Annotated in this window: 90 protein-coding genes (2 of these 90 only partly in view); 72 read left to right on the forward strand and 18 right to left on the reverse strand. The window is 46.6% G+C overall.

The features are described 5' to 3' along the window. The 20 genes from MKZ13_RS10775 to MKZ13_RS10870 all read left to right on the forward strand — a co-directional run. A protein-coding gene (locus MKZ13_RS10775; protein ID WP_339183914.1) for a sensor histidine kinase crosses the window boundary here: on the forward strand, window positions 1-103 show its 3' end. The gene continues 1,697 nt to the left of window position 1, outside the view; the window shows 103 of its 1,800 coding nt (coding positions 1,698-1,800); its start codon lies off the left edge, out of view; the stop codon is at window positions 101-103. Next, window positions 78-1,691, forward strand: a complete 1,614-nt coding sequence (locus MKZ13_RS10780; protein WP_339183916.1) for a helix-turn-helix domain-containing protein — start codon at window positions 78-80, stop codon at window positions 1,689-1,691. Before MKZ13_RS10775 ends, MKZ13_RS10780 begins: the two co-directional genes overlap by 26 nt. A gap of 180 nt (window positions 1,692-1,871) precedes the next feature. Further along, window positions 1,872-2,858 carry an ABC transporter permease subunit gene (locus MKZ13_RS10785; protein WP_036670214.1) on the forward strand — a complete coding sequence of 329 codons (987 nt, stop codon included), beginning with the start codon at window positions 1,872-1,874 and terminating at the stop codon, window positions 2,856-2,858. A 17-nt stretch (window positions 2,859-2,875) separates the two neighbouring features. Then, window positions 2,876-3,784 (forward strand): carbohydrate ABC transporter permease, encoded by a 909-nt coding sequence (locus MKZ13_RS10790; protein ID WP_017689303.1) that lies wholly within the window; start codon window positions 2,876-2,878, stop codon window positions 3,782-3,784. A gap of 133 nt (window positions 3,785-3,917) precedes the next feature. Beyond that, entirely contained in the window at window positions 3,918-5,447 is a 1,530-nt protein-coding gene (locus MKZ13_RS10795; RefSeq protein ID WP_036609560.1) for an ABC transporter substrate-binding protein, read from the forward strand. A 181-nt stretch (window positions 5,448-5,628) separates the two neighbouring features. Further along, window positions 5,629-6,327, forward strand: coding sequence for a hypothetical protein (locus MKZ13_RS10800; protein WP_339183920.1), 699 nt, complete (start codon window positions 5,629-5,631; stop codon window positions 6,325-6,327). A 297-nt stretch (window positions 6,328-6,624) separates the two neighbouring features. Then, window positions 6,625-8,379, forward strand: coding sequence for a sensor histidine kinase (locus MKZ13_RS10805; protein WP_339183922.1), 1,755 nt, complete (start codon window positions 6,625-6,627; stop codon window positions 8,377-8,379). A 73-nt stretch (window positions 8,380-8,452) separates the two neighbouring features. Continuing rightward, window positions 8,453-10,081 (forward strand): response regulator, encoded by a 1,629-nt coding sequence (locus tag MKZ13_RS10810; protein WP_339183924.1) that lies wholly within the window; start codon window positions 8,453-8,455, stop codon window positions 10,079-10,081. A 123-nt stretch (window positions 10,082-10,204) separates the two neighbouring features. Continuing rightward, window positions 10,205-11,890, forward strand: a complete 1,686-nt coding sequence (locus MKZ13_RS10815; protein ID WP_221823458.1) for an extracellular solute-binding protein — start codon at window positions 10,205-10,207, stop codon at window positions 11,888-11,890. A 190-nt stretch (window positions 11,891-12,080) separates the two neighbouring features. Continuing rightward, entirely contained in the window at window positions 12,081-12,971 is an 891-nt protein-coding gene (locus MKZ13_RS10820) for an ABC transporter permease subunit (RefSeq protein WP_017689297.1), read from the forward strand. Between the two features lie 29 nt (window positions 12,972-13,000). Further along, window positions 13,001-13,879 (forward strand): carbohydrate ABC transporter permease, encoded by an 879-nt coding sequence (locus tag MKZ13_RS10825; RefSeq protein WP_076326910.1) that lies wholly within the window; start codon window positions 13,001-13,003, stop codon window positions 13,877-13,879. A gap of 32 nt (window positions 13,880-13,911) precedes the next feature. Continuing rightward, complete coding sequence (locus MKZ13_RS10830; RefSeq protein ID WP_313771490.1) at window positions 13,912-14,997, forward strand: arabinogalactan endo-1,4-beta-galactosidase; 1,086 nt, start codon at window positions 13,912-13,914, stop codon at window positions 14,995-14,997. Between the two features lie 85 nt (window positions 14,998-15,082). After that, window positions 15,083-17,155: a beta-galactosidase gene (locus tag MKZ13_RS10835; RefSeq protein ID WP_313771491.1), complete on the forward strand. Its 2,073-nt coding sequence runs from the start codon at window positions 15,083-15,085 to the stop codon at window positions 17,153-17,155. 208 nt (window positions 17,156-17,363) lie between these two features. Continuing rightward, window positions 17,364-18,803, forward strand: coding sequence for an NAD-dependent malic enzyme (locus MKZ13_RS10840; protein ID WP_221823463.1), 1,440 nt, complete (start codon window positions 17,364-17,366; stop codon window positions 18,801-18,803). Window position 18,804: 1 nt separating this feature from the next. Next, the gene (locus MKZ13_RS10845) at window positions 18,805-19,527 is read left to right on the forward strand and encodes an HD domain-containing protein (RefSeq protein WP_339183928.1); all 723 of its coding nucleotides are present in this window, start codon (window positions 18,805-18,807) and stop codon (window positions 19,525-19,527) included. A gap of 300 nt (window positions 19,528-19,827) precedes the next feature. Then, window positions 19,828-20,895, forward strand: a complete 1,068-nt coding sequence (locus MKZ13_RS10850; RefSeq protein WP_017689291.1) for an aromatic acid exporter family protein — start codon at window positions 19,828-19,830, stop codon at window positions 20,893-20,895. Between the two features lie 180 nt (window positions 20,896-21,075). After that, window positions 21,076-21,537, forward strand: a complete 462-nt coding sequence (locus tag MKZ13_RS10855; protein ID WP_339183931.1) for a pyridoxamine 5'-phosphate oxidase family protein — start codon at window positions 21,076-21,078, stop codon at window positions 21,535-21,537. 245 nt (window positions 21,538-21,782) lie between these two features. After that, window positions 21,783-24,158, forward strand: a complete 2,376-nt coding sequence (gene helD, locus MKZ13_RS10860; RefSeq protein ID WP_339183933.1) for an RNA polymerase recycling motor HelD — start codon at window positions 21,783-21,785, stop codon at window positions 24,156-24,158. 309 nt (window positions 24,159-24,467) lie between these two features. Continuing rightward, on the forward strand, window positions 24,468-26,327 hold the full coding sequence (gene ade, locus MKZ13_RS10865; protein ID WP_339183935.1) for an adenine deaminase: 1,860 nt from the start codon (window positions 24,468-24,470) through the stop codon (window positions 26,325-26,327). Window positions 26,328-26,713: 386 nt separating this feature from the next. Further along, window positions 26,714-27,634: a hypothetical protein gene (locus MKZ13_RS10870; RefSeq protein WP_221823473.1), complete on the forward strand. Its 921-nt coding sequence runs from the start codon at window positions 26,714-26,716 to the stop codon at window positions 27,632-27,634. A gap of 159 nt (window positions 27,635-27,793) precedes the next feature. Here MKZ13_RS10870 and MKZ13_RS10875 read toward each other — a convergent pair whose 3' ends face one another. Next, window positions 27,794-28,714 carry a helix-turn-helix domain-containing protein gene (locus MKZ13_RS10875; protein WP_221823475.1) on the reverse strand — a complete coding sequence of 307 codons (921 nt, stop codon included), beginning with the start codon at window positions 28,712-28,714 and terminating at the stop codon, window positions 27,794-27,796. Between the two features lie 173 nt (window positions 28,715-28,887). Here MKZ13_RS10875 and yicI point away from each other — a divergent pair, with 173 nt between their 5' ends. From yicI to MKZ13_RS10895, 4 genes are all read left to right on the forward strand, one after another. Further along, window positions 28,888-31,206: an alpha-xylosidase gene (yicI, locus tag MKZ13_RS10880; RefSeq protein WP_221823477.1), complete on the forward strand. Its 2,319-nt coding sequence runs from the start codon at window positions 28,888-28,890 to the stop codon at window positions 31,204-31,206. A 75-nt stretch (window positions 31,207-31,281) separates the two neighbouring features. Beyond that, window positions 31,282-32,292 carry an aminoglycoside phosphotransferase family protein gene (locus tag MKZ13_RS10885; protein ID WP_221823479.1) on the forward strand — a complete coding sequence of 337 codons (1,011 nt, stop codon included), beginning with the start codon at window positions 31,282-31,284 and terminating at the stop codon, window positions 32,290-32,292. Window positions 32,293-32,311: 19 nt separating this feature from the next. Next, window positions 32,312-35,263: a glycoside hydrolase family 3 C-terminal domain-containing protein gene (locus MKZ13_RS10890; protein ID WP_260632898.1), complete on the forward strand. Its 2,952-nt coding sequence runs from the start codon at window positions 32,312-32,314 to the stop codon at window positions 35,261-35,263. Between the two features lie 82 nt (window positions 35,264-35,345). Next, entirely contained in the window at window positions 35,346-36,647 is a 1,302-nt protein-coding gene (locus MKZ13_RS10895; RefSeq protein WP_339183940.1) for an MFS transporter, read from the forward strand. Window positions 36,648-36,805: 158 nt separating this feature from the next. Here the strand turns inward: MKZ13_RS10895 and MKZ13_RS10900 are convergent, their stop codons facing one another. After that, a complete protein-coding gene (locus tag MKZ13_RS10900) occupies window positions 36,806-38,119 on the reverse strand; it encodes an MFS transporter (RefSeq protein ID WP_221824278.1) in 1,314 nt (437 codons plus the stop codon). A 30-nt stretch (window positions 38,120-38,149) separates the two neighbouring features. Further along, a complete protein-coding gene (locus MKZ13_RS10905; RefSeq protein ID WP_076208963.1) occupies window positions 38,150-38,572 on the reverse strand; it encodes a MarR family transcriptional regulator in 423 nt (140 codons plus the stop codon). 255 nt (window positions 38,573-38,827) lie between these two features. On the opposite strand from MKZ13_RS10905, the gene MKZ13_RS10910 reads away from it, so the two are divergent. After that, on the forward strand, window positions 38,828-39,301 hold the full coding sequence (locus MKZ13_RS10910; protein ID WP_339183943.1) for an RbsD/FucU domain-containing protein: 474 nt from the start codon (window positions 38,828-38,830) through the stop codon (window positions 39,299-39,301). 4 nt (window positions 39,302-39,305) lie between these two features. Here the strand turns inward: MKZ13_RS10910 and MKZ13_RS10915 are convergent, their stop codons facing one another. Genes MKZ13_RS10915 through MKZ13_RS10930 form a run of 4 tightly spaced genes read right to left on the reverse strand, consistent with a single transcriptional unit; the run spans window position 39,306 to window position 43,269 of the window. Further along, window positions 39,306-40,424: a GerAB/ArcD/ProY family transporter gene (locus MKZ13_RS10915; protein ID WP_339183945.1), complete on the reverse strand. Its 1,119-nt coding sequence runs from the start codon at window positions 40,422-40,424 to the stop codon at window positions 39,306-39,308. A gap of 2 nt (window positions 40,425-40,426) precedes the next feature. Then, complete coding sequence (locus tag MKZ13_RS10920) at window positions 40,427-40,642, reverse strand: hypothetical protein (protein WP_221824272.1); 216 nt, start codon at window positions 40,640-40,642, stop codon at window positions 40,427-40,429. A 36-nt stretch (window positions 40,643-40,678) separates the two neighbouring features. After that, window positions 40,679-41,797: a Ger(x)C family spore germination protein gene (locus MKZ13_RS10925; RefSeq protein ID WP_221824270.1), complete on the reverse strand. Its 1,119-nt coding sequence runs from the start codon at window positions 41,795-41,797 to the stop codon at window positions 40,679-40,681. 26 nt (window positions 41,798-41,823) lie between these two features. Next, on the reverse strand, window positions 41,824-43,269 hold the full coding sequence (locus MKZ13_RS10930) for a spore germination protein (RefSeq protein ID WP_339183947.1): 1,446 nt from the start codon (window positions 43,267-43,269) through the stop codon (window positions 41,824-41,826). Between the two features lie 243 nt (window positions 43,270-43,512). On the opposite strand from MKZ13_RS10930, the gene MKZ13_RS10935 reads away from it, so the two are divergent. Both MKZ13_RS10935 and MKZ13_RS10940 read left to right on the forward strand, forming a co-directional pair. Beyond that, window positions 43,513-43,971, forward strand: coding sequence for a GNAT family N-acetyltransferase (locus MKZ13_RS10935; RefSeq protein WP_339183950.1), 459 nt, complete (start codon window positions 43,513-43,515; stop codon window positions 43,969-43,971). Between the two features lie 86 nt (window positions 43,972-44,057). Next, window positions 44,058-44,678, forward strand: a complete 621-nt coding sequence (locus MKZ13_RS10940) for a TraX family protein (RefSeq protein WP_237176010.1) — start codon at window positions 44,058-44,060, stop codon at window positions 44,676-44,678. 86 nt (window positions 44,679-44,764) lie between these two features. On the opposite strand, the gene MKZ13_RS10945 is transcribed toward MKZ13_RS10940, so the two are convergent. Further along, window positions 44,765-48,472 (reverse strand): amino acid adenylation domain-containing protein, encoded by a 3,708-nt coding sequence (locus MKZ13_RS10945; protein ID WP_339183952.1) that lies wholly within the window; start codon window positions 48,470-48,472, stop codon window positions 44,765-44,767. 46 nt (window positions 48,473-48,518) lie between these two features. Continuing rightward, window positions 48,519-50,261 carry a methyl-accepting chemotaxis protein gene (locus MKZ13_RS10950; RefSeq protein ID WP_339185380.1) on the reverse strand — a complete coding sequence of 581 codons (1,743 nt, stop codon included), beginning with the start codon at window positions 50,259-50,261 and terminating at the stop codon, window positions 48,519-48,521. A gap of 510 nt (window positions 50,262-50,771) precedes the next feature. Here MKZ13_RS10950 and rpiA point away from each other — a divergent pair. The 13 genes from rpiA (at window position 50,772) to MKZ13_RS11015 (ending at window position 64,795) form a co-directional block, all read left to right on the forward strand. Further along, window positions 50,772-51,443, forward strand: a complete 672-nt coding sequence (gene rpiA, locus MKZ13_RS10955) for a ribose-5-phosphate isomerase RpiA (RefSeq protein WP_047842431.1) — start codon at window positions 50,772-50,774, stop codon at window positions 51,441-51,443. Beyond that, on the forward strand, window positions 51,406-52,068 hold the full coding sequence (locus MKZ13_RS10960) for a GNAT family protein (RefSeq protein WP_339183954.1): 663 nt from the start codon (window positions 51,406-51,408) through the stop codon (window positions 52,066-52,068). Before rpiA ends, MKZ13_RS10960 begins: the two co-directional genes overlap by 38 nt. 15 nt (window positions 52,069-52,083) lie before the next feature. Next, a complete protein-coding gene (locus MKZ13_RS10965) occupies window positions 52,084-52,545 on the forward strand; it encodes a MarR family transcriptional regulator (protein ID WP_017689273.1) in 462 nt (153 codons plus the stop codon). A gap of 285 nt (window positions 52,546-52,830) precedes the next feature. Beyond that, a complete protein-coding gene (locus tag MKZ13_RS10970; RefSeq protein WP_339183957.1) occupies window positions 52,831-53,919 on the forward strand; it encodes a cobalamin-dependent protein in 1,089 nt (362 codons plus the stop codon). A 15-nt stretch (window positions 53,920-53,934) separates the two neighbouring features. Further along, on the forward strand, window positions 53,935-55,644 hold the full coding sequence (locus tag MKZ13_RS10975; protein WP_339185381.1) for an ATP-binding protein: 1,710 nt from the start codon (window positions 53,935-53,937) through the stop codon (window positions 55,642-55,644). A gap of 36 nt (window positions 55,645-55,680) precedes the next feature. Next, on the forward strand, window positions 55,681-56,634 hold the full coding sequence (locus MKZ13_RS10980; protein ID WP_339183959.1) for an alpha/beta hydrolase: 954 nt from the start codon (window positions 55,681-55,683) through the stop codon (window positions 56,632-56,634). Window positions 56,635-56,702: 68 nt separating this feature from the next. Beyond that, complete coding sequence (locus MKZ13_RS10985; protein ID WP_339183961.1) at window positions 56,703-57,416, forward strand: methyltransferase domain-containing protein; 714 nt, start codon at window positions 56,703-56,705, stop codon at window positions 57,414-57,416. Between the two features lie 68 nt (window positions 57,417-57,484). After that, window positions 57,485-58,471 carry a BadF/BadG/BcrA/BcrD ATPase family protein gene (locus MKZ13_RS10990; protein WP_339183963.1) on the forward strand — a complete coding sequence of 329 codons (987 nt, stop codon included), beginning with the start codon at window positions 57,485-57,487 and terminating at the stop codon, window positions 58,469-58,471. A 63-nt stretch (window positions 58,472-58,534) separates the two neighbouring features. Continuing rightward, the gene (locus MKZ13_RS10995; protein ID WP_036609514.1) at window positions 58,535-58,972 is read left to right on the forward strand and encodes a GNAT family N-acetyltransferase; all 438 of its coding nucleotides are present in this window, start codon (window positions 58,535-58,537) and stop codon (window positions 58,970-58,972) included. A 218-nt stretch (window positions 58,973-59,190) separates the two neighbouring features. Beyond that, window positions 59,191-59,649, forward strand: a complete 459-nt coding sequence (locus MKZ13_RS11000; protein WP_307413774.1) for a MarR family transcriptional regulator — start codon at window positions 59,191-59,193, stop codon at window positions 59,647-59,649. Next, a complete protein-coding gene (locus tag MKZ13_RS11005; RefSeq protein ID WP_339183969.1) occupies window positions 59,646-62,813 on the forward strand; it encodes an MMPL family transporter in 3,168 nt (1,055 codons plus the stop codon). The genes MKZ13_RS11000 and MKZ13_RS11005 overlap by 4 nt, the downstream gene beginning before the upstream one ends. Before the next feature lie 198 nt (window positions 62,814-63,011). Next, window positions 63,012-63,638, forward strand: a complete 627-nt coding sequence (locus tag MKZ13_RS11010) for a GDSL-type esterase/lipase family protein (protein ID WP_017689264.1) — start codon at window positions 63,012-63,014, stop codon at window positions 63,636-63,638. A gap of 92 nt (window positions 63,639-63,730) precedes the next feature. Beyond that, window positions 63,731-64,795: a phosphotransferase gene (locus tag MKZ13_RS11015; protein ID WP_339183972.1), complete on the forward strand. Its 1,065-nt coding sequence runs from the start codon at window positions 63,731-63,733 to the stop codon at window positions 64,793-64,795. Between the two features lie 114 nt (window positions 64,796-64,909). Here the strand turns inward: MKZ13_RS11015 and MKZ13_RS11020 are convergent, their stop codons facing one another. The 3 genes from MKZ13_RS11020 to MKZ13_RS11030 all read right to left on the reverse strand — a co-directional run bounded on the left by MKZ13_RS11020 (window position 64,910) and on the right by MKZ13_RS11030 (window position 68,658). Further along, the gene (locus MKZ13_RS11020) at window positions 64,910-65,587 is read right to left on the reverse strand and encodes a tetratricopeptide repeat protein (protein ID WP_339183974.1); all 678 of its coding nucleotides are present in this window, start codon (window positions 65,585-65,587) and stop codon (window positions 64,910-64,912) included. Between the two features lie 14 nt (window positions 65,588-65,601). Beyond that, on the reverse strand, window positions 65,602-67,590 hold the full coding sequence (locus MKZ13_RS11025) for a translation factor GTPase family protein (protein WP_339183976.1): 1,989 nt from the start codon (window positions 67,588-67,590) through the stop codon (window positions 65,602-65,604). A gap of 141 nt (window positions 67,591-67,731) precedes the next feature. After that, window positions 67,732-68,658 carry an AraC family transcriptional regulator gene (locus MKZ13_RS11030; protein ID WP_339183979.1) on the reverse strand — a complete coding sequence of 309 codons (927 nt, stop codon included), beginning with the start codon at window positions 68,656-68,658 and terminating at the stop codon, window positions 67,732-67,734. 141 nt (window positions 68,659-68,799) lie between these two features. On the opposite strand from MKZ13_RS11030, the gene MKZ13_RS11035 reads away from it, so the two are divergent. Continuing rightward, window positions 68,800-70,317, forward strand: coding sequence for a tagaturonate reductase (locus MKZ13_RS11035; protein ID WP_339183983.1), 1,518 nt, complete (start codon window positions 68,800-68,802; stop codon window positions 70,315-70,317). Continuing rightward, complete coding sequence (locus MKZ13_RS11040; RefSeq protein WP_339183985.1) at window positions 70,314-71,828, forward strand: altronate dehydratase family protein; 1,515 nt, start codon at window positions 70,314-70,316, stop codon at window positions 71,826-71,828. The genes MKZ13_RS11035 and MKZ13_RS11040 overlap by 4 nt, the downstream gene beginning before the upstream one ends. 101 nt (window positions 71,829-71,929) lie before the next feature. Here the strand turns inward: MKZ13_RS11040 and MKZ13_RS11045 are convergent, their stop codons facing one another. From MKZ13_RS11045 to MKZ13_RS11055, 3 genes are all read right to left on the reverse strand, one after another. After that, entirely contained in the window at window positions 71,930-72,616 is a 687-nt protein-coding gene (locus MKZ13_RS11045; RefSeq protein ID WP_339183987.1) for a hypothetical protein, read from the reverse strand. Between the two features lie 35 nt (window positions 72,617-72,651). Continuing rightward, window positions 72,652-73,608 carry a YafY family protein gene (locus tag MKZ13_RS11050; protein ID WP_339183989.1) on the reverse strand — a complete coding sequence of 319 codons (957 nt, stop codon included), beginning with the start codon at window positions 73,606-73,608 and terminating at the stop codon, window positions 72,652-72,654. Window positions 73,609-74,047: 439 nt separating this feature from the next. Further along, window positions 74,048-76,075, reverse strand: a complete 2,028-nt coding sequence (locus MKZ13_RS11055; RefSeq protein ID WP_339183992.1) for a beta-galactosidase — start codon at window positions 76,073-76,075, stop codon at window positions 74,048-74,050. A gap of 128 nt (window positions 76,076-76,203) precedes the next feature. On the opposite strand from MKZ13_RS11055, the gene MKZ13_RS11060 reads away from it, so the two are divergent. From MKZ13_RS11060 to coaD, 17 genes are all read left to right on the forward strand, one after another. Beyond that, window positions 76,204-77,037, forward strand: coding sequence for an AraC family transcriptional regulator (locus MKZ13_RS11060; RefSeq protein ID WP_339183994.1), 834 nt, complete (start codon window positions 76,204-76,206; stop codon window positions 77,035-77,037). A gap of 143 nt (window positions 77,038-77,180) precedes the next feature. Further along, window positions 77,181-77,969, forward strand: a complete 789-nt coding sequence (locus MKZ13_RS11065) for an alpha/beta hydrolase (RefSeq protein ID WP_339183996.1) — start codon at window positions 77,181-77,183, stop codon at window positions 77,967-77,969. A gap of 84 nt (window positions 77,970-78,053) precedes the next feature. Then, window positions 78,054-78,719 carry an SGNH/GDSL hydrolase family protein gene (locus tag MKZ13_RS11070; protein WP_047842445.1) on the forward strand — a complete coding sequence of 222 codons (666 nt, stop codon included), beginning with the start codon at window positions 78,054-78,056 and terminating at the stop codon, window positions 78,717-78,719. Window positions 78,720-78,731: 12 nt separating this feature from the next. Next, a complete protein-coding gene (locus MKZ13_RS11075; protein WP_339183999.1) occupies window positions 78,732-79,613 on the forward strand; it encodes an SMP-30/gluconolactonase/LRE family protein in 882 nt (293 codons plus the stop codon). A gap of 270 nt (window positions 79,614-79,883) precedes the next feature. After that, window positions 79,884-80,222, forward strand: coding sequence for a VOC family protein (locus tag MKZ13_RS11080; protein WP_339184001.1), 339 nt, complete (start codon window positions 79,884-79,886; stop codon window positions 80,220-80,222). Between the two features lie 365 nt (window positions 80,223-80,587). Further along, on the forward strand, window positions 80,588-83,638 hold the full coding sequence (locus MKZ13_RS11085; protein ID WP_339185382.1) for a X2-like carbohydrate binding domain-containing protein: 3,051 nt from the start codon (window positions 80,588-80,590) through the stop codon (window positions 83,636-83,638). A 271-nt stretch (window positions 83,639-83,909) separates the two neighbouring features. Then, window positions 83,910-85,457, forward strand: coding sequence for a response regulator transcription factor (locus MKZ13_RS11090; protein WP_339184003.1), 1,548 nt, complete (start codon window positions 83,910-83,912; stop codon window positions 85,455-85,457). An 18-nt stretch (window positions 85,458-85,475) separates the two neighbouring features. Continuing rightward, entirely contained in the window at window positions 85,476-87,245 is a 1,770-nt protein-coding gene (locus MKZ13_RS11095) for a sensor histidine kinase (protein WP_339184005.1), read from the forward strand. 339 nt (window positions 87,246-87,584) lie between these two features. After that, a complete protein-coding gene (locus MKZ13_RS11100) occupies window positions 87,585-88,877 on the forward strand; it encodes an extracellular solute-binding protein (RefSeq protein ID WP_221824211.1) in 1,293 nt (430 codons plus the stop codon). 141 nt (window positions 88,878-89,018) lie between these two features. Beyond that, window positions 89,019-89,909 carry a sugar ABC transporter permease gene (locus MKZ13_RS11105; protein WP_036610887.1) on the forward strand — a complete coding sequence of 297 codons (891 nt, stop codon included), beginning with the start codon at window positions 89,019-89,021 and terminating at the stop codon, window positions 89,907-89,909. Beyond that, window positions 89,902-90,732, forward strand: a complete 831-nt coding sequence (locus MKZ13_RS11110; RefSeq protein WP_036609483.1) for a carbohydrate ABC transporter permease — start codon at window positions 89,902-89,904, stop codon at window positions 90,730-90,732. The genes MKZ13_RS11105 and MKZ13_RS11110 overlap by 8 nt, the downstream gene beginning before the upstream one ends. 158 nt (window positions 90,733-90,890) lie before the next feature. Next, the gene (locus MKZ13_RS11115; RefSeq protein ID WP_221824210.1) at window positions 90,891-93,938 is read left to right on the forward strand and encodes a glycoside hydrolase family 2 TIM barrel-domain containing protein; all 3,048 of its coding nucleotides are present in this window, start codon (window positions 90,891-90,893) and stop codon (window positions 93,936-93,938) included. Between the two features lie 170 nt (window positions 93,939-94,108). Further along, the gene (locus tag MKZ13_RS11120; protein WP_017689244.1) at window positions 94,109-94,414 is read left to right on the forward strand and encodes a hypothetical protein; all 306 of its coding nucleotides are present in this window, start codon (window positions 94,109-94,111) and stop codon (window positions 94,412-94,414) included. 143 nt (window positions 94,415-94,557) lie between these two features. After that, window positions 94,558-94,806 carry a hypothetical protein gene (locus MKZ13_RS11125; RefSeq protein WP_339184009.1) on the forward strand — a complete coding sequence of 83 codons (249 nt, stop codon included), beginning with the start codon at window positions 94,558-94,560 and terminating at the stop codon, window positions 94,804-94,806. A gap of 127 nt (window positions 94,807-94,933) precedes the next feature. Then, window positions 94,934-95,368, forward strand: a complete 435-nt coding sequence (locus tag MKZ13_RS11130) for a hypothetical protein (RefSeq protein WP_221824208.1) — start codon at window positions 94,934-94,936, stop codon at window positions 95,366-95,368. A 302-nt stretch (window positions 95,369-95,670) separates the two neighbouring features. Then, window positions 95,671-96,279 carry a 16S rRNA (guanine(966)-N(2))-methyltransferase RsmD gene (gene rsmD, locus MKZ13_RS11135; protein ID WP_036609474.1) on the forward strand — a complete coding sequence of 203 codons (609 nt, stop codon included), beginning with the start codon at window positions 95,671-95,673 and terminating at the stop codon, window positions 96,277-96,279. A gap of 1 nt (window position 96,280) precedes the next feature. Then, window positions 96,281-96,787 carry a pantetheine-phosphate adenylyltransferase gene (coaD, locus tag MKZ13_RS11140; RefSeq protein ID WP_085981453.1) on the forward strand — a complete coding sequence of 169 codons (507 nt, stop codon included), beginning with the start codon at window positions 96,281-96,283 and terminating at the stop codon, window positions 96,785-96,787. On the opposite strand, the gene MKZ13_RS11145 is transcribed toward coaD, so the two are convergent. Next, window positions 96,765-98,093 (reverse strand): nucleoside recognition domain-containing protein, encoded by a 1,329-nt coding sequence (locus tag MKZ13_RS11145; RefSeq protein WP_221824207.1) that lies wholly within the window; start codon window positions 98,091-98,093, stop codon window positions 96,765-96,767. The two genes, coaD and MKZ13_RS11145, sit on opposite strands and share 23 nt — an antisense overlap. A gap of 232 nt (window positions 98,094-98,325) precedes the next feature. Here MKZ13_RS11145 and MKZ13_RS11150 point away from each other — a divergent pair, with 232 nt between their 5' ends. Beyond that, window positions 98,326-99,366, forward strand: a complete 1,041-nt coding sequence (locus MKZ13_RS11150) for a SepM family pheromone-processing serine protease (RefSeq protein ID WP_221824206.1) — start codon at window positions 98,326-98,328, stop codon at window positions 99,364-99,366. Between the two features lie 282 nt (window positions 99,367-99,648). Here MKZ13_RS11150 and MKZ13_RS11155 read toward each other — a convergent pair whose 3' ends face one another. Both MKZ13_RS11155 and hmpA read right to left on the reverse strand, forming a co-directional pair. Beyond that, window positions 99,649-100,881 carry a nucleotidyltransferase gene (locus tag MKZ13_RS11155; RefSeq protein WP_339184014.1) on the reverse strand — a complete coding sequence of 411 codons (1,233 nt, stop codon included), beginning with the start codon at window positions 100,879-100,881 and terminating at the stop codon, window positions 99,649-99,651. 274 nt (window positions 100,882-101,155) lie between these two features. After that, window positions 101,156-102,391 (reverse strand): NO-inducible flavohemoprotein, encoded by a 1,236-nt coding sequence (hmpA, locus tag MKZ13_RS11160; RefSeq protein ID WP_221824204.1) that lies wholly within the window; start codon window positions 102,389-102,391, stop codon window positions 101,156-101,158. Between the two features lie 462 nt (window positions 102,392-102,853). Between hmpA and MKZ13_RS11165 the strand changes: the two genes are divergently transcribed. The 12 genes from MKZ13_RS11165 to ftsY form a co-directional block, all read left to right on the forward strand. Further along, window positions 102,854-103,360, forward strand: coding sequence for a DUF177 domain-containing protein (locus MKZ13_RS11165; RefSeq protein WP_221824203.1), 507 nt, complete (start codon window positions 102,854-102,856; stop codon window positions 103,358-103,360). A 189-nt stretch (window positions 103,361-103,549) separates the two neighbouring features. Beyond that, entirely contained in the window at window positions 103,550-103,723 is a 174-nt protein-coding gene (gene rpmF, locus MKZ13_RS11170; protein ID WP_017689233.1) for a 50S ribosomal protein L32, read from the forward strand. Window positions 103,724-104,095: 372 nt separating this feature from the next. Further along, window positions 104,096-104,644 carry a transcription factor FapR gene (fapR, locus tag MKZ13_RS11175; protein WP_047842457.1) on the forward strand — a complete coding sequence of 183 codons (549 nt, stop codon included), beginning with the start codon at window positions 104,096-104,098 and terminating at the stop codon, window positions 104,642-104,644. Beyond that, entirely contained in the window at window positions 104,641-105,636 is a 996-nt protein-coding gene (gene plsX / locus MKZ13_RS11180) for a phosphate acyltransferase PlsX (RefSeq protein ID WP_047842458.1), read from the forward strand. The genes fapR and plsX overlap by 4 nt, the downstream gene beginning before the upstream one ends. Window positions 105,637-105,644: 8 nt before the next feature. Next, entirely contained in the window at window positions 105,645-106,634 is a 990-nt protein-coding gene (locus MKZ13_RS11185) for a beta-ketoacyl-ACP synthase III (protein ID WP_091034990.1), read from the forward strand. A gap of 25 nt (window positions 106,635-106,659) precedes the next feature. Then, complete coding sequence (fabD, locus tag MKZ13_RS11190) at window positions 106,660-107,601, forward strand: ACP S-malonyltransferase (RefSeq protein WP_221824202.1); 942 nt, start codon at window positions 106,660-106,662, stop codon at window positions 107,599-107,601. Window positions 107,602-107,747: 146 nt separating this feature from the next. Next, window positions 107,748-108,497 (forward strand): 3-oxoacyl-[acyl-carrier-protein] reductase, encoded by a 750-nt coding sequence (fabG, locus tag MKZ13_RS11195; RefSeq protein ID WP_017689228.1) that lies wholly within the window; start codon window positions 107,748-107,750, stop codon window positions 108,495-108,497. A gap of 152 nt (window positions 108,498-108,649) precedes the next feature. Beyond that, the gene (acpP, locus tag MKZ13_RS11200) at window positions 108,650-108,883 is read left to right on the forward strand and encodes an acyl carrier protein (RefSeq protein ID WP_024630176.1); all 234 of its coding nucleotides are present in this window, start codon (window positions 108,650-108,652) and stop codon (window positions 108,881-108,883) included. Window positions 108,884-109,060: 177 nt separating this feature from the next. Then, complete coding sequence (gene fabF / locus MKZ13_RS11205; protein ID WP_062833763.1) at window positions 109,061-110,299, forward strand: beta-ketoacyl-ACP synthase II; 1,239 nt, start codon at window positions 109,061-109,063, stop codon at window positions 110,297-110,299. Between the two features lie 13 nt (window positions 110,300-110,312). Next, window positions 110,313-111,017, forward strand: a complete 705-nt coding sequence (gene rnc / locus MKZ13_RS11210) for a ribonuclease III (protein WP_036670338.1) — start codon at window positions 110,313-110,315, stop codon at window positions 111,015-111,017. A gap of 409 nt (window positions 111,018-111,426) precedes the next feature. After that, the gene (gene smc / locus MKZ13_RS11215) at window positions 111,427-114,996 is read left to right on the forward strand and encodes a chromosome segregation protein SMC (RefSeq protein ID WP_221824201.1); all 3,570 of its coding nucleotides are present in this window, start codon (window positions 111,427-111,429) and stop codon (window positions 114,994-114,996) included. Between the two features lie 108 nt (window positions 114,997-115,104). Beyond that, window positions 115,105-115,343: the 5' portion of a signal recognition particle-docking protein FtsY gene (gene ftsY, locus MKZ13_RS11220; RefSeq protein WP_091031943.1), read on the forward strand. The gene runs 775 nt beyond the window's last position; 239 of the gene's 1,014 nt are visible here — the first part of the coding sequence; it begins with the start codon at window positions 115,105-115,107; its stop codon lies beyond the right edge, outside the window.

Raw genomic sequence — 115,343 nt, forward strand, 5'->3', positions numbered from 1 at the left:
TGGCAATGAGGTGGATCATGGCGCCAAAGTCATCATTGATTTACCCGCTCAGACCGAAGAGGAAGAAGGGGGAGCCTATGCGGAACCTGTTGATCGTGGATGATGAAGTGTATGCATTACAAGCAATGGTTGAAGGAGTCGATTGGCAAGCAGCAGGCATTGATCAGGTATACAGTGCTGGTGATGCCGAAGAGGCAAGAAAGATTTTAAGGGCAGATGCTATTGATATCATGATCTGTGATATCGAGATGCCTGGTGAAACAGGGCTTGACCTGCAAAGTTGGGTGTTAAAACATGATCCAGGTATACTGACCATTTTCCTGACAGGGCACGCTTTATTCGATTATGCTCAGACAGCCATTAAGCTAAACAGCTTTGATTATGTGTTGAAGCCGGCTCCAGCGGATCAATTGATTAAGGTAGTAACCCAGGCGGTGGAGAAGATCAAGGATGGAGAGCAGCGTACCCGTACCAACGAAGTTTATGAGACCGTATACAAACGCTGGAAAACCCATAAACCGCTGCTGACGGAACGCTTCTGGAAAGATGCCATCTCTCAGCGTATCACGTTAACCGAACAACGGTTGCAAGAGCTCGCAGAATTGTATGGTGCCGAGATTGATCCGCAGGCTCGTGTGTTACCCATTGTGATCTCGGTAGAGGAGTGGGTGCGTGATTTTGATTTGCGGGACGAAGAGGTATTGGAATATGCCCTTCGTAATGCAGCCAAGGAGATGCTGCTTGGCGACAAGCCCGGTGAGGTGTTTCAGGATCAAAGTGGATTAAATATTGTGCTTGCTTACGAGCAAGACGGCATCATCCCGAGTGCGAGCGAAGTGGCACAACGTTGTCAGGGGTATATTCAGGAATGTGGTACGTATTTCTACTGCCGGTTGTCCTGTTATGTTGGAGCCCTGGTTGCTGTAACTGAGCTGCAAGGCATGTTAAATGAACTGATGGATATGGAGCGGCGCAATATTAAGGAGCTTGAAGAAGTTTTTGTCTATGATGAGCGGGGAAGAGATCAGGAAGATCGCTTTTTGCCTATTCCATGGTTTTCGGAATTATCCATTCTTTTTGAGACGGGTAAAGTTGGGGATTTGCGAGAACGTGTGGATGAGATTTTTGAGTTGCTTGCTGCACAGGAGGGTTTGTCTCCTGAAATGCTGCATCTCTACTATCATGCCATGCTGCATGTGGTCTATCCGTTGCTTCATCAGAAAAACGTGTCAATACGCAGTCTGTATCCGGGTGAACGGGAGCCGGAAGAGGGTATGGTGACAAGGTCGTTGCCGCAGTTGAAGCAGTGGACGTCTGATCTGATTGATCGTGTTATCCCAGTGTTGTACCCGGACGATCATAGCCCCATGACCATTGTGGATCAGTTGTGCGTTTATATTGAAACTCATATTGGTGAAGAACTTATGCGAGAGGAGCTTGCAGCTTTTGCCGGATTCAATCCCGCTTATCTATCACGTCTATTTCGGAAAGAGAAGGGGATGTCCCTATCTGAGTTTATTCTGCAGGGCAGAGTAGCCAAAGCGAAGACATTGTTGTCCCAGTCCACCGTCAAGGTGACGGATATCGCTGGCAAGGTGGGGTACTATAATTACTCGCATTTCACCAAAATGTTCAAAAAGTGCACGGGTATAACGCCACAGGAGTTTCGAAAACAGTCACGTACCGTATAGTTCAGGGCGCAGCATGCTGCGTCTTTTGTTTTTTTTGGTACTAAAGTCATAATTTGATAAGTCAACAGGTCACCACAGCAGATAGAGGTCTTACTCGCCCCGCCGTATACTTGAACCACAGGAGCCGCAACGGAGCTTCATCCTGAGGAAGAATTCAAGAGGAGTGAGGGAGAACAAGTTATGAAGACACAACCCCAGGCGGGTAAGGGAGTACGGATATCGGAAATACCGGGAGAAACAGTCCGAAAGCGCAAGTCGGTGTGGCACAATCTTGGCAAATTCAAGGTGCTGTATCTCATGTTCTTGCCAGGTGTCCTGTTTCTGCTGGTGAACAACTATATGCCGATGTTCGGCGTTCTGATCGCATTCAAAAATGTAAACTATGCTGATGGTATTTGGGGTAGCCCATGGAGTGGATGGGACAATTTTAAATATTTGTTCTCAACCAGTGATGCATGGGAAATTACCCGAAATACACTCGCGTATAACACGGTGTTTATTGCACTAAATCTCTTAGTAGGTGTCGGGCTTGCTATTCTGCTCAATGAAGTGAAGAACAAGGCAATGTCCAAGTTATATCAATCACTTATGTTATTACCGTATTTCCTGTCCATGATTGTGGTCAGTTATCTGGTACTGGCTTTCCTGGGCAAGGATTCAGGCTTCATGAACTCAACGGTTCTGCAGATGTTCGGCGGTCAGCCGATCGACTGGTATTCAGAGCCGAAGTATTGGCCGTATATTTTGCCACTGGTGAACACATGGAAGAATATTGGATATTATGCCGTCATTTATCTGGCAGCTGTCGTGGGTATCGATGAAGAATATTATGAAGCAGCTGTGCTCGATGGAGCAACCAAATGGCATCAGATACGCTTCATTACCATTCCGTTTCTCGTGCCATTAATCGTCATTATGACGTTATTGCAAATTGGTCGTATATTCTATGCAGACTTCAGTCTGTTCTATCAGGTTCCATTGGAATCGGGAGCGCTGTTCCCTGTAACGAATGTACTGGATACCTACGTATATCGTACGTTCCTTATCGGTGGAGATATCGGGATGTCATCAGCAGCCGGTCTATATCAGGCAATCGTTGGATTTGTGCTGGTTCTTGTATCCAATACCATCGTAAGGCGAATTGATAAAGATAATGCATTATTTTGAGAGGAGGCAAGTCAGCTGTGAAATCACGTGATCCACTAGCCGTATCGAAGCGTTCCGCATCCGTTATTCATGCGATGTTTCTATTCTATGCCATTGCCTGTATCGTGCCGATCCTGCTTGTCTTCGCCATCTCATTTTCGGACGAGACAACAGTAATTGCCAATGGATATAAGCTTATTCCAGAGAAATTCAGCCTGACGGCTTATGAGTTTCTGTTCAGAGATATGGATCAGATCATTCACTCGTATGGTATATCCTTTATTGTTACCGTTGTAGGTACCATTACAAGTGTTGCGCTGACCGCATTGTATGCGTATCCGCTCTCACGGAGAGATCTGCCTTACCGGGGCTGGTTCGCCTTTTTCATCTTCTTCACAATGTTGTTCAATGGGGGTCTGGTACCTTGGTACCTGGTCTATGTCAACGTATTGGATCTGAAAAACTCCCTACTGGCACTCATTATGCCGCTACTGCTATCCCCATTCTTTGTACTGGTCATGCGTACATTCTTCGCGAACTCCATTCCGGTGTCCATTCTGGAATCGGCTCGGATTGATGGTGCGGGAGAATTGAGAACGTTTGCACGTATCGTGCTTCCGCTCTCTCTTCCCGTAATGGCAACCGTCGCGTTGTTCAGTACACTGAATTACTGGAATGACTGGTACCTTAGCATGATTTTTATATCAGATAACCGGACGATCAGCCTTCAGTACCTTATGTACCGGACGCTGCTCGATATTCAATATTTAACAACCAACTCCAACGTCTCTTCACAGATTTCGTCGCAGGGTGGATTGCTCAATCTGCCTAACAAAACTCTGCAAATGGCGATGGCTGTGGTCGGTATTGGTCCAATTGTACTGGCATATCCGTTCTTCCAGCGTTATTTCATCAAAGGTCTTACGGTTGGCGCTGTGAAGGGATAACTCTGAACCGGTTAGCGGAGTGGGCAAGGTAAATGAAGATGGACTGAAAGGGCATATACAGAAGTAGTTATCGGTTTAATTGTGAATTGGGGAATTCGGTTGTATGGTTCAACACATGACAGGAGGGGTTCAATTGGTTAGATCATTAAAGGTATGGTCACGCATGATGGCAACGGTTATGGCGCTGAGCCTGGTGCTGGCTGCTTGCTCATCAGACAAGGGTGGAACAACAACACCTGGCGCAGAAGGTGGAGGAGCAAGTGAAGGTGGGGGCAAACCCTATGAAGTGACACTGTTCTACCCAGGGACACCACAGAAGGATGTCGCTCTGGTGGAAGCCGAGATTAACAAAAAGATGGAACCAAAGATCGGGGCCACGCTTAAGATCAATGCGATTGACTGGGGACAGTGGGATAACAAGCTGAATCTCATGATTTCTTCAGGTGAAAAATCAGACATTATCTTCACAGCAGCTTGGCAGAACTACACGGTGAATGTAGCTAAAGGCGCATTCTTGCCGTTGAATGATCTGCTTGATGCACATGGTCAGGATATCAAGAAAAACCTGGACCCTGCCTTTCTGGAAGGTTCCCAGGTGGACGGCGTGAATTACGGCGTTCCTACGAATAAGGAACTTGCTGCCACACGTGGTGTGTTGGTACGTAAAGATCTGGCTGACAAGTATAAGCTGGACCTGACAGCTGTAAAGACATGGGCTGATCTGGAGCCCCTGCTCAAAACAATCAAGGAAAACGAGCCAGCCATCACACCATTCTATATGTCCAATACCAATGGTAACGGGCTATTGGAGAATCTGGATTGGGATTATCTCGGTGATGCTTCCGTACCTGGAGTCATCTCCAAAACAGCAGGCGGAACAACGGTGCTGAATGAAGTGGAGACCCCTGAATTCAAAGAAGCGGCTGAACTCGCTCGCAAGTGGTATCAAGCGGGATATATCAACAGTGATGCTGCTACGTCCAATGTGTTCCCGAAAGACCAGGCGAAGGCTGGAAAAGCGTTTCTCTGGACAGATGGCATGAAGCCAGGCAAGGATAAAGAAGAAGAAGGGTATGTGGGTTTCCCACTCACTCAGATTGAGATGACACAGCCAACAATCACGACGGGTGATGCATCTGGAGCGATGCTTGCAATCTCCCGTTCTTCCGAGCAACCGGAGAAAGCGATGCAGGTCATTAACCTGCTGCATTCGGACAAGGAAATTAACAACTTGCTGAACTTCGGAATTGAAGGTACACATTATGTGAAAAAAGACGGACAGGATAATATCATTGCTCTCCCTGATGGCGTAGATGCCAACAGTCGTACCTACAATCCAGGTGCACAATGGCAACTGGGTAACCAATTCCTGAACTTCCTCTGGGATAATGAAGATCCACAGAAATGGGAGAAGTTCAAAGAGTTTAACGCCAAAGGTGTGAAGTCACCAGCACTGGGCTTTACGTTCAACAGCCAATCTGTCAAAAATGAAATTGCTGCGGTCAACAACGTAAACAAACAGTTCAAGCCGGGTATGACATCGGGTGCCGTTGATCCAAATGAGATGATTCCGAAATATCTGGAGAAATTGAAAGCAGCGGGAATTGATAAAATTATTGCAGCCAAACAGGAACAACTTGATGCATTCTTGTCTAAGCAATAAATGATCGTCAGCCATGACAGAGAGACCTGTGTTACTACAAGCTCTTGTCAGCTGTGAAAATGGAGGACGTTTTCGGTGAACAACCGAAGACGTTCTTTTTATTGTTGTTTTTTGATTTGGATTGTTAATCATAAATAGGAAAAATATGATATAATAAGGTGGTTGATTAGGGGGTGTTCGTGTGTCGAGAACCAGACTTGTGTTCTCAGGGGCTTTATTGCTATTTGCTATCATCTTTACATTTAACCATCATCTTGGTTTTTCTGTTGGGGATACCATGCTGTCAGCAATAGGTATATCACCGTATACTACGTCTTATTTAAGTGGTGTACATATCACACTTTTCCTAGGATTGGGGATTTTCGCCTGCGGCTTCTACCTTACACGCAAAGAAATCGGGAAATCATTCCCCGGTCTTGCAAAAGGGTTATGGATCGTAGTTATCGCTATCATTCTCAGTTATTCTTACATGACGGATAAATTGATGTATGTAGCCAAGTGGGGAGCTACAGGCATTAATGCGGTATCCTATGTACAGAATGCAAGCTCTTGTACCTTTAACGTGCTGAAAACGGGTGAGACCCGAGCCACCTGTGACCTGACACTCAAAAATTACGGCAGAGATTCCGTATCCGCCGTGTTATTGCCTGATCTCGCACGCAGTTATAAGTTTAAGGACGATCCACTGTTGGAAGCCTTGCAGTCTGTCCAGTTAAGGCCGGTACATGTTGAGATTGAACCCCATGGAACGTTTACAGGCAAGTTGGAGTTTTACGGGAAAGCGGAATCCCCTCTGTTCGTCAATGGGAAACTTATGGATATTGTGCTGGATGTAGGCGTGGATGGAGCCAATACGGTATTTGATTATGATATTCCATAGTTGATTTTTTTATAGTAAAAAAGAATAATTACATAAACAGAAGTGGGATAAGGTTTGAGTAGAATAGAAAGATCAAAGGCATATACTGAAATTAGAGAGAGCTGGCTAATCGCTGGCTCTTTTTGTGCGTGGAAGTTGCAATTAGTGCAGAAATGTTGGTTTTATCTCCTTCCCCCTTGAATTGGTAACGCTTACGCTAGATAATGAATCGGTTTGTCTCAAAAAAATAGTTTGTCTTTAGCGCTTACATCATTACAATTAATGTCACGACAAATTTAGACAAGGTGAGATGAAAAGATGTCATATCGGACAAACCTGTTTTCCAAAATGGTCATTCTTATTCTGATTATGCTGATTCCTGTAGTGCTTCTGTACTGGTACTCCAATCACAAAACAACAGCTGTTCTCAGAGACGAGTTGAATCGATCGAATAGTAACCAGCTTGAATTTTTCCAAAATCAAGTGAACACACACATCGAACTGTTATCCTCATGGCCAAATCTGCTCATACATGATCCTGATATTGCCAGTTTCCGCCGAATCTATGCGGACAGTAATTACTTTGACCTGGATGCGATCAACCTGGTCAAACGTATTCAGAATAAGCTAAGTATTCAGGAAAGCTCATCCAATTGGGCCACGAAATTATATCTGTACTCCCCTTCGCTAGGCAGGGTGGTTTCCGAAAGGGACGCACGTTCTTACGATAAACAAGCGTTAAGGGAGAATATCAGTTCCGGCTGGGATGTACGCAAAATCCAGGATGGGGAAGATGATCGGTTCATGTTTAGCTGGATTACAGTATCTCCGTACGGCATTAAAGACCCAGCTAATCATGCGGAAACGATTATTAAACTGGAGTTTGATAGTGACAACATTCGGGATATGCTCGACAAATTCAAAGACGATGGAAGGCATGATCCCTTCTATTTCAGAGAAGAGTCGGGGGTTATCTATAATCGGACTTCAGATCGTTCATTAACGAATCAGTTGATGGAAGAACTGTCCGCCCATAAACTTCAGGACGTTGATAACCGTACAGTAGTGATCGGGAACGAGCCTTACATGGTTAACACCGTGAAATCCAGTACAACAGGCTGGTATTTGGTGGACTACATGCCGCTATCAGATATTCTGAAGCCCATTCATCAATCCAATATGTTGTTCTATTCTTCCATGATTTGTTTGTTGTTAATGAGTTTTGGTGTGGCGTATTTGTTCTATGTTCAGGTGCAGGTACCAGTGAAACAACTCATTCGCGGGTTCCAGCGGTTGAAGCAGGAGGATTATTCCGTGAGGATTAAGCCAAAGGGCCGCAATGAATTCAGTTTCTTGTCCGAACGTTTCAACTTGATGGTGGAGCAGATCCAGCAGTTGTTTGAACACGTTTATCTGGAACAGATTCATGTGCGTGAAGCCCGATTGAAGCAGCTGCAATCACAGATTAACCCGCACTTCTTCTATAATTGTTTCTCCTTCATTACTAGTATGGCGAAGCTCAAGCGTATGGACGCTGTTGTAGCGATGTCGCATAATCTATCGCGATATTATCGATATACAACAAGACAGGAGCGGGACGTGGTACCGTTGACAGAAGAGATTGAATTTGTCAGCTGTTATCTGGAGATTCAACGGATGCGTATGGACCGCATTCATTACAAGATTGATCTGACTGATGAGATGTTAAGACAGGAGGTACCGCCACTCATCGTGCAACCACTAGTGGAGAATGCGGTGATTCACGGTATCGAGGCGGACGCGGAAGCCGGAGAAATAAGAGTATCCGGGGAAAAACAGGGCGGTGTCATGGTTCTTGTGGTAGAAGATGATGGGCAAGGCATGACGCAGGAGGGACGTGAGGCGCTTCTGAATAAGCTCAGGGGAACGATGGATCAAGAGATGGGCTGTGGCCTGTGGAATGTGAATCAGAGACTCCAGCTTCGATATGGGGAGCAGGCAGGGCTTGATATAACGGAATCGGAACTTGGTGGATTACGAGTTACGCTGTCATGGCCTGACGAGCAGGAGTTTCTTCTGGAGAATGAAGGATAAGCACTTGGAATGTGCAGCGTATGATGAACGATGGAATCCATTGGCAGAATGAACGAAATAGGGAGTGAATCACTTGATTGATATATTACTGGTAGATGATGAGACATATGTAACAGAAAGTCTGGAACTTACGATCCCCTGGGGAGAACTTGGGGTAACGACCGTGCTTCGTGCTGCATCCGGTAAGGAAGCTCTGGAGATTATGGAGGAAAATGTAGTAGACATCGTAGTTACCGATATTCGAATGCCTGGTATGTCGGGATTGGATCTCATTGCAGAGGTAAGCAAACGCTGGTCTCATATCCGCTGTATCTTGCTGACCGGTCACAGTGATTTTACGTATGCGAAGAAAGCTATTCAATTGCAGGCAGCGGATTATATCCTGAAACCCGTAAACGATGATGAATTTATGAGTTCCGTGTCGGCAGCCATCACGTCTCTTCGCGATGAATGGGATGAATTCGATAAATATCACCGGCTCTTATACAGCCGGAAGTCTGACTATAAAATTTTACGGGAAAATCTCATGCATGATCTGCTGCTGGGACGTGAAATCACGGCGAGGGCACTTCGGGAACAACTGCAACAGTATGAGATTCATATTGATCCGGAACAATCCGCTGTGATGATGCTGATTCGCCTTACAGGACGTTTCTCCTCAATGGACCAGCAGTCTCTGGATCTAATGGATTTTGCGGTAGGTAATATTGCAGAGGAAGTACTCGGAGACCAATTTAACGTGTGGTTTGGTCGCGGACCCCATGAGTGTCTGGTTATGTTCTTGCAGAATCAAGATCAGATCGAAGCTCCGCAGATGGACTTGGAGACGTTGAGAATCTCAGCTGAAACTTTCCGTGAGCATGTCATTCGATATTTACAGGGAGATCTGTCCATGGTAGTTACACCGTCATTTCCCTTTAATGAGTTGACAGCAGCCTATCGAAAAAGTCTGGGTTCGCTTGTCCTTTCAGGACCGGAAGAACACAAGATTATATATATGGACATGGATCAGGCACTCAGCAAAAGACCGGAGAATGATGCAACGCAGGCGCTCGAAGAGCTGTACAAACCACCTGTACTTCCGCAATTGCTTGAGACCAAGCAATGGGAAGCGGCAGCGCGTAAGCTGAACACGGTCTTTGACGCGGCAGAACAGGTACGATTGTCCAGAGAACATGTGTATGAGATGTATCTGTCGGTAACTAATGCATTTATGTATATCGCCCATAAACAGGGGCATCTGGTGCATGAGATTGATCATGCGGGATTCGATCTGCTCCTTGCCCATCAGTTGATTCAATCACCCGAGAAGCTGCGGCGCTGGGCAACCGAGATGCTGGCAAAGCTTCAGGAAGAGTTGTCCGATCAGGAAGGTGTGCAGAGCCGCAGACATGTGATCAAGCAGGTTCAGGAGTTGGTGACAAGAGATACAGGACAGGATCTGTCAGTGAAAATGATTGCGGACAAGGTATATTTACACCCTGTATATCTATCGAAAATTTACAAGGCAGAGACAGGGGAAGGTCTTGGGGACTACATGATTCGTATGCGCATGGAGCGTGCTCTGTATCTGCTTAAGAATAGCAACAAAAAAATATACGAGATTACGAGTGAGCTTGGTTATCAAAATCCGCAATATTTCAGCAAAATGTTCAAAAAGCATTATGGCATGACCCCCAATGAATTTCGGGATCAGGCATAATTACAACAACATTCCAGAATATAGGTTGGCAAAGGTGCAGAAATCTTGATTTCGTATCATAGGCTCAAAGGCCTGGTCAGCCTATAATGAAAGGGTAACCAAAACGATTTAAGGGGGAACAACATGAGAGCGCAATCAACGAAAAAGAGATTCTTGTCGCTTCTCGCTACAACGCTGTGTCTGACTGTCGTTCTTGCAGGATGTTCAGGAGGCAGTGGAGGCGGAGATAATGCAGCTTCAAACACAACAGGAACTGAAAACGAATACAAAGAGAAATACGATCCGCCAGTTACGATTACCACAGCCTGGGGAATCGATCCAGAGCTGAAATTCAAAAATGGCGAATCCATGGAAAATAACGTGGCAACCAAGTGGGCCAAAGATCAATTCGGTATTGAAATCAAATCGTTGTGGTCAGTAACAGACACAAACGGAGCATTTGCAACCAAGCTTCGTCTTGCGATGTCATCAGGACAGGAAATGCCTGATATTGTAAACGTGGGTGATAATCTGCTTGCTCAGGATCTGATTGATTCTGGAATGTATCAAGAAGTAGGGCCACTGTTCGATAAGTATGCTTCGGATACATGGAAAAAAGCAATTGAACAAGATCCAAACGTATGGAACCAATATAGTCGTGATGGCAAAAGAATGGGTATCCCTGTTCTGGACTATGCCTACAACAATGATTATCTATTGTGGATTCGTCAGGATTGGCTGGACAAGCTAAATCTGAAAGCGCCAAAAACAATTGATGAATTAGAAGTTGTTATGGAAGCATTCAAAAATAATAACCCTGACGGCTTGGCTCCTGATAAAGTCACTCCGCTCAGCATTGGTTTCAAAACTTCCATGAATACATGGATGGGAGACCCATCATGGATCTTCGGAGCATATGGGACATTGCCGTTCCAATGGAATCTGGGGGAAGACGGCAAGCTGGAGTATGGCTCCATCAATCCGGGTATGAAGCAAGGTCTGACCAAATTGAGCGAATGGCTCAAAAAAGGATATATCCCGCAGGAAGCAGCTCTATGGGATGAGAACAAAACAGCAGAGCCAGCAGTTGCAGGAACCGCCGGTATTATTCCAGGACCTTACTGGATGAGTGGATGGCCACTTCTTGATACAGTGAAAAATGTACCGAGTGCCGTGTGGAAACCGATTGAAATTCCGTCTGGTCCTGAAGGCAAAGCGATGCGTCACGGGACACAGTTCGTTAATGGTGTTACGTTGATCAAAAAAGATATGGCGCACCCAGAAGCATTCTTTACGTACCAGAACTACCTGTTCGACAATTATGCAGACCCGGCACCAGGTAGCCCTTATGACAATGGTCTGTTTGCAGGCTATGACTATCAATTAGATGCAAATGGAAAACAAATGCCGATTGACGAGATCGAAGGCGGATATGTTAACGTTGTACGTTATTTGCTTGTTCGTGACGGTGCTCGTATTCCAGATGCACAGATGAAAGCTCTGATGAATTTGGCCAATGGCAAAGAGCCTGAAACCAAGCTTGAAAAAGATGTTGCTGTCAACTACGGTAAAGAGACTCCAGCAGCAGCGAAAGTCTTGCTTAGCCAAGAAGAAATTTCCTTCAAAAACATGTTCACAGGTCCGACAACAAAGACAATGAAATCAAAGCTTGACTATCTGAACAAAATCGAGAATCAAGCATTTAACGAAATTATCTATGGTAAAAATCCGGTTGATGCGTTTGATACCTTTGTACAAACGTGGAAATCGGGTGGCGGTGACCAAATCACGCAAGAGGTTAACGAATGGTATGACAGTGTGAAAAAATAGTTACAAGCAGCGCCCAGACGTTAGTCGTCTGGGCGCTTTTTTTTGTTTATTCATGCTGAGGCAAAGTGGTTGAATTTGTGCCATTTATATTGCTTTTATGTGCTGTTTGGACCCCGTAAAAGGTTGATATAATCGCATTATAAGCCACTCAGGGAGTACTTGAGTAGGAAGAAATACAGGGGGAGCAATCATGAGAACTTTGAAACGCACTTGGCCATTCCACGTTATGCTGTTGCCAGCTATTATCTTTCTGATTATCTTCAGTTATGTGCCTATGGGCGGAATCATTATGGCATTCCAGAACTACAAGCCATGGCTTGGGATTAGCGGTTCTGAATGGGTTGGGCTGGACAACTTTAGATATTTGTTTGAACGTGAAGACAGCTTACAAGTCATCTGGAACACATTGATTATTGCTGTACTTAAACTGATCTTCAATTTATTTGTTCCATTTGTTTTTGCCATTCTTTTGAATGAGGTTCGCAAGATGGCTGTACAGCGAACGATTCAAACACTTGTCTATTTACCTCACTTCTTGTCCTGGGTCATTCTGGGGGGGATTTTGATAGATCTGTTGTCAACAGGCGGCTTGGTTAACCGGGTTCTGGGAACCTTTGGACTCGGGCCATATTTCTTCCTGGGAGACAACAGTTGGTTCCGATCTACGGTCATTCTGACAGATGTGTGGAAAGAATTTGGCTATAACATGATTGTCTTTCTGGCTGCCCTTGCCGGAATTAATCCAGCGTTGTACGAAGCAGCGGAGATTGACGGAGCAGGACGCTGGAAACAGACACTGCACATTACAATCCCTTCGCTTGTGCCGATGCTGATGGTTGTAGGAACATTGGCGCTTGGTAACGTACTGAATGCCGGATTTGACCAGATATTCAACTTGTATAACCCGCTCGTATATCAAACGGGTGACATCATTGATACATTTGTATATCGTTCCGCAATGCAAAATGGTGAGATGGGCTTTGCAACCGCGATCGGATTGTTCAAATCGGTTATTAGTATGATCTTGATCCTTGTATCGTACAGCTTAGCCAAAAAATACGCTGGATATCGCATATTCTAAACGAATGAACAGAGAAAGAAGGGACCACGATGTATCATAAATCATTGCCTTATCGCGTGTTTAATATAGTCAATACCTGCTTTCTGATTTTGGTCGCCATTATGTGTATTGTACCAATGATTCATGTACTGGCAGTATCCTTTAGTACAAAGGCTGCTGCCGACGCCAATCTGGTCAATCTCTGGCCCGTAGGTTTTTCACTTGAGGCATACAAAAAGACGATGAACAATCCAATTTTCTTGAACTCACTCTGGATTTCACTTCTACGTACAGTGATTGGTACAGCTATTACCTTGCTGATTACGTTCCTGGCGGCGTATCCGTTGTCCAAAGAGAATAGTGAATTCAAAGGCAGAACGATCTACTCCTGGATTTTTGTATTCAGTATGATTTTCAACGGGGGACTGGTGCCATTCTATATGGTTATCCAGAAGATCGGGTTGATGGATTCCTTCTGGGTACTGGTACTCCCAGGAGCAGTTAACACATTCCTTGTCATTCTGATGCTGAACTTCTTCCGCGGTATTCCAAAAGAGCTGGAGGAAGCGGCGCTGATGGATGGAGCTAATCATTTCAGAACATTGTTCAGTATCTTTCTTCCCATTTCGATGCCGTCCATTGCAACAATTGCATTGTTCAGTATGGTGTTTCACTGGAATTCCTGGTTTGATGGATTGCTCTACATGAATAACGCCAAGGATTACCCACTTGCTACATTTATGCAAACGGTCATTATTGGACGTGATATGAGTAGCATGAGCATGAATCCAAAAGAAATGGAAGCTCTCTCTCAAACTACGGTAAGGGCAGCTCAGATCTTCATCGGAAGTGCACCAATCTTGATTGTGTATCCTTTCCTGCAACGTTTCTTTGTTAAAGGTATGACGTTGGGCTCAGTTAAAGGCTGAGCCTGTACCCCAAATTAATGGAGGTTGATACAGTGAGCAACTTGACGGAAAAGACATTCATTCTGGGAATGGATGTGTCCTTTATGGATGAAATCGAACAGCATGGCGGGAGTTATAGTGATGTGGATGGCAAGGATCAAGACTTGCTGTCCATCCTGAAGCTCAATGATGCTAACGCAATTCGGCTCCGGATCTGGAATGATCCTGTTGGTGGGTTCTGCAATCTGGAGCGTACGGTGGAGGTAGCCAAACGGATCAAGGAACAGGGATTGAAATTTTTGCTTGATTTCCATTATTCTGATCGCTGGGCTGATCCAGCCAATCAATGGAAGCCGAAAGCATGGGAGAATCTGTCCTATGAAGAGCTTCAACGTGCGGTATGCATGTATACGGCTGACGTTCTGAGAACGTTGAAGGAACACGATGCACTTCCAGACATGGTGCAGGTGGGCAACGAGATTACACCAGGCATGTTATGGAATGAGGGACGTGTCGGTGGAGAAGAGCATGATACGGATGAACAGTGGGAGCGTTTTGCAGGCCTTGTGAAGTATGGAATTGCTGCGGTCAAATCCGTTGACGCGGATATTCAGATTATGATACATATTGATCGTGGTGGAGATAACGCCGAGAGCCGCAAGTTTTATGATCGCTTTGAAGCACTGGGTGTGGAGTTCGATATCATTGGGCTCTCATATTATCCTTGGTGGCATGGCACACTCGATGCCTTACGTGACAATCTGCATGATCTGGCTGAGCGTTATGGCAAACCCATCAATGTAGTTGAAACCGCTTATCCATGGACGCTGGAGCAGCCGGAAGGCATTGAATGGATTTTGAATCAGGAAGATATGTTGTTACCGGGATACCCTGCAAGTGTAGAGGGACAGACCAAATATCTGAAGGATCTATTGCAAATTATTCGCGAAGTTCCTGGTGGTTTGGGGCACGGATTCTATTATTGGGAACCTGCCTGGATACCAAGTAAAGAAGAATGGTCCGTCGGTCATCCGAATAACTGGGGCAACCTCACCATGTTTGATTTTAAAGGTCGCAAGTTGGAATCGTTTACAGCACTCGCTTCTGTTGAAGAATCAGATGTCGTGACATACGTGTAATCTAGCGTAATACGTATCTTCTGTGAAGTCGTTGTTATCGTATATAAATTTAAAAAACAGCAATTAAAGCAAGGGAGTTGTCCTTATGACATACAAATTTCCACCTGTAAGTTCCAAAGCCCCGCACATGTTGCATGGCGCAGACTATAACCCGGAGCAATGGCTCCGCTATCCTGAAATTCTGGAAGAAGATATTCGCTTGATGAAGCTTGCCAAGTGTAACGTGATGTCCATTGGTATCTTCTCGTGGGTATCCCTTGAGCCGGAAGAGGGCGTATATACATTCGAATGGCTGGATCAGGTGTTGGATCGTTTTGCAGCTAATGGCATCTATGCATTCCTGGCTACACCAAGTGGTGCGAGACCAGCATGGATGTCCGCCAAGTACCCAGAAGTACTCCGTGTCTCTGAGAAACGTGTCCGTAATCTCCACGGTTTCCGTCATAATCATTGTTATACTTCCCCGGTATACCGTGAGAAGGTTACTGCGATCAACACAAAACTGGCAGAACGTTATTCGGATCATCCGGCTGTAATTGGCTGGCATATCTCGAACGAGTTCGGCGGAGACTGTCATTGTGATTATTGTCAGGAAGCATTCCGTGGTTGGGTGCAGAAGAAGTATAAAACACTCGATGAACTGAATCATTCGTGGTGGACCACATTCTGGAGCCATACGGTTACAGACTGGAGTCAAGTGGAATCTCCGGCTCCACACGGTGAGACACAGGTACACGCAATGAATCTGGACTGGCGCCGTTTCGTTACGGATCAGACAGCTGATTTTATCGTGCATGAAACGAAACCATTAAAAGCTCAGAATCCTGATCTGCCAGTCACAACCAACCTGATGGAATTCTATGGCGGTCTGAACTATTGGAAGTTCGCTGATATTCTGGATTTCCTCTCTTGGGACAGTTATCCGACTTGGCATGATGCAGATGACGACGCGAAACAGGCATCACGTATCGCGATGATGCATGATATCGTTCGTTCCATCAAAGGCGGTCAGCCGTTCTTGCTGATGGAGAGTACTCCAAGTTCGACGAATTGGCAAGATGTCAGCAAACTGAAAAAACCTGGCATGCATCTGCTCTCTTCTCTCCAGGCTGTGGCACACGGCTCCGATAGTGTTCAGTACTTCCAGTGGAGAAAAAGCCGTGGGTCTAGTGAGAAACTTCATGGTGCGGTGGTAGACCACGTAGGAACGGAACACACTCGAGTGTTCCAAGATGTCACCGACGTAGGAACGGCTCTTGAAGGCATGGAAGCTATTGTAGGAACAGCGGTTCCGGCAGAAGTTGCAATCATATTTGATTGGGAAAACCGCTGGGCCGTTAATGATTCCCAGGGTCCGCGTAATATCGGTGTGAAGTATGAGCAGACGGTGGAAGAGCATTACGAAGCGTTTTGGAAAAAGGGAGTCGCTGTAGACGTTATTGATATGGATGCAGATCTGTCCAAGTATAAGTTGCTGATTGCTCCAATGCTCTATCTGGTACGTGAAGGTGTCGGGGAACGTATTGAGAAGTTTGTAGAACAAGGTGGTACGTTTGTAGCAACTTACTGGTCTGGTATTGTTAACGAAAACGATCTGTGTTTCCTGGGTGGATTCCCAGGCCCGCTGCGTAAGACACTTGGTATCTGGTCCGAGGAAATTGACGGACTGCATGATCGTGATCTGAACGGAATTATCCCTGAGAAGGGCAATGAGCTTCAGCTCAATACAGCGTATGATGCAATTGAACTGTGTGATCTGATTCATCTGGAAGGCGCGAAGTCCCTGGCTACGTACCGTTCAGACTTTTATGCCGGACGTCCGGCATTGACCGTTAACCAGTTGGGTTCAGGGAAAGCATATTATGTAGCGACACGTCTGAAGGCACCATTCTATGATGATTTCTATGCGAAACTAATCGCTGACCTGAACATTGAGCGTGGACTTGAAACAGAGCTGCCTGCCGGAACAACGGCGCATACGCGTACAGATGGTACAGCTGATTATGTGTTTGTACAGAACTACACACCAGATGAGAAGCTGGTTGAATTAGATGGACAGTCCTATACCGATCTGCTCAGTGGTGATGCTGTGGAAGCAAGTCTCAGCTTGAAGCCATATGACATTTGTGTTCTGCGCAGACCAGTTGCACGGAAATAATATAGATTCTATATGGTACTAAATGAATGAAGTTAGTATTGAGAAAAGATGGCTTGAACGCCTGCATTGGTGTTCAAGCCATCTTTTTTATTTATGCATTTGGCTGTTGAACCACTTTTTCTGGACAAGATAAAGGATAAACGTGTCCGCGCAGCGAAGACAAACACGTAACATGTAACTCAAGACTTTCAGTCTGGGAGGAATGGAAATGAATCAAAGGAATCTGGATGGTAACAGCATTATTATTCGACTGGAAATGACAACTAAGGATATCAAGTTTGGCGAAGTGGCTTCGGCCATCTCGGAAGCTGGGGGAGACATCATTGCCATCGACGTGATTTCCACCAATCAGGATGTAAGCGTGCGCGACTTGACGGTCGCAGTTACAGATGCACAAGATAACAGTAAAATTATAGAAGGGGTGCGCCAGCTTAAAGGTGTATCCATCATTAACGTATCGGATCGCACGTTCCTGCTGCATTTGGGCGGCAAGATCGAAGTGACCCCAAAGACCCCGATTCAGAATCGGGAAGACCTGTCGCGTGTGTACACTCCGGATGTAGCCCGGGTATGTTCAGCGATTGCGGAAGAACCGGGGAAAGCATTCTCGCTGACAATCAAGCGGAACACGGTAGCCGTGGTATCCGATGGCAGTGCAGTGCTTGGACTGGGCAACATAGGTCCCCGTGCAGCGATGCCGGTCATGGAAGGTAAAGCGATGTTATTCAAACAGTTTGCAGGCGTCGACGCCTTCCCCATCTGTCTGGACACACAGGATACCGAGGAAATCATACGCACTGTGAAAGCGATATCACCTGGTTTTGGCGGCATTAATCTGGAGGATATCTCTTCACCGCGTTGTTTCGAAATTGAACGTCGTCTGAATGAGGAATTGGACATTCCTGTATTTCATGATGACCAGCATGGCACAGCGGTTGTGTTATATGCCGGTCTGATCAATGCGCTTAAACTGGTGGGCAAGTCCATTGAAGATGTGAAGATTGTGGTCTGTGGTATCGGTGCAGCAGGTGTAGCATGCAGTAACATCTTATTGTCCGCAGGAGCCAGTCGACTTATAGGTGTCGATCGTGAAGGTGCGATTGTACGGACACAAACCTATGAGAATGAAGTCTGGAGTGACTATGCAGCTCGTACTAACCCCGAACTGGAGACTGGCTCGCTGCGTGATGTCATTCGCGGAGCCGACGTGTTCATTGGCCTGTCCCGAGGGAATCTGTTAACTCGCGAAGATGTGCAGACCATGGCGGAAGATCCAATCGTGTTTGCAATGGCAAACCCGGTACCAGAGATTATGCCTGCCTTGGTGGAAGACATTGTGGCTGTAATGGCAACAGGCCGATCCGATTATCCGAATCAGATCAACAACGTGTTATGTTTCCCGGGCATGTTCAGGGCAGTTCTGGATTGCCGAGCCACCGAAATTAATGAAGAAATGAAGCTGGCAGCCGCTCAAGCGATCGCTTCGGCCATTACGGATGAAGAGCGTACACGCTATTACATTATTCCGAGTGTGTTCAATGATAAAGTGGTCAAATCGATGCGCAGTCGCGTGATTGAAGCAGCTGTTAAGACGGGTGTAGCTCGGCGTATTCCTCGTGAACAGGCCCGTGAAGGTGGGGAATCGTAAGATGCCAGAGAACCCTCTTCAACCTGGTGGGAATTTGCAAGAATCAGGGCACATGCATAATATAGATGGAATAACGGCAGGAGAGGCTGTTCTGCGCGCCGCGCGATCCTTTGTTCAAGGGGACTCATCCAAGCATCGTGATGGTCATGACTGGCCGCACATTGAACGGGTAACGGCACTTGCGGTTGAACTCGCTCACCGCATGGGTGCAGATCCATTTGTCTGTGAGCTTGCTGGATTATTACATGATGTACCGGATGAGAAGCTGAATGAGAGCTTGGAAGCCGGGATGGCCAAACTGAATGACTGGCTGGATACCCAGCCTCTTGACCCGGATATACGTAATAAGGTTGTGGGTATTATTAGCACCATCTCATATGCGGGAGGTCAGCGTCCTGCGGTCAGTTCGCTTGAAGCACAGGTTGTTCAGGATGCAGATCGACTGGATGCACTGGGTGCGATTGGGATCGCGCGAACCTTTGCCTTTTCAGGCGCCAGAGGGCGCGAGATGTACGATCCGTCCCTTCCCCCACGGGAGCAGATGACCCGTGAGGAATATCGCAATGGGCGCAGCACAACGATAAATCACTTTTACGAGAAGTTGTTCAAGCTCAAGGATCTGATGAATACCTCCTATGGCAGGGAGCTGGCGGAACAGCGTCATGATTATATGGTGCAGTTCGTGGACCAGTTCAAAAGGGAATGGGAGGGCACGGACCGTTAGGCAGGCATAATAAGCATGAGTATTCCACAGAGGTATAATTAGTAACCGAGGCGAATCTTTGAAGTGGCGAAAATCCATTTTGAAGATTTGCTTCTTTTTGGGTTAATAATGTGTATTAACATACATAAAGAAATTAATTTCACAATAGCTCTGACTTATGACATGGCAACGGAAGACCTTACATGGTACAATAAATCGTTCTCCTGAATGAATTCAGGCAAAAAAAGAAATATGGGGTAATAATGAACATGATTATCAAATGTAAAATTTCAGGTTCGGTAAAGAGGAGGGGTCACCACCATGTCGTTTGGTGCACGTGTACTTAAGACGGGGATCGCGGTTACGCTTGCCTTGTACCTTAGCAGCCTGTTCTTGAACCCGCAATCTCCCGTGCCTGCCGCAATCGCGGCTATATTCGCCATGCAGCCTTCCATCTATCGTTCCTGGAAATACTTCCTGGATCAATTGCAAACGACCACGCTGGGAGCTATTGTCGCCCTGGTGGGGGGCATGGTGTTGTCCAATGAGCCAATCGCTGTTGGATTAATTATTGTACTTGTCATCATGATCTGTCTTAAATTGAATATGGGTGAGACGGTTGGCCTGACACTGGTCACGGTTGTATCCATTATGGAAGCATCGGGTGACTGGCATTTTGCACTCAATCGTTTTCTGTTGACACTGGTTGGTATTGTATCGGCGTTTCTCATCAACATTACGGTATTTCCGCCGAAACCGAAGGTTCAGTTCGTGAAGCAGATCCATAGTGTATTCAGCGGTATGTCGTTGCTTCTGCGAACCTCGATCTCGGATGAGATCAAGGAAGTTGTATTCCGGGAGGAGAAAAGCAACCTGGGCGGTTCCATTAAGTCTTTGTCCGACAAGTATAACTTGTTCGAAGAGGAACAGAAAAAGATGAAACGTTCGAAATTCAGCGAAACTCGTCAGATGGTGGTCTACAAACAAATGCTGCTGAGTCTGCAAAAAGGGTATGAGGTGCTGGATTCGGTGGAACGCCACTATTTCCAGGCACCGCGGACAACGGCCATGGATCAGTTTTTTGACTCACATCTTGAACTGGTTATCAAATTCCATGAGCATGCACTGCTCAAGTTCGAGGATAAGCTGAAGCCTAATGGTGAAGAGGCCGCACAGTTTGTATTGGATAATGACCGTTTCATGGAGCAGGCGATCACCCAGTTTGATATCGACAAGGAAGGGATGTTACGATTGTCCATCGTGGCTGCTGCGATCTATGATTACGGATATCAGCTGGAACGTTTGAATCGACTTGCCGAACATGTGCATAGCGCTAGCGAAGACAAAGAATCACAGGACAAAATTTTGAATTGGCTTAAGTGGCCTTAGGCATGATTCGTAATCAAAAGTAGACTTTTTGAACAACCTCTCTACGTGCGAATTGCGCACCTGCTTGGCGATCATATACAATGTAGTTACAACATTGCCCGGACAATCGTGTCCGGGTTGTTTTGTCATACATACGGCTGAAGGGCATGAATGAATATTAACGAACTGAGGGATAGAGACATGATTATTGAGGAATTGGACGCTGAACTAATGGAATGGTTGAGTGGGACAAATCTGGCGCATAAACAGCATGAAGCCATGCAACTGCTGACCGTATCCGAGGATCAGTGGCCGCATCAGGCGATGATTAGTATGGGGGAAGTGATTGCCATAAATCCGCATCAGCTAAGACTGGCTTTATGGCAGGGTACACAGACCAGTATGAACATGAGCAAAACAGGCAAGGCTACCTTGATTGCGGTTCAAGGACATCGATTGCTGCATATCCGTATAGAAGCAGTACGGCTGCCTGAGATTAAGGGGGCTGTTCATCCGAGAGATCGTTTTGAAGCACAAGTGCTTCAAATACGTGTGGATCACGCGCCATATGCGGAGATCACTTCAGGAATAACCTTTCAATTAAAAGATGAACTTGGAGCAATTACACGCTGGAAAGAGACGATTGAAGAATTGCGAAAATAGGCAGGAATAGCTTGGTCAGATGAGGACCCGGTGATTGGGTAATAATGAAGAAGAAAACAACAAAAAAACGCCTCCGCTTGCATCGGGACGTTGTCACTGGTACAATAAAAAATGGTTTTCAGAAAATTAGAACTAATTAACATATAATTAAAATGTTTACTTTCTAATAATTATACCATTGCCTTTTCGGGCTTGTCAAATGGGGTTTTGAGGACACAATCCGGGGAAAGAGGGGCTATTAACATATGAGTACAGAGCAGCAGTGGAGTGAAGAACAACAACGGGTCAACACGGTGACCAATCAGATTGAACGTAAGATCACAACGCTGGAAGATGAAGTAGGTTCCTTCCGGGACGAAGTGGTTGGCATGAGAAAAGACTTCTGGGACGAAGTCACAATGAACTTTAGTGAAGCGGATGATGTCGGGGAAACTTCAACCAGTATGCGGCAGCAGTCACAGGTACTGTCCGATCGGGAGCGCAGTCATCTCAATACAGCGGCTGCGTTGGACAAAATGAAACGACTGCATCATTCACCGTATTTTGGCCGCATTGATTTTAAGGAAGATGGGTATCCAAATGCAGAACGCATTTATCTGGGTATTGCCTCGTTACTGGATGAGAAGGAAGAAACCTTTCTGGTCTACGACTGGCGTGCACCAATCTCTAACCTGTATTATGACGGAGCGCCGGGTCCAATTACGTACCAGACTCCAAGCGGGGAGATCAGCGGTGATATAGAGATGAAGCGGCAGTTTGTCATTCGGGACGGACGTATCCGTTTTATGTTTGACACGGGGGTTACGATTGGTGATGAGTTGTTGCAGGCCGTGCTCAGTCGAACTTCGGATGCACAGATGAAGAGCATTGTAGCGACCATTCAGAAGGAGCAGAACCGGATTATCCGTAATGACCGGACACGTATGCTCATTGTGCAAGGCGCAGCCGGCAGTGGCAAAACATCCGCGGCGCTCCAGCGTGTGGCATATCTTCTCTATAAATACCGCGAGCATCTGCAAGCGGATCAGATGGTTCTTTTTTCACCAAATCCAATGTTCAACAGTTATGTCTCCACGGTACTGCCTGAGCTTGGGGAGGAAAACATGTTGCAAACTACCTTCCAGGAGTATCTGGAGCGCCGTTTGGGTCGTGAATATCAACTGGAAGATCCGTTTATTCAACTCGAATATGTACTTACGGGGACGGAAGATCCTGATTACGATGTGCGCATGTCCAGCATTCGCTTCAAGTCATCCGAATCTTTCCTGAAAGTCATTACACGTTATAAGGAAAGCATGTTGTCAGGTGGCATGAAATTCAAGCCGGTACGCTTCCAGGGCCGAGCGATTGTCACGTCAGAGGCTATGGCTGAGAAGTTCTACAGTTTCGAGTCGTCCGTCAAGCTGGTGAGTCGACTGGAGATGCTGCGGGATTGGATGCTGAAAGAACTGTCTGCCTTTGGTAAAGGTGAACTGGATGCGCCTTGGGTGGATCAGCAACTTGATCTGATGGAGCCGGAGGATCTGCAACGAGCGTATCAACGGTTGAAGCGCAAGCAAAAAGGAAAGACCCATACATTTAATGACTTCGAGCAGGAAAGAGAAATTCTGGCACGTATGGTGGTCAGTGACCGACTCAAACCGTTGCGTAAATGGATTAAGTCCTTACGATTCGTTGATATAAGACAATTATATGCACATCTATTCAACGATCAGGCTCAGATGGAGCGATTGCTGGGTGACGAAGCGCTGCCTCCTCAATGGGATGAAATCTGTAAGATGACTTTACGCAGATTGAAACTTCAGGAGTTGGCATACGAAGATATTACGCCATACTTGTACTTGCGTGAGCTTATGCTTGGATTCCATATTAACTCCAATATTCGCCATGTCATCATTGATGAAGCCCAGGATTATTCTGCGTTTCAGTTGGCATTTATGAAGAGATTGTTCCCACGGGCGAAAATAACAGCACTTGGTGACTTTAATCAGGCAATCTATGCCCACTCTTCAGTACTTAGTGGAACAGGACCCTTGACTAACCTTTACGGACCAGACAATACGGAAGTGATTGAGCTGACCAGAAGTTATCGATCTACCCGGGAGATCGTGGAGTTTACACGTGGCATGGTGCCTGGTGGGGAAGAGATTATTCCATTTAACCGTAGCGGCGAGAAACCTAAAGTTATCGTTTCTTCTGATTCCGAGCGTCATATAAATGTCATCACAACAGACCTTAAGCACTTGATTAAGGAAGGGTATGAATCGGTTGCAGTCATCTGCAAGACCGCCGAAGAGAGCGGAGACGTCCATGCTGCATTGAGCAAGGCACTGCCCACAGCACCGAAGTTAATCAAGAAAACAACGCTGGCTTTTGAGCAGGGTGTTCATGTCATCCCGGCGTATCTGGCCAAAGGCGTGGAGTTCGATGCTGTCCTGATCTATGACGGCTCTGCGAAGCAGTATGCCCAGGAGCATGAACGCAAGTTGTTCTACACGGCTTGCACACGAGCGATGCATCTACTGCACGTATACTGTGTCGGCACACCGAGTCCGTTCATTACCGCCCAGTCGGAAGAATGGTATGATCTTGGCAAGGTGTCTGCTGCGCAAGTGGACTGACCTAACATTTCATATGCATGAAGAAGGCTTCCGTTCAATGGAACGGGAGTTTTTCTGTATATGATACATATCTCGGGAAGAAGCTAGCTTAGCGAGGGAAGTGTACATGATGAGGTTCCGGCCATATAGTTGATCGTATGAAATGAAAATACCTAACGTGATTCGTAAGGATTGGGTCCCGTGAATAAATACGACGGCATAATTTGTATTGAAGCACAATGGATGTGAATTTTCTTTACACATGAGGTCCGGACTCATATAATCGTAACAATATATTTTTTTGGATCGTTTATTTAAGGAGGTAACAAAATGAACAAACCATCATTTGAACGGCCACTTATGGCCGATTGTGTACCTGATCTGGTCGCTACAGCACGGGGAGATTTGCCAGCGACTTTGGTCATTCGGGGAGGTACGCTGGTAAACGTGATATCGGGTGAGATTTTGCCTGAGATGTCCATAGCTGTACAGGGAGCTCGAATCGCTTATGTCGGTAAAGATGTAAGCCACACTATCGGAGAACATACCCGGATTATTGAAGCGAAAGGTAAGTATATCGCTCCTGGTTTGCTGGATGGACACTGCCATATCGAAAGTACACAGATGAAAGTAACCGAGTTTGCGAGAGCGGTATTGCCTTCAGGCACGACCGGAGGTTTCTTTGACCCTCATGAGATCTCTAACGTGCTTGGTCTCAAAGGATTGAGACTGATGCTGGATGAAGCACGGACCACACCGATGGCTGCTTATATGCAGGTGGCTTCCTGTGTGCCTTCCACTCATCCAGGACTGGAGACAACAGGTGCTTATATCGGGCCTGAAGAGGTAGCTGAGGCTCTTTCCTGGGGTCCGGACATGATTGGTCTTGGTGAAGTGATGAACTTCCCTGGGGTAGTCTATGGGGACGAGACGATGATCGGTGAGATACAGGCGACGCTCCGGGCAGGTAAAGTTGCAGACGGTCATTTCACCTGGGCAGCAGATGACTGGCGTCTGCCAGCCTACGCAGCGAGTGGTGTTACAGGGGATCATGAATGTGTGACCAAGGAAGATGTGGTTGAACGTCTGCGACTCGGAATGTACGCGAAGATGCGCCAAGGTTCGGCATGGCATGATGTGGCTGAGACGATCAAAGCCTGCACTGAGCTTGGACTGGATACACGCCGGATGATGCTGGTGACAGATGACCGAAGTTCTGAATCGCTGCTCAAAGAAGGACATATGGATTTTGTTGTTCGTCTAGCAATCTCTCAAGGGGTGAAGCCGGTTACGGCTTTCCAGATGGCAACCATTAACACGGCTGAGCGCTTTGGTGTTGCGCGCGACATTGGTGCGATTATTCCGGGCAATATAGCCGATATTATTCTGCTGGACGGTCGGTTGGCGGATGTACGTGTAGGCATGACGATTGCTGCCGGGCAAGTTGTAGCGGAGAATGGGAAAATGACGGCGGTCTGGGACAGCTTCACGTACCCGGAGGAAGCGCTGAACACGGTGAAGTTAGAAGCTAATATTCAGCCGGAAGATCTGGAGTTGGCTGCACCGATTCAAGAGGGGACGATTGGTGCCAAAATCATTCATGTGACAGAGAACCATGTGGATACTAAGGAGAAACACCTGCCAGTCTCCGTAGAGAACGGCAAGGTTGTGGTTTCAACTTCAGGGGAAGTATGTAAAATTGCGGTCATGGAGCGTCACAAACAAACCGGGAATCGAGCGGTAGCGCTTGTTGGAGGCATCGGCTTCACATCACCTGCAGCGATTGCGATGACGGTTGCTCATGATAGTCACAATCTGTTGATTATCGGTAATGATGATGAGCTAATGGCTGAAGCCGGTAATCGCGTCATTCGTATGCAGGGCGGGGTTGCCGTGGTAACGGCAGCAGGTGTAACCGAATTCCCGCTGCGGATTGCAGGTTTGATGTCAACCGAGCCATTCGAAGTCGTTGCAGCCCAATCGGCAGCAGTCAGTGAAGCTTTACAGTCCGCAGGATGTACGTTGAATAATGCGTTCATGACGCTTTCGTTGCTCGCGTTGGTTGTTATTCCGGAATTACGTTTGTCCGACAAGGGGCTTGTGCGGATCTCGGCAGAAGGTATTGAACTGGTGTCCCTTTTCGATGAAGTGGTTGACAATACACCCGTAGCTCCATCGGGTAATGAATGAAAGGAAATGTCGACTAGAACATCATTAAATAGGGTTCCATATAAAGCCGCCTTAGGGCGGTTTTTTGGTGCATTTTGGGAGAAAACGCTTTCTAGGTCTTCTGGAGCTTGGTGTACATATGGCAATAATGACTGAAGTCATGCTGAAATAAGGATTGAATTTAAAAAAAATGAATAATTGCGACTTTTGAACTATACATACAGAACTACGAATTCCCGAAATATAGTTATATGATTCTTTCGTCGTAAGTCTTAAAGATGATATTGCATATAAAAGCAATCCAAATTCGTCGTACCTAATAAGTATCCATTAAATGAATATGAAACGACACAATTTCATCCAGATTTGCACGTCAGAGCTGATAACTTCAGAGGGAGTGTACAAATATGAAAAGCAAAAGGGGTTACCGTTTTATCTTATTACTGAGTTGTTTGATCCTGTGTGTGAGTACAGCCTGTTCTTCCAAAGCCATTGCGGATGGTTCAGTTGACAGTTATGCAACGATTCATGGAGAACTTGATGTGCCGGTGAGAGCGACTTGGGTGTGGGATACCACCCAGATCCGAAGTAATCCTCAAGAGGTGTTAAACTACGCTACAGCGAACAAGATCAATACGATCTATCTGCAGATGAACCGGGATATAAAGGTTCCTGAGTATAAAAGTTTTATCCGCCAGGCGAGAATCAAGAATATTGCGGTGGATGTCATGGACGGAAGATCAGCCTGGGGTTTGACGGAAAGCCGGGAGCAGATTGCTTCTTTCCTGGACTGGATCGAGGCATATCAGGCGCAGGCGTTGCCTAATGAGAAGTTTGCTGGTATCCATCTGGATATTGAGCCACATGTGCACCCGCAGTGGAAAATCAATCAGGCTAGTGTAATTACCCAGTGGCAAGGCAATGTGGAGTACATTGTTGAGCGAGCATCACGGATGAAGATGCCGGTAGCGGCTGATCTGCCTTTCTGGCTCGATAACTACAAAATCCCGGGTTCCACGATGGCCGTAAGCAGTTGGATGATTCGCAAATTTGATTCCATCACCATTATGGCTTACCGCGATACAGCTGCTGCAATCTATAGTGTAGCGAAGGATGAACTTGCAGAAGCAGCTCTGCTTGGCAAGACGATCTCAATCGCCGTGGAAACTAAGCAAAGTAAGGAAGGCGACTTCATTACTTTTTATGAGGAGGGATCTGCTTATATGGAAACACAATTAAAGTTGGTCGAAAAAATGGCTTCAGTTCATACGTCTTTTAACGGTTTCTCCGTACATGAGTACACTTCATGGAAGACCCTGAAAAAGTGAGACACCAGTAAGCTCCTTAGCGCAATGCTTGAAGTAATATATGAAAGAGTTCTAACTGAAACAACGTGCCTCAAAGCGTGTTACTTTGTTAGTTCTTGGGAATTGGAAGTTGATAAAAGAAGGTCTTTGCAGCTGAATAGCTGCGAGCACCTTCTTCTTTTACACCTGAACCAGGGCAGAATCCATGGCCACGTTCTCATAGAACATTTTGCGATACTGTGAAGGTGTGGTGGCTTTATGCTTTTTAAATGTAGTGATGAAGTAGCTTAGATGCTCGAAACCCACATCCATGGCGATATCTACAATTTTGTGATCCGTATTCTCAAGCTGAACGCAGGCCTGTTGAACACGGTAATAGTTAATGTAATCAACAGGTGTTTTCTGCACCATCTGTTTGAAAAAACGGCAGAAGTGCCCTTCGCTCATATTGGCTTCATCGGCCAGTTCTTTCAGCTTTAATGGTTCAGGATAACGTTTGTGAATATAACCGAGCACGGATTTCAGGCGCTCTACCTTGTCATGACTCCCTGTAGCCACGGTGCCTTTGAGCGGAGCAGGTCTCATATGTTCGAACATTCGGGAAAATATGAGGTACAGGTACGCTTTTGTTGACATTTCACACGTTTCGGTTCGGGTAGCATGGTCTGCAAATATACGTTTCAGGAGATCCAGAATTTCTTGTCCCCAATCCTCATCTGCCTTGATATGACTGGGGGGAATTACCGTTTTGCGTACCAGTGGACCGATGAATTTCTCTTGAACTGTATCGAAGGTACGGCTGCCAAGCAGCTCTGGATTAAATACAATGGAAGAGAATACACAGGGAACATCGCCCTTCAGATACCCCGCATGAATCTCGCCTCGATTGATGAAAATCGCTTCTCCAGCTTGGACCTCAACAGTGTTCATATCGATCTGAAAGACAGCGCAGCCCTTGGTCACCATAGTGAACTCCATCTCATCATGCCAGTGGCAATCGAGAATGCTATCCCCGTTCAGTTGTTGAATATCCGGGTACACACTGACGGGATACATGGCATTGCCGTGAATCCGGTCTTCCCGTAATCGTTCACGTTCCATATCAGATTCTCCTTTTTGTATCATTATTAATGTAATCGTTTCCATAGTTTGGTGATGATGTTCAAGAATCGGATGTTTATTATCAAAATCGTGATATATTTGGTCAAAATAAGAGAAGAAATTCATTATTAATATCAATATTATTATAATATAACCAAAGGGGGAAAGAAAACATGAAATTTACTGATGGATTCTGGATGACTCGTGAAGGGTACCAGATTCAAAACCCGACTGACATTCGTGATATTGTGCAAAAAGACAATTCTGTGACCGTATATGCGGCAACTAAATATATTCGTAGCAAAGGCGACACTCTGAACGGTACATTGCTGAAAGCAACGTACAGCTCACCAATGCCTAACGTTATTCGTGTAACTCTGAATCACCATAAAGGCGGCGTGAAAAAAGGGCCTGTATTTGAGCTTAACACACAAGAAGCCAACGTTGAGATCGCAAAAAATGAACAAGGTGCTGTTTTGAAAAGCGGCAATCTGGAAGTTCAAATCGACAAAACAAATGGTTGGGACATTAGCTTCCTGTATGGAGGAAAACGGATTACAGGTAGCGGTCAAAGAGCTGCTGGTTATATTACAGGTCCAAGCAAGGAAGCATACTTCCGCGAGCAGCTTGATCTCGGTATTGGTGAATACGTTTACGGACTCGGTGAGCGCTTCACGCCGTTTGTTAAGAATGGTCAAATCGTAGATACCTGGAATGAGGACGGCGGTACAAGCAGTGAGCAGTCTTATAAGAACATTCCGTTCTATTTGTCCAATAAAGGATATGGCGTATTTGTAAACCATCCTGAACGCGTATCATACGAGATTGCATCCGAGAATGTATCCAAAGTTCAGTTCAGCGTTGAGGGCGAGACGTTGGAGTACTTCATTATTGGCGGTGACAATCCTAAGGATGTACTTGATAATTATACGAAATTAACAGGTAAACCAGCGCTTCCACCGGCATGGACATTTGGTCTGTGGCTGACAACATCATTCACAACGGATTATGACGAAGCAACGGTTAACCATTTCGTAGATGGCATGGCTGAACGTGATCTTCCGCTGTCTGTATTCCATTTTGACTGCTTCTGGATGAAGGAATACCAATGGTCTGATTTTGTATGGGATGAAGCGATGTTCCCGGATCCGGAAGGCATGCTTGCACGTCTGAAAGAAAAGGGACTTAAAATCTGTGCTTGGATCAATCCATATATTGCAGAAAAATCCTACTTGTTCGATGAAGGTATGGAGAATGGTTATCTGGTTAAAACAGCCGATGGCAGCGTATGGCAATGGGATATGTGGCAAGCAGGTATGGCTCTGGTTGATTTCACGAATCCGGATGCTGTGAATTGGTATAAGAGTAAGCTTGAAGTCCTTCTGGATCAAGGTGTAGATTCCTTCAAGACCGACTTTGGTGAAAGAATTCCGACTGATGTTGTGTACTTCGATGGCTCTGATCCGGTTAAAATGCACAACTATTATACACAGCTCTATAACAAAGCTGTATTTGAATTGCTCGAAGAGAAGATTGGCAAAAACGAAGCTGCCCTGTTTGCACGCTCTGCAACAGCAGGTGGGCAACAATTCCCGGTTCACTGGGGCGGTGACTGCTCTTCCACGTATGAATCCATGGCTGAATCACTTCGCGGTGGCCTTTCACTGGGACTTTCCGGTTTCGGATTCTGGAGCCATGATATCAGTGGTTTTGAAAGCACGGCGAGCCCTGACGTATACAAACGCTGGGTACAATTCGGACTTTTATCTTCTCACAGCCGCCTGCACGGAAGCACTTCGTATCGTGTGCCTTGGTTGTTTGACGAGGAATCCGTGGACGTTGTTCGTGACTTTACCAAACTCAAAATCAGCCTGATGCCGTATCTGTACAATTCTGCGGTGGAGTCAACGGTAAAAGGGATTCCGATGATGCGCGCTATGCTGCTGGACTTCCCAGAGGACCCAACAACATACAGCCTGGATACGCAATATATGTTTGGTGATTCGATTCTGGTAGCTCCAATCTTCAACAAGGAAGGCGATGTTCGTTACTACCTGCCTGAAGGAACTTGGACGAACTATCTGACAGGAGCGAAAGTACAAGGTGGACGCTGGATCAGTGAAAACCATGACTTCAAAACACTGCCAATGATGATTAAACCAAACAGCTTGATCGCTGTAGGTGCGGTGGATAGCAAACCGGATTATGACTTTGCGAATGATGTGTCCTTGCACTTGTTCGAACTGGCTGATGGTCAAACGGCTCAAGCTGTCGTTGTGAACCAAGCGGCTGAACAGGAGCTGACAGTGAACGTTACACGTAATGGATCAGTGCTGGATGTTCGTGCAGAAGGTGCGGGCAAACCATGGAGCTTGGTGCTTCGCGGCATTGAGAGTGTATCCAGCGTTGAAGGCGGTTCCCAAGTGTCTGGTGCAAATGGTGTTGTTGTTACGGCAGCAACAGGCTCAAACGCGCTTACAATCCAACTGTAACATGATATAGTAGAAGAAAAGGACGGTGCCGAATGGTGCCGTCTGTTTGTCTACGATGATAGGAGATTGAATGAAATGAGCACAATGAATTCGGGTTTGCACTGTACGATATCAGCAGAGATGCTGCATCAACTGGTAGAAATTCATTTTGGAAGCGATACCAAAGTGAAGGGGTTTGGTCTCCTGCAAGGTGGACTTTTTAATACAACCTATCGGATTCACCTTGAACATACATCCTATACGGATGTGATTTTACGTTTGGCTCCAGAGCGGGGAGAGATGGCCGCTGGTTCTGCGGGGGATCCACTATTTTCGTTCGAACGCACGATGATGGCGGCTGAACCGATTGTATATGAATATTACCGCAAGGCAGGCATTCCTGCTCCCAACATTATCGCCTGTGATGACAGCGGGTCCATCATTCCGAGAACGTACATGTTTATGGCGTTTATCCCGAGTAAGCAGCTGGATCACGTATCAATTTCAGACATAGACAAAGAGCGATTGTATCATCAGCTTGGTGTATATACCGCCATCATGCATCAGATCGAGGGTACATCGTTTGGCTGGCCGCAGGGTGATGGGACGATTAAAGGCTCGGATCAATGGTCCGAGGTGCTGCACTCTTTTGCAGAAGAAACTGCTCTTAAAGCGGCCCAAGCCGATTATATGCTAGGTGTAGGGGAAGAGATCGCCGCTATTTTCATCAAAAATAAAGACTTATTTGATCAAGTGACCCGCCCGGTACTCGTTCATAATGACCTCTGGGAAGCAAATGTACTTGTTCATCAGGAAAAGGGTGAGCTGAACATTGCGGCAATCATTGACGGGGATCGATCCATGTTTGCCGACAGGGAGTTTGAAGCCATATTGTCGACAGAGTCGGTGGCTTTCCATGAAGGATATGATCGTCCTCTGGACTCATCTATTGAAGGACAGGCACGCAGGCTTGCCTACCGAATACTGTCTTCGTATTTCAATGCCTACGTTCATGAACATCAGGTTAATCAACCTGAAGATGGTCAGAAGTATCGCCAGCGTACGCTGGATTTATTGGAGCAATGGAAGCGACTGGAATACAACTAACTCGTAGGAGGAATGAAGGATGAAGGAGTATCATCAATACCCGATGTGGGACGCGTCACGTTCACTTGAGGAACGTTTGGATGACCTGATTGCACGATTGACAACGGAGGAAAAGATCAGACTAATTCCTACACGCGAAGCAGCTGTACCAAGACTGGGCATTCCCGCCTACAACGTTGGGGGCGAAGCTGCCCACGGGGTTGCATGGAAAGGGGAGGCAACGGTATTTCCGCAACCTCTCGGTCTATCAAGTACCTGGAATACGAGACTTATGCGGGAGATTGGTTCAGTCATTGGCGATGAAGCGAGGGCATATCATCACCGTGATCCTGAAGTTCATGGGTTAACACTGTGGGCACCAACAGTTGACTTGGAACGTGATCCACGCTGGGGCAGAACGGAAGAGGGATATGGCGAAGACCCGGTCCTCACGGGAGAAATGTCGGCAGCACTCGTTAAAGGCATGCAGGGAAATGATCCTTTTTATCTGAAAATGGTCGCGACATTAAAACACTTTTTTGCCAATAATAATGAGAAAGATCGTCTGAATTGTTCATCCAGCATCGACCCTCGCAATCTGCGGGAATATTATTTAAAAGCATTTGAAACGCCATTTGTGGAAGGCGGAGCCTTGTCCATGATGACAGCTTACAATTCCATCAATGGTACACCTGCTATTGAAAGTCCATATGTGAATGATGTGGTTAAGGGTGAGTGGGCGATGCCAGGTTTCATTGTATGTGATGGTGGAGACCTGTCACAGACGGTGAATTATCATGGTTATCATACCAGCCATGCCGAGTCAGCAGCAGGTGCGTTGAAGGCAGGAGTGGATTGTCTTACAGATGAAGTTGATCTTGTTGTGTCTGCTCTGGAGGAGGCTCTTGACCGGAATCTGTTGGATGTCACTGATATGGACCGAGCGATTCGTAACATCTTTGGTGTGCGGATGCGACTTGGACAACTGGATCAGTCGGGGCAAAATCCATATGCGTCTATTCCCGAGTCGGTATTATGTGCACCGGAGCACGCCAAACTCAGTTATCGTGCCGCTGCCGAATCCATTGTTTTGCTCCAAAATGATGGATTGCTTCCATTGCAGCCAGAAGCGTTGCAGAAAATCAGTGTGATTGGACCCCTTGCGGATGTTGTCTATACCGATTGGTACAGTGGCACACTGCCTTATCGTGTATCCGTCCTCGATGGACTGCGTAATCGACTACCTCAATCAGACATAACGTATGCAGATGGGAATGACCGTATTCAGCTGAAGACAACAGACGGACAAGTTGTAACTCTTGGTGCGCAAGGTACACTCGTCGCTGTACCGGAAGCCAGTGCACCTACAGCCGCCGAATTTGTACATCAGGATTGGGGTTGGGGAAGTCATACGCTGAGAAGTGTGAACAATAATCGATACGTTAGCTTAACCGAGCAAGGTATCTATCAGGCAAATGCACCGGAGATTGGTGGCTGGTTCGTGAAGGAAGTTGTTCGCATAGATCCTCTAACGGATGGAAGTAACACCTTGCGGGCGTGGAACGGTATTCCTGTTGGGCTGAGCGAATATCAGGGACAGTCTGCTGTATCTCCACTCCGGCCACAAGGAGAACAGACTACAGCTACAGGTACAAATCCGAATGATATTGGTGACTCTGGACACGCAAGTCAATCACCTGGCAATACACAGATACCTTCTGCATTCAATATTGATATTGTGACAAATGGAATACAACAAGCTGTAGAAGCTGCACGTAGCAGCCAGGCATCTGTCGTTGTTGTTGGCAACAGCCCATACATCAACGGCAAAGAAGAAATTGACCGCCCAAGTCTGCTGCTTCCGCCGAGTCAGGTCGAACTTGTCAAAGCTGTGTGTGAAGCCAATCCCAATACAGTGGTTGTCATTATGGGCAGTTATCCATTTGCCTTGCAGGAGTTGAAAGGTATTGCCCGCGCAATCGTTTATATGACACATGCAGGTCAGGAATTGGGGAACGCGCTTGCAGATGTGCTGTTAGGTCATTATGCGCCAGCAGGCAGATTGAACATGACATGGTATGAAGATGAATCACAGCTTCCTGACATGATGGATTATGACATCATTCAGAATGGCATGACCTATATGTATCATGAAGGACCGGTTCAATATGCATTTGGTCATGGCCTGACGTATTCTGAATTCGAATACGAAGCGATTCGTGTAAGTCGCAGTGCTACAGAGGAATCCACCAATACAGATCAATTGAAAATTGAAGTGGAGGTACACAATACAGGTGAACGTGACAGTGATGAAGTCGTACAGATCTATGGATCTTCGCATACCTCCCGAGTGAAACGTGCTCAGAAGCAACTCCTTGCTTTCCGCCGTGTTCATGTCAAAGCAGGGACACGTGTTACGATAAGTCTAGAAGTCCCTGTTCAGAAGCTGGCGCTATGGGATGTTACCCGAGATCGATACTGCCTGGAGACAGCAACATGGGCCATCCTGGCAGGGCGTTCTTCCGCAGATATACGTCAGTCGGCTGATATTGAAATTGAAGGTGAGACGATTCCTGATCGTCCGCTGCACTTGCTTACCTTTGCCGAGAATTACGATGCTTGTGCAGGTGTTCTACTGGATGAATGTCTGGAAGGGCGTTCGGCAGTTCGGGCAATCATTCGGGAAGAACCCTTATATCAAGAGACGCAGTTGTCCTGGATCGCTTTCAACCATAATGCTGTTCAAGAAGTGCAAGGATTTGAAGCCAGAGTGGCAGCTTTTGGGGAAGAGGGCAGTCTGGAGATTCGTTCTGGAGGACTGGAGGGCGAACTGCTCGGTGTATGTGAAGTTTCTGGACCTGGAGGCAGTGTGAATGGGAAAGATATCAAGTGGACAACAGTCCAGTGTTCGCTTGAGGCGCCACATAAGGTGAATGAGCTGTATATTATTTTCAAAGGCGGAGCAGCGTTACGGCACTTTAGATTGTTGTAGTTGTAGCATGTCCTGAATAATCAACCTCCGAAACAAGCACAATAATGCTGTTGTGTGTAGAATCTGTAAAGGTGGTTGTGGTATGAATGATAAAAAGTGGGACCTCGTCGCACTTGCTTCCATCCCTTTAATTATGACCTTGGGTAACTCCATGCTTATACCGATCTTGCCACAGATTGAACGTGAATTGAAGGTATCTGCATTCAAGGTCAGTATGCTTATTACAGTCTACGCTGTAGTTGCCATCCTGCTTATTCCAATAGCAGGGTATTTGTCTGATCGTTTTGGCAGAAAAGCAGTCATTATTCCCAGCCTCATCATTGCAGCCGTCGGGGGTGCTGTAGCTGGTGTAGGTGCATGGATGCTGGATGGAAATGTAGCTTACTGGACCATTTTGGGTGGCAGGTTATTACAGGGGGTTGGAGCAGCCGGCGCATTCCCTATTGTCATTCCATTGGTTGGGGACATGTTTAATGATGAAGATCAGGTTAGCAAAAGCCTGGGAATCATTGAAACCTCGAATACATTTGGTAAAGTGTTAAGTCCGATTTTGGGTGCAGCACTGGCTGTTTGGCTATGGTTTTTACCATTTATGGCTATTCCTGTATTGTGTTTAATCTCGGTGATTCTGGTTATTTTCCTGGTGAAGTCTCCCAAGAAAAAAGAAAAGCCACCCACCTTTACGGAATTTGTGGCTTCCATTCGGGACGTATTGAAAGAAAAAGGTCGATGGTTATATGCTTTGTTTGCAATCGGTGGAATTTGCATGTTTATTCTTTTTGGTGTGCTTTATTATCTATCCGAGACGTTGGAGAGTGAGTTCGGCATGAAAGGGGTCGTAAAAGGTCTTGTACTTGCGATTCCGTTGGCAGCCTTATGTCTTTTTTCCTTTTTCGGAGGAAAGTGGATTGGAAAGAGTAAGCCTCGCATGAAATGGCTCGGATTCGCAGGACTAGTTCTTGTAACCGTTTCGCTGGGTGTTATTGGGATTTTTGATAATATCTACGTTGTGTTGGGACTGTTCACATTAGGAAGTGCCGGAGTAGGAGCAACCTTACCATGTCTGGATGCTCTTATTACTGAAGGTGTGGATAAGAAACAGCGTGGTACAATTACAGGTTTGTTCAGCAGCATGCGATTCATCGGTGTATCGCTTGGTCCTCCTGTTGTGTCCCTGTTGATTGGCACACAACATTTTTGGCTTTTTGGTGTGCTCGCCGCATCTGGAGCTGTAGGGGCATTGCTCACCTTATTTGCGGTCAAACCCGATAAGGGAGACCAACCTACTTCAGGAAGCGGACATAAACAGGATGAACGACATATCGATCGGATTGAGACGAGTCGAGGTTATGCTCCTATACGGCGCAAGAAAAGTCCACTCTAGATGGATGGTATTAGCCGACAATTCATTCTTATCTTTAATTGAATACCATGAACCATAAAAAACGCGTTTACGCCTGAGAAAGTTTGCATCCTCGGTGTAAACGCGTTTTCTTGATCATGAGAATAAACCACGTAATCGTGTCACTCCCATTGACGGGTTTATTTTTTATTTTTGGTATCTTGCGTATTATGTTCCGAATCCTTGGGCTGACCTGTATTTGTTGCAGGTATATGCGTATGAGCGAGCAGAGCATGAGGTTCAATGGAGAAGCTGCCGCTTCGTTTTCCCTGAATCAGATAGATAAGCAAGAACAGAATCATAAACATCACGGAATATCGATACATATCGGTATAACTGGTTATGGCTGCAATGGCGCCAAGAAGAAGGGCACCGGTTGCGATACCCAGATCCAGCGAGTTCAAAAACATACCATTAGCCATACCCCGCTGAGATGGAGATACAACTTGAATCATCCAGGTCTGCAGAGATGACTGCATGGAACCATAGCCGATCCCGTAGATAAAGGCAGCAATGAACAAGATGGACATGGAGGTTGCATACGAGAGCAGAATGAGGCCAACAGCAATAAATATAGCCCCTGGAATGAGCAGTGCTTTTGGACCCTTAGTGTCATAGATCCGTCCTGCAAAGGGTCTAACCAATAACACGGCGAGTGCATTGAACAAAAAGAACAGCGCAGGATTGGCCAGATTGGCTTCCTTGCCATACAGAACGATGAATCCAACAAGCCCACCATAGGTGATGGATAACAGGCAATTCAGCACACTGGGCAGAATCAGCTTGCGGTTGAAAGGTGTCTTCTGTTTTGGGTTGGACCCTGAAGCACTTGTTGTGGCTTGTGGCATGATGGTTGTACTGTTATCGGTTCTGACTGCTTTTTTGCGTGTCAGCGAATAACTCAGTGGATAGATCACAGCGAGGACACCCGCAGTACATAACATGAGGGTTACAAATCCAGCACCCTGTAGCAGAGTGACCCCAATAATTGGCCCCATAGACATAGCCAGGCTAGTCGATAGACCAAAGTAACCCATACCTTCACCCATTCGTTTGACAGGCACAATGTCCGAGGCCATCGTTGGAAAAGCGGTACTGCTCATACCAAACCCGATACCAAACAACATTCTCAGCAACAAGAGCACAGCTATACCGGCAGCAAAATAATAGCCGAGCGTTGCCAGCAGGGCTACGGACAGGCCTATATAGATCATGGCGTTACGAAGGCCCTTCTCCAGTGCTTTCGCGGAATAAAGACGGGCTGCAATGGCACTTAGTGCAAACAGACAGGTGAATAAACTTACTTCAAATGCATTGGCGTGAAATCGCTCCTGAACGTAGGACGGAAGCGGAGAGACGATCATGTGCAGTTGCAAGAACAACAAGAAGTTGCACAGCATCAGCAGAATAAAATCGGTGGTCCATAGTCTAACTTGTGTAGATTGTTCTTTCATGATGATGTATTCCCCCTGAGTTGTGATTCATTACAAGTTGCGGTTAATGAGGGAAAGAGTATGTTTAAATGCTTCCATCTGGTCTTCGGGTATACCTTCAGCAAGTTCTTTATTCATTTCTCTTTCAATCGGAACGAGGATATCAATTAACGCTTTGCCTTCTGTGGTGAGATATAACAGATAGGCTCTGCGATCCTGTTCACTGGTCCGGCGTTCTACCCAGCCTTTTTTCTCAAGCAGATCAATAATCCGCGCAGTGGTGGGTTGGTCTTTGAAGACACGTGCAGCGAGCTCCTTCTGATTCACACCTTCACCGCGGTCAACATTAAAGAGAACAGAAAATTGCTCTGTCGTAATATCATAAGGTTTGAATCGTGTTGCAAGTAAAGCTACAGCTTTACGATGTGTGAAACCCAGCATGAATCCAACAGATTGTTCCAGTGTATAGTCCATGTGATTGCTAGACCTCGCTTCCCTAATAAAATGTCCCAATCAATTAGTTGTTATAACAACTATATGTTAAACAAGTATTTTTGTCAAAATGAAATATTCTCATATTGAACGTACGGGTACGCTGTGCAATGATCTGAAAATACTGTTAGAATAGTAATGAAACCGCTTTTATGGAATCGATGTCTAGAGTGCTTGAAAAATGTAGAAAACCAATTTGCTCTAACAAATGTTGGAGATGACCAAGGAGAGCTGTGCATGCTAAAGAATATACCCGCAATATTACCTCCAGAGTTACTCAAAATCATGTCCGAAATGGGCCATGGAGACGAGTTGGTTCTGGCGGATGGCAATTTCCCCGCAGCCAGTCATGCCAAGCGACTGGTACGCTGTGATGCACTGGGAGTCGTTGAACTGCTGGATGCCATCCTGCAATTATATCCACTGGACACCTATGCTAAGCGTCCCGCTGCTGTCATGCAGGTTGTGGAAGGGGACCAGGTGATCCCGATCATATGGGAAGACTATCGCCGGTTGATTGAAGAATATGAAGGAATAACGGATGCTTTTGATCATGAAGAACGATTTGATTTTTATAATCGCGCTTCGAATGCCTATGTGATTGTTGCAACTGGTGAGCGAGCGCAATATGCCAATCTGATTTTGAAGAAAGGTGTCATTTTCCCCGATGCTGATCCTGGTCAGGAACAGCAGAATGCTGAATCGAACTGAATAATTACGGCGACGGAGCAGTGGATGCTCTGGTCGCCTTTTTATTTTTGCCATTGCGGAGCCAGTATACCAGAACGTACAGAATGGGCATGGATTCGATAAGTACCGTGTACAAAGGTACAGCGTAAGAGCGGATAGCCAACTCGTAAGAGGCGGCATCTCTGGCATATTGAAGGACAATGGCAGCAGCCGTTCCCCCAATTAGATACACAACAGATTTTTGCTGCCTGATCCCGCTGAGTTTGGAGAGACAGACGGAAGCGACATACAACAGAAATGAGCTGCGAGTGAACATCGTTGTTGACCAAATTGCGATCAGAACAGGGTCCAGATTATCCAGAAAATCTCCGTATCGCGCAAAGCGTACCATCTCAAGTAAAGGATAGCGAAGCCCGGCGGCAACATACGGACCAAAATTCATCAAGATGAATATCCAGAATACAACGATGAATATAACAACGGTGATGCCGGCAAATAACATGCTTTTCAGCATAGGACGCCTGAAAGCAACGACCGGTGCGAGGAAGAGGAAAAACATCCATTCGGAGAACCATGGCATGGTGGACAAAGAACCCATCATGATCTCACCCAGATCATGATGGGTTGCCATCGCAAGCAGTATGCCAGGATTGCCCCCACCCCCAACCGCCGGAATAAGTAAGCCGGAAGTGAGAAGCTGTACCAGAAAAATACCTTCCGACATAAATACAATGGTAACCAATCCTGAACGCGCAGTCAGGCAGATGCACAGCAAAGTGAGGGTTGATGTTAACCATATCGGAGTCTGTGGCAGATACATCGATTGCAGGAAGATAATGAAATTCTCCACATCAATGGACAACAAGTAGATACACAACATTACAATTAACCCGATATAAAAGCGATGCACAACCTTGCCCACGATATCTTCTCCATAGGAAATCCAGGGTTTGTCGGGGTTAATGGAACCCAAACGGTATGTAAAGAACAGAAAAATCAGACTGATTAAAAATCCGCCGATCGTGGATAACCATCCCTGATAGCCACTCATTTTGAATAAACGTTGCAGAAGAAAGGCAATGGGTTCGGAATACAGGTAAACAAACATGAAGCGGTAACCCTGCCCCGCAGTCAGATGGTTCATGGTTAATCTCCTTTCTTAATCATGTGATCAGCCCAGCCAAAGACCAACTGGATTACATCATTGGGATTAGGCCATGCTGACCAGCTTACAGCGAGCGTGTTCCATACGAGAAATAGGCCGAGCAGTATGAAATAGGCACGTCTGATTGTTTTTTTGCTTGTTTTTACAGATGACCAATCCAGTAAATACAGTCCCGCAAATACTAAAACGGCTAACACGTATGTAACCTCCTTAAAAATCCATTCCCGTGCAAGCTAGAAGCTTGACTCCGAGCCAACAAACTGAATGTTGATATTTGTGTTGACAGTAAACTGAAGATCATTCTTTACATAGTCGATCCATGTAGGCCGCAGCTTCTTCCATACCTTCGGATATCTCCATTCGAGCCGATATCCAAGCATGAGTATGTCGGAGCCTTGGTGTTTCGCGGTTTGAATGGCCTTAGTAAGATGAGCACTCACTTTTTCATTAGCAGCTTGTTCAATGTCCTTAATCCCAACAATATCTTCGGCCTTTAGTACAGGAATGACCGAATTCAACTCCGCTTTGCCCGACAAATTGATTACAAAATGTGGTTCACCATTCTGGAGCTTTACATGTATATCCGAATGCATGCGGTATAACTTCATGCTTGCTTTTTGTTTTTTGGTTCTAACCGAAATGGTCATCGAATCCAGGTTTTGTCCTGCCCAGGCAACAGCGCGTGCTTCATCCGGTGAGAGTGTTCCAACCATCCGCATCTGACTGAATATGGAGCCACCGATTTGACTGACCCACTTTTTGGATTCTCCCTCTTCACTGACCATGTTGGTTTGTTTGCTGCCTAACATCGATGAGGCAAATCCCTGATTCATTTTATCGGATGTAAATATGCTTAACACCTGGGTTTTTAGCAGGTTTTCCTCGGTGGAGAATTCCCGAAGCACGTCACTCGGCGTTTCTTCGAACACCGGAGTCAGATCAGAAACGTCCTTGGCTCTGCCATTCGCAACCATTACGTAGCTGCTCAGGTGGAAAAGGGGCTGACGTGCAATCCATTCCATCGTGTCTTCAATCCCCTCACGTGCATAAGCTTGGCCAAAGACAATCACTCGCGTATGTCCCCAGGATATTTTACGTGTCAAGTCTGTCTGGATACGCTCTATCGCATCGGCAATTGTCGGTGCAGTTGCCGAAACCGCTGCATAGGGATCTTTGCCTGTACCCCCACCTTCGGGAGAAAGACGATTGGGGAGCGGCATGCTAAGGGTGACCTCGATCTCTCCAGGAGTATCTGCTTTGTCCACGTACATGGCCGTAATAAAGGTGCGCTCATTAATCTCGACTTTCGACCAGCATCCGGTACATAACAGACAACAAATAATGACGACCATAAGTGGAAGGGGAGACTTTCGAAATATTATGATGTATCCTGCCTCCTTTCATTATCGGTCGCATAGGCTTTGGTTCGTTTTTTCATCAAGAACCAAGGTACCCGAATAAACGTATCCTTAAAATCACGCAGGACGAGTGGGGCAAAAGGCTGCATGTACGGAACACCAAATGAACGCATGCTGACCATATACCAGTACAACAGATAGATAGAAATGACTACACCGAATAGGCCCAGTGTTCCACCCATCAACAGGACAGGAAAGCGGAGCAGTCGGAAGGCCAGACCTAACTCGAAATGCGGAATAATAAAGGCTGCAATGCCTGTAATGGACACCACAATAACCAAAGGGGCAGAGACTATACCTGCCTGTACAGCAGCTTGTCCAATGACAATACCGCCAATAATAGAAACCGTCTGTCCAAGCGGCTTGGGAATACGTATTCCGGCTTCACGTAATCCTTCGAAGGTAATCTCCATAATGAAGGCTTCAATTAATGCCGGAAAAGGAATGTTCTCTCTCGCGGAGGCAATTGTAATGAGCAGATTGGTTGGAATGATCTCGGGATGAAATGTAGTAACTGCTACATATACGGAGGGCAGCAGGAAAGCAATGACGGCAAACAGCAAACGGATAATTCGGATAAATGAAGCCGAATGGAACCGCTGATAATAGTCCTCGGACGACTGCATCAAAGAGAAAAATGTGACTGGAATAAGCAGGGAGAAGGGTGTTCCATCCTGCATGACCCCGATTCGTCCTTCTACGAGAGCAGCTGCAACGGTATCTGGTCTTTCGGTATATTGATACTGTGGAAATGGAGAAAGCGGATGGTCTTCCAGAAACTCTGATAGATAGCTGACCCCGAGACTGCTGTCCATATCAATCTCACCCAGACTGGTTAATACATTTTCCAAAATCTCAGGTTTGCATAATCCTTGAATGTAAATAACAAAAACTTCGGTTTTGGTATATTTGCCGATGGTAAATTTGATCATTTTAAAATCGGAATGTTTGATTTTGTGTCGCAGCAGAGACATATTTACATTAATATCTTCGATAAATGCTTCCTGGGGGCCAACGACGACGACTTCATTTGTTGATTCAGGTACGGAGCGCTTCTGATAATATTGAATTGAAAAAATGATCATGCCAGACATGCCTTCGATATAGAGTGCTGCGTTACCGGTTACGATATCATCTACCAACGTTTCCGCTGAATCCCTGTGCTCGTTTTCAAGAGAAAAAAAGGTTCCGCTCACGACTTGCGTAATGAAATCGGGACCGACCTCGTTCCGTGCAGCCTCCTCAAGCAAAGGCTTGACAATAGCTTCACGCATGATCTGTGTATCGACAATAGATTGAATATAGAGCAAAGTGCAATGGAGCGGACCGATCTGAAGAGGCTGATAGATCATATCTGCCACGCCGACTAGACGTGATTGCACCTGTATCAGAATGCTTTCTTTCATAGATCCCTTCCTCCTAAATCAATGAATGGTTCGGTTGCCTGTCCGCTATGAGCGATACTATAGTGTGCAACGCTTCGACTGAAATATACTCCGAACGATGAATGTTCGGTATCTCTAGAGAAAAGTTCTGGATACTACAAACATTGATACAGATGATGAATGGGGAAAGGGAGGGGACTGTTTTACAATTGAAGAAATACAAACGATGAGACGATGGTCTCCATCCCAGAGGAGTTGAGTGAAATGCAGCATCGAATCAGACAAGCGGGTCTTTCAGATTGTAACGAAGTGGGACAAATGTTCAATGAGTACAGGATGTTCTACAACCAAAATGCTGCCATTGAGGCAGCACGTCAGTATATTAGAGAACGAATGGAACGCCATGAATCGGTGATTTTGGTAGCAGAAAAGCCACTCTCGGATGGCTTAATTTGTACTGGATTCGTTCAGTTATATCCCAGTTTCAGTTCGGTATCGATGGGGCCTGTTTGGGTGCTTAATGATCTATATGTGCATCCGAATTATCGTCAGCAAGGCATTGCGAGGAAGCTCTTGCAAGTAGCCAAGCAATTGGCATCTGAGCGTGGAGTTCTTCGTATATCACTCTCAACTGAGTTAAGTAACAAGCAAGCCCAAGCTTTATATGAATCCGAAGGATATGCACAGGATACCAAATTCATGTATTATGAACTTAATGTATAAAGGGATGCTCCAAAAGGCGCAATATATAAGCCTATATAAATGAATGGCAGACTCGTGTCGTCGGGAACAAGGGGGGGAGTCGCAACATGATGCAGTGGATTGCCATGATCACGATGTTAATTGATCATATAGGAGCTGTCTTTTTTCCACATATTATAGAGTTGAGGATCATAGGTCGTATCGCTTTTCCAATCTATGCATTTGCAGTATATATCGGTTATAAACATACACGAGACGTACAAAAATACATATGGCGGCTGTTCTGGATCGCGATCATATCACAGGTGCCGTTTATGGCTGCGTTTAATCATTATTCTCTGAACGTGGTATGGACATTATGGTCAGCCCTGTTGGTATTATTCGTTATTGATAAATTGCCATCCAAACTATTGGGGATTCCGATTGTAATTGGAGCAGGTTGGTTCATGGAAATTAGCCAAATGGATTACGGGATGTACGGGTTGTTATTGGTTCTGTTATTCCGCTATTTCCAGGGTCCTGTACTTGTCGTGGCACATGTCTTGTTAAATGCACTATATCTTCTGCTGCATAACAGCTCTGTGCAAATGTATAGTGTGCTCGCAACCGCCGGCATTGCTATTGCTCAGTATTACCAAGCGGGATTCCGTATGAAGGGGCCACGTTGGGTGTGGCGCTATTTCTATCCTGCGCATCTCGCCATTATTGCAATTATCCGATGGGTCTAAAAGAATGATCCAAAAATGCGAAGTAAAGAAGCCATCTTATCGTCAGTGAATGACGATAGATGGCTTCTCTTCGTGATAGTGTGAACTTACTCCATTGCTGTAGAAGTGCCGTTATGGTGGCGGATTGCAGACGGGAAATATCCAATCTGAACGGCGTAGTCCAACATGGCGGAGATGAAGCGATCATCTGTTCTCGCACATGAGATTCCGGCAGGCTCCACATAAGCCGTTGTGACAGGGCAAGCATAGACATATGCTGAATCCTTCGCACCGTCGCCTTCAAGCTGTGCAATAGCCAACTGAAGAGCTTCCGGCTCCTTGCTGATGCTTGCATCGAACAACCAGCGTGTGTAATCCGCGAATGGTAGCGTCTCGACTTCGTAACCAGCCCGATTCACAGAACGGATCAGCTCATCATAGCGGATAGGCTCCGGATTACAGATGTGGAATACACGACCGGCGGTATCCTGACGTAAGGCCAGATGAACGATCGCTTCACTTGCATAGTTAATCGGTGTGAAATCAACCATCCAGTCTGCCGCAGGAGCCTTGCCGAGCAATAACATCGCTTTGATCATACGATAGAAGGCGTTGCTGTCAATATTGGACTGGAAGCGTCCAGTCTCAGAGTGGCAAGTGAGGTTACCTGCACGATAGATGCTGACAGGTACTCCTTGCTCAGCGGCAATCATGAGCACTTTCTCGGCTTCAAGCTTGCTGTCCGAATACTGGTTGTCCACATGCAAGTCAGCGGGGAACCGATCATATTGCAGGGAAGATTCCCATTGTCCGCTGAGTGCCAGATCTTCCGGAATACCCATCGTGGATACATGGTGGAAGGAGGCACCTGGTTTGCTGCGAATCAAGTCTAACAATGCGACCGTTCCTTCCACGTTTGTTTTGGCGAACTGATCGGCATCTCCGAAATGACGTACGTCTGCAGCGCAGTGGATAACACGGTCAATTCGATCTTGTACATATGCCGTTTGTTCAGCGGATAGACCGAGATTAGGTTGTTCGAGATCCCCTTCAATAATCTCCACACGAGTGGAGAGCTGGTCAGTCAGTTGTTTGCCGAAATAACCTTCCAGTACGTTAGTCAAACGTTCCATTGCAGTTATTCCATTGGATGGTCGACGAACAAGGGTGTAGATTCGTGTACTGGAATTCAGAATTAACTGTTGCAGCACATGAGAGCCCAGATAACCAGTTGCTCCGGTCAGTAACACATGCTCAGGTTCACGAATGAGCGGATACCCCAACTGGGATGTTAGCTCCACAGGGTGTTCGGATAATTGTGTAATCATACCATCGGTCACCACTGAATCCGTAACTTCTGCTGCACTGAGAGACAATACTTCCACACGACGAGCGAGAGCGCGGACTGTTTTCTCGGCAAAGAAATCGGCAATTTTCAGTTGCGGATAATGTGGCTTCAAAATGACCAGTACATGAATGACCCGGAGTGAATCCCCACCAATATTGAAGAAGCTGTCTTCGACACCGAAGTCATCATGCTGAAGGATTTCTTTCCATGCGTCCAGGATAATGGATTCCGTCTCCGTCTCAGGCATGACTCGGTCAGGACGATCTTCATGTCGTTCCACATGAGGCAGGGATACCATCGCTTTGCGATTGATTTTTCCAGTCGGTGCAATCGGCATTTCATCCAGCTGACAGATCCACTTCGGTACAAAATAAGAAGGAAGTTTCTCCGTCAGTTCTGCCTTGATGTCCGAAACAGAGAGCGTACTGCCATCTTTCGATGTAAAGTAACCAACCAGCATATTTTGTCCGTCGGATTCTTTCTTCGGAATGACGGCAACGTTCTGGATCTGATCAAGCCGTGCAAAGTGATCTTCAATCTCCCCAATCTCAATCCGGTGACCACGAATTTTTAGCTGTGAGTCACTGCGACCAACATATTCAAGCAACCCGGAATCCAGCAATTTGGCAATATCGCCAGATTTGTAGATTTTCTCACCTATGGCAAACGGGTTCTCAATGAATGCTTGCTCTGTACGTTCTGGTTGATTCAGATAACCTTTGGCCAGTGCAGGGGTAGAAATATATACCTCACCAGGTACACCTGCGGGACAGAGCTGTTGTTCTTCATTTACAATGTATACTTTATAGTTATGAATCGGTTTACCGATAGGGATGTTCACCACATGTTCGGGAACCTGCTCACTGATGCGGTGAGTAGTTGTGGCTACTGTACATTCGGTAGGTCCGTACACATTAACAATATCAATCTGGTTTCCAAATTTACGCTGGAAGGCACGAACTTGTTCACCATATAACGCTTCTCCGGCTACAGTAATGATTCTGACTTTGGCCAGCTTGTGGAAACCTTCATCGGATAAGTAGGAAGCAAGCTGATTGAAGAAAATCGTAGGCAGTATCGTAATGATGGTTGTTCCTGTCCGTTCAATTGCACTTGCGAACTCTTCAACGGATACACGTTCTTCCGCAGACAATAGATATAATTCTGCTCCATAGAACAAGGCGCCAATGGTATCCCACACGGATGCATCAAAGCTGTATGTGGCAAACTGGGTTAATACATCACCTGGTTGAATGTCACAATCACGCTGAACCACACTGCCAAGATTGGTTACACCCCGGTGGGCAATCAGTGCACCTTTGGGTTTACCGGTCGACCCTGACGTATAGATAATATACGCAAGATCATCTGGCTGAATATCCAGATTGGGATTACTTGCTGCAAATCCGGCTAAACGACCATCCACAGCGAGAATCTGACGGACCGTAGCTATACTGGAGAACAAGCTGGAAGCTTGGGCATAAGAAGCCTCCGTTGTCAGCACGAATGAGGACGCCGTATCTTCCACGATATAACTGTTACGTTCTTGTGGATGCTCAGGGTCGATCGGAACATATGCACCACCTGCTTTCAGAATACCAAGCAGAGAGATGATGGTCTCCAGACTTCGATCCATAAAGATACTGACGAATTCACCTTTCTGCAATCCATTGGATAACAGAACACGTGCAACCTGATTAGCTCGTTCATTCAATTCCCTGTACGTATAACTTTTGGATGGCGATGTTATCGCCGGTGAATCCGGATATGCCGCTGCCGTTGCTTCGAACCAGCCATGAACCGTTTGGTTCTCTGGTTCGAGAACAAAAGTATCGTTCATTTCACGGTAAAGCAATCGATCTGAGGCGGAAAGAATATCTACCGTACCGATTGCTTTTTCACCGTCACGCACTAGGGCGAGTAGAAGAGTCTGATAATATTCTGCATATCTCAGCACGGTAGACTCTTTCAACAGTGAACTATCATAGAACAGATCGAGAATGAGCATGTTCTGATCATCTCGAACGTTCCAGTTTAATATTTGAGGAGCTTGAGGCAACTGCACACTATTCAGCATAAAAAACGTTTCAGGGTATCCACCGTTTTGCAACGTGTATTCAATCTTGAGCTGCTCTGACACCTCATGACATAGTTGGCTGAAGGTCAATTTTCCCTGAATCTGTAATGAAAGATAGGAAGCTGCCTGATCTGGGGAAAGTATACCTATGGCAAGTTCCTGTTCAGCTGACAATCGGAATAACAAGGCTGCATAAGCTGAGAGGAGTACCGGGTACACCATCTGTTCTCCATACTTCTGTTTAAGTTCACGGCTCAGAGAAGCATGTAATGTGATTTGAGCAGACTGATAAGAGAATGATTGTTGACGTCGCCCAAAATCCAGTGGAATCTGCAGAACTGGCAAGCTAGATTCCGTGGAATGGGAAGAAGATGCTTGGTTTTCAATCACTTCAGTTATTCCTCCTTGGTTCAAACCGAATGTTTTTGGATTTGAATTATTGTTTGCTTACATTGAAATGAGAGATCAATTCTTGGAGTTCCTCAGACATGCTGTTAAGACGTGTGGAGGAGTCTACCAGTGTAATCAAAGATGCTTTTTGCTCATCAACAGATGAGGAAATCTGTTCACTGCTGTTTGCTGTCTTACTTACGCTTGAAGACAAGTCGTCTGCTGTAGCGGTCATTTCCTCCGTACCCGCAGAGATTTCTTCCGTCGCGCTTGATACTTCCTGAATCTGATTAGATACCTTTTTCGCTGCTTCTAAAATATCTTCGAACAGTTGTCCTGTTTGATCGGCTACGCTGAGCCCTGTATCTACTTCTGAAGTACCTTGTTCCATAGCACGTACAGCTTGTTTAATTCCAGCTTGAATCTCTTGGATCAACACGCCAACCTGGCTGGTTGCTTGTTCAGACTGCTCGGCAAGTTTGCGTACTTCACCTGCAACAACTGCAAATCCTCTTCCTTCTTCACCAACACGAGCTGCTTCAATGGATGCATTAAGAGCAAGCAAGTTGGTCTGGCTGGAGATTCCCGAGATAATATTGAGAATATCGCCGATTTCCTGTGAACGACTCTCCAGAACCTCAATGGCAGAAGCGGTATTCTTAACCGATTCCGTAATCAGATTCATCTGTTCAGATACCTGACGGACAACGCTGTTACCTTGTTGCGAACGACGTTCCATCTCATAGGCTTCATCCGCTACACTTGCCGAGCTGCTGGCAATCGTCTGGATTACGGTAGCCATCTCGGACATGGCACGTGCACTATCCCGGGTTGCCTGTTCCTGTGAACGAATGTTGGAAGTAATTTGAGTCACATTATTATTAATAGAATCTGCATTCTCACTGTTGCGCTCGGAAACTTCATATAGCTCTTTGGCAGACTGATTTACTTCTTGAGATGTGATTTGCACTTTTACGATCGTATCGTTGATTTTGCGAACCATGGTGTTGAACTTCTCGTTAACGAGTCCCAGATCGTCTTTGCCTGTCGGAATGTTGACATTCAAATTACCCCGACTGACGTCATCAATTCCTTTGATCAAGTGACGGATAGGGGAAAGTGTGTTTTTAACTACAAGGTATTGGATAATCAGGAATAACAGCAAGAAGGCCACAAGGATGATAATTCCGTTTTTGAGCAAGGAGTTCAGTCCCGCGGGTACGGCTGATGCATCTGCATCAACGGCAAAATATGAGAAAATCTTACCGTTGCTGTCTTTGATAGGATATGCAATGGTTGTCCATGTACCGAAATCATCAGAATAAAATGTTGTGAATGTTGGGCGATCCGTATTAAGCATTTCTTTCAGTGCATTGGCTACAACGACTGGCTGCTCATACATGTCACCAATATTTACGTTCTCACTTTGAAAAGCCTCTCTTAGGTTGGTCGGCATCGCTACAAGGGAAGTTAATCTCTTGTTATCGCCACCGAGCTCAACACCGAAGATGTAGGCTTGTGCAATGTTAGGATAATATTCTTGCATTTCATCGAAATACGCTCGTAATTTCGTTTGTGTTGCTCCATCATAGCTACCTTCCATAATAGCAGCTTGTACCTCGGCAGGATTGATATCTTCAGCCCACTTCTTGGTAATTTGCTCCACCTGTCCATGCAGTTGATCAACAAGAACTGTTTTTTGAAAATAGTAACTGCTTGCGATAAGTGCTACCCCGATGATAACGATATTAGTAAATGAGAGTAACAAATTTTTGGAGAAAAACGACATGCTTTTCCAACTTAATGATTTCACTAAATTCCACTCCTGATCTTCTTTAAATTAAGAAACTTTAGGTTTGCATTGGTACAGTGAACTAGATCATTCCGTGATCCCCTCCAAAGGAATTTTATGCGACCATGGTCTTGGTTTATCAGTCGCTTTCGTAGAGACTTATGTACCGTATGAACCATAGGTGTCTAATTATTAAAACACATCTATAATTAATATGTCGTATAAAATGTCGTTAAATTGAATAGTATCGTTAAAATTTTTTTAATATTTTACGTATTTATGGACATATCAGATGGTTTATAGGTATTTAGAACTGTTTATTTTAAAATTTCCCATTTTTTAGCTTCATTCTGTATTCTATAACATGGTGGGTAAAAATACATCCTTCAACCAAACAAAAATATGTTGGCAAAGATGCAACAGAAGGCACGGATATACATCGGAAGCGGTTTTATCTATAATAACTACATATGCATTTCTCAAATTATGAGCAGCGGGGGTTTATAGATGAATCTTAAACAGATAGCAGCAGAGCGTGCGGCAGAATATGTTGAGGATGGAATGAAGGTTGGATTGGGTACAGGTTCAACAGCTTATTATGCCATCTGCCGAATCGGTGAGCGGGTACGCGATGGATTGAACATTCAAGCGGTTGCCACTTCAGAGGCTTCGGACAAACTTGCCCGTGAATGGGGGATTCCCATCGTCCCATTTGACCAGATTGGACGTCTGGATCTGACCATTGATGGCGCTGATGAGGTAGATCCCGAATTTAACCTGATTAAAGGGGGGGGCGGGGCTCTTTTGCGTGAGAAAATCGTGGCAGCCAATAGTGACAAATTGATTATTGTGGCGGATGGCAGCAAAGCCGTGCAAAAGTTGGGGAAATTCCCGCTTCCAGTTGAGGTGGTTCCATTTGCTTCTGAGTGGACCTTCCAGGCGCTCGAAAAATTGGGGTGTCAACCACAGTGGCGGATGGATGGACAGCAACGTTATCTGACAGACAATGGAAACCTGATAGCAGATTGCCACTTGGAGGCGATTGATCACGCTGCCGATCTTAATGTTCAATTGAACATGTTACCAGGTGTTGTTGATAACGGACTATTTGTGGATATGGCTAGTACAGTCATTCTTGCCAATGCGGACGGAAGTATCGAAGAGCTTCATCGTTCTTAATATGGAAGAGGGTGCTTTTCATCGTATGAAAGAACTGCCAATCGTTGATGGTGAACTTGTACTCAGGTGTGTGGAGAAAGAGGATCTGAAAGAACTCTATGAATTGATCTACAGTGATGACGTACCTGAATGGAAGCAATGGGATGCACCCTATTACCCACTTAAACACGAAAGTTATGAAAGTTTTGAACAAGGTATGCTCAAACGTATGGACGTAGATCCAGGCGATTCCAAACCCGTATCAATCCGTATTATTGAATCCGACAGACAAATTGTGGGTACAGTCAGCTATTACATAGAAGATGAGTTATCCATGTGGCTGGAAATGGGGATTGTAATATACAGATCTGTTCAGTGGGGACGTGGGGTTGGCACACGTTCACTTGTCATGTGGTCAAGTCATTTGTTTGAACAGCTGCCTTTGGTTCGGGTTGGATTGACTACTTGGTCTGGTAATGAACGAATGATGCGTGCGGCTGTGAAAGCCGGACTACAGGTGGAGGGGCGAATGCGGAAGTGTCGTATCGTTCGCGGGCAGTACTATGATTCAATTCGTATGGGGATGCTCCGTGAGGAGTGGGAGCAGAGGCTGGCCCCCCATACGAGCCGAAATGTAAACAACTGATGGAGGATTATTGAAATGCTGAACACGGAGGACAACCGGGAACTGTCTTTACAATTATTCGTGGTTCTTGTTCGGGCCTACAATTCTGTGACCTCACGTTCCAATCGGGACATTCAGAGTCACGGACTGAATACGACAGAATTTGGTGTGCTTGATTTGTTATATCATAAGGGACCGCAGGCATTGCAAAAGATTGGTGAAAAGGTCTTAATGTCCAGTGGTAATATTACGTATGTTGTAGATAAGTTGCAAAATAAAAATCTGCTGTTTCGTCGACCATCCAAGGAAGATCGGCGTGTCATTTACGCTGAGTTAACCGAGGAAGGAAGAGAATTGTTTACACAGATATTTCCTCAACATCATCAGGTTATCATTGATGCTTTGGAAGGACTTGATCCTTCTGAGAAAGTGGATGCGATTAAGATGTTGAAGAAGCTGGGACTGGCTGCAGAAGGGAAAACTGACTTGCGTTCATAACGCAGGTCAGTTTTTTTGTGGAACTCGAAAAGTACAGGCATATACTGGCTGACTGACTTGCAAGGCCCTCCTTAATATAGGAAGATTGTTCTATACCTTCATCGTGTGTAAAACATGATTATCGAAAGTTTATGTATAATGGAACAGAACAATTAGGAGCGGAATGGATGGATTGGAATAAGTAGAAGAACCTATCCCGATTGCAAGTTAGCTAACATTGATCTCATTCTGGATTAGCCACAAATGAAGATTGAGTGTGATGCGGGTATGAGGAGAGGGGCATCTATGAGTCATCAAGAAGCAGGAGAACGATTGCTCCAAGAATCTGCAAACTTAGCTGATAAAATAACGGAGAAACAGTATCTCAGACAGCCTGATTTACTTGAGCGATTTGGCGAGAATGGAAAAATGCGAACCAAACAGGATTCGGAGTATAGCTTGAACTATTTGGCAGAAAGTGCGCTCGTACAGAGTCCAGGTCTGTTTACTCATTATATTGCCTGGCTGAAAGTTCTACTTGAGGGTTATAAGGTATCACCAGAAGACCTTATTATTAATCTCAATCTGATCAAAGAGACATTGGAAGAAGAATTTGACCATCCGTCAAAGGCACTTCTGCTCGAGTATCTGGAGATGGGAATATATAGAGCAACACACACGGAGTCACAGGCGGGTTACATCAACGAATCCATGCCATATGGAGATGCCGCGCAATCGTACTTACAGTGTTTGCTGGAGAATAAACGGACAGAAGCCTTCGAGATCATTGAAGCCCAGTTAGAAGCTGGGGTGACGATTCGTGATATTTATCGATATATCTTTCAGCCCACCCAATATGAAATTGGACGATTGTGGCAATGCCATCGTATCAGTGTGGGGCAAGAACACTTTTGTACGGCAGCGACCCAGTCATTCATATCACGTCTTTATTCTCGCTGGTTGATTCATACAGGTCAGGATAAAAAACTAATGGCTACCTGTGTAGGCAGTGAACAACATGAGATCGGGCTGCGTATGCTCACAGATGTGTTCGAGATGGAAGGTTGGGATACGCACTATCTGGGAGCCAATGTCCCCAATGGAAGTGTAATAGAGGCTATAGAGCGGCATCAGGGCAATGTTGTTGCGATTTCAGTTACGATGACGTATCACCTTCATCTGGCCAAAGAGTTGATTCATCTGATCCGTCATCATCCGGCAACGGCACATGTGAAGATTATGGTTGGGGGATATCCCTTCAATATTGATCAGGAGTTGTGGAAAACGATAGGAGCTGACGGTTATGCTCCAGAAGCCGATGAAGCGGTAGCGGTTGCAGAACAATTACTGGCTCAGCCAGCTGCATGTAATCATCTTGATATGGTTAGGGATTAGGAGAGGGATGATGTGATGTCTAATGAGAGCGGAGAGATACAGAGGCTACGCAGAACGATTGAGCAGTTATCGGATCAGATGATCCGGAGTAAAGAGCAAGAGGAACGGACACTCTCGGAGTTCTCGGATATGAATAATGAACTGGTGACACTCCAGCGTCTGCTTGCGAAGAACAATAAAAGTCTTGAAGCTGCACGTCAGCAAGCAGTAGATGCGGGTGATTCAAAAAACGCATTTATTGCAGGCATCAGTCATGATTTTCGCACGCCACTAAATGGAATATTGGGGATGGCTGAGATGCTTAAGTTGTCCCCCTTGTCTGAAGAACAGGAGAATTCCGTTTCCGTTATACAGGATGCTGCCAAACTGCTGCTTAAGCTAATTCAGGATCTTCTGGATCTGTCCAAACTTGAGGCGGGTCAGATGCGACTTGAACTGGGAGAAGTGGATCTGCAAGAGACGATAAACTATATTATTCGTTTGCTCGAACCCCAAGTCAGAAAGAACGGAAATCAGTTATCGATAGACTGTGACCCCAGAATCTCTACTCTTCTTGTAGGGGATTCAACGAGAATCACACAGATACTGATCAATCTAATTCAGAATGCGAACAAATTCACATCAGAAGGTACGGTGCGGATAAGAGTCACCCTTATGAAAGATGATGAGATTACACAAATGATTCGCTTTGAAGTCGAAGATACGGGGATTGGTATCTCGGAAGAAGATCAGAACCAGTTATTTCAACCCTACATGCAGACTGAACGAGGACGCTCAAGTGAATATGGAGGAACGGGCCTTGGATTATCGATCTGCAGGTCGCTCGTTACACTGATGGAAGGTCAGATTGGAGTAGACAGTCAGGAGGGTGAAGGATCAACATTTTGGTTCGAACTTACACTTGGTAAGAAAGACGGTAACCAGTCCACTAACCCGTCCGTTGCTTCCACTCAAGAGCATCAGGGGCAGAATATGGATGATGAAGCTCCTTCTGTATCTGTATTGCTGGCCGATGATAATGTCATCAACCGGCAGCTTGTTATGTTGCAGCTCAAGAAACTGGGAATAACCCAAGTGGACGCTGTAGTGAATGGGGAAGAGGCAATAGCTGCTTTTCTCAGCAAAAAATACAGTTTGATTCTCATGGACTATATGATGCCATTAATGGACGGTTTGGAGGCAACACGCAAAATTCGCTCTATAGAAATGGATGAAATGCGCCATACCACACCCATTATTGCAATGACAGGTAATGTGATGCAGGAAGAGAAAGACAAGTGTATGGAAGTCGGGATGAATGACTTTATTGGCAAACCCTTCACGCTGGAAATTCTGAGTAAGATGATCCAGAAGTGGCAGCAATCCTCCGAACCAACCGAGGTACTAAATATGAGCATCGTACATGAGATTGCGGAATTAAACACCGATGGCGATCGTACACTCCTCGGTATATTGTTGGACATGTATCGTACCGAAACACCCGGCAAGATTGAGGTGCTGCGTAGACATATTGTTTCGGGCGACCATGTTGCTGCAACCGAGGTAGCCCATGATCTGAAATCAGGGAGTCTGAGTCTGGGGATTCGTTATCTATCAACTTTGTTTGCCCGGATAGAGCAGTTCGCGAAGGAAGGTCAATCACGGAAAGCAGAACCTTTGCTGGATGCTTTGTTACCTGCCTATCAAGCAGCATGTGCATCACTGCAACAAATAAGTAAAGATTGAACATATCTTAATGAGGGAAGAGGGTAGGACTCGTTCATGTTATTCTACGTACTTGCAGCACTGGTACTGATCATTCTAGCTCTTCTGTGGACAGGTGGGCTTTATTTTTTTAAAACCGCCATTCGCCGTACGCCAAAAACATTTTTGGTGGATAATCCGAATCTGATGCCTGAACCGGACAATGAAATCATTAGCAGTGCTTCTGACCTGAAGTGGCTGGATGCTCAGCCTACAGAAGAGATATCTCTTCAATCACATGATGGATTAAAACTGTATGGTACATGGCTCGGTTCCAATAAAGGGTCGGATCAGACGGTTATTCTGGCACATGGTTATTCGGGTAGAGGCAGAGAAATGGCTGGATTTGCCCGGTTTTATGCGGAAAAGCACGGTTATAACGTCCTCATGCCAGATGATCGAGGTCATGGACAGAGTGAAGGTGATGTCATCGGTTTTGGTTGGTTAGATCGGAAGGATTATGCCCAGTGGACCAACTGGGTGCTTGAAAAAGTGGGTACACAAGGGGAAATCCTATTGCACGGCATATCCATGGGAGGAGCAACCGTACTGATGACAGGTGTTGAAGCCCTGCCGACTCAGGTTAAAGCGATTGTCTCTGATTGTGCGTATACATCCGTGGAAGAAGAACTGACGTTCCAGTTAAAGCAATTATACAAACTTCCTGCATTTCCGTTTATACCTGTCACAAGTCTAATCTCCCGATGGAAGGCAGGGTATTCCTTTAGAGAGGCTTCGGCTCTCAAGCAGCTTGCCAAAGTTAACGTTCCCGTGTTATTCATCCACGGTGAGGCGGATACGTTTGTACCAACGGAAATGGTGTACAGGTTGTATGAAGCTTGCCCAACCGAAAAGGAATTGCTGACCGTCCCCCGTGCGGGGCATGGCACAGCGTTTCAAGTCGATCGCACCGGATATGAGGTGGCACTGGAATCCTTTATGAAGAAAAATCTGTCACCTGCTTTTAATTGATTTTTTTGTGACAATCTGGGTATTAAGTAGAAGATGCAAATCATTTTCTAAACGATGGGGGTATCTTGATGGGAAACGAACAATTTGAGACTGCGCGAAAAGCAGAGGCAGGTTATCATTCCAATTTCTATCAGAATAATGAATTATTCGCCTCCGGTACCTGGATGTCGAGGCCCATGCCTATGGTGATGGATATGCTGGAACGTCTACTTGCTCACAAGGAGGAATTGCGTGTCCTCGATCTGGGATGCGGAGTGGGAAGGCATACGATACCGATTGCACAGCGCCTTGCAAAAACGAAGAGTGAAATCATCGGTGTGGATTTGCTGGATGAGGCAGTAGACGGACTTCGCAAGTATGCGAAAGAATATCAGGTTGATCATATCGTGCAGGCAGTGAAAGCAGATGTTGAACATTATGCTGTGGAACCAAACTATTTTGATTATATCGCTGCTTGTTCTTGTCTTGAGCATGTCTCCAATAAGCAAGCCTTCATGGAAGCGATAGACGGGTTACAGGCCGGAACTCGCACAGGTGGTATTCATTGTATTACCATGAGTACCAATGTGGAGGAAAAAGAAATCAATACAGGCAAGGAGATTGAACCATTAATTGAACTGAACTTGTCGACAGTTGAAGCGATCGCATTGCTGGAGGATGTCTACAAAGGCTGGAATATTCTGCTTCAGGAACATGTTACACAGACGATTGAAGAGGAAAAGTATGATGAACCGACACAATTTCGTTGTGAACTGCTTCGTTTTGCTGTACAAAAGCAATAAATTCTCTGCCGGGACCTGACAAAGGACCCGGCACTCTTAATGTGTGGTTTGAAGGGAGATCGTTAAGGATGAATACATATGTAATAGGGATGGATGGAGGAGGGAGCCACACGCGTGTGGCTGTCGCAGATCAGAACGGGAAGATTGTATCCTATGTGCAAAAGAATGGTTGCAACCGTTATCACGATACCAATGCTGAGCAAAATGTGCTGGAGGGTATCGCTGAAGCCATAACTCAGGCTGGACTCCAATCAGATCAGATCGCTGCCATTCAGGCCGGAATGGCGGGTCTGAATCGACCTGAAGATACAGTTTGGGCGGAGGCATTACTCGCTCGTACGGGGATTACAGGCAAAATCAGTGCGGTAAACGATACGCACATCGCACATACAGCGGCCTTCGACGGTGAGCCAGGTATTGTCGCTATTGGAGGAACAGGATCTCTGATCCTTGGCAGAACCGAACAGGGAGCTTGGCTCCGCAATGATCAGTTCGGTCATTATGCGCCGACAGCAGCACGTTTTCTGGCTTACGACACAGTGCATTCCATTCTCGCGGGACGTTATGAATTACAGGACCAAGCCTGGATTGAGCAGGTGTTAGCATATTGGAATGTTACCTCAGTCCGCGAGCTCGCTGCGCTGGGGATAGCCGGTTTTGCCGAAAATAAACAGGCGACCAACCGGAAATTTGGTCAGATGGCGTCTATGGTGACTGAAGCTGCTACTCGCAATATTCCCCTCGCAGTTAGGGTATGCGACTCGGCTGCTGACACGGCTGTTGTCGGTATCCTCATGCTGGCATCCTGTTTCGATCAGCCCACAGTGTCCATGACGCTTACCGGAAGCTGTCTGCGTTCACCATATATGGTGGAGGCTGTTCAGAAAGGGCTGGATGCTGCCTATATGCGCGAAGGAAAAAGAATTCAATACATAACCAGTAACCTGCCGGCAGTTGGGGGCGCACTGCTGGATGCCTATTATTTGGCGCAGATCAACGTATCGGATAACATCTCAACTGTGCTTCAATCGGAGCTGAATCGGCACACGACTTGAACTTTTAGAGGCTAACGACTACAATACGATAACGGAAACAAGCAAGGTATAGGAGGAATCAAGGTGTTAATTAATCTGAAATCACGCATACAGGAGCCGGAAGTACAGGAGCTGTTGTCCTACTCGGTCTTTCCTGATCCGGATCACTTGAACCGTGCGTTGCAACAATATGTAGAGAAAGACGAATTGCAAATGGGCGGTTACGAAGATGAGGGACAATTGATCGGTCTGATTGGATATGAGAAGACAGGAACAAGTGAGGTTACCATTCATCATATCTCGGTTTTGCCTGAAAACCGCTTCAAAAATTATGGACGTGGTATGATCTCACAACTGCTGGCAACATACAATCCCGATAGACTGATTGCTGAGACCGAGCTGGAAGCCGTCGAGTTTTATCGGAATACGGGGTTTGTGGTATATAGTCTGGGTGAATTATACCCAGGTGTGGAGCGATTCCGTTGTGTGCTCGAAAAAGAGGAAGATACAGACGAAGAGTAGCACAGAGGATTTTATTACTTTAAGAAATATATGGATTATCATCAGTACAGGATGTTGGATTTGGCAATGAGCTGAGTCGGACGTCCTGTTTTTTTGTCGTTTTCATCTAAAAAGCAGGAAAAAAGTATTGCTTTGTAAGATTGTTTCATTATAGAATAGTTTCACAGAAGAATAGTTCGTTAAGTGAACTATATAGAATCGGGAAAGGAGAATGAAGAATGAATACACCGGATGCAAAAAGTTTGGTGAATCGTTATTTGGATGCTTCCTTTATGGTCAATAAGCGGTTTGATACGCGGATACGTGAACAAGTGGGGCAGACCATAACGACCGATCAGTTCTGCGCACTTCGTCTGATTGAAGAGAAACCTTCCTGCACGCCCTCTGATCTGGCAGAGCTTCTGTGTATAGGTAAGAGCAGCATTACCGCGTTGGTCAACAAGCTGGTGGATCGCGATCTGGTCCATCGGGCCGGGGATGAACGTGACCGCCGCGTTGTATATCTGACACTGACGGATACCGGACGACAGGTATACAGGGAAACAGAACAGGAAATACAGCAGATTCTGGAGCCGTATCTGGTTCATTTTAAACCGGAAGAAGTCCGGATTTTCATTGAATCTTTTGAGAAGCTTGCAGCTTTGCTATCGCATGAAGGAGGACGGGAGAACGAATGAGAACGATACTAAAAGCAAGATGGTGGTTAATGGGGCTATGGGTTGTTGTAGCTGCCGTGTTGATGTTTACCGCCCCTAACATGAGTGAACTGATTCGGGAAAAGGGACAGTTTTCGGTTCCGGAAGGGTACTCTTCCACCCAGGCAGCAGCGATTCTGAATGAAGCTGCAGCACAAAAAGGAGAACAACAGGGGAGCCAGATCGCCCTTGTATTCTATAATCCCGATGGGCTGGGTACCGCGGGGAAACAAGAGGCAGAGAAGGCCGTTAAAAACTTGGAGGCCGACAAGGAGAAGCTGGGCATTCTGTCCATTCTGGAACCTTTCTCTCAGCCTGAATTGTCAGAGAAGATGATCTCAGCTGATGGCAAAACGATTCTAACATCGCTATCCATTGATCAGGGAGATCGCACGGTCAAGGAAATGCGGGAAGACCTGAATGAAGCATTGAAGTCCGTCAATGTGGAGCACTACATAACCGGTAAAGGTCTGATTGATGAGGACACCATTGAAAGTTCACAAGAGGGGCTTAAGAAATCGGAATATATTACAGTTGTCTTTATTTTACTTATTCTGTTCCTGGTGTTCCGTTCGTTTGTAGCTCCGTTTGTACCGCTACTGACGGTGGGGATCAGTTACATTGTATCGCAACAGATTGTTGCATTCCTGGTGGATGGGCTCGACTTCCCGATATCCACATTTACACAGATCTTTATGGTCGCCGTCATGTTTGGGATTGGTACGGATTACTGCATCCTGCTGATCAGTCGGTTCAAGGAAGAACTGGCTCATCATGAGAATACGTGGGATGCCATCATTGCTACCTATCGTACTGCCGGTAAAACGGTACTCTTCTCAGCACTAGCTGTGCTGGTTGGATTCATTGCGATCGGATTTGCCCAGTTTATGTTGTACCGTTCTGCGGTTGCCGTAGCTGTAGGTATTGCAGTGATGATGCTTGCCTTGGTGACCATCGTGCCATTCTTCATGGCGGTGTTAGGCAAGAAGTTATTCTGGCCGTCGAAGGGTTCACTTGAACATGCCGAGAGCAAGATTTATGGTGCAGCTGGTCGCTTTTCACTAAAACGTCCATGGGCTGCGCTGCTCATCGTTGCAGCTGTCTGTGTGCCTCTTCTGGCAACCTACGATGGCAAACTGTCGTTCAACAGTCTCGATGAGATTGGCGAGAAATATGATTCCGTAAAAGCATTCAACATTATCTCTGACAGCTTCGGTCCGGGTGAATCACTGCCGGGTCAGATCGTCATCCAGAACGATGAAGAGATGGATAATGCGAAGTATATGGCCGTTGCCGAGAAAATTAGCCGGGAAGTAGAGAAAGTAGCCGGAGTCGCTGGTGTCCGCAGTATGACACGACCTACGGGGGATGAGATTAAAGATTTTGAAGTTACACAGCAAGTGGGAACATTATCGGATGGACTGGGTGAAGGCAAGACGGGTCTGGACAAAATCCGTGATGGTCTGAGTGAAGCCAGCAGTCAGCTAAGTAAAAATGAACCACAGTTAAAAGAAGCTGCTGATGGAGCAGGTGAACTTACCAAAGGAACCTCCCAGTTGCAATCGGGTATCACGCAACTCAGTCAGGGACTTGGGCAGATTGAAAAAGGCATTCGAGATGGTTCCGCAGGTGCGGGTGAACTGAAAGCCGGACTTCAGCAAGCCAAAACAAGTGCAGATCAACTTGCGCAGGCGAACAATCAGTTGCTTGAAGCCTATCGTCAGGCGGGAGCAGGGGTCGCTGCGCTGGGGGATGGAACCCGCGAACTGGAACAACAGCTGAACGGGGTTTCATCAGCTCTAACCAGTCTGTCCGAATCCTTCACAGCACTTGAAGAGCGGTATCCTGAATTACAGCAAGATACTGATTACCAGCGTATCAAAGGTACGATTGGTGAAACAGGTTCTGGCACAGCGCAGCTTGCTCAAGGTCTGGGTCAGATTAAGACCAAACTTGGGGAAGCCGCTGCTGGAATTAATCAGGCCAATGAAGGGTTTGCCTCCGCCGCAGCCGGACAAAAGGCGCTTGCCGATGGCCTGGGCCAGATTGTAACGGGAATTGGTCAGTTGCAATCCGGTCTCAAACAGGCTGCAGATGGTCAAGGCAAAGTGATTAGCGAAATTCCTTCCATACAGGATGGACTTGGCCAGCTTCAGGGTGGTCAGGAGAAAATTCAGCAAGGCTTCTCGGATCTGAGTGGTCAGCTAACACAACTGACAGATGGCTTGAATCAAAGTGTCGATGGTATTAAACAGGTATCCGGGGGACTGGATTCAGCGCAGGACTACCTGACGCAATTGCAAAATTCACCAGATTCCGATCTGGCAGGTTGGTACGTTCCTGATGAAGCACTGAACAGCAAAGACTTCACACAGGTATTTGATACGTATCTGTCCGAAGATCGGAAAACGATGACAATTGATGTTATTTTCGCCGAAAATCCATACGGAACAGAAGCCATTGATCGTGTTCCTGACGTTGAGGCGGCAGTACATCGCGCGGTACAAGGCAGTACGCTTGAAAAAGCAGACATCGCCATAGGCGGCGTTACGAGTACGTTTGCAGATCTGCAGGAGATCTCGAATAACGATTATACACGTACTGTAATGCTGATGCTGGCAGGCACATTTATTATTCTGGTTGTGCTGCTCCGCTCAGTCATTATGCCATTGTATCTGATCGTTTCCTTATTACTGGCTTATTTCACATCGATGGCCTTAACCGAAGTGATCTTTGTTAATATCCTCGGATTCGCAGGCATCAGCTGGGTTACTCCGTTCTTCGGATTTGTTATGCTGATTGCACTCGGTGTGGATTATAGCATCTTCCTGATGGACCGTTTCAATGAGAACAAAGGCATGAAAGTACAGGATGCCATGTTGTACGCGATGAAGAACATGGGAACCGTTATTCTATCTGCCGCGGTCATTCTGAGCGGTACATTTGCTGCCATGTATCCATCGGGTGTTCTCTCGATGATGCAGATTGCCACAGTAGTCCTTAGCGGATTGATCTTGTACTCTCTGCTGTTCCTGCCATTCTTCGTCCCAGTGATGGTGAAGATGTTTGGCCGGGCCAACTGGTGGCCGTTCCCGAACAAGGAACAATCAGATTCCGTTGATTCGGATCGGACCATAGGCATGTAATGCATTGCAATGAATCAGGCTCTGCCGCGTTATGCGGCAGGGCTTTTTTCTTTTTTGCCTCTACAGGAAAGCTGCAACTTGTGCAAAAGAAAGGTGCATGCCTAAGGACACCATCCCGCGCTTTGTCGTCCCACTCATCATAAGATATAGAGCAGTTCATTATTGTTCAGAGACATCACAGCAGAGAGGGGCGACGGGATGGTATATCGATATGTGGCTATAGGCGATTCATTAACGGTAGGTACAGGAGCGTTGCTGGGCACCGGCTTTGTTCCTTTATATCGGCGAATGGCGGAAATGAATGTTCGTACGTTTGTATCCATGGAAAATATGGGCGTGAATGGACTGACGTCGGGGGAAATGTTGCAGATGATCTCTTCGCATCCCCGAGTGCGGCAATCGCTCCGTGAAGCGGATATCATTACCATATCCATTGGCGGGAATGATCTGATTCGTACGTTCAAAGCAAGTAATGGCATTCCAAATGCCAGCAAAATGACACAGGTGCTCGGAGAAACTCGCAGTAATGTATCCCAGATCATGCGGCACATTCGGCAGTTAAAGGGCAACCATGAGTATATGGTCCGATCCATCGGATTGTACAACCCGTATCCACAAGCGACGGAAGCTGCGTACTGGGTGCGCCAATATAATTCGTTTCTGAATGGAGCGGGATCGGGCAACTATGCATGTGCTCAGGTATATGACAGGTTTGAAGGTCGTGAGCGTGAACTGTTGTTCTGGGACAGAGTACATCCCAATGCAAGAGGATATCGTGTCATTGCAGAGCAGCTTAATCGGACGGGATATTACCCGTTCTCTTGATCACTTTGGAACAGAACTAGACCAAGCGATGGACTTCCTTTAAGATAAATAGAAGACCGTTCCATTTTGTGAGATAAAGGGGTTAATTTTTGGTGCAAAACATCGATTCTGGTTCCCTCCATCCTTCAGAGCAGCAGCGTATATCCGAAGTGTTGGCCTTATATGGTTTCACATCGGACTGGAAAGGCGAGCGTGGAACGGGTGGGATGAATAATTCTACTTACATGCTCCAGGTAGACGGGACTAATTACGTCATGAGACAATATGAAACACATAATGATCCGATGAAAATCACCTTTGAACACGAGGTGCTGGAAGCCCTCGAACGTTCGAACTTTAAGCTTGATACCCCTTCACTTGTAAGGCGGTTATCTGGTGAGAGAGGTACGTTCCTTCCTGTAAAAGATACCCTGACAGGTCATACCAAAATCGTGACTCTGTTTCATTATAGGGAAGGCGTCAATCCCATCTGGCATACACCAGATCAATTGATAGGGCTCGGTAAAGCGGCGGGGGCCCTGTCTTCTGTTATGGCTACGCTGGATATGCGACTTGAACCTGTGTATCCACCATACTATCGAATTCAGGATGCGTATCCGCTCTGTTCACCTGAACGATTATTACAGCTATGCACATCGCCGCCGGAGCAATTAGTCGCATGTACAAATGAGCTGAAGCAACTGAGAGATGCGCTGCCAGATCTTTTTGAAGCTCTGCGTGGTATGGAACATCTGCCGCATCAATTGGTTCATGGGGACGTGAATGCCTCGAATGTATTGGTAGATCAGCAGCTGGATGGTGAAATCTGTGCCATTCTAGATTTTGAATTTGCGACATGGGATTTGCGGGTAATGGAGCTGGCTGTTCCGATGTCTGACCTCCTTACCATGGACAAGAGTGAAGATTGGATGTGGCAGGCACAGGAGGAACTGATCAGGGGATTTCGGGAACAGGTCAGCCTGGAACCGGAAGAGTTGCTGGCCATACCTCGATTAATTTTGCTGCGTAGTCTGGATGTGGTCATGCATTTCATCAGTCGGATGTTTGAGGGTACAGATGAGCCGGAAGTGGCTGTGGAGCAGATTGTGAAACTCAAACAGCGGATTGACTGGATGCGTCTTCATGAAGAACGACTGCATGAGATATTGGTGTATTAAATATCGTTGTTAAGAATAAAGTGCACTGTTTCTGCTCATACGAGGGCAGAGATCAGTGCACTTTTATTGGCTAGAAAAGTGATATATGAAGATTACAGCGTATAGCCGATGACATTACAATCCACGTTTGCGGAACCAACTGCGGACAGCCCAGCGGCGCTCCTGACGTTTTTTGTATTTGGGCAAGGAACGATAAACGTTCAACGATTGCTCGTATGCCTGCTTCGCGTCTGCATTGCGTCCGAGGGAACGGTGAACCGAGCCGAGCAGATAATAAGCTTCACTGGAAGAGGAATGAATCTCCTGAAACTGATGCACATACTCCAGCGCTTTGTCCTCATGCGTATCTTTGAAGGCTCCAGCAAGGGTTAGGTACGGGCGTCCATACTTGACTCTGGGATTGATCTCAAGGGCTTGTAATATATGATTTTCGCCTTTTTCGATGTTACCCAAATGAAGCTCAGTTGTCCCTAATGCCTCCCAGTACTCAGCTGATTGTTCGTATGGGCGCTCCAGTTCAAGCAATAACGCATGTGCCTCACTGTAACGTTTGCGCTCAATCAACAGGCGAGCCAGTTCCAGCTTGGAAGAAACTTCATTGGGACTCATGGCAAGCTGTTGCCGAAGCCGGGAGATGTTGCGCATACGTTTGAGAGGTTTCGTGAAGCTTGGGAACACCCCGACGTAACGACGATCCAGGAAATACAGTATAACGAGCAAAATGAGGATGGCAATGAACGGATTACCTACAATCCGCCATAGAAGTCCAAAGATAAGAAATTTAATAAGCACAGGTTCAACTCCATTTATGATGTAATCGCGTTTCGTACACTTAAAATATACTTCGACTGATCCAGCGGGTTAACTCCTCTGCGTTTGCGAGCATGATTCACATCCGCAGGACAATCCTGGTATCCGGCAAACGAAGTCGTAAGCACCCCGCGTCCGCTTGTCTCGGAACGCAGTTTCACCGGATAATCCATTGAGGTGGCAAGAGGCATAACTCCTTCAATAATACAACGTCCACTACCAATGACGGGGGCTTCGAAGGTTGCCCGCATATGTACCAGATCGCTAAGGGCCTTACCGCCGTATTCCTCCGGGACCGTCAGCCGGAACTGAAGAAGGGGTTCCAGCAACGTGGTACCTGTTCTCGACAATCCATCCATGATTCCCATAGGCGTGGCTACAACAAAATCCAGCGGATGTGTATGCCAGACATGATGTTCCCCTTCCACCAGCGTGATGCGCAGATCGGTTACTTCCCAACCGAGCATACCTTGAGACAAGGCTTCCGGAATTCGTCGTTCAACTTCATTCTGATAACGTAACAGCAGATCATCTGTCCTTACGGTTGAGGCATAGATCAGACCGCTTCCGCGAGGCAAAGGTTCAATCTTGAAGCGGAGGATGGCCCAGCAGGGCTTAGGCATCGTATAGGCGATGTAACCTTCTCCGGCTGTACGTGGTGTCTCCTTATAGATGACGGATGGTGGATCAAACACGACATCCAATCCGAAACGACTTAGCAACAGGCTGGATAAAATCTCAAGCTGAATGGTTCCCATGACCTTGAGATGCAGTTCACGTTCCTCCGGCAACCATTGCAGGTCGAGTAAGGGGTCTTCATCCGTCAACTCTTGCAATGCTGCAACAAGATCGGGGTAACGTGCCGGGTCCTTGCCATGTACTTGTACGGTCAGCAAAGGTACAGCCATCTGTGGCAGAGGAGGTACACCCTCAGGATTGCCGATAATGTCACCCACATGTGTGTCACTCAGTCCGTACAGCGCAGCAATCTGCCCCGCGTGAACGGCACCGGTATCCGCCCATTTCCGTCCATCCATGCGGCGAATCTGCGTCACTTTCTCTTCAAGCTCCCGCGTCGAATTATGGATGGTATCCCGATTGTGTAAGCTGCCAGCATACATACGGACGTAAGCCGTGCGACCCATCGTACGGTTACGTTCAATCTTGAATACAACACCCGATACGGGAGAATCCACTGGTTGTGCAGGTGGGGGCAGGAATGCAAGGACCATGTCCAGCAATGCCGTGACACCAATTCCTTTGCCGGAAGCGCCATAACACACAGGGAACATCTCACCCTGATGCACATACCGCAGGAATGCTTCATTCAGATCCCTTTGCGATAACGGAGTCTCCTGGATGTAGGCTTCCATGACCTCTTCGTCCAGCTCGGCAAGGATCTCGACCAGACCTGGAATGGAAGGTGTGCCATCTGACAGAGAATCTTGATTCGGGTTCCATAGGGAGTCGATGCCATGAAATGAATCTTCCTGGAGCCGATACGTTTGGATTTCGCATGCGAAAGGGGACAGGCTGGAACGAATCTGCTCCATTACCGCTGGGGCAGATGCGCCAACCCGATCCATTTTATTAATATAAATGATGGTTGGGATGCGAAGTGAACGAAGGGCATGCCAGATGGCTTCACTCTGGGACTGAATGCCTTCTACTGCCGACAGAATGAGAATAGCGCCATCCATTACCCGTAGCGTTCGCTCTACTTCGGAGCTGAAATCGATGTGACCAGGCGTATCAATGAGGTCAATGATGGTGTTCTTCCAGATCAGAGAGGTCATGGCTGCCTGAACGGATATGCCACGTTCTTTCTCAATGTCCAGGGAGTCTGTGGCTGTTGTTCCGTCATCTACACATCCCGGACTACGGACGACACCACTCTCAAATAACATATGCTCGGTGGTGGTTGTTTTCCCCGCATCAACATGAGCGAAGATGCCAATATTCCTGCGATTTAATTCGTTTAACATGGAATGCTAAGCTCCTCTGACAACGGAATGCAATGTTTCCGACAAGTAATAATCCAGATTATCATACCACATCTTCCATATGGAAGAATATGTGGATATATATGATTAGACCCAGGAAACTACGTCCAGTCTGGTTCTATTTTAACGAGAACTGTTCATGGTTCTGCGGTAAGCTGCGGGCGTTGTACCGGTTAATTTTTTGAATTGACGGTAAAAGTGGGGCAGGCTGTCGAACCCGCAAGCATCGGCAACGGCTGCCATCGTCTCATCACCTTGCACCAGATGCTCTTTCGCCATAATGACCCTTCGCGCTAATGCGTAATCCGTTAGAGTCATTCCCGTGTATCGTTTGAAGGCACGACTGAAATGGGCAGGGGATACAGAGGCGTACTGCGCCAGTTCAGGGAGGGAAAGGCCATTCCGAAGGTTATCGTCAATATGAGAGATCGTAGAAGAGAGCCATGAGGGACCCGGAGCGGATTTACCCGGATTCGCAGGTCCCGCAGCTTCCAGACGTTCCAGAAAAATGAGCAATAGTTGTAGCCTTAACAGAGCCGCATGTGCGCTTAGATGATGACCGAGCTGGAATTCGGTCTGAATATCATCAATGAGGGCGGCGACCAGTGATTGCTCCTCTGTGTTCAGATGTCTCTTATACACGCGTTGTTTACGACAACGTTCAAACAGGCTTAGCAAAGAAGAAGCAGCACCTCCGGCGGTGGATGCCAGCAATCCCGGGCTGAAGAACAATGCGGAAGATGTGACAGGATTGCCTGCATCCGGCAAGGCTCGATGAACCGTGCTGCCCGGTATAATGAACAGATCTCCTTCTTGCATATTCTCAAGTCCAGTATCAATAAAGATGCTTCCCTGCCCCCGATATACATAGATAATTTCATGCCAGTCGTGAAGGTGATCTGGCAATTCGTTCTGAGGGGATTTGGTGTCGCTGTACACCAGGCGGAACGGAATACCGGATTCTGCTTGAATAGTCGTACGAACAGGTGAACGTTCCATAAAGACTCCTTTCCAGACGATCGTCTTCAACGAGATGTTATACCTGGTCATGAGAGAGTATATTTACCGCAATATAAGCAATTTAATTTCCTTTTATTGATGATACAATGAATTTAAAGCGTTTACAATAAAAGGGTGCAGAGCCTTCGAGCTGCATTCCGACAGTACAAATAATCGATGAGGTGAGTGTCCATGTCGGCGAGCACGAAACGGCCAAGGTTGAAGCTGAATTTACTGGGGAGCGATGGTCAGCGCAAGTGCAAGGAGATTATGGAGCGTCCCGTGAAGGTTTTGCAGATCGGAGAAGGTAATTTCTTGCGGGGATTTGCAGACTGGATGCTTCATGAGAGTGCCAGACAAGGCAAATTCCATGGAAGTGTAGCTGTTACCCAACCACGACCGGGAGGCAAGGCCAAGCTGGAGCAGATTCGCGATCAGGATGGGTTATATACAATGATTACGCGTGGTCTGTCCCAAGGAAAGCCGGTTGAGCGGACAGAGTTGATCTCTATTTTCTCACAGTGTATCAATCCGTATGAGGAATGGGATGCCTTTCTGAACTTGGCGGAACTGCCTTCACTTGAGTTCGTTATTTCCAATACAACCGAATCAGGATTGAAATATACGTATGCGGACTATATCGAGGGTGAACCGGTTCAATCATTTCCGGGGAAATTAACGGTTTTCCTGCATCAGCGATATTTGAAATTTGATGGTGATCCATCCAGAGGTTTGATTCATCTGCCATGCGAGCTGCTTGAAGGCAATGGTGATGTGCTGCGCAGTTGTGTCCTCCGTCATAGTGAGGATTATGGGTATTCGGATGGCTTCCGTTCATGGATCGAGAACCATAATCACTTCTTGAACAATCTGGTAGACCGAATTGTCACAGGTGCGCCGACCCAGGAGGAAGCCGATTCCCTGACAAATCGTTGGGGGTATGAGGACCAGTTGATTAATACGGCAGAGCCATATCATTTCTGGGCCATTCAGGGTGATGAATCCTTGGACAAAAAACTTCCTCTCAAGCAGGCAGGTCTTAATGTACATTGGGTGAAAGATCTGAAGCCTTTCCAGGTACGAAAGGTTCGTATTTTGAATGGGGCACATACCTTAATGTCATCCCTCGGCATTCTGCAAGGCAAGCAGCATGTGAGAGAAACGATGGAAGATCCACATTTTGGCACATGGATCAGGGAAGCTGTGCATCAGGAGATCGTGCCTGCTCTGGATATGCCCGATCATCAGCTGGACCAGTATGCAGAAGAAGTGTTCGAACGGTTCCTTAACCCGTATATTAATCACAAATTGCAAGATATTGCTTTGAATACGATCGGAAAATTCAAGGTGCGTGTGCTGCCAACACTTTTGTCTTACGAGCAAAATCAGGGAAGTTGGCCAGAACGTTTAATTCAAGGGTTTGCTGGATTATTGTGTCTCTATCGTCCGGTAAATACGCCAGAAGGTTACAAGGTACAACGACTGAATGGGGAGGATATTCTGCTGCGGGATGACCCGGATGTCCTGATTGCTTTGGCTTCACACTGGGACGGTTATGACACGCTTAACAGGGATCAGGAGCAACTGGATAACCGGGTAGCGGCTGTGTTGTCAGATACCCTGATCTGGGGCGAAAATCTGGATGCAAGAGAAGGGCTGCGTGCAGCACTTGTTCGTGAAATCGGATTGTTGGAAGGTGAAGGGAAATGAACACAACAAGTACAATCAATGACTGGATTGCCATTCAACCACAGGATGATGTCATTATAGCGCTTCGGGATTATGCCAAAGGAGAATGTATTACATTGCCAGACGGTGTTTCCTTTACATTGCTCGATGACGTGCCGAAGGGGCATAAGATTGCTGTGCATACCTTGGCACCGGGTGATGATGTGATGAAGTATGGTTTCTCCATCGGGATTGCCCAAGAGCAGATTGAGCAGGGAAGCTGGATTCATAGTCATAACCTGAAGACGGGTCTGCACGGATTGCTTGAATATGAGTATCAGCCGGGCGCGCAGGTTCAGACGGACATGCCTCCGGAACATCTGCGCTCATTTGATGGATATTTGCGCCCCAATGGTGACGCAGGTATTCGTAATGAGATCTGGATTGTGAATACGGTTGGATGTATCAATAAAGTGTGTGAAGCTTTGGCACGTATGGGTCAGTCCCAGTTTGGAAGCCGGGTAGATGGTGTATTTCACTTTCCGCATCCATTCGGGTGTTCACAGCTTGGTGATGATCTGAAGTATACACAACAGTTGCTGGCCTCCTTGGTGGAGCATCCGAATGCAGGAGGCGTGCTCGTCATCGGTCTGGGCTGTGAGAACAATCAGGTCGATGAATTCCGTGAGTGTATTGCTCCGGAATACCGAGGCAAAGTACGGTTTCTCAAAGCACAGGAAACGGATGACGAGCTTGAGGAAGGGCTTCGACTGATGGAAGAACTTGTGGAGATCGCTGAACATGAACAACGGCAGCCGCTTCCGCTCAGCAAACTCAAAATTGGTTTGAAGTGTGGTGGTTCCGATGGTTTATCTGGCATTACAGCCAATCCGCTGGTCGGTGCGGTTGCTGATATGCTGGTTGCTGCCGGGGGTACGGCTATTCTGACGGAAGTTCCGGAGATGTTTGGTGCGGAGACGATCTTAATGAACCGGGCTGCCAATGAACAGGTATTTCACGATTTGGTAGACCTTGTGAACGGATTCAAGCAATATTTTGTAAACCATGGCCAGAACATCTATGAGAATCCTTCACCTGGGAATAAGGCTGGTGGCATCACAACGCTAGAGGAAAAGTCACTTGGATGTACGCAAAAGGGAGGACGTTCTTCCGTAGTCGATGTGCTGCGCTATGGCAAACGTGTAACTCAAACCGGTCTGAACATTGTAGAAGCACCGGGTAATGACCTGGTATCTGTAACGGCACTGTCTGCGGCGGGTGCACATATTGTGCTCTTCACAACAGGGCGGGGGACTCCCTTCGGAGGTCCGGTACCTACCGTCAAGATTGCGACCCAATCTGATCTGGCGAATCGCAAAAAACACTGGATTGATTTCAACGCAGGCCAGCTGTTGGAGGGGCGCACGATGGATGAGGTGAAAGTGCAGCTGTTCAGCCAGCTGATTGACATTGCTTCAGGACGGTCACACACACTCAGTGAGCAGCATGGATTCCGGGAGATTGCCATATTCAAGGATGGCGTAATTCTCTAAATCCATTGTCGATGGGGGCTGTTGATCGTCTGGGTTGCATTATATGATGAACCACAGCCAATTCCGGTTGAAATTTGCACTACAACCGGGATTGGCTTTATTTAGATTCCACGGATGCCAAGCGCTTTGGAGATGCTTGATAATGCGGCAGGTGAAGCATGTTGTTGTAGTTGCACAATCAATAGTTCACGTGCCTCTTCTATGCTGCCTTCAAATGGCTTAATGCCGTGACGTTCCATCCAGTGACCAGCAGTCTCGTATGCGGAGCTGTTCCAGGCGACTTTGCCTTCTGCGAGCCCTTCTTTTTCTTTGGTGCCACTGATCACAATGGCTGCACAGCCCTGAAGGTCCAGAAGTCCACGGTCAAATGTTTTTTTGTCCTCTTTTGCCCCGAAACCGGCTTGTGATCGCAAGGCACGTCCATCGATGCCTTCTTGTTCTGCAACTAACGCATGGAGTTTGAACGCTTCACGGGAGAGTAGACCCGCTTCATACTGTTCCTTGATGGTTCTGGAGTCGGCAAGCAGTCGGTGTACCCAAGGGAAGTATTCCGATGAGACAAGAAGCGCTTTCTTTTTGACAAATTTTCCATAGGCAGCAATGCCCTCCTCAGCCAGGCGTGAACGCCATAACCAGGGATCGAATTCATCATCCTTGTGCCAATGTTCTTTGGGGGTTAGCGATGACAGAGAAGGATATTCGGCAAATAGTGGTGCCAGAGGCAGCAGCCCTATAGACTGGATACGCTGTACTGCTTCTTCGTACGTTATAACGGCTTCATATGTCATGATATCAGTAGGCTCCTTTTTGTGTGTAGTCCAGGCTACGACTTGGTTGAAGCAAGGTATCTCCGGCTCACTTCCTCGGCATGCTGACGAATCTCACTGCGAAGTTGGAGGGGTTCGATCACTTCAGCTTCACGTCCCAATCGGTAAAAGAATCGTACGGCCCAGTCCCATTCCCCTGGTGGACAAAGGAATGATAATTCCCAGAGATCCGGGGCAATTTCAATCATCTTTTCACCAATATGCTCGTCCTGTTCAGCTTCAATCATTCCCCGATAACTCAGTTGTGCCTTAACCAGGGTTGGCTGCTGTTCTGGAGGGATCGGCTTGCTCTGCTGTTGCTCGGCCTGTTCGTGAAGCACCTGTGCATCCTGTGGTTCGATCGCTTTGACATCGGTAATTCGGTCAACCCGGAACAGACGCTGTTCACCATGTTCGAGGGAATATGCTTCACAGTACCAAAAGCCGGAGGAAGCATATACCCGTGAGGGACAGATATGCAACCATCGCTGACGTGATACGGAGCGATACAGCACACTGAGCCACTCGTGTTCGGGTATGCATGCCAGCAGTGCGTCCAGATGAGGAAGAATGTAATTGCGGTCTGGAATATGATGATACAGCTGTTGGAGCATAGGATCAATTCGCGACATAATATCATCCGGAATGATGGCCTTAACTTTGTTCATCAGGGTCCAGCGTTTCTCATGAAAGGGTGTGTCGGCGTAGCGACTTAGACCTTCAAGAGCGAATAGGAGCGTCGCTGCTTCTACCGGGTCCAGCTGTAGTGGGGGTAATACGTAACCCTCCATAAGTCTGAAACCGCCTCCCGGACCGGAAATGGCAATAATGGGCACATTCATCTCGGAGAGGGACTGAATATCCCGGAGAATTGTGCGACGGGAAACCTCAAATTTCTCGCCTAATGAGTGTGCCGTTTCGTGACCATGCTGTAATGCCATTACAATGGCAGCAAGCCGATTTGTTCTGTTCATGTCAGCCACTCCGTTTCGATCTGCGCCGCCGGAAAGTGATGTCGTAGTTATATTTCTATTGTAACAACGAATAAGTGACATCATGAGTGTCACCAATATATCTCAACTGTTCATTATTTTATAATGGATCAGCATCAGGATTCACAAGTATGTTCCGGCAGGCTTTGTTAAAATGTGTTTCTCGTCCAATTCGCTTTGCATACTGATATTTCCTTCTATCAAAAAGACCACAGATCATGCCAAAAACCCGTATCCGGTGTAGACGGATACGGGAAGTAGCAGCTTTTGGCTTACAGAAGACGATAAAGGTCTGAAATCTATACCAATATCCTCGCTGAAGACAATAACAAGTATAAAAGGAACGAATATGTGACACTTTGTATCACGGGTGTTTTATCACATTATATTATTCCAAATGATTCGAATTAAGCGAAATCGCTTATTTCATTTCGAGTAATTGCACCCCACGGGCTTCAATCTCAACACTTCCCGAAAGCTCACGATTGGTGAGCAGATCATGTGCCTTAGCTGTTCCCAGATCATAGGATTGCGTGGTTGCGTTATGGTTCATGACGAACAGGTAGGGTTTGCCGTCTTTGGTTCGTGCACTTACTTCAACACCTTCTGGAGTCTCAAGCAAGGACTCTACGTTCTTGGCTGCTGCAAGCTGTCCCAGCAAACCATCCAGGAAACGTTCATCCGGGTCGGATGCAACGTACCAGGCTTCACCTTGACCAAAGGTGTTACGTGTCACAACAGGCATGCCTTTATAAAAGTCGTCTCCATATTCTGCGATGACTTCGGCTCCTTCACTGTGCAGCAGGTCACACAGCATGCCGCAGCCATACTCTCCTTGAAGATCGCCGTAGGTTTCTCTGAGGACAATGCGGTTCTTTTGCTCCGGCAGCAGGGCATCAATCTCTTCCACCCAGATTCCGAGCAGTTTACGGAGTTCTCCCGGATATCCACCTGTGGTCACGAGATCGTTCTCGTTGACAATGCCACTGAAGAAGGTCGTCAGGAATGTTCCACCTGCTGCAACATACTTCTCCAGTTTGGCGGCAAATCCTGGTTTAACCATGTAAAGAACAGGGGCGAGGACAATGTCGTATTTGCTCATATCCGTATCCACACTGACGATATCTACCTGTATGTTGCGGCGGAAGAAGGCTGCGTAGTATTTATGGATCTGATCCACATAGTTCAGGGCAACCGTAGGTCCGCTTGATTTTTCGATGGCCCACCAGTTATCCCAGTCGAACACAATCGCTACTTTGGATTCAACAGATGCATCCAGCGTGGTATCTCCAAGGAGCTGCAATTCCTTGCCCAGCTCAGCGACTTCGCGGAATACACGTGTATTCTCATGTCCAGCATGCTCAATAACTGCACCATGATACTTCTCACAGGCACCGATGGAGCGGCGAAGCTGGAAGAACATGATGGTATCGGCCCCGTGCGCAACAGATTGATAACTCCACAGACGCATGACACCTGGACGTTTCAGTGAGTTATATGGCTGCCAGTTCTGCTGACTTGGTGTTTGTTCCATCAGCATGAACGGTTGGCCATCCTTCAGTCCGCGCATGAGGTCATGAGCCATTGCCGTGAAGCTGACAGGAGTGGCGAGACCAGGATAACTGTCCCAGGAGACGATATCCATGTATTTTGCCCATTTGAAATAGTCCAGTTGCTTGAAGAATCCCATCAGATTGGTTGTAACGACAGAGTCCGGAATATGTTTTTTGATCGCATCGTATTCCAGGCGGTAACAATCCAGCATGCTGTCGGAGTTGAATCGGGAGTAGTCCAGCGAGATTCCCTGGAATGTTGAATTATTGTTACCCCAATGTTCGCTCAGGTTGCTTGGTAATACAATCTCGTCCCAATCGTAGAAGGTATGCCCCCAGAAATTCGTGTTCCATGCTTTGTTGACCTGTTCCAGAGTCTGATAGCGTTCTTTCAGATACACGCGGAACGCTTTCTCACAGTTGTCACAGTAGCACTCACCGCCATACTCGTTGGAGATGTGCCATACGAGAACCGCGGGGTGATCCTTGTATCGTTCGGCCAGTTTATCCGCAATCTTCTCAGCGTATTTGCGATAGGTCGGGCTGTTGGGACAGGAATTATGGCGCCCCCCAAATTTGCGTTTGCGTCCATCGGCATCTACACGAAGCACGTCTGGATATTTCTTTGCCATCCAAGCCGGATGTGCAGCCGTGCTTGTTGCAAGGCATATATAGACACCATTTTCATATAAACGATTAATCAGTTGGTCGAGTTCTTCAAAACGGTAAGTAACTTCATCAGGCTGAATTAGTGCCCATGAAAATACGTTGATTGTGGCAATATCAATACCTGCCAATTGGAACATGCGCAGGTCTTCAAGGTGGGTTTCGTGATCCCACTGTTCCGGGTTGTAATCGCCCCCGTAGAACATTTTGGGCAGTTTGTTACTAATCAATGTGTTCACCTCTTGTATAAGAATAATCCTATATTATATGATATATATGACTTTTAAAATATAATAAAAGTAATGGCTGATATAAGAATACGGAAGTGTATTTCAGCTTATAACCAAGGAGGCATCCTATGTTTATTTCCCCCCGACATCAACGATATTTCATGACATCACGTGATCAGCCCTTGCCCCTTTATATTGAGAGCCTGGGTTATAACGGCAATCAGGAGAAGGTGTCCAGACCTGTGGGGTATCCCTGTTACCATTGGCTTCAGACAGTAAAGGGAGCCGGAGAATTCAAGTTTGCCGGGTCCACGGTCGTACTGGGGGAAGCATCCGGTATTTTGCTGCCGCCGAATGAACCGCATGAGTATGTGCGCGCCCAAGGAGAGTGGGAGACACTTTACATAACATTTGGTGGTTCCCAGTGTCCGGCAATCTTGGAGTCACTTAGTCTGGGTGAAGCGGCGTTCTATCAGTGGGAGCAGAGCAGTCCGTTCAATGATTACGGCCAGGAAGTGCTGGATTCGATCAGAAGTGATCAGGATTTGTCGGGACTCGAGGCGTCAGCGGATATATACCGATTTCTGATTTTGCTCAAAAAACATGGCATGACGGGCAATCGTTCTTCCATCTCACATTCTGTGGAGAGACTTGCTCCGCTCATTGCATTCATGGAACAGCATTATGCGAATCCCGAGATTGGGCTCGAACATATGGCTGACCTCACAGGGATCTCATCCAGACATCTGAACACCTTGTTCAAGCAGTCCTTTGGCATGACAGCCTACAGTTATTTTATTTTGCTGCGCATTCGCAAAGCCAAGGAAATCATGACCGCAGACTATAGACCCACGATTAGGGAAACTGCAGTTAGGGTAGGGTTTCGCGATGCAAGCCATTTTGTAGCAACCTTTCGCAGGATTGAGGGGGTGACTCCTGAACAGTTCCGTAATTTGTACTAACATGTACCCAAATAAACAAAAAGTGATGCCAGGAAGGTATTGATGCGTTAGGGTCATTACCGTTATGATGGTATCGATTCCTGAGATTCGAAAACGTTTAAACGGACCCATGTATCCGTTCTACTTGGAGAGGATGATTGAAGATGACAACAACTATACTCTTATGGGATCATGCTGCACCTTATGCAGCCCAGGGCCATGAAGACGAAATGCCACATTTGATTCCATTTATTCAGCCCGGTTCCGAGAGCGCTGTCATTGTATGTCCAGGTGGCGGCTATGGATTTTTGGCTGATCATGAGGGTGCTCCAATAGCCGAATTGTTGAACCGTGCAGGTATAAGTGCATTTGTCCTGAAATATCGGGTGGCGCCTCACCAGCATCCTGCACCTATAACAGATGGTCAGCGTGCCATACGTTATGTTCGTGCTCATGCTGAGCAGTATGGCATCAACCCTGCCAAGATTGCAGTGCTTGGTTTCTCCGCAGGCGGACATCTCACAGCAACACTGGGAACGCTGTATGACGAGGGACAACCGGATCATGAGGACCTTATTGAACGCCAAAGTTCACGCCCGGATCGAGTTATTCTCTGTTATCCGGTCATTACGATGGAGTCCTATGGACATGCTGGGTCCCGTGAGAATTTGCTTGGGCCTGATGCGTCAGCCGAGCAGATCAAGGCTTTCAGTGCGGAACAACAGGTGAGAGCGGATGCTCCAGAAGCATTCATCTGGCATACCAGCGATGACCAGGCAGTACCTGTGGAGAATAGCTTGCGTTATGCACTTGCTTTGGGCGAGCATGGCATTCCCTATGACTTGCACGTTTTTGAGAAAGGTTCACATGGTCTGGGATTGGCTGAGGATAACCACGCGATTCGGGTATGGTCGGATCTGTGTCTCACATGGCTCAAGAATCAGGGCTGGTAATTTTATTGGCTGATAGCAAGTGAACGGTCCTAACCAATCGAGTAATCCGTATATTAACGCCTTAGAGCGAAGGAGAAAATAACGATGAAATTGCAGAAAAATGACAAGCTTCTGTTTATCGGGGATTCGATTACAGATTGTGGTCGGGAACATCCTGTAGGTGAAGGCAGTTCAGGTCTGGGCCATGGTTACGTAGCGCAAGTCTATGCCCTCTTGCGGTCCATCTATCCGGAATTGATGTTGCGTGTCCAGAATGTGGGTAATGGTGGAAATACGATTCGTGATCTGAAACAGCGCTGGGATCGTGATGTGCTGGACCTTAAACCGGACTGGCTGACGATCATGATCGGCATTAATGATGTATGGCGTCAGTTCGACAACCCATTGTCAACAGACTCACATGTGTTTCTTGAAGAATACGAATCCACATTGCGTGAACTGGTGGCTTCGGTTCGTCCCAACCTGAAAGGTCTGGTACTAATGACGCCTTATTATCTTGAAGCCAACCCGGAAGATCCTATGCGGGCAACGATGGATATCTACGGAGAAGCAGTTCGCAGGGTAGCGAGTGAGTATGATGCAGTGTATGTGGATACACAGGCTGCATTTGCTCCATTTTGGGATCATTTCTACACGTCTGTGCTGACTTATGACCGGGTACATCCGGATGCAACGGGCCATATGGTACTGTCCAAAGCATTCCTGGATGCCATCGGATTCGAATGGTCAGGCGGCGTCAAATCTGAATAAGGACGTGAGGGCATGAGCGACGTAACTGTAGCAGTACAAACCCCTGCATTACTGGGGGAAGGTCCAAGCTGGGATGCGGAGAACAATCGATTATTGTGGGTAGATATTGAAAGCTTTAAGGTGCATGTGTATGATCCGGCTACAGGGCAGGATCAGGCTTATGATGTCGGTGAACATGTCGGGGCTGTTGTTCCCTATCGTGGTGACGAAGTTGTGGTTGCTTTACGCAGTGGATTCCATATGTATCACTTGCTTACGGGTGAGCTGCAGGCCATTGAGGACCCTGAACAAGATAAGGATACCAATCGTTTTAATGATGGAAAATGTGATGCGAAGGGCCGCTTCTGGGCAGGCACGATGAGCATGAATAATGAGAGCAAAGCCGGATCGTTGTATTGTTTGGAGCAAGGGCAACCCGTTCGTACAATGGTACAAGGTGTATCTACATCCAACGGCTTGGGCTGGAGTCCGGATCGGGAGACCATGTATTACATTGACACCCCGACACGTTCCATTGACCGGTTTGACTTTGATCTGACGGCAGGTACGATACAAAATCGGACAAGTGTCATTCACATACCGGAGGAATTCGGTTTTCCGGATGGGATGACGGTTGATGGTGAGGGCATGTTGTGGGTTGCGCACTGGGGCGGAGGAAGAGTCACTCGTTGGAACCCGCATACATCAGAATTGTTGCAACAGATCGAGGTGCCGGCAGATCAGGTAACATCCTGCTGTTTTGGTGGACCGGATCTCGAAGAGTTATACATTACAACAGCACGTATAGGGATTAAAGAAGAACGTCTGAAAGAGACACCGGATGCGGGCTCACTTTTTGTCATCAGACCGGGAGTTAAAGGGCAGGAGACTCACGCTTATGGTAGCCAGCAATAAACAGGTGCCAATTATGTAGTGAACCTCAGTGAACCTTTGCCTGGTTTGCCAGGAAAGAAACGATTCCATTTTGTACTCTTATATAAAATGTCGAAAGATGCTGTTCTAACAGCATCTTTTTTGTTGATTTAGATTATCGTCTGTATAGAACCAAATTAAAACGATTTTTCATTAAAGTAACGGACCGCACATTTCCATTATGTGGTATTATTTGGATTGAAGATGAAGCTCTACGAAGGACGTTAAAAATATGTAGGAAAGGGTGTAATTATGAAATTAAATCATCTGAACCTAACAGTTACTGATGTTCCAGCTGCTCGCGAGTTTTTAGAAACTTATTTTGGTATGACATGTGAAGGTACGAGAGGAAACGCATTTGCAGTTATGTTTGATGATGACGGCTTTATTCTCACTCTAATGAAGGGTAAAAAAGTACTCTATCCAATGACTTTTCATATCGGATTTCCCCAGCCGACCGAACAAGAGGTTGACAGGATATATAGTCTTTTGAAAGACAATGGCTTCGAAGTGGACGCACCTAAGAATGCACACGGTTATACTTTTTATGTTGAAGCCCCTGGTGGATTTACTGTTGAAGTCTTGTGTTAATCTTTATCCCATTAAAGTCGCTATTTTAGCGGCTTTTTATTGTTGTATAAACAAGTTTAAAAACTGAAAATATTTTACAAAAATCGGAATTTCGACAGAGGGGTTTGGAGATTGCCAGCGAATGTTATTTATTGAAAGTATTATCCAGATAACCGCGAATTAAGAACAATCATGTAAGCGCTTAACATGATGACTGGAAGGGGGTGAGGCTTCTTGTATCAAGGGATGCATTGATTCGTCTGGCACGCCATCATCAGCACGCCATCATCAGCACGATGAGACAGCGGGGATAGACCGAAATGCAGTAACGAAGTAGAAGAGGAGGATAAGTTGATATGAGAACGTTTATGGGGAAATTGCGAATGATGAGCCTGACGGTTGCCGTAGTAACCGCCTCGCTGGGAGGACTTGCTGGAACCACAGCGGCGGCACCAAGTGAAGCCTATGAGTGGAAAAATGTGGTGACTGGTGCAGGTGGCGGGTTTGTGCCGGGTATTATTTTCAACGAGTCGGAAAAGGATCTGATCTATGCCCGTACGGATATCGGGGGAGCCTATCGCTGGAATGCGGCTGACGAGAGGTGGATACCCTTAACGGATTTTGTCGGCTGGGATGACTGGAACAAGAATGGTGTGGACGCACTGGCTACGGACCCGGTTGATCCCGATCGGGTGTATATGGCAGTTGGAACGTATACGAATTCGTGGGACCAAAATAATGGCTCCATCTTGCGCTCTACGGACCGGGGAGATACATGGCAGACCACAACACTTCCGTTCAAAGTGGGCGGCAACATGCCGGGACGTTCGATGGGAGAACGCCTGACCGTGGACCCGAATGATAACAGTATCCTGTATTTCGGTGCACGAAGTGGTCATGGGTTATGGAAAAGTATCGATTACGGTGTGACCTGGAACGAAGTCACAAGCTTCCCGAATCCGGGGAACTATGTACAAGACCCTTCGAATGAATACACAAGTGACATCGTAGGTCTGGCATGGATTACATTTGACAAAACAAGCGGTTCGGCAGGGCAGGCAACCCAGACGATCTATGTAGGCGTTGCGGATAAAGATCAAAGCGTATATCGCAGCACAAATGGCGGCCTGACCTGGTCAGCTGTTGCTGGTCAACCTACAGGTTATATCCCGCATCATGGCGTGTTTGATTCAGACGGAAGCCTCTATATTACGTACAGCGATGGTGTTGGACCGTATGATGGGGAAAAAGGTGACGTGTGGAAACTAGCCACATCGACAGGTGTCTGGACCAACATCAGCCCTGTTCCAAGCAGTAGTACGGATAATTATTTTGGATATGGCGGATTGGCTGTTGATGCACAGAATCCCGGTACATTGATGGTTGCGACATTGAATTCCTGGTGGCCGGATGCCACTTTGTTCCGCAGTACAGATGGCGGAGCGACGTGGACACGCATATGGGAATTTGAAGGATATCCGAACCGGAAGTTACGTTATACACAGGATATTTCGGCAGCGCCATGGCTCACATTTGGCACCAATCCTGCCCCACCCGAAACAAGCCCAAAATTGGGCTGGATGATCGGTGATCTGGAGATTGATCCGTTTGATTCGGATCGCCTGATGTATGGAACAGGTGCTACGATCTATGGAACGAAGAACCTGACAGACTGGGATGATGACGAAAAAATCAATATTTCAGTGATGGCGAAGGGGGTTGAGGAGATTGCCGTACTGGATCTGATCAGCCCGCCAAGTGGTGCACATTTGATAAGCGGAGTGGGGGATGTCTCCGGATTCCGTCATAACAATCTGGATCAGGCACCAGACACCATATTTACGAGCCCAAACTATTCTTCCACAGAAAGTCTGGATTTTGCAGAGTTAAGTCCCAATACGATGGTTCGCGTAGGTAAAGCAGATTATGCTGCTGATCCAAATGCAAAATCCATTGGTTTGTCCAGTGACGGAGGTACTACGTGGTATAAGGCCAATGCAGAACCTGCTGGCACAACCGGAGGGGGAACCGTAGCGATCTCTGCGAATGGTAACCGACTCGTATGGAGCACGTCAGATAAAGGCGTACATTATTCGACTGGCGGCAATTCATGGACGGCAAGTACGGGGATACCTGCACAGGCGAAAGTGATTTCGGATCGTATCAATCCAAACAAATTCTATGGATTTGCAGCGGGTAAAATCTATGTAAGTGTGAATGGTGGTGCTACCTTCACGGCATCACCTGCGACCGGACTCCCGATGGAAGGAAATGCCGATCTGGATGCCGTTCCAGGTGTTGAGGGCGAACTCTGGTTTGCAGGTGGCAGTGAGGAAGAAGGTCCTTACGGATTATGGCATTCCACGGATTCAGGAGCAACATTCACAAAGCTTGCCAATGTAGAGGAAGCAGACAGTATCGGATTTGGTAAAGCCGCCCCTGGGCAGAACGTTGTTGCGTTATACACGGTTGCACAGATCGATGGAACACGTGGATTCTTCCGCTCCGATGACGGTGGTGCCAATTGGGTTCGTATCAATGATGATCAGCACCAGTATGCTCGTGTAACTACAATTACGGGTGATCCGCGTTTGTATGGAAGAGTATATCTTGGAACAAATGGCCGCGGAATTTTGTATGCTGACCGTGTTGGAGGTAACAATGGCGGAGGAGACGGCGGGGGTACACCAGTGACCAACTCTGTGATTACACCGGTTACAGCCGAATTTGATCGCAAAGCAGACAATCAGGTTAATATTCCAGTCACGTTAACACTTAACGGCAATACACTTGCATCCATTCGCAACGGGAATGCAACGCTGGTTTCAGGTACAGATTACACGTTGACAGGCAATGAGGTCGTATTAAGTAAAAACTACCTAGCTTCACTGCCAAATGGCGCAGCGACGCTAACCTTTCAATTCAGCGCAGGCGCTCCTGCGACCTTGAATCTGCTCATTCAAGACACGACAGCTGCACCTGTTGGAACCATACGCATTGAGATGTTTAACAGCAACACTTCAGCAACGGGCAGCTCGATTAGTCCCAAATTCAAACTGACAAATACGAGTACTACAGCCTTGAATCTGTCTGATGTGAAAATCAGATACTATTACACGATAAACGGTGAACAGCCTCAGAACTTCTTCGCTGACTGGGCGACTGCTGGCAGTTCGAATGTAACAGGCACGTTCAGTGCACTCAATCCAGTACGGACGGGTGCTGATCACGTGCTTGAGATCGGATTCACAGCTTCGGCTGGAACACTGAATGCGGGACAAAGCACGGAAATCCATACGCGCATCTCCAAGAACAATTGGACCAACTATACGCAAACGGATGATTACTCTTTTGCAGGTAGTCAGACTTCCTATACGGATTGGTCCAAAGTCACCGGTTATATCGCGGGAAGTCTCCAATGGGGAATTGAACCATAAGTGAGTGATTTAACGAAATAAAGGATTGAAAAAGGGGTCCTGATTCGCCAAATGATCAAATGGCGAGTCGGGGCTTCTTATTTTGTCGAAATATAGTGTAAACTATAGATAGTTACCATTGCTTAAAGGATCGTTTTAGGATATAAAAAGATGTACAATCAATTTAAAATTAATGTAACCGCTAACACTGGAAAGTGTTTATAACCGATATATAATAGTTGGTATAGCCTGTACAGATATAGAGGAAAGATTAGACAAGGGGGTCGCGATCATGAACCGGTTGTGCAAGGTGCTGATTGTTGACGATGAGTTTCTGGTAAGACAGGGCATAAAGCACCATATGAACTGGGAAGCGGAAGGATTTATCATTGTGGGTGAAGCTTCCAACGGTGAAGAAGGATTACAGCAGGTTAACCTGTTAAAACCGGATATTGTGATCACCGATATTGTCATGCCTGTCATGGATGGAGAAACGTTTGTCCGTACACTAAAAGCCAGTAATCCGCAGATTGAAGTTATTGTACTTAGCAGCTTCAGTGAATTCGAGTATGTACGTTCTACGCTTCAGCATGGGGCAGCCGATTATATACTGAAACCAAAGCTGGATACAAATGAATTATTGGAGGTCCTTCAACGCACAGCGGGTAAAATTCCGGAGTTACAGTTCGAGCCGTCGCATGATGGTTGGAGACTTGGGCAACTGATGGAGAAGATGCTGTCCGGATTCACACTGGATGAAGATAGCGAAATGCCGATCATTCGAGATACCTTTCCGTATGAATCCTTTCGCTTGCTGGTGTATAAACCCGTGGGTGCTGGAGGGAATCCACTGAAGATGGATCAGGAACAGATTGAATCCAAGCTCCGCAGTGATCTGCCTGAAGTAGAATGTGCAATGGTTCCCGCAGAGGGTACATTACCTGTGATGCTTCTTAATGTCGATCCTGCGAGAGATGAATGGATGCTTGAACGGATCAGACAGTTGGCCAGTGAAAATGCAGCAGGAGAAGGCAGTCCTGGTTGGGTGCTTAGTGAAAGCTTTACTTCATTTGAACAGATGGGTGTTGTTTACCGGGAACGCCTGATTAAGCTGATTGAATATCGCTTCTATTATAAGGATCGACCAATCCTGGTGTATGGTGAACTGCCTCCAATGCATCCCGCAGGTTACCAGTTTAATGTAAATATGTTTTTGCAGCATGTGAAGCGTAACCGGGTCGAAGCAGCAAGGGAGTATTTACAGGATCATGCAAAAACACTTGGACGGGATTATATTGCCGATGTGTTTGAGATCAAATCATTTCTCGGTAACTTGATCTTTAACGTGACCATTACCCTCGCGGATATGGATGTCCAGTCTGCGGGGCTGGAAGAGAGCAAATATACGTATTTTAAAAATGTGGATGGTGCTTCGAGTCTGGACGAAGTGATGACTGTGCTTGACCAATTCATGACGGAAGTTCAGGAGTGCACCGTTGGTGGGGGTGCAAAACGAAGTGATCCCAACATGAAGATGCTGCTGGATTACATGCATGAGCACTTTGATCAGCCGCTCGGGCTGGCTGAAGTAGCCAAGCATTTTCATTTTAATCCATCGTATTTATCCAGTTATTTCTCATCTCACAAAAAAGAAGGATTTAATGAATACTTAAATAAAATTCGGATTGAAAAAGCCGAGGAACTGCTACGATCCGATGATGTAACGATCTCTGAGATTAGCAGTATGGTAGGTTATTCCGATCATAGTTACTTTTGCAAAGTGTTCAAAAAATTCACCGGATTATCACCAAGCCGATACCGGCGCAAATTCTGGGCATAAAGTCAGAAGGATAAGATCATGAAGAAATGGATGAACAGATTATCTCGTCTCGGATTGTTTCCCAAGTTGTTTCTGGTTATGGTGGTCAGTATTGTCCTCGTTTCTGTACTCATCTTATGGACGACCATTCACATGTCAACCAATCTGTTTACTGAGACGTTCAGTATCACAAATTCCAAGGTGCTTAATCAGATCAAAACAAATTTTGAATCCTTTAATGAGGCCATTGCTGCCGTATCGAATAATGTGACGCAGAGTGGATCGATCCGAGGATTCCTGTCCGAAGGTGATGCCGATTCCCTCACGATGGCCAAATCCTTCTATAATATGCGGGAAACGATGGACCGCGTTCAATCGATAACGGAATCGTATGAAGTAGGGATAACGATTATCGGGATCAATGGGCGGAGTTATTCCACCAATCGTGCTCACCTTGAGATGTCAGTGGATGAATTGAAAGATGAACCGATCACGGTGGAAGCCGCTGAGACGCCGAGTCGTCTTATCTTTGATGATTACCAAAACGATGCAACGGTCGGAAGTCAGCAGATGATCTCTGCCACGAAAGCACTGACGGATCGGACCCGCAGCCGAATATACGGTACACTTTATGTCACGATGAGAGAAGAGGCGTTCCGTCAGTTCTATGCCAGCTTTACTAGTCGAGGCAATGACGTGGTTATTATGAACGAAAAAGGTGAGATTGTATCTTCGAATCGTGAAGACTGGATTGGGACAACTCAGCTGGATTTGCTGTCCTATGCCCGAGAAATGAACAAAACGTCTCCGAGAAGTATCAATGCTCGTGTGATGGATCAGGATAGCGTTGTTCTATCGGAGTATTTACCGTTCTATCGGTTTTACATTGTCAATGTCGTGGATAAGGATCTGGCGATGGGTCAACTCATCGACATGAAGACGGTTGCCCTAATCTGTGCAGCAATTGTTGTAGGGGCTCTTATTCTCGTATTTCTCATCACCAGCCAGATTACCAAGTCCCTGCGCAGACTTGTGAAGCAGATGTCCAATATTACGAAAAGTGATCTGGACAACTATATTCCAGTGAGTGGAAGCTACGAGAGCAGGCAGCTTGGTCATGCTTACAATTACATGCTTGATGAGTTGCATGATTATGTGGATCAATTAGTGCAGACCCAGCATGAACAACGTAACGCAGAACTTGCAGCTTTACAGAGTCAGATTAATCCGCACTTCTTGTACAACACACTTGCTTCTGTCAAAGTTCTGGTGCAACAAGGTAACAAGGACAGGGCAGCGGAGACCATTAATGCGCTGATCGGATTACTACAGAATACAATTAGTGATGTGAGTCAGACCGTTACAGTGGAACAAGAAGTCGAGAATTTGAAAAATTATGTCTTCATTAATCACGTCAGATATGGAGGCCGGATTAAAGCAGCTTTCTACGTCGCTCCGGATTGTACACATTACCATGTACCGAAGCTGGTCATACAGCCGTTTATTGAGAATGCATTTTTCCATGGATTCATCAAGAAAGAAATGGGTACAATTCATGTCATGGTTTCCAGAGCGGGAGAATCACTCATCTGTGAGATTATGGACAATGGTGATGGAATTGAAGGGCTTGTCATGGGAGAAACGTTGCCCAATCCAAAGAACAATCGTCAACTATTCAGTGGTATTGGTATTCGCAACGTACATGACCGTATTGAGTTATTATATGGTTCACCTTATGGTGTCACCATTATGAGTACGGTTGGGGAAGGAACGAGAGTCACCGTTACACTGCCTTTAATCACGAGTTGAATCGAAACCTGATTCGATTGAATACACTAAAATCGAGATCCCTCGCTTCTGTTTTTTACAGAGGCGGGGGATTTTCGCGTGTCAGAGGTAAAGTAAAATACATATTTGTACTATTTCAAGATCAAGAAATTACAAAATCAAAAGAAATTACAAAAAGCCAAATTTAATGCAAACGGTTTCTGTAAAGGTTTTCATTGTGGCAATAAGATGACAAATCCGTACAAAATTATTACTAACGAATGAAGATATGGGAATGATAAGATGAATACATCGAAAGCAACCGCTTTCAGAAAACGTAAACAAATTACACACAAAGAGGTCGAAGGGGAGTTGAATGTTTTGAAAAAAATGTGGGTATTGATGCTCGTTACAGTACTGCTGTTGTCCGCATGTTCATCCGGTGGCGGAGGTAATTCTGCTAGTGGTGGTGACGAAAAAACAAACGAAATTACAGTCTGGGCTTGGGACAAAGCTTTTAACGTAGCTGCAATGGAAACAGCAAAAGAAGCATATCAAAAAGCAAATCCTGATGTGAAAATCAACATCATTGAATACGCTCAAGCTGATATCATCCAGAAACTGAACACGGGGCTTAACTCCGGAACTGCCAGCGGTCTTCCAAACGTAGTTCTGATTGAAGACTATCGTTCACAAAGCTTCTTGAATGCATATCCGGATGCGTTCAAAGATCTGTCTTCCAACATCACGGCTTCCGACTTTGCAGATTACAAACTCGGACCAACAGCTTTTGATGGCAAACAATATGGAGTACCATTTGACTCCGGCGTTGCTGGTTTGTACTACAGAACAGATCTGCTGGAGCAAGCTGGCTACAAAGCAGCTGATCTGCAAGACATCACTTGGGATGACTACATCCAAATTGGTAAAGACGTAAAAGCTAAAACAGGTAAAGAGCTTCTTTCTCTTGACCCGAATGACCTTGGTTTGATTCGTATGATGATCCAAACTGCAGGTAAATGGTATTCCGCAGAAGATGGTAAAACACCTGACATTGCAACTAATGCCGCTCTGAAAGAAGCGTTTATTACTTACAAAGCAATGATGGATGCCAACATTGTTAAATTGCACTCTGACTGGAGTCAATTCGTTGCCAACGCCAATAACGGTAGCGTAGCAACAATTCCTACAGGTAACTGGTTCTCACCATCTGTACGTCAAGAAGCTTCCCAATCCGGTAAATGGGCTGTAGCTCCAATACCGAAAATGGCTGGTCAAGCAAACTCTGTTCACGCATCCAACTTGGGTGGTAGCTCTTGGTATGTTATGAACAACGTTCCTGGTGCAGATCAAGCAGCTGATTTTGTAGCTAAAACATTTGGTTCTGACAAACAATTGTATCAAGATCTGTTGAACAACATCGGCGCAATTGGTACGTACAAACCAGCAGTTGATGGTGACGCGTATGCCAAAGCAGACGAGTACTTCGGCGGACAAAAAATCTTCACAGACTTTGCGAATTGGACGAAAGAAATTCCAAGCGTAAACTATGGTATCAACACTTATGCCATTGAAGATATTCTGGTTGTAGAAATGCAAGCATTCCTGAACGGTAAATCAATCGATGACGTTCTGGCTGATGCACAAAAACAAGCTGAAGCACAATTAAACTAAGATACCCAAGGTAACTTATAGAACCCTAGGAAACATCGGAGCCGTCTCCCACGTCCGGCGCAAGTCGAACCGGATATGGCGAGAGGCTCCGTGGGTTCTACCCATGTTCCATGGAGAGAGAGGAGCCATACTGTGAAAGCCATGAATACAGGAGACAGTCTCCAAAAGAAAAATAATTTGACTGGATGGGCTTTTGTTTTGCTGGCTGTTGTCGGGATTGTTGCATTTTACTTCTACCCGATGATTCAAGCGCTGCTCTTATCGTTCAAGTCTGGTGTAGGAGCCAATCTTGAATTTTCGGGCCTTTCTAACTACAAAAGATTGTTAGTTGATACAACATTCCGTACAGCATTATCGAATACATTTATCTACTTGATTATTCAAGTGCCTGTAATGATTATTCTTGGTTTGTTTATTTCCGTATTGCTGAATGACAGCACACTACGTTTTCGGAGCTTCTTCCGTACAGCGATTTTCTTGCCTTGTGTAACTTCATTGGTAGCGTACTCTGTTGTATTCAAATATCTGTTCGCACCAGATGGAATGGTAAATCAATTCCTGATGGGCTTGCACATTATTGGGGATCCAATTCAATGGATCACAGACCCGTTCTGGGCTAAAATTACGATCATAATCGCCGTTACTTGGCGTTGGACCGGATATAACATGATTTTCTATCTGTCATCCCTGCAAAACATCGATCAATCGATCTATGAAGCTGCAAGAATTGACGGAGCGAATGCTTTTACACAATTCTTCAAAATCACAGTACCTTTGCTTAAACCGATTATCCTCTTCACGTCCATCACATCAACGATTGGTACATTGCAAATCTTTGATGAGATCATGAATATTACCAAAGGTGGTCCAGGTAATGCGACCATGTCGATTTCACAATACATCTACAACCTTTCGTTCAAATATTCACCGGACTTCGGTTATGCAGCAACAGTGTCGTATTCCATCGTAATCTTGATTATTGTATTGTCCATCATCCAGTTTAAAGTGGCAGGTGATAATAAAAATGGCTAAAGCTAAAGCAAAACGGATTTTCACGTATGTGTTCCTATCCATCGTCGCCTTTGTATCCATTTTCCCTTTCTTCTGGATGCTGGTCAGTTCAACAAATGCATCTGTCGATGTAACGAAAGGCAGATTGTTACCGGGTTCAGCTTTCATTGATAACTTCAACAAACTGATTGATTCGACGAATCTGGTACAGGCTCTCGGAAACTCGGCGATTATCTCTGTGGTCTCCACTCTCTTGGCACTGTTTATTGGTTCCATGGCAGGTTATGGCTTCGAGGTATATCGCACGAAGTCTCGTGACATTGTGTTTAATATCCTGTTGTTATCCATGATGATCCCGTTTGCAGCGATTATGGTACCCCTGTATCGTATGTTTGCAACAATCTCGGGAGTTGCACCGGTTATCGGTATTAACACCATGGCAGCAGTGATCTTGCCAACCATTGCAACAGCGTTCCTGATCTTTTTCTTCCGTCAGAACACTAAAATGTTCCCGAAAGACTTGCTGGAAGCTGGACGTATTGATGGTTTGAGTGAACTTGGGATCTTCCTGAAAATCTATATGCCAACCATGAAAACAACATATGCAGCGGCAGCAATTATTACCTTCATGAGTAGCTGGAACAACTATCTGTGGCCACTCATTGTATTGCAAACACCTGACCAACAAACGATTCCACTGTTGATCTCGAACCTCGGTGCTGGTTATTCTCCGGATTACGGAGTAATCATGACAGCAATCGTTATTGCAACACTACCTACAGCAATCGTTTTCTTCATCATGCAGAAACATTTTGTTGCAGGTATGGTAGGTTCAGTGAAGTAATGAAAACAGCATAATCCGTGCAAATGACGGGTGCAGGAAAGAAGAGAGGGCGCTGTTATGGCGTACCTCTGTCTTTTTTGTTTATGTAAAGCAAAAAGGAAATTCAGAGTAAACCTTGAATAAGTCAAACTATAACGTTTTAAAGGGAGAGAGAGCCGATGAAAGCAACAAAGGCAGATATCAACTGGTTGGGGGACGTAAGTGTATTTGAGGTGAACCGTCTTCATGCCTATTCCGATCACCGTTATTACCAAACGATGGATGAGGCTGTAGGTTCAGGCGCGATGTCCATGCGTTATGATCTGAATGGTACGTGGAAATTCAACTATGCGATTCGTCCAGACAGCCGTTCTGAGTTTTTCTATACATCCGATTTTTCCAGTGAAGGCTGGGATGATATTGAAGTTCCGGGGCATATCCAACTTCAAGGATACGGTCAGATTCAATATGTAAATACACAATATCCTTGGGATGGTTTGAACGACATTCGTCCACCGGCATTACCACAGGATAAAAACCCGGTTGGAAGTTACATTCGCACATTCCACCTGCCGACAGGTTGGGAGTCGAATCCGGTATATATTTCTTTCCAAGGTGTAGAGTCTGCATTTTATGTATGGCTTAACGGACAATTCGTAGGATACGGGGAAGACAGCTTCACGCCATCTGATTTTGACCTGACGCCATTCCTCCAGGATGGAGAGAACAAACTCGCGGTTGAGGTGTATCAACGCAGCACAGGCAGCTGGCTGGAAGATCAGGATTTCTGGCGTTTCTCCGGTATTTTCAGAGATGTGTATCTGTATACCGTCCCAACTGCACACGTTCGTGATGTTCATGTTCGCACAGATCTGGACAAGTCTTACACTAACGGTACGTTGCAAGTGGATCTGAAGCTGGAAGGAAATGCGGTTGCAGGAGCGCGCGTAGAGGCTGAACTTCGTGATCGTGAAGGCAATACCGTTAAAACGTTTGAATCCAAAGTTAACGATGGACAAGTAAGTCTTCGTGAAGATATCGGCATAGTGAACCTGTGGAGCGCAGAGATTCCATACTTGTACCGTCTCTATATTCGTGTATATGATGCTGCGGGTACACTGGTTGAGGTTGTTCCTCAAGCCGTTGGTTTCCGTACATTTGAAATGATTGATAAAGTGATGCACATCAACGGTAAACGTATCGTATTCAAAGGTGTGAATCGCCATGAGTTCAACCCGCGTCGTGGACGTGCGGTTACGAAGGAAGATATGCTGTGGGATGTTCGTACGATTAAACAAAACAATATGAATGCCGTACGTACGTCACACTATCCAAACCAAAGTCTCTGGTATGAGCTGTGTGATGAATACGGACTCTATGTTATTGACGAGATGAACCTGGAGACACACGGATCTTGGCAGAAGCTTGGCGCCGTTGAGCCTTCATGGGTTATTCCAGGGGACAAACCGGAATGGCATGATATCGTTATGGATCGCGCTGTATCCATGGTGGAGCGTGACAAAAACCATCCGTCCATTCTGATCTGGTCATGTGGTAATGAATCACATGGTGGTGAAGTCATCTACAAAGTATCCCAATATTTCAAATCAGCTGATCCAACACGTCTGGTACATTACGAAGGTGTATTCCATGATCGCCGTTTCGATGAGACCAGTGATATGGAGTCTCGCATGTATGCCAAACCGGCAGACATTGAGGAATTCCTGAATGCAAACCCGACCAAGCCGTATATCAGCTGTGAGTACATGCATGCCATGGGTAACTCCATTGGTGGTATGCACAAATATACGGAGTTGGAAGACAAATATCCAATGTATCAAGGTGGATTCATCTGGGATTACATCGATCAATCGATTTACAAAAAAGATCGTTACGGCAAAGAATTCCTCGCTTATGGCGGAGATTTTGGTGATCGTCCATCAGACTATTCGTTCTGTGGCAACGGTATCGTCCATGCTGACCGTAAAGTAACTGCGAAAATGCAGGAGGTTAAATTCCTGTACCAGAACATCAAGCTGTTCCCGGATCGTGAAGGTGTTAAAATCGTGAACGGTAATCTGTTCGCAGATACATCTGCGCTGGAACTGGTATACAGCCTGGAGCGGGAGGGACATGAAGTGCTGCGTGGAACATTGGAAGTCAACGTGGATGCCCAAAGCGAGACGGTAGTGAAACTTCCGCTTGGTGCAGAAGCTCTGGTAGGCGGCGAGTACGCTGTGAACACTGCATTTGTGTTAAAAGAAGCTACACTGTGGGCTGACAAAGGCGAAGAAGTGGCATTTGGACAGTTTATTTTCACCCAGGATCAGGTAAATGATGCAGTTGAAGTCGACTTGAACCTTGTAAGTGATGTACAAGTTATCGAAGGTGACGTTAACATCGGTGTTCGTGCCGGCAAGACACATGTGCTGTTCTCCAAACAGTTTGGGACACTGGTTTCCCTGAAATTGTCTGGTCGCGAGACGATTGCTGTACCACCTGCACCACTCTTCTGGCGTGCAATGACGGATAATGACAAAGGTATGGCGATGGGCTTTGAACTGGGCGCCTGGTATGCAGCGAGCCTGATGCCACGTTCTGTAGAGTGGAAAGCGGAACAGAAACCGGATCAATACCGGATCGAGTTCACGTACAAGCTCAACATCTCGGAGGATGTACAAGTAAAAGTGGTATATACCGTTCATGCAGATGGAAGTGTACGTGTTCATAATACGTACAAAGGTACAGCCGGATTGCCAAATCTGCCAATTCATGCATTGTCCTTCAGAACATCACCTGACTTCGAAAACGTGGAATGGCTTGCGATGGGACCCGAAGAAAACTATGCAGACCGCGCATTTGGCGCACGTCTCGGTATCCACGGCAGCAAGGTAGCTGATACCATGGCTCCATATCTGGTACCACAGGAATCAGGCAACCGTACGGGCGTACGTTGGGCCAAATTGACAGACAACGTGGGACGTGGCTTCAAAATTGAAGCATCCGGAACTCCGGTTGAGCTGAATGTTTCACCATATACGGCATTTGAGCTGGAGAACGCACAACATGCGTACGAATTGCCTCCTGTGCACTATACGGTCGTGACTGTAGCAGGTAAACAAATGGGTGTTGGCGGTGATGATAGCTGGGGTGCTCCGGTTCATCCGGAATACCTGATCCCTTCAGACGGCGAACTGACATTTGAATTTGTCATTCGTGCACTGTAAGTAAAAGAATCGTACAGAATAAAGAATGTATTCTATAAAGAACAGAGGTCTTCGCTCATCGGAGGCCTCTGTTTTGTTATGTCAATGAACAGCTTGAGAGGCTTTGTATGAAACCGTTCTCTCTCCAACCTCGTAATGTACGAGACAGGAAACATAAGGGGGGGGTCAAGATGAGTAAAAAAGCAAAGACAGGTATATGGGTGACGGTGTTGGTCTTCTTGGGCATCATAGTTGGATGTTTCATATGGTATTTCAATACCGCTTCAGGTGAACGTGCACTCAAAACGATGAGGTCCAATAACTCGGGTGGCCTGGAGAGGGTTGTTAAAGTGTACAGCAATAACGGTGAATTGATTCAGACCTATGATGGCAAAATTGACGTGGAAGATACGGAATACGGGAATAAAGTATTATTTGATCTCAATGGGAAACGTGTTGTGATCTATAATGCAACGATTGTTGTTGAAGAGAAGTAAACGTAGATTGCCAGCTTGAAGAGACGCTGGTTCGGAATTAGGAATGACACCCTATTGCTTATATGGTAAAATTAAGGAAAAAGATATAAGGGTCGGGTGAGATTTTTATGGTGGATATGTACCTCATAATCCTTGTTGCCATCTTGGGAATGATCCTGTTCTATAGCTTGATCGCATATTTCTTAATTCGTTTCATTTCGAAAAAAGCATTCAAACTGACGTTAACCAAATATGAAATGACGGAGATTATGACTTGGCTCGCCGTGTTGTTTATTACCTTCATGATGATTAAGAATGGTTCAATAAATCTTCTCTTACCGGTTGTTGTACTCATCATTCCATTGATTAATTTGCGACTCTCCAATCGAAAACATCGAGAGCTGAACTCGTAAGGTCTTGCTACGTTGGGATGAGGCACAAGAAGGATGAACATAGGAAAGGTTGACGGAGATTACATCACTAGTCAACCTTTTTCAGTTTCATTATGAATGGTGAAAATGAACAAGGAGGAGTTTAGTGATGATTCTGGGCCAATCAACTGACACTTCAGGTTTAACGCAAGTTGCCAATCTTTCGGATGAGTTGCAGCCTGTTTTTGATAAAGCAGAAAGCAAATATAAAATAGTCGATATTGAACTCTTCTTTGTTTTCAGGTGTCTTCCTGAAGAATATGAGCGGAAGTCGACGGTCAGACATGTGAAGAAGGAGAATGTCATCTATTTTGATCTGGTGGTCAGCGAGGATCGGTATAAGACATTAAGCAAAAGCAAACAACGGTATGTGTTAAGCCATGAGTTTTATGTTTTTTTAAGTGAAAAGATACAGAAATACAAGATTGAACATCTAAACACAAATGAATTTATTGCAGATATGGGCATGTGGCTGAGGGAGATTGGATGGTTGCAGACCGAAGAGGAAGCCGAAATAAGTGAATTTGAAGAAAAGTATAACTAGCAAAATAAATGAAAACATAAACAACAAAAAGAAGCTCTCTTTCGAGAGCTTCTTTTTCATGGGAGAGGAGAAACCGGACGAAGAGCTTATGGGGAAACGTAAGTCTTCTCCGCGGTTGTCTACGACACTTGTGATGTCGATAATTATAGAATCGCCCGATTGTTTCCTTTTTATACATATGCGTCAACAATTCGTCAACAATTTTCCAAGGGAAATGAAGACCGCACATTTTTCAAACTGAACCCGAATGTGGTACGATAGTCGTATCAATAAACTTACATAGAGAAAAGGTGACTCGTCAAGTGAGAGTGGTATCTGGGAGTGCAAAAGGCAGGCCGCTGAAGGCTGTTCCTGGCACGGGTACGCGGCCAACCACCGACAAGGTGAAGGAAGCGTTATTTAGCATGGTTGGTCCTTATTTTGAGGGCGGCACAGCATTGGATCTGTTTGCAGGCAGTGGAGGTCTCGGTATTGAGGCGCTGAGCCGCGGCATGGACAAGGCTGTTTTTGTTGATTTGGAATCAAAAAGTATTGAAGTTATCCGCATGAATCTGAAGGCGACCAAGCTGGAAGACCAGGCGGCCGTATATCGTAATGATGCAGGTCGTGCGTTGAAGGCACTCGCAAAACGAGGCACAACGTTTGATCTGGTGTTTCTCGACCCTCCATATCGCATGAAGAATGGGCACGAGTTAATGCTGACCATGCACGAACTGGAGCTTCTGGAACCCGAAGCAACCATCGTGCTTGAATATGAATCCAAACATGATTACCCTGAGCAATTCGGCCCGTTTGAACAAACGCGCAAGGCTTTGTATGGGGAGACGGCAGTATCCATCTATTATTATGCGCCTGAAGCAGTTGAAGATGGAGAATCCATTACACCGGAAGAGGAGGCTCCTCATGACTGAAATGATACATCGACAGGAACGGATCGCCGTATATCCTGGAAGTTTTGATCCCGTAACGATGGGACATCTGGATATTATCGCCAGAGCGTCGAAGCAATTTGATCGCGTCATTGTGGCTGTGTTGAACAATATGAGCAAAAATCCGCTGTTTACGGTGGAGGAACGCAAAGAACTGATTACGGAAGTAACCCGCCATCTACCCAATGTGGAGGTGGACAGTTTCCGCGATCTGACAGCCAATTACGTCCGGCAAAAGGAAGCTCAGGTCATCGTCCGCGGTATACGCTCGGTAACTGATTTTGAATATGAGTTGCAATTGGCATCGACCAATAGCAAGTTGAACCCAGATGCGGAAACCATATTTATGATGACAAATCCCAAATATTCCTATTTAAGTTCCAGCATCGTCAAAGAAATTGCTCATTATCATGGAGATGTTACAGATCTTGTCTCACCTGAAGTGGAAGCTGCGCTCCGTCAGAAAATCAGCGAGAAAACCGGCGGTTAAACCAGAAGGTAAGACCGGATAGACTAACCATGACTGCAAGAAGTAACGCAAGACCCATGCATGCAACAGGGAAGACACTCCAAATGGTGTTGATCGTGTATGTGTTACCTGGACTATGTATGAATAGCCAACCGAATGGTGTCGTGAGGTTCTGCTCTGCATTCGTCTGTAATGTGGTCCAGACTTCTGTGCTATAACGGCTGAACGGCATCCATAGGAACAGACTGATAAAAAAGGCGATTAAGCCATGAGTCAGGCGAACTCCAGCAAAGTACAACATCGATTTGGTGCCCGGACCAGTTGTTTTCAGGACAGCAGAGACTTGCAGATGGGAACATAAACCACCCCATCCCAGAACGGCTGCAAGTAGAGACATGAGCAGCATGGGTGTAAGTGAAGTCTGGCTCAAATGATAGGTGCCCAGATGAAGCTCAAAGAAAGCTGGCCACAGCGCAGCAGAGGACCCGGGCGTCAGATAAAGGGAGACCAGCCGGATAAACACGGCAAAACCGATCATGTATCCTCCAGTCATCATCAAGGTCTGCACAGCTTGGGATACGGTGTCACCTAACAGTTTGCCAAATCCCCTTCCATCACGACGATGGGCTTCCCTGGCTGCAATCATCATATCGGACCATATACTGCGTCGTTTGAACGTTGCGTGGTTCGGTGCAGATGAGCGACTTGTGGAATTTGCAGGCTGAGAATCAAGAGAGCTGTTATCTGCTTGTACGGCTGTTGAGCCAACCTTGTTTGTCTGGTTACCAGGTGCAGGCAGGAGACGTGTGGCAAGAATGACAGCAATCCAGCCGCTGATCCAGTGGACCACGAGTAGAAAATATCCGGCCGCTGGCTGGTGGAGAAAAGCAGCACCAACGACCAAAATGATCATCATTGGATTGGCAAAATGAGATGCCGCCGCAAGGACAACCGCCTGCTTGGCGGTAATTTGTCTATCCTGAAATAAACGGGATACCGCATCTGCTCCTGCGGGAAATCCGCCGCACATGCCTACGGCAATCGCCAGACCTGCGTTGCCTGGAAGTCTGAACCAGCGTTGCATTAACGGTCCAAGCAAGGCGCCGATCGCGTGGGTGAAGCCAAACGCAGTGAGCATTTGGGATAACATGAGGAACGGGAGCATGGCAGGGAAGATGATTTTCCACCATATATCCAGACCTTGAATAGAGGCATCAAACGCTTCTTTGGGGGAAGCAACTACCGCAATGACCAACATTAAAGCGCCAGTACTTAGGATTATCGTTCGCAACGGGCCAGAATCTCTAACCTCGCTCTGTAATGTCATCGTTTCACCTCATATCAGATAACGCCGATTCGGCATCTTAATCATTATGGACGGCCGAATAACGCCCGAAGGGCGGTTCGGCCTTGACCGGACAGGATTTTGTATACAGCGGCCTATCCGGCCTGTACCATTGTATGCACAAGGACCAGAGTGTTAGACTTGAAAAAAATGATTAAACAGGATGGAATTACGATCGCTTATTATAGAGATACAAAGAACGGAGGCTCATGCGATGAATCGGATTCGGAAATCTGGCGGATTCAGAGCTTCGATCTTTGTGATCGTGGTGGCTCTGGTCGTCTATGTTGCCGTGTACATGCCAACGCCGTATATCATATATATGCCTGGCAGTGCAGATGAAGTAAAACCAATGGTAACCGTTAAGGGTGGAGACCAGGAAGAACGCGGTGTGTTCATGATGACAACCGTGTCGGCAACATATGCCAATGTGTTTTTGCTAGGAACCTCTCTGTTCAATAAAAATGCTCAAGTGGATAAAAAGGAAGACCGACTGCGCGGCAAAAGCGAAGCGGAATACTCTGCCGAACAGGTGTGGTTCATGAGTGACTCACAATCCTCCGCAATGGAGGCTGCATATGAGCAGGCTGGTGTGACGTACTCTATTGTACCTGAACATATCTTTGTATTTGGATTGTCCGAAGACCCAAAACCGGAAGGAGATATTGCTCCGGGCGATATTATTCTGGGAGTGAATGGAACAGCTACGCCGGATAATACGGTGCTTTCTGCCCAGTTAAAAGATAAAAAAGTCGGAGATACGGTCGAAATGCAACTGGAACGTGGTGGGGAGACCATTAGCCGGGACGTGAAACTGATTCAGGTAAAAGACAGTAAAACGGGTGAAGCCCGCTCGGGACTCGGAGTAATGATCGGTGCGGTTCAGAAGGTGAAAGCTGAAGACCCGAACAAACAGATCTCTTTCACAGATACTCAGGTTGGTGGTCCGTCTGCCGGCTTGATGTTTACGCTGGAGATCTATAACCAGTTAACACCTGGAGATCTGACCAAGGGGCATCGAATTGCGGGTACAGGTACCATTACCAAGGATGGTGTGGTGGGTGCCATTGGCGGTGTAGTGCACAAGATTGTAGCCGCTGACCGAAAAGAAGCCGAGATTTTCTTTGTGCCGAAGGATAACTATAAGGAAGCAGCAGCCAAGGCTGAACAGATTGGCACCAAAATGAAACTTGTGCCTGTGAGCACGGTGGAAGATGCGCTGGCTTACCTGAAAACCTTGTCCGTGAAATCATAGGTTATCATCGAGCGGGAAGAGATCGAGCCAGCGTTGAACCGGATGGATAAAGTACGGATGAATTCGAATAATTGATTACAGTGGAATGAAGTGTGATCAAGAGATTGAGAAGATCAACAGAAGTTAATAAGGAAATCCCCTTGTTGCGAGGTGCCTGAGTGGCGTGCAGCAAGGGGATTTTTTGAAATTGTATAGTTGAGTGTCGAATAGTGGATATCACTGATCTGTTTGATGATGGAATAAAAAGCTCCATAGAGATGAAGCCTTATGGTCAAAAGCGGTTTACAGTCTCACAGGCGACTCATAGTAGTCACTGAACATCCTCCGTGTGTCCCTATGCTCGCAAGCGAGCCCATACGCAACCTGAGCTTGTATATCCAGTTCAAGTTGATTGTGTGTGAACGTCGACGGTTTCAGCACAACAGGAAGCGATGCAGTCTTCTTCATTCGTTTAAGCAGGCTCTGTCCTTGAGTATTAAATCCGAGGACTCGGAGATATCCGGGTCCGGCAGCCAATTGCTCTGGTGAACACTCGGCTTTGGTGTGATTCAGGAGCAGGTGTGCGAGCATACGCTGGAGTTTGGTGCGTGTATAACGTTTGGTCTTCAGTGCATTCAGGAGTGTTTCGACTGAAGGCTCCGGGAGCTGAGCGAGTGCACGGCTCAGCCGGTGTTCCAGGCCTTCTGTGACTTCGGTGATGCGTTCCAGCTCAGAGGCACGGCGGGTGGCCGCAAGGTGCAACAGCGGCTGTGCAAAGCGCTCCCAGTGTATGGGGGCGCGCCCTTCTTGCCATTCGCGATGCAGAATGGCAAGGGTTGTCGCCGGCACGTATGGTGCGGCGGCATCGGGTCCGTCCGCCATCAGCAGGCGGCGGACGGCTGTAGCACTGGCGATCGCCCCCGGCCCGGGCGTCGCCTCATGATACGCGGCACCGGTACGCGCCGCCGTAAAGGGCTGGATCGCGCTGCCAAGTCGTTGCAGCGCGATCAGGTAGTGCAGCCCAAGCGAATTGTTGGGCTGCTCCAGCAGTGCAGCGGCGTCGTGAGCATCGACGCCGCCGGGCGCTAGCGCCGCCGCCGCGCCTGCGTACGCGGCGGGGTAGCTGGCGCCTTCCCGCAGGCGGCGCGCGATGTCCTCGCGCATCCCTGCGGGCTCCACAGCCAGCACGCGCGCAATGCGCTGCAGGCTGTCCAGGTCGCCGGACTCGCTGCCAAAGCAGAGCGAGTCCACAATGCCGGTGCGGTGCAGCAGCGAGACCGCACCGAAGGCAAACCACTCGGCCGGTTGGACCGCGTAGGCAACCGGCAGTTCAAGCACGAGATCGGCGCCTGCGTGCAGCGCCATCTCGGTGCGTGCCCTTTTACCTACGATGGCGGGTTCGCCACGCTGGAGAAAAGGGCCGCTCATGACCGCAACAACGGCGTCTGCGCCGCTTAGCCGCCGAGCTTCCTGCAAATGATAAACATGCCCATTGTGCAAGGGGTTATATTCAACAATGACGCCTACGGCTTTCATGATTAGACGTCCTCCTTTCGATTGGATAACCGAGTATGTATAACATCCATTCCATCATAGGGGATGTCATGTATTAGATCAAATCATGCACCAATTCAGACAAGAAAAAGGCACAAATCCAACATCAACGGATGTCAGACTGTGTGCCTGCAAATCTATTGTATAGTACACATTTTTGATAATCGACGAACGTCCTCTTCACCTTGATAAATCAGCAGGATAGGACACGTACCTATACACTTATACATTAGGAGCTAATCACATTTCACAACGTTTAGACACTTTCCGGTGCGGGAGAAAGACTTGCTTTGGGCCCGAAAAATTCATAATGAATGTTGTCCGCTGCAACACCAAGCGCCTGAAGCTCCGTATACACTGCCCGCATGAACGAAACGGGTCCGCACAGATAATAAGTGGAATCCAGTTCATCGATCACTTGACGAAGCCAGGCCGCATCCATATAACCTTCCTTATGAAAGTGATTGTTCGTACGATCAGAACCCTCAGGTTGAGTATAACAATAATAAGCTTTAACGCCCTGATTACGTTCGGCCAGACTGTTCACATGATCACGGAAGGCGTGAGATTGACCATTCGGACTTGCATGTAAAAATGTAATTGCACGGTTATCGTTCAAGTTAACCAGCGTATTTAACATGCTGATCATGGGCGTTAGACCGACACCACCACTCAGGAGAACAACAGGTCGTTGATCGTCTGCATTTAGCGTGAAGTCGCCAGCAGGAGCGGATATCTCCACCTGACTGCCTTCTTCAATGTGATCGTGTAGATACGTCGAGATAACTCCGTCAGGGCGCTCTAACACACCTCGTTCACGCTTAACGGAAATGCGATAGTGGGGTTTACCCGGGGCATCTGAAAGGCTATACTGACGAATCTGGGTAAATGACTGTGCCTCTGGCTGGATTTTGATGCTGATGTATTGTCCCGGTTCATAACTGGCAATGGACTGACCATCGGCTGGAACGAGATAAAAGGACGTGATGACTTCGCTTTCCTGAACTTTCTTGGCAACTTTGAATGTCCGGAATCCTTCCCAGCCACCTGTCTGGTTTTTCGCTTCTGTATACATATCCTGTTCGATCCCGATAAAGGCGCCTGCAATGACATTATAGGCTTCGCCCCACGCCGTGATAATTTCATCCGTTGCCGCATCTCCAAGCACATCTTTGATGGCTTGAAGCAGATAGGTGCCGACAATCGCATATTGCTCGGGAACGATACCCAGGCTGCGATGTTTATGTGCAACTTGCCGGACGGCAGGCAAGATGGAGGACAGATTATCGATATGAAGGGCGGCGGTGTACACCATATTGGCGAGGGCGGCTTGCTGCCGCCCCTGTTTCTGATTTGTATGATTGAAAATATTCAGCAGTTCCGGATGAGCTGTGAACATCGTTTCGTAGAAGTGGCGTGTGATCGCTTCGCCGTGGACTTCAAGTACGGGGACTGTAGATTTAATGATTCTAATTGTGTGCTCATTTAACATATATTTTCCCTCCCGATATGATATGAAATAGTTGGATAATAAATCGGTCATGGAGCTGATCGTGCCTCGGTTTATAGCAAGTATAGATAGGGAGCAAGTAGGTCTGTGTGATATAGATCACACTAAACGTTAACGAAATGTGACCGATGTTTGCAAGGAACTACAACTAAAATGACGACTTGTAGTTTATCTTGAAGTGAGTCTATAATAGACCAGATGGAGTAAACGGTTCTGAGCCATTGGTTTTAAAAAGGGTGTAAAGTTAAAAGTGTTGACAAACGTCTTGAAAAATCGGTATAATGATTTTTGTTTGTTAAGTCAATTTCATAATACTTTTAACGATGAAGCGTCAGAATACATACAGTCAGGATTTACTGCTTTACAAAAGAAGGCTTGACCTGTATAACTGTCGTGATACGTTTGATACGAATTATGAAATTGGTTTCGTTTGGAGTGATGGAAATGTTAATGCCATTTCGCAAAGTGGCTACCAGTGATGGCCCGCTGAAGTTTAACGAACAGTGGGATATCAAGGAACTGGTTTCTAACCGACAAGATATCACAGCCGTTACCCCGCTGACTGCGGATTTATCTGCAGAATTCAGAGAAGGTGACGTTGTGGATGTTCATGGCAAGCTGACCATAGGAGTGGACATGTTGTGCTCCCGTTGTCTCAAGCCGATCAATGAACATTTTCATATTGATTTTCATGAGCAATTCAAGCAGGGAAAACAGCCAGAGGGATTACACGAAGACGATGATACGCTCTATGTGGATGGAGATAGCGTTGATCTGAAGGGTTATGCTGAGGAAGCTTTTCTGCTGGATCTTCCGTTTATACCGCTATGCAGCGATACATGCAAAGGGTTATGCCCCAAGTGTGGCCATGAGCTGAACGAAGGTGACTGCGGTTGTGATAACCAGGTTATCGATCCGCGGCTTGCAGGGCTCAAGGATTTTTTTAAATGAGCATGATTGAAAATCGAACATTGTAACAACGCGGTATTTTGCATAAATCAAAAGAGCGACTTTCAATCAGCAAAATATTGGATCGAAATGGTTCAGTTCGTCCATATTTTGTTCCCGTAAGCGTATAGATCGAATTATGCAAAATACTAACTACCTGCAAAGGTTGATTTTGATAAGGAGGTGGGAATAATGGCAGTACCTCAACGGAGAACGTCCAAGACGCGTCGCGACAAACGTCGCACTCACTTTAAATTGGCTGTACCGGGCATGGTGAAATGTGAACAATGTGGCGAACTTAAACTTAGTCACCACGTGTGCAAAGTGTGCGGAACGTACAAAGCAAGAGAGATCATCTCTCAATAATAGTTGGACATTAAGTAGCACTTCATTTCGATGAGGTGCTACTTTTTTTGGATTAGAGGGTGGCTATAGAGGGAGTTGGCAGGCATGAAATCCGTGCTTCACAGGGGTGTATTGTTTTTGTTAGGCCAGTCTTTCTTTTTGATACGGGATGAGATATACTATAGTTTAGTACCAGGTTCTAAGATTTGACGTTACATATAGATGAACCATAATCCGTTTGAGAACGACCCTGGTGACCAGGGATGCAACTATAGAAGCAACACGAAAGAATGGTTGAACTGGCCGGACGGGACGGTTCCGTAAACGATACAGCGGGGGGTGTCAGGCATCGAACGTGTACCGAAGAGACAGAGGCAACAGCAGTTAACCAAAATGATAGAAGAGAACCCGTTTGTGACGGATCAGGAACTTACACGCCAATTGAAGGTGAGTATTCAGACGATTCGTCTTGACAGGCTGGAACTTGGAATACCTGAACTTCGGGAACGCATGAAACTGATGGCAGAGCTCTCGTATGATCAGGTACGCTCGTTGCCCTTGCATGAGATTATCGGTGATATTGTGGATCTACAGCTGGATAAAAGCGGGATTTCCCTGTTTGAGATTAAGGAAGAACACGTGTTTTCCAGAACAGGCATTGCACGTGGACACTATGTCTTTGCACAGGCTAACTCCTTGGCTGTAGCGATTATTAATGACGAGATCGCGTTGACTGCATCAGCAGACATTCGCTTTGTCCGTTCGGTTCATTTGGGAGAGAAATGTATTGCAAAGGCTTATGTGAGATCGATTCCGGGTCAAAAGGGCAAAGCCAAAGTGGAAGTATTCACTTATGTAGGTGAAGAAATGGTGTTTCAAGGCAACTTTGTAATCTACCATTCAGGTGGAGAAGACAGCGGAGAAGGAGGTCATTTGGAATGAAAATCGTCATTGATGCCATGGGAGGCGACAATGCACCTGCATCAACGGTAGAAGGTGCGATTGCCGCAGCCACGGAATGGGCGGATACACAGATCGTCCTGATCGGCGATGAAGCCAAGCTGGAACCTCTTTTGAGTCAGTCAGGTGTTAGACCTGCCAATCTTACGGTCCGGCATGCTTCCGAAGTTATTGGTTCGGATGATGAACCCGTCAAAGCAGTGCGTCGCAAAAAGGATGCCTCCATGGTGGTCGCAGGCCGTATGCTGAAAGAGGGCGAAGCGGACGCGATGATCTCGGCGGGCAATACTGGAGCGCTCATGACAGCGGGTTTGCTTGTTGTAGGTCGCATGGCAGGCATTGAACGTCCGGCGCTTGCGCCTATGATTCCAACGATTGATGATGTAGGTGTGCTTGCGCTGGATCTAGGAGCGAATATGGATGCCAAACCGGAGCACCTTGCACAATATGGCCTGATGGGCAGTTTGTATCGGCAAAAAGTACAGGGCATTGAGTCCCCACGAGTGGGCTTGCTCAATGTAGGAACAGAGCCAGGCAAGGGAAATGAGTTAACCAAACATGCATACCCTTTACTGGAACAACTCCCAATTCGGTTTGTCGGTAATGTTGAGGCACGTGATGTGCTGACTGGTGCTTGTGATGTGCTTGTATGTGACGGTTTTGCAGGGAATATCCTGCTGAAATCGCTAGAGGGCACAGCAGGTGCCATTTTCGCCTTGCTTAAGGAACAATTCTCATCTTCTCTCAAAAGTAAACTGGCTGCAGCTGTACTAATGCCTGAGCTGCGTGGGTTGAAACGTAAGCTGGATTATACGGAGCATGGCGGAGCGCCACTCCTTGGTTTGAGTAGACTGGTTGTGAAAAGTCATGGATCTGCTGATGGCAATGCCATCAAAAATGCTGTGCGTCAAGCTCGGATTGCAGTGCAGAATCAGCTGGTAGAGAGCATATCTAAGGAAATTAGCGGGAAGTGAGTGACGATATGAATAATTTGCGCCCAGTAGGGGTTATTGGTACAGGGAAATATGTGCCTGAGAAAATTTTGACAAATAGCGATCTGGAGAAAATGGTCGATACCAATGACGAGTGGATCGTCAGTCGTACTGGAATCAAAGAGCGTCACATCGCTGCACCCGATCAGGCAACTTCTGATCTGGCATACGAAGCGGCTATTAAAGCCCTTGAATCTGCAGGCATGACAGGCAGTGATCTTGATCTGATTATTGTTGCAACCATTACCCCGGATTCTTCGTTCCCATCGACAGCTTGCATCTTGCAGGACAAATTGGGTGCAAAAGGTGCCGCGGCATTTGATCTGTCGGCTGCTTGTTCCGGATTTGTATACGGTTTGGCTAGTGCTACGAGCTTCATCCAAAGCGGTATGTACAACAATGCACTTGTTATTGGTGCAGACTGCTTGTCTCGCATTACGGATTATACAGACCGCAACACATGTGTCCTTTTTGGTGATGGAGCAGGCGCGGTAGTCGTTGGTGAAGTTCCGGAAGGTCGCGGCTTCAAAGCATTCGATCTCGGTGCCGAAGGTGCTGGCGGTAGTCTTCTTCAGATGGAAGGCGGCGGTTCCCGTCTGCCTGCTTCCGCAGAGACCGTTGAAAATAAAAAACATTACATCTACATGAACGGTCGTGAAGTGTTCAAGTTTGCGGTACGTGTCATGGGGACGGCTACCATTGAGGTATTACGCAAGGCTGGCATGGAGCGTACGGATGTGGATCTGTTTGTTCCTCACCAAGCGAATATTCGGATTATCCAATCTGCGATGCAACGACTTGAACTTCCTGAAGAAAAGGTTGTAGTCAACGTGGATAAGTATGCAAACACATCGGCAGCTTCCATCCCGCTTGCTCTGGTAGAAGCTGCGGAGGAAGGTCGCATGAAAGCCGGAGATACCGTTCTGATGGTTGGATTCGGTGGCGGTTTGACATGGGGTGCATCGGTACTCGTTTGGTAAAATAGACATCTGGGAGATGAATGAGATGGGTAAAATAGCATTTGTATTTCCCGGACAGGGATCACAGGCTGTAGGCATGGCCAAGGACGCGTATGAGTCCGTGCCTGCGGCAACTGAAATTTTTCGCACAGCAGATGAAACATTGGGTTTCTCGCTGAGCAACCTTGTATTTGAAGGACCGGAGACCGAGTTGAAACAGACATCAAATACACAACCGGCTCTGTTGACAGCAAGTATTGCCTTGCTTGAAGCTTTCAAAGAAAAAGGAATTCAGCCTGACTATACGGCTGGACACAGTCTGGGAGAATACAGTGCACTGGTGGCAGCGGGCGTTCTTTCGTTTGCTGACGCAGTGAGCACTGTACGGGCACGTGGTCAGTATATGGAACAGGCAGTACCAGGTGGACAAGGAGCGATGGCTGCTGTGTTGGGTGCGGATCGGGAAGCGCTGGGGGTGCTTTGCCGTGACGTATCTGAAAGTGGTCATGCGGTTGAACTTGCCAATATTAATTGTCCGGGACAAATCGTCATTTCTGGTGTGAAGGAGGGCGTAGCTGCTGTCGCGGGACGAGTGAAAGAAGCAGGCGGTAAACGCGCCATTGCATTGGAAGTAAGCGGTCCGTTCCACTCTTCATTGATGAAGGGTGCAGCTGAGAAGCTGGCAGAGAAACTGAAAACCGTTACGTTCTCACCGGCAGCGGTCCCTGTAGTCGCTAATGTGACTGCAAGACCTGCAGAGGATGGACAGGTTCAGGATTTGTTGACAGCTCAGGTCTATTCTCCTGTATTATGGGAAGACAGTGTGACATGGCTTATTGAGCAAGGCGTGGATACGTTCATCGAGATTGGATCTGGCAGTGTATTGACCGGTTTGATTAAAAAAACAGATAAAACCGTAAAATTGTACAATGTGAACAGTATTGAAACGCTCGAAGCAACGGCAAGTGAATTAGAAGGAGTTATATGAGTTAAACTAAACTTTTTACATGAGAACGGAGAGGACAGAAAAAATCTGGGGATAACAGCGATCGGAAGGTTATTCTGTCATCGGAGTGGCAAGTGTAAACATTCTTTGGTTGAACTGATATAGATTTGGGGAAAGGAGGAATGATTATGTCTAAACCATTAGAAGGTAAAAATGCACTCGTTACCGGGGCATCCCGGGGCATTGGGCGCAGTATTGCACTGGCACTTGCTGAAGCTGGAGCGAACGTAGCCGTGAATTATGCGGGTAGTCAAGCGGCAGCTGAGGAAGTGGCGGAAGCGATTCGTGCCAAAGGAGTCAAAGCGATTACACTTCAAGCCAATGTTGGCCTGATGGATGAAGCTGAACAAATGGTCAAAGCTACACTCGAAGCATGGGGAAACGTTGATATTCTGGTGAACAATGCCGGTATTACCCGTGATAATCTGATCATGCGTATGAAAGAGGAAGAATTCGATCAGGTTATTGAAACCAATCTTAAAGGTGTGTTTAACTGCCTTAAGGCGGTTACACGTCCAATGATGAAACAACGGTCGGGAAGAATTATCAATATCTCCTCGGTTGTAGGTGTGCTCGGTAATGCTGGACAAGCAAACTATGTTGCTGCCAAAGCAGGAGTCATTGGGCTGACAAAGGCATCTGCTCGTGAACTGGCTTCTCGTGGAATCACAGTTAACTGTGTTGCACCAGGTTTCATTGAGACAGATATGACAAAAGAGTTGTCCCAGGAGCTGGTGGACGGTATGCTAAGTGGTATTCCGTTGTCCCGTTTGGGTCAGCCGGATGAAATCGCCGGTGTAGTCACTTTCCTGGCTTCACAGGCTTCATCTTATATGACAGGGCAGACGCTGCATGTCGATGGTGGCATGTACATGTAATTCTTCCCGGACTTGAACAATAGTCGGGGAACAGGCGCTGGACGATCCGAAATGCCGGAAAAAGGCCGGGTTCCCCGGCCGGGAGCCGCATATGTCTTCTATGGCATTTTGCCTGCGATTCTCGTATAATACCAAAGAAGGAGGTGAACCGGATGTCCGATGTATTGGAGCGTGTAAAACGCATCGTCGTCGACCGCTTGGGCGCAGACGAAGCTGAAGTTACACTTGAAGCATCTTTCAAAGAAGATTTGGGTGCTGATTCTTTGGATGTAGTGGAATTGGTCATGGAATTGGAAGATGAATTTGATTTGGAAATCTCTGATGAAGATGCAGAAAAAATCACGACCGTAGGTGAAGTTGTAAACTACATACAATCTCATACCTAAAGTCATTTTTAGTCCCGCACATGTTTTCGAACAGGCGGGACTTCTCATCATTCATTGGTTTTTCTCATTCCGCAAGCAGCTCTACTCAAACAGGCCTATCTTGGTTGAATAGATGCCTGTTTGCGGATATTCCCACAAAATACTTGCGTAATGCAGTCGATATAGAGGTGACTCGGTTTGAAACAAAGAGTAGTAATTACCGGAATGGGCGTAATGACATCGCTCGGAAAAGATTTGGAAACGTTCTGGGGCAGTTTAATGGCAGGAAAGTCCGGAATTTCTCAGATTGAGGCGTTTGATGTTAGTGAATACACGACACAGATTGCAGCCGAGATCAAGGATTTCAACCCGGAAGAATATATGGATCGCAAGGATGCTCGCAAAATGGACCGTTTTGTACAGTTCGCTGTGGCAGCCGGCTTCAAAGCCGTTGAAGACAGTGGTCTGAAAATTAACGAGAATATTGATGCAGAGCGATTCGGTGTATCCATCGGATCAGGTATTGGTGGATTGGGTACGTGGGAGGACCAACATAACGCATTGTTGCAAAAAGGTCCAAAACGGGTAAGCCCATTCTTTATTCCCATGATGATCTCCAACATGGCTTCAGGCCAAATGTCCATTTCTCTTGGTGCCAAAGGTCCTAACATTAATGTTGTTACTGCTTGTGCAACAGGTACACACTCCATCGGAGATTCCTTCAAGCTGATTGCGAATGGTGATGCAGATGCCATGATCTGTGGTGGTGCGGAAGCAACAATCAGACCAACGGGTCTTGCAGGGTTCTGTGCGATGCGCGCAATGTCTACACGTAATGATGATCCTGCGAAGTCAAGTCGTCCTTTTGATACAGAACGTGATGGTTTTGTTATGGGCGAAGGCGCTGGTGTTCTGATTCTGGAATCCCTGGAGCATGCTCAAAAACGTGGTGCACGCATTTATGGTGAAGTGATCGGTTACGGTCTGACAGGTGATGCACATCACATGACAGAACCAGATCCGGACGGAGCAGCACGTTGCATGAAGATGGCACTTCGTAATGCGGGTATTGAGCCTGAAGAAGTAGACTACATTAATGCACACGGAACTTCGACGCCTGTAGGCGACAGATCCGAAACGCTTGCAATCAAAAAGGCGTTTGGTGATCATGCGTACAAGCTCGCCGTGAGTTCCACTAAATCCATGACGGGCCACATGCTTGGCGCTGCTGGTGGTGTAGAAGCGGTCATCTGCGGATTGTCACTGACACATCAGACACTGGCTCCAACGATTAACCTGGAAAATCAGGACCCAGAATGTGATCTGGATTATGTACCAAATGTTCCACGTCAAACCAAAGTTAATATTGCCATGTCCAATTCATTTGGATTCGGCGGTCACAATGCCACCATTATTCTCAAAAAATTTGAAGCATAAGGGGCTAGTTCGTTTGAGTGAAGATCTGAAGCAGTTACAACATAAACTTCAAATCAAATTTGACAACAGGCAGCTTTTAAAACAAGCGTTTACCCATGCTTCTTATGTAAACGAACACCGGTTCAGTCAGCATCAGGACAACGAGCGTCTGGAGTTTCTGGGCGATGCCGTGCTGGAACTGACTGTATCGGAGTACTTGTATCATTTGTATCCTAACCGTCCGGAAGGTGAATTAACTAAGCTGCGGGCATCCATTGTCTGTGAGCCTTCCCTCGTCAAATTTGCTGAAGCGTTGGGTTTTGGGCAGTATGTACTTCTTGGTAAAGGTGAGGAACTAACTGGAGGACGGACACGGCCGGCTCTGCTGGCAGATGTGTTTGAATCTTTCATTGGTGCATTGTATCTGGATCAGGGGCTTGCGCCTGTCCGGACATTTCTCGACCAGCATGTCTTCCCATTAATCGTATTGGGCAGCAAGCTGCAAATGAGTGATTACAAAACGGAACTGCAGGAACTTACTCAGCATCACAATATGGGAGCTTTGGAATACCGTATCGTTGAGGAACGGGGACCTGCCCATGAACGTGAGTTTGTCTCGGAGGTCCATATGGGTCAAGAACGGCTTGGCAGAGGTACAGGACGTTCCAAAAAGGAAGCGGAACAACAGGCTGCATCTGCAGCACTTGATCGACTGAAGCTTCCGGAAGCCGGAGCTTAACCGATAGCGCATAGACAAACGAAGAGCAAAGAGCAGCCCGCGGGTCCGCCCCGGCGGAAGTAATCGGCCGGACTGCTTTTTGCTCTTTTTTTTGTAAAGAGGTTCAGGGGGAGTTTGCCTGATCGTTAACTCATAAGTTGAATCTTATTTTACACAAAACGAAGAGTGCAGAACCAATCTGAAGAAGCGAAGCTAAAAGCTTTCTGAAAGAAAGCTACATCGGAAGCATATGCTCTGCATTTATCAACGGATTTTTCCCTTGGATAAGGGAATCAAGAAAATCTGGGGATAAGAGCGATCGGAGGATGGTACTGCAATTGGAGTGATCATGTGTAATGACAATTGTTCAATTTATTTAGCGCTTGAATGCAATACTTGAAATTTGCAAGAGGAGGTGACGAGAAACCCTATGTTTTTAAAACGGATTGAATTGGGTGGATTCAAGTCATTCGCCGACAAAACGGAGATGGAATTCGTTCGTGGCATTACGGCTGTTGTAGGTCCGAACGGAAGTGGCAAGAGTAATATATCGGACGGAATCCGTTGGGTTCTGGGGGAACAGAGTGCCAAGTCGCTGCGTGGTGGCAAGATGGAAGATATCATCTTTGCAGGCAGTGACGCACGGAAGGCCGTTAATTTCGGTGAGGTGTCGCTAACACTTGATAACGAGGATCACGCACTTGCATTGGATTTTGGTGAAGTGACGGTGACTCGTCGTGTACATCGCAGCGGAGATAGTGAATATTTTATTAACAAGCAATCTTGTCGTTTGAAGGATATTACGGAGTTGTTTATGGATACCGGCATCGGTAAGGAAGCCTACTCGATTATTGGACAGGGGCGAATCGAAGAGATTCTGAGTACCCGTTCAGAGGATCGCAGAGGCATCTTTGAAGAAGCTTCAGGTATCGTTAAATATAAATCCCGCAAGCGGGATGCGACGCGCAAACTGGATGAGACAGAGCAGAATTTGCTGCGGATTCATGATCTGGTGACTGAACTGGAAGATCAGATTGGACCGCTAAAGGAACAATCGGAGAAAGCGATCCATTATAAGGAACTTCGTTCACAGCTCAAATCACAGGAAATTTCCATGTATGTGTACCAGATCGAACAGATCCATGCGTCCTGGAGTAAGGCGAATGAGCGACTGCAATCCCTGAAGCAGGAAGAGGTTGGACTCGCAGCGATTGTCTCTACGCATGATGCCAAGCTGGAAAATGATCGGAATGCGCTGCGTATCCTGGAAACAGAGACAGAGCAACTGCAAGCCGCTTTATTGCAATTCAGTGAAGCGACTGAGAAAAGTGAAGGGCTTGGGGAATTGCTCAAGGAGCGCTCACACCATCTGCAAACGAATCAGGAGCAGCTCAAAGTAACGCTTGCCGCCAGTGAAGAGAGACATCGCGAACGGGAAACGGAGCTGCTTGCACTGCGTGAGAAGTTTGGCAAGCTTGAGCATGAACTGAATGATGTGAGAAATCAGTTGTCTCAGGAAGAAGCCAAACTCATCGGTGTTACAGGTGGCATTAGTCAACAGCAAGAGGAAAGCCTCAAAGGCAATTTGCTGGAACTGATGAATCAGATGGCTCAGACACGAAATGAAATTCGTTATGTGGATCAGCAGAAAGAAACGCTGGAGCGCAGGATGAATCGCGCGGCTGAAGAATCAGGCAAATGGGAAGATCAGAAAGAGACACTGGAAAGTCGCAAAGCGGACATTGAGAAAAAAGTTGTTCGTTTGGGCAAAGAAATCAGTGATCTGCGTGGTGGTTACATTACGGAAAGTGAACGACTTCAGTCGTTGCAGAAGCTGCTCGAAGAAAGTCGAGGCACGGTCCGTAAATGGGAACAGAAGCGTGAAGCTCAAGTCTCCCGCCGCGATACGATGAAAGAGATGCAGGATGATTTTGACGGATTCATGCTGGGTGTCAAGGAGGTCCTGAAGGCTTCACGTAAAGGTACGCTCAATGGTGTTCATGGAGCTGTGGCTGAACTTGTTAAAGTTCCCGAGAAGATCGAACTTGCCGTAGAGACTGCAATGGGAGCATCCTTGCAGCATGTGGTCATGGAAAATGAATCAGTTTCCAGACAGGCAATCGCTTTCCTGAAGCAACGCCAGTTGGGGCGTGCAACGTTCCTGCCTCTGGATGTCATTCGTCCTCGTGCCATTGGAGCGGCTGAACGTTCCATGATCGAAGGTATGGAGGGTTTTGTGGGGATCGGTGCTGATCTTGTACAATTCGAATCCAAGTACGCTTCGATCATTGGCAGCTTGCTCGGTAATGTTATTATTGCCGAAACGCTGGAGGTTGCCAATAAAATTGCGGCTCGTTGCCAGTATCGTTTCCGTGTCGTGACCCTTGAAGGTGATGTGGTCAATGCCGGTGGTTCCATGACGGGTGGTAGCCAGCACAAGAAAAATGTGAGTCTGCTCAGTCGGAAACGGCAGCTGGACCAGCTCGACCAGGATATTTTGGATACCGAAAATCAGATCGTGAAACTGCATCGCAGTGTGGATGATGTAAAAGTTCAACTGGAGCAGTGTCAGGACAAACTGGATGAACTTCGTCAGTCCGGTGACGATACCCGAAATGCAGAACAGCAGGCTTCGATGGAAATGAAGCAGGTAGAGCATGAGCTTCGCCATGTGCTTGAACAGGTTGCCGTTGCCGGGCAGGAGAAGAGCGGCTTCACCGAAGAGATCAAAGAGCTGGATACGGCTCGTATCGTCGCTGTGAAGAAGCTGGAGCAGCTTGAAGAGGAAGAAAAAGCGACCCATCGTGCCATTCATGCAGCTGAGTTTGCTCGGAAAGCCAATGAATCCGCGAAGGAAGAATTGCAGAGCCAACTCACCGAATTGAAAGTGCGCGAAGGCAAGCTTGATCAGGAGCGATTCTCCAATGGAGAACAATTGCGACGTTTGGAGCGGGAAGTGGAGTCGTTGGTGAAAGATCTTCGTCAGAATCGCACGTTGCTGGCTTCGATGGAAGCAGATCTCAAGAAAACACAGACCGAGAGTGTTAAGCAGATTGAAGATCTGAACCAGTACAAGCTGAAAAAAGCGGAAGCTTCCCAGGAGCTGGACTTCAAACGTGCTGCCCGAAGTGAGTTGTCGAAGAAGCTTGAGCTTGCCGAGAGCGAAACGAAGGAACAGCGCACGCAGTTAAAAGCTGTGGAAGAGCAGATGCGACAGACGGAAATTTCCGTGAACCGGCTGGATGTTGAGCTGGAAAATATACTTCGAAAACTGACGGATGAATACGAACTGGGCTATGAACTGGCCAAAGAGCGTTATCCTGTGCCGGAAGACGTGGAGCATACACAGGCAGAGGTACAGAAGCTGAAGCGCAGTATATCGGCCCTGGGTGATGTGAACCTGGGAGCGATTGAGGAGTTCCAGCGAGTCAATGAGCGATACGAGTTCCTGAGTGAACAGAAGAATGACCTGGTGGAAGCTAAAACAACGTTGTATCAGGTTATTCGGGAAATGGAAGACGAGATGGCGAAGCGATTCAAGATCACGTTTGATGCCATCCGCCGTGAGTTTGGTACCGTGTTTAGCAAGCTGTTTGGCGGGGGACGTGCTGACCTTGTTCTGATGGACCCGGAGCGCTTGCTTGAAACGGGAATAGATATTGTGGCTCAGCCACCAGGCAAGAAACTGCAAAACCTGCAACTGTTATCCGGTGGGGAGCGAGCTTTGACGGCGATGGCTTTATTATTTGCCATTCTGCATGTCAAACCTGTACCATTCTGCGTGCTGGATGAAGTAGAAGCAGCACTGGACGAAGCTAACGTGGTACGTTTTGCCCAGTACTTGCGTGAATTCTCCGAACAGACACAGTTTATCGTTGTTACCCATCGTAAAGGTACGATGGAAGAGGCAGATGTGCTGTACGGTGTTACAATGGAAGAGGGCGGAGTATCCAAGCTCGTTTCGGTTAAACTGGAAGATGAGGAAGCAGTAATTGCCTGATCTGATCCAAACCTGCGAGACAAACGAACTCATTGTAATCATTGAAAATCATTCTGATTGAGCATTTTTGCAAAAGCGCTTAGATTATGTACACGATGGAGGGGCTTTATGAGTTTTTTTAAAAAGCTGAGAGACAGCATTGCAAGCAAAACGGAGTCGGTCACCAAACAGTTCAAGGATGGATTGGAAAAGACACGTAAAGGGTTAGTGGAAAAAGTTTCGGATCTCGTAATCCGCCGCAAAAAAATCGATGAAGAGTTCTATGAAGAACTGGAAGAGATTTTGATCGGAGCAGACGTTGGTGTGAATACAGTCATGAATCTGATCGAAGACCTGCGCGTTGAGGT

The sequence above is a fragment of the Paenibacillus sp. FSL R5-0701 genome (assembly GCF_037973995.1).
Lineage (GTDB): Bacteria > Bacillota > Bacilli > Paenibacillales > Paenibacillaceae > Paenibacillus.

Bases quoted from the DNA above. Each gene is read 5' to 3' on its own strand.
- MKZ13_RS10875 (WP_221823475.1), bottom strand. From the start codon at position 28,714: ATGGAACGTGAACGATTACGGGAAGACCGGATTCACGGCAATGCCATG.
- MKZ13_RS10915 (WP_339183945.1), bottom strand. From the start codon at position 40,424: ATGAACCATCTGACTGCGGGGCAGGGTTACCGCTTCATGTTTGTTTAC.
- MKZ13_RS10780 (WP_339183916.1), top strand. From the start codon at position 78: ATGCGGAACCTGTTGATCGTGGATGATGAAGTGTATGCATTACAAGCA.
- MKZ13_RS10960 (WP_339183954.1), top strand. From the start codon at position 51,406: ATGCGGACGGAAGTATCGAAGAGCTTCATCGTTCTTAATATGGAAGAG.
- ade (WP_339183935.1), top strand. From the start codon at position 24,468: ATGAACAAACCATCATTTGAACGGCCACTTATGGCCGATTGTGTACCT.
- MKZ13_RS10910 (WP_339183943.1), top strand. From the start codon at position 38,828: ATGCTAAAGAATATACCCGCAATATTACCTCCAGAGTTACTCAAAATC.
- MKZ13_RS11040 (WP_339183985.1), top strand. From the start codon at position 70,314: ATGAACACAACAAGTACAATCAATGACTGGATTGCCATTCAACCACAG.
- MKZ13_RS10990 (WP_339183963.1), top strand. From the start codon at position 57,485: ATGAATACATATGTAATAGGGATGGATGGAGGAGGGAGCCACACGCGT.
- MKZ13_RS10950 (WP_339185380.1), bottom strand. From the start codon at position 50,261: ATGTCGTTTTTCTCCAAAAATTTGTTACTCTCATTTACTAATATCGTT.
- MKZ13_RS11105 (WP_036610887.1), top strand. From the start codon at position 89,019: ATGAATACAGGAGACAGTCTCCAAAAGAAAAATAATTTGACTGGATGG.
- MKZ13_RS10925 (WP_221824270.1), bottom strand. From the start codon at position 41,797: ATGGTCGTCATTATTTGTTGTCTGTTATGTACCGGATGCTGGTCGAAA.
- MKZ13_RS10845 (WP_339183928.1), top strand. From the start codon at position 18,805: ATGCCAGAGAACCCTCTTCAACCTGGTGGGAATTTGCAAGAATCAGGG.
- MKZ13_RS10825 (WP_076326910.1), top strand. From the start codon at position 13,001: ATGTATCATAAATCATTGCCTTATCGCGTGTTTAATATAGTCAATACC.
- yicI (WP_221823477.1), top strand. From the start codon at position 28,888: ATGAAATTTACTGATGGATTCTGGATGACTCGTGAAGGGTACCAGATT.
- MKZ13_RS10970 (WP_339183957.1), top strand. From the start codon at position 52,831: ATGAGTCATCAAGAAGCAGGAGAACGATTGCTCCAAGAATCTGCAAAC.
- MKZ13_RS11095 (WP_339184005.1), top strand. From the start codon at position 85,476: ATGAAGAAATGGATGAACAGATTATCTCGTCTCGGATTGTTTCCCAAG.
- rpmF (WP_017689233.1), top strand. From the start codon at position 103,550: ATGGCAGTACCTCAACGGAGAACGTCCAAGACGCGTCGCGACAAACGT.
- MKZ13_RS11025 (WP_339183976.1), bottom strand. From the start codon at position 67,590: ATGTTAAACGAATTAAATCGCAGGAATATTGGCATCTTCGCTCATGTT.
- MKZ13_RS11085 (WP_339185382.1), top strand. From the start codon at position 80,588: ATGAGCCTGACGGTTGCCGTAGTAACCGCCTCGCTGGGAGGACTTGCT.
- MKZ13_RS10930 (WP_339183947.1), bottom strand. From the start codon at position 43,269: ATGAAAGAAAGCATTCTGATACAGGTGCAATCACGTCTAGTCGGCGTG.
- MKZ13_RS10980 (WP_339183959.1), top strand. From the start codon at position 55,681: ATGTTATTCTACGTACTTGCAGCACTGGTACTGATCATTCTAGCTCTT.
- MKZ13_RS10840 (WP_221823463.1), top strand. From the start codon at position 17,364: ATGAATCAAAGGAATCTGGATGGTAACAGCATTATTATTCGACTGGAA.
- MKZ13_RS10815 (WP_221823458.1), top strand. From the start codon at position 10,205: ATGAGAGCGCAATCAACGAAAAAGAGATTCTTGTCGCTTCTCGCTACA.
- MKZ13_RS11080 (WP_339184001.1), top strand. From the start codon at position 79,884: ATGAAATTAAATCATCTGAACCTAACAGTTACTGATGTTCCAGCTGCT.
- coaD (WP_085981453.1), top strand. From the start codon at position 96,281: ATGATACATCGACAGGAACGGATCGCCGTATATCCTGGAAGTTTTGAT.
- MKZ13_RS10855 (WP_339183931.1), top strand. From the start codon at position 21,076: ATGATTATTGAGGAATTGGACGCTGAACTAATGGAATGGTTGAGTGGG.
- MKZ13_RS11065 (WP_339183996.1), top strand. From the start codon at position 77,181: ATGACAACAACTATACTCTTATGGGATCATGCTGCACCTTATGCAGCC.
- MKZ13_RS10850 (WP_017689291.1), top strand. From the start codon at position 19,828: ATGTCGTTTGGTGCACGTGTACTTAAGACGGGGATCGCGGTTACGCTT.
- MKZ13_RS10885 (WP_221823479.1), top strand. From the start codon at position 31,282: ATGAGCACAATGAATTCGGGTTTGCACTGTACGATATCAGCAGAGATG.
- acpP (WP_024630176.1), top strand. From the start codon at position 108,650: ATGTCCGATGTATTGGAGCGTGTAAAACGCATCGTCGTCGACCGCTTG.
- MKZ13_RS11005 (WP_339183969.1), top strand. From the start codon at position 59,646: ATGAGAACGATACTAAAAGCAAGATGGTGGTTAATGGGGCTATGGGTT.
- MKZ13_RS10870 (WP_221823473.1), top strand. From the start codon at position 26,714: ATGAAAAGCAAAAGGGGTTACCGTTTTATCTTATTACTGAGTTGTTTG.
- MKZ13_RS10935 (WP_339183950.1), top strand. From the start codon at position 43,513: ATGCAGCATCGAATCAGACAAGCGGGTCTTTCAGATTGTAACGAAGTG.
- plsX (WP_047842458.1), top strand. From the start codon at position 104,641: ATGAAAATCGTCATTGATGCCATGGGAGGCGACAATGCACCTGCATCA.
- MKZ13_RS11010 (WP_017689264.1), top strand. From the start codon at position 63,012: ATGGTATATCGATATGTGGCTATAGGCGATTCATTAACGGTAGGTACA.
- MKZ13_RS10890 (WP_260632898.1), top strand. From the start codon at position 32,312: ATGAAGGAGTATCATCAATACCCGATGTGGGACGCGTCACGTTCACTT.
- fabD (WP_221824202.1), top strand. From the start codon at position 106,660: ATGGGTAAAATAGCATTTGTATTTCCCGGACAGGGATCACAGGCTGTA.
- fapR (WP_047842457.1), top strand. From the start codon at position 104,096: ATGATAGAAGAGAACCCGTTTGTGACGGATCAGGAACTTACACGCCAA.
- MKZ13_RS10905 (WP_076208963.1), bottom strand. From the start codon at position 38,572: ATGGACTATACACTGGAACAATCTGTTGGATTCATGCTGGGTTTCACA.
- MKZ13_RS11165 (WP_221824203.1), top strand. From the start codon at position 102,854: ATGTTAATGCCATTTCGCAAAGTGGCTACCAGTGATGGCCCGCTGAAG.
- MKZ13_RS11130 (WP_221824208.1), top strand. From the start codon at position 94,934: ATGATTCTGGGCCAATCAACTGACACTTCAGGTTTAACGCAAGTTGCC.
- MKZ13_RS10895 (WP_339183940.1), top strand. From the start codon at position 35,346: ATGAATGATAAAAAGTGGGACCTCGTCGCACTTGCTTCCATCCCTTTA.
- MKZ13_RS11110 (WP_036609483.1), top strand. From the start codon at position 89,902: ATGGCTAAAGCTAAAGCAAAACGGATTTTCACGTATGTGTTCCTATCC.
- MKZ13_RS11150 (WP_221824206.1), top strand. From the start codon at position 98,326: ATGAATCGGATTCGGAAATCTGGCGGATTCAGAGCTTCGATCTTTGTG.
- smc (WP_221824201.1), top strand. From the start codon at position 111,427: ATGTTTTTAAAACGGATTGAATTGGGTGGATTCAAGTCATTCGCCGAC.
- MKZ13_RS11120 (WP_017689244.1), top strand. From the start codon at position 94,109: ATGAGTAAAAAAGCAAAGACAGGTATATGGGTGACGGTGTTGGTCTTC.
- rpiA (WP_047842431.1), top strand. From the start codon at position 50,772: ATGAATCTTAAACAGATAGCAGCAGAGCGTGCGGCAGAATATGTTGAG.
- MKZ13_RS11035 (WP_339183983.1), top strand. From the start codon at position 68,800: ATGTCGGCGAGCACGAAACGGCCAAGGTTGAAGCTGAATTTACTGGGG.
- MKZ13_RS10940 (WP_237176010.1), top strand. From the start codon at position 44,058: ATGATGCAGTGGATTGCCATGATCACGATGTTAATTGATCATATAGGA.
- MKZ13_RS10835 (WP_313771491.1), top strand. From the start codon at position 15,083: ATGACATACAAATTTCCACCTGTAAGTTCCAAAGCCCCGCACATGTTG.
- MKZ13_RS11090 (WP_339184003.1), top strand. From the start codon at position 83,910: ATGAACCGGTTGTGCAAGGTGCTGATTGTTGACGATGAGTTTCTGGTA.
- MKZ13_RS11145 (WP_221824207.1), bottom strand. From the start codon at position 98,093: ATGACATTACAGAGCGAGGTTAGAGATTCTGGCCCGTTGCGAACGATA.
- MKZ13_RS10820 (WP_017689297.1), top strand. From the start codon at position 12,081: ATGAGAACTTTGAAACGCACTTGGCCATTCCACGTTATGCTGTTGCCA.
- MKZ13_RS11030 (WP_339183979.1), bottom strand. From the start codon at position 68,658: ATGACCAGGTATAACATCTCGTTGAAGACGATCGTCTGGAAAGGAGTC.
- MKZ13_RS11045 (WP_339183987.1), bottom strand. From the start codon at position 72,616: ATGACATATGAAGCCGTTATAACGTACGAAGAAGCAGTACAGCGTATC.
- MKZ13_RS11115 (WP_221824210.1), top strand. From the start codon at position 90,891: ATGAAAGCAACAAAGGCAGATATCAACTGGTTGGGGGACGTAAGTGTA.
- fabG (WP_017689228.1), top strand. From the start codon at position 107,748: ATGTCTAAACCATTAGAAGGTAAAAATGCACTCGTTACCGGGGCATCC.
- MKZ13_RS11060 (WP_339183994.1), top strand. From the start codon at position 76,204: ATGTTTATTTCCCCCCGACATCAACGATATTTCATGACATCACGTGAT.
- MKZ13_RS10900 (WP_221824278.1), bottom strand. From the start codon at position 38,119: ATGAAAGAACAATCTACACAAGTTAGACTATGGACCACCGATTTTATT.
- MKZ13_RS10965 (WP_017689273.1), top strand. From the start codon at position 52,084: ATGCTGAACACGGAGGACAACCGGGAACTGTCTTTACAATTATTCGTG.
- MKZ13_RS11075 (WP_339183999.1), top strand. From the start codon at position 78,732: ATGAGCGACGTAACTGTAGCAGTACAAACCCCTGCATTACTGGGGGAA.
- MKZ13_RS10785 (WP_036670214.1), top strand. From the start codon at position 1,872: ATGAAGACACAACCCCAGGCGGGTAAGGGAGTACGGATATCGGAAATA.
- MKZ13_RS11070 (WP_047842445.1), top strand. From the start codon at position 78,054: ATGAAATTGCAGAAAAATGACAAGCTTCTGTTTATCGGGGATTCGATT.
- MKZ13_RS11185 (WP_091034990.1), top strand. From the start codon at position 105,645: ATGAATAATTTGCGCCCAGTAGGGGTTATTGGTACAGGGAAATATGTG.
- helD (WP_339183933.1), top strand. From the start codon at position 21,783: ATGAGTACAGAGCAGCAGTGGAGTGAAGAACAACAACGGGTCAACACG.
- MKZ13_RS10975 (WP_339185381.1), top strand. From the start codon at position 53,935: ATGTCTAATGAGAGCGGAGAGATACAGAGGCTACGCAGAACGATTGAG.
- MKZ13_RS10985 (WP_339183961.1), top strand. From the start codon at position 56,703: ATGGGAAACGAACAATTTGAGACTGCGCGAAAAGCAGAGGCAGGTTAT.
- MKZ13_RS11000 (WP_307413774.1), top strand. From the start codon at position 59,191: ATGAATACACCGGATGCAAAAAGTTTGGTGAATCGTTATTTGGATGCT.
- hmpA (WP_221824204.1), bottom strand. From the start codon at position 102,391: ATGTTAAATGAGCACACAATTAGAATCATTAAATCTACAGTCCCCGTA.
- MKZ13_RS10805 (WP_339183922.1), top strand. From the start codon at position 6,625: ATGTCATATCGGACAAACCTGTTTTCCAAAATGGTCATTCTTATTCTG.
- MKZ13_RS11050 (WP_339183989.1), bottom strand. From the start codon at position 73,608: ATGAACAGAACAAATCGGCTTGCTGCCATTGTAATGGCATTACAGCAT.
- MKZ13_RS11155 (WP_339184014.1), bottom strand. From the start codon at position 100,881: ATGAAAGCCGTAGGCGTCATTGTTGAATATAACCCCTTGCACAATGGG.